The sequence below is a fragment of the Paenibacillus sp. FSL H3-0329 genome, from assembly GCF_037963285.1.
Classification (GTDB): domain Bacteria; phylum Bacillota; class Bacilli; order Paenibacillales; family Paenibacillaceae; genus Paenibacillus_AQ; species Paenibacillus_AQ odorifer.
In genome coordinates this window covers 5,132,764-5,248,106 of record NZ_CP150150.1, presented here as the reverse complement: position 1 = coordinate 5,248,106, position 115,343 = coordinate 5,132,764, and the positions used below count along the sequence as shown (strand labels likewise).

The window sequence follows — 115,343 nt, the reverse complement described above, 5'->3', positions numbered from 1 at the left end:
CTAATATCACCCAAAGACAAAGCAACATGAGTAATCTTGTGCAACGGATGAACGAGATGGCAGATAGCTTGAATCAAAGAGCAGATTTAGGTATTGAGCGCAGTCAAGAATTATTACGAAGCATCAACAAAATCGCCGAAGTATCGACAGAAAATACACATACTCTAGCTAATCTTGAAAAGCAAGCTGTATCGATTCATAGCATCGTGCAAACGATTCGCGATATTGCTTCGCAAACGCAATTATTAGCCCTAAATGCTGCTATTGAGGCAGCGCATGCCGGGGAGTATGGCCGAGGTTTTGACGTGGTGGCAAAAGAAGTAAGAAAGTTATCTTCCATGGTACAAGATTCGATCATAAAGGTACGGGATAGTGTGGATGCGATCACGCTGGAAATTGGAAAGATCTCTATAGGAACAAATCAAGTGCAAGAAAATATAGAAGATAGTCAGCAGCAGGTTCTGGTAGCGTTGGAGGATTTTTCGAAGATTGCTTCATCTGCACAAAATCTCGACACACAAGCGCGTGAGGTTATGGATATTCTCTAGCAGCAGTATGTATGTTGATAGATTGAATATCAGCAAAAAAGGGTCGGTCTCCTACTTGCGAGAGATAGACCCTTTTAATTGTTGGTACTATCCGATTTTGTTAACAATCAAGGTAGGAATCATATATCTATGTTTTATGATGACTCCGTTAACTCCGGTGTTACCAGAAGCACCAGTCGTGCCAATGACTCCAGTCGCGCCCGTAGCTCCCGTCACTCCAGTAACTCCCGTGTCCCCAATCGCCCCATCAGAGCCAGTCCCACTTTTAGCCCCATCACCCCAGTAGCGCCTGTCGCGCCAGTTGCCCCATCATACCCAAGTAATTCTGCTGTAACTAATCGATGCGGGGCTATTAATCTTCCTGCACTGTCTTTACCCCAAATGAGAGTTGGATTGGTTGATTTGGCATCACATCTAGCAGATCGCCTACATATTGAATTCTTTCTTCATTCATGTAGTAGCCTTCAATCAGAACTGTAGAAGCAATCTGACCGCTACCATTAGCGAATTTGACCGTGACCTGTTGTGTAAGTCTTGTGTTGTTTTCTGAGTTAACATTGTTTTCTATCGGACCAGTAGTTAAAAGAGTCATTGTCCTTCCTCCATTTGCTTCATTCAGATTATTAAGCCCGTTTGATTTTCCCTATGTCTTTAAGAGTAGCGATAGTTTATGCTCAGAAAAACGAACCTTTTCCAAGGATTGGTTGTCATATAGATATCTCAGTCAAGAAAGGAGGGCGCAAGATTTGGAGAGTAACCGGGAGTTATTTGAAACCTACAATAAAGATGTATACCGGACTTGCTACTATATGGTGCATGACGCGGCGGATGCAGAGGATTTGACTCAGGATGTCTTTATTACAGTATTTCGCAGCAATCGTGAGCACGTGGAGCATATCAAGGCTTGGATTATGAAAATAACGGTCAACCATTGCCTCAATCATTTGAAACGAAAACGGACATTACAACAGAAGATTACGGACAACCTTCATTTCTTTAATAAAACGGCAGAAACAGCTGTGGAGCAGCAGATTGAGCAGCGTGAGACGGAGGTCGAGTGGGCGCAATATATGAGCCAGGTCCCTATCAAACTTAGGATGGTGCTCACACTTAGGTATATGCATGATTTCAGTCTGGCTGAAATTTCGGATCTGCTGTCCATTCCACTTGGAACGACCAAATCTAGGCTGCATAAAGGACTAACGGTAATGAGGAGAATCCTGCAGGAGGCTGGGGTTCAAATTGAACTAAAGGAGGGCGAAGCTTTTGAAAAAGTTAGAAAATATGCTGGAGCATCGTTTAAATGAAGATAAAGGCGTGCCTTATCCAGATTTTGAACGCATGTGGGGACGTTTAGAGCAAGAAAACAGTACAATGACTCCCCTACAACTTCGGATGGCCAATGGTAGCGGGAACAGAGGGAGAAACTGGAGTAAAATAGCTGTGGTTGCTTCATTTTCAGTACTTATTGCAGCGGCACCCGTATATGCGGCAGTGCATTATGATTGGGATAATTTGCTCCATGGGAGAGGAGGCGTTCAAGCAGCGCTGGCCCAAAATCTCGGACAACAACTGAACCAGTCGGTGACACAGGATGGAGTAACTCTGAAGCTACATACAGCGATTGTGGATGAGAATCGGACGGTTATCTTATTCACTTTGGATGTAGGAAAACGCTTGGAAAATGAAAATTGGAATGTTAAAGGAATGACTTTGAAGGGCGCAGATGGGGCGAATGGTCCCAGTGAGTTCAGTTATGTGTTATGGGATGAGAAAAATCAACATTACAACGGATATTTCGAGAGTGATTGGACACCGAAAAAGGATACTGTGAATGTGCAATTAGTTGCAGATAATCTGCAAGCCTTTAGCACACAGGAGTTAGATTTACCGCTGGATATCCAATCGCAGGAGACACAAAAGTTTCCTATTGGACAGGAAGGCATGCGCAGCATAGAGGTGAAACCTTTTACCCAAGGACAAGAAAAAATATTATTCTCTTCAGCGATCATTTTTGATCAGCCAGAAACAAAAGAATGGGCCTTTCCAAATATTGTTGCATACAAAAACGGAACGCTCATAAATTCGCTGGCTGGAGGTACTTTCGGTACACCGGGAGAAAACGGGGAATATACGTCCCAGCAATATTTTAAGGCGGCTGATATTTCCAGCGGAGAAGTGAATTACAAGCTGCAGTACATGAAACAAGAGAAAAAGGTTGAGGGGCCACTAGCTTTTGATCTTCAATTAAGCAAAAAGCAGATGGAGAGCGGAACCATAAATACTTCATTGAATCTGCAGCTAGAAGAGGGCGAACCTAATTACACGCTGGAGAAAATGGTAGTGACGCCTACTCAAATTCGAATCGCTATTAGAAGTAAAGAGAAAGGCACCAATTTCCCGTATCAAAAGTCTACTCTTGAAGTAGCAGGCAAGACGCTGGAGGGCAATTTCTGGAGATCTCCAGAAGGTGAGCCGGAATTAACAGTGCTTCGTTTTGAGCGGCCAGTTGACCTTGAAATCACAGAAGAGACGCCAATTACCTTTGTTGCTAAATACAAGGTAACTCAGCACGGCAGCTATAAAATTAACAAGGACGAAAAAACACCACTTCTGTTGACGAATATATCTGATAAGAAACAGACGCTTATCCAGCAGCTTAGCGGTTATCCGGTAAAATGGACGTACTATATGCAGGGTGCCGATCTTTATGTAGAGACTGAAAGTGAAGATGCTCGCTTCGGTGGAATTAACCAGACCCATATCGGACTAGGGAAAGAGCGTATTTTAGGTAAACCTCTGACCGTTAATTTCACTGGGGATGGAAACAATAAGGCCATTGATGTTTACAAGGGTTTCAAAGGTACAGAAGCTTCTATTTATATATTCTTCTATACGACTGACGATCCGGATAAAGAAACAAGAGTGCAGCTGCGGCCATAGAAAATTTTTTTTAGGGAGGAACCTTGTGTTCTTCCCTTTTTTTCGTTTACAGTGAGTAGATGCTGAGTGGACTCAGCGAGGATTAGCGTAAAGGAGAGAAAAGGATGGAAATCACTCGCTGTGCTTGGGTTAATGAGGATCCTTTATATATCGCATACCATGATGAAGAGTGGGGTAAACCTCTGTATGATGACCGGAAGCTGTTTGAATTACTTATGCTCGAAGGCATGCAGGCAGGATTAAGCTGGTACACCGTCTTAAAAAAGCGGGCACATTACAGAGAGGTATTTGATGGATTTGATCCGGAAAAGATTGTGCATTATGATGAGCCGAAAATTGCTGAGCTGATGAACGATCCCGGGATTATTAGAAATCGCTTAAAGATTGATTCTATCATTCGTAATGCAAGCGTATATTTGCAAATTAGTGCGGAAACAGGCAGCTTTGCAGATTATCTCTGGAGTTTTGTGGGGGGGGCACCTTCGATTAACCATTGGAAGACACGTGCGGATGTCCCTGCTTCGACGGCTCAGTCTGACGCAATGAGTAAAGCATTAAAAAAGCGAGGCATGAAGTTTGTCGGCTCTACCATATGTTATGCTTTTATGCAGGCATCGGGGATGGTAGATGATCATTCGCTCGATTGCTTTTGCAGGAGCAGCACGGGCATGGCAGAACGTTGATCTGTAGTTTGGCGTTACCCCAAGAAGAAATGTTATACTATGAAGCGAATGCTCACAAAACTAAGTCTATGCTTACGAAGCCAGTTTTGCACGAAGTCAATCAATGAAGCTAACGCTCACAAAACTTTAGGAGGATCACATAAAGATGTTATGGCATGAAGTGACGATACATACAACAGAAGATGCACAAGAAATGATTTCGAATTTTTTATATGAAGCAGGAGCGGGTGGGGTTTCTATTGAAGAATCCGGAACACTCAGTAAAGAGCGGAATACGCGTTACGGTGAATTATACGACCAACCCTTGAATGATATCCCAGAAGGGGAAGCGGTAATCAAAGGTTATTATGCCGATTCCACGGATATGGATGCTGTTATAGAAGAACTGACTCCACGGGTAGCAGAATTGCGTGAGTACGGTATTGATCCGGGCAAATCGCTGATTTCTTGGAAAACCGTAGATGAAGACGAATGGGCGCATGCTTGGAAGCAATATTTTAAACCGCTCAGGGTATCGGAGCGTCTCACGATTAAACCAACTTGGGAGGAATATACGCCTGAGCGCCCAGATGAAGCAATCATTGAGCTGGACCCTGGTATGGCATTTGGTACAGGGACTCACCCTACAACAGCTTTGTGCCTGCGTGCGCTTGAAAAGAATATTAGCGGCGGCGAAGAAGTGATCGATGTCGGTACGGGTTCAGGAATATTGGCTGTAGGTGCGATGCTGCTTGGTGCGAAATCCGTGCTGGCGTTAGATTTGGACCCGGTAGCTGTTGAAAGTGCGCGCGAGAATGTAGCACTGAACAAACTTGAGAAGTTCATTACGGTAAAAGAAAGCGACCTGCTCTCCTTGCTAGGCGGTGAAGGCGTAGCTGACACAGCTGCTGGAGAAATGTGGCCATCCGCTAGACCGGGTCACACTCTTGAGGGAACACCTGCTGAGCAAGTAACAGAGGATAGTCTTGGCGTTACACTCCCAGTGAAGATTGTAGTTGCGAATATTTTGGCAGAAATCATCGTATTGTTTACGGATGACGTGTATCGTGCACTTCAGCCAGGAGGCTTGTATATTACCTCTGGTATTTACAAGGATAAAGAAGGACTTGTGGCTAACGCACTACAAGAGTCCGGCTTTGAGATTATGGAAGTATCCCGTGAAGAAGATTGGGTGGCATTTACAGCCGGAAAGAGGTAAAAATGGATATATTGCAAAGTATAATACGTGTAGATCTGGATCAGCTTCCTTTTCTGCTCATTACGATTTTAATTGCTTTTACAGTACATGAATTCAGTCATGCTTATTTCGCCAATAAGTTCGGTGACCCTACCGCTAGATTATTAGGACGCATGACGCTTAACCCTGCTGTACACTTCGATTTTTTTGGTATTTTACTGCTGCTGGTTGCTGGTTTCGGGTGGGCGCGTCCGGTTCCTGTAAACCGCGATAACTTTAGCCGCCCCCGTCTGATGGGAGTCATTGTGTCTGCTGCGGGCCCAATCAGTAACCTGTTACTAGGGATTATTGGTGCTTTAATATATGGGGTGCTTGCGGCAACTGGTGTATTAGAGTCGATCTCCAATGACCGCGTATTAGAGGCAGTGTATTTGTTCTTTGGCACCTTTATTCAATGGAACTTCTTTCTATTCTTATTCAATCTGATTCCATTGCCTCCGCTGGATGGCTACCGGATTGTGGAGGATATTGCCCCTCGCTCTATTCGGGGCAAATTACAGCAATTTGAGCAATGGGCTGTATTTATCTTTTTATTAATTCTGTTTATTCCAGGGTTACGAACCTATACCATTGATCCTCTTGGCCACTGGGCTAGTGAAATGTCGAGAACATTTGTGCAGCTATTCCTAAGAATGTTTGGCAGCTAAGGTAGGGACTGAAGTCTGGTCAACCCTGCTTAAACATTGTATTATGTAATTTGTTGAAAAATAGGATAGTTAAATTTCGCCTGATCCATAGTTATATTTCTCTAAGAAACGGGTGACGTCTTAATTAAGGCGTCTTTACCGTTTCTTCTTACTGAATTCATGAACAGGATGATGAAGAGATGCAGCGATATTTTGTTACACCGGAGCAGTTTGGTACGGATAACGTTAGAATTGACGGAGAAGATGCAAGGCATATTGCCAAAGTGATGCGCGGTAAGGCTGGGGACAAGCTTATTGTCAGCGATGGCGTCTCCCGTGAAGCGTTAGTGGAGATTGCTCAGATCGAAATTGGGGAAGTGACAGTGAATATCCTGGAAACCCTGGAGATGACGCATGAACCGCGGATAAAAATCACAGTGGCTCAGAGCTTACCCAAGGCTGATAAGATGGAAACTGTCATTCAAAAGTGTACAGAAATTGGAGCCGTTGGTTTTATTCCTTTTCTGTCGGAGCGCACGATTGTACAGTACGATGAACGCAAGGAAAGTAAGCGGCTGGACCGCTGGCGTAAAATTTGTAAAGAAGCTGCCGAGCAGGCACACCGGAACATCGTTCCGGCTGTAGGCTCACCGTTATCCTGGAAGCAGCTGCTACAGACTTTTAGTGAGTATGATGCAATTTATTTCTGTTATGAAAAAGAAGAAGGCGTGCAGCTTCGCAGCAGTGTTGCTCCTTGGTTATCCTCGCTTTCACCGCAGGCTGGTGGGAAGGTACTGATTGTAGTAGGTCCTGAAGGGGGCTTTACACCAGAGGAATGCCAAAAGGCAGAAGAAGCTGGTGCGGTTTCCGTAGGACTAGGACGGCGTATTCTGCGCTGTGAGACAGCGGGCATGGTTGCCGCTGCTTGTATTTTATATGAATCTGGAGAAATGGGAGGAGCTTAAGAGATGCCATCCGTAGCATTTTATACTTTAGGTTGTAAAGTGAATTTTTATGACACCGAAGCCATCTGGCAGCTATTCAAAAATGAAGGTTACGAGCAGGTCGATTTCGAGGGACCTGCCGATGTATATCTGATTAATACTTGTACTGTAACTAATACAGGTGACAAAAAAAGCCGTCAAATGATTCGTCGTGCCGTTCGCCGCAATCCGGAGGCTATCGTGGCGGTTACTGGCTGCTATGCACAGACCTCTCCTGGTGAGATTCTTGATATTCCTGGTGTCGATCTTGTTATTGGTAACCAGGACCGCGATCAGATCATGACGCATGTGAAGAACATTGAAGCCTCACGTCAGCCAGTCAACGCTGTTCGTAATATTATGAAGACACGTGAATTCGAAGAGATGGATGTACCTGGCTTTGCGGATCGGACGCGTGCTTTTATGAAGATTCAGGATGGCTGCAACAACTTCTGCACATTCTGCATCATTCCATGGTCACGTGGACTTTCCCGCAGCCGTGATCCCAAAAGCATCGTAACCCAGGCGCATCAATTAGTAGAAGCAGGGTATAAAGAATTTGTTCTCACGGGTATTCATACCGGTGGTTACGGTGATGATCTTGATAATTACCGTCTAGCCGATTTGCTGTGGGATCTAGATAAGGTGGATGGACTGGAGCGGGTACGTATCAGTTCTATCGAAGCCAGCCAGATCGATGAGAAGCTGCTGGAGGTGCTGAACCGTTCCTCTAAAATGTGCCGTCATCTGCATATCCCGCTGCAAGCCGGACATAATGATGTGCTGAAAGCAATGCGCCGTAAATATACGACAGAAGAATATTACGCCAAAATGCAGCTGATCCGTCAGGCGATGCCAGATGTCGGGATTACTACGGATGTTATCGTTGGATTCCCGGGGGAGACCGATGAAATGTTCCGTGCCGGCTACGATTTCATGAAGGCTATTAATTACTCTGAGATGCATGTATTCCCTTACTCCAAGCGGACGGGCACTCCAGCAGCGCGGATGGAGAATCAGATCGACGAAGAAATCAAAAATGTACGCGTGCAGGAACTGATTGATCTTTCAGAAGAAATGCAAATAGCTTATGCTCGTAAATTTGTAGGCCAGACATTAAGTGTTATTCCGGAAAGAGCCGCAAAAGGGGCTCCGGGCCGCAATATCCAGCATGGGTTTAGCGACAACTATTTGCAGGTGTTCTTCGATGGTGAAGATTCACTCCAAGGAGAACTTTGTCAGGTGAAGATAACGGAAGCTGGCGTGAACGAATGCCGCGGCGAGTTGATCGGGGTTAGTCAGACTGGGCTTCAGCAGGCTGTTCGTTAAGCAATAAATATTAGTAAAAAGAAAACAGAGCAGTCATTTTCCCGTTAATGGGGAAGGGCTGCTCTGTTTTTTAGTTGCTGCTGCCTAGACCACCAATTCATAACAATCTCCTGATGCTTTCGGACCCAGATGGCGTTATTTGCAATTTTTTTGCTTTTTATGCTTTGTTTCGGACTCCAGCGCAGCTATTCCTCAGAAAGTGGTTCATAATAGGTGTTTTTCATGACAATAGCAACTATGGGGTCCGTTAGTGTTCCAAAAGTGGGATAATGCTGCGAATAAGGTCAACTGTGTCCGATAGCGACTTCATACGCGTAGAAGTGGATCAAAAAAACATCCGTAGGATCATGATTGAAACAATTCCCGCCAGTACAGTGCCTAGCAAGCTCCGGGTTTTTATCGCAACCAAAAAAGTAGGCAATGCTGCAAAAAGCTCAATGTTATTAGCTAAAGACGAAAATTTTCCATCATTCAAAAATATCTCCTGACCTATTAATGCCGCCATAACAGAGATAGGTACATAATTTAACCAGCGCATTCCCCATTCTGGCAATTCAAAACGGCTAAGGATCATAAGCGGAACCACCCTGGGAATAAAGGTCACAAAAGCTGCTCCTAGAATGATCAGAAATACATCCCATCTCACTTCCATTTTTCAAACACCATCCCTATCGTTGACGCAATAACTGTAGCGATAATCACTCCAACACTACTGGAGAATAGGAAAGAGCTTCCTACTGCTATGATTACGGCAAGGATTGCGACAACCAAATCTAGTTTGATTTTATTACGGTCAATCATGGAAATTACAAGAATGCCAATAAACATCGCAGGTAAGGCAAACTGCAAACCGAATTGATCAGGGTCTGAGATCCACTGGGCTAAAAAAGCTCCCGCTACATTCGCAAGAAACCAATTTAAATATGCTGTGAGATTTAGACCGTGCATCCATTTTTCACTGATTTGCTGCTTATTCAAAGCTTGATTGATGGCAACTCCAAAGGTCTCATCAGTCAATAAAGAACCAACCAGCATATTTCTCAGTGGGGAAAGATGGCGGAAATAAGGAGAAAGAGCTGCACTAAGCAAAATATGGCGAAGATTCACGATAAATATCGTAATGATAATGGCCGCAGGCGAGCTGCTAACGGCTATCATTCCAGCAGCTATAAACTGAGCTGAGCCCGCGTAAAGAATCAAGCTGATTAAGGCAATCTCAGCAATGCTGAGTCCGGCTGTCTTTTGAACAACGCCTGCTGCAAGTCCGATGCTTAAGTAGCCTAGTAGTGTGGGAATACAATCTTTTACCCCTTTAAGGAAGCTATCTTCCTGTTTAGGAGACGGGATTGCTTCTAGTTGGACGTTCTCTGCACTCATCGTAGCCCCCTTGTTTCAAGAAAGAATTTAGTAGTTAGCATATTACTTCCTAATATTTTGATCAACCTTTACCGTATTATCTAGTCTGAAAGTCCCGAATTTCGCTTTATAGAGCCAGGGGGTAAACACTTAGGGTACAATTGTCGATATAAGTAAAAGAGTGTGGGGATAAACCACCGAACGACATTATAGCCTAAGGGAGAGAACAAATGACTGTGTACAGGAAAATGACGAAAATGCTCCTCATCATGATATTGTTAGCTACTGCGGTTTTTCCGGTAAGTGTCTTTGCAGCGACCGGCGATATCAACTCGATTGAATTCGAAAGCTCAGCTAAAGTAGAGCTTACGGTTGGACAAACGCCAAAGCAACTTAAGGTATATGCGAATGTGGAAGGGTCCTCATCTAAAAGAGATGTGACAGGTGCAGTTGTATGGAATTCTTCTAACACAAACGCTGTAAAGGTAGTAAATGGCCTGCTGACTCCGATAGACAGTGGAAAAGCTATTATTACAGCGACTTATAATCATGCACTTGCTACCATTGAAGTTGAGGTAGCACATCCTGTTAAAGAACTGAAGCTCGAATATAGTTCTGAAGGGAACTACAAATTGGGTGATGATGAGGATAAACTGCTGGTCAAAGCCAATGCGATTGGTGGAGAAACAGCGACTTCTGCTAAGGATGTAACGGCTGATACTACTTGGAGCAGCTCCAACACAAGCGTATTGACCATTGCAGAAGGTAAGATCACTTTGGCTGGTGAAGGTACAGCAACGATCACTGCCAAATACAAGACCTTAACAGCAACCTTTAAGGCTGTAGTGAAATTGCCTTATTCTGAAATTGAGCTTAAACATGACGACAAAATCGTTAAAGAACTAGAGATGCTAGTTGGAGATGCACCTTTGAAATTGGTTGCAGAGACTAAAGAAACTACAAAATCCAGCGCAAATGATATTTCAGCGAAAGCGGAATGGTCCTCTTCTAGTGCTAGTGTAGCTACAGTAGACAAAGGCGAGATCAAAGTGTTGTCTGCTGGTAAAGCTGTAATTACAGTATCCTATCTGGGGATTACACAAACTGTAGACGTATATGTACGTGCTCCTTATGAAGCGCTACTACTTACTCCTACAGGAGATCAATTCCTGTTTATGGGTGAAACCCTGAACGTTAAGGCTGAGGTTCGCGATGCTGCGAATTCTACTCCGAATATTTCAGGCAGCGCAGTATGGACTTCAGATAACCAATTGGCGGCAACCGTTACGCCTGGTAGCGATACCGCGGCAGTGACTGCTAAAGCAGTGGGAACTTCGGTTATTAAAGCAGAGTACAGAGGAATTAATAAAAGCTTTAAGCTGACAGTTTATCCTACGATTACAGAACTGGAAGCCGACAAGACGGAACTGGAGCTTTACACAGATGACACCGTAAGCCTTCCAAAAGTAAACGGTACAAAGCTTGACGGAACAAAGCTAGATCTTAGCAGTGATATCGAGTGGACCTCTGCGGATGATGAGATTGCCACCATTAAAGACGGTAAAATTGTAGCTGAATCGGCAGGTATTGTGAAGGTTATCGGTAAAATAAAATCAGAAAACCCAACGACTTCAAAAACAGCTGTAAGAGAAAAAAGTGTTGAAGTAAAGGTTACAGTGAAAGATAAAGTCCTTGTCTTGCTTGGACCAGAAGAAAATCTGGTGATTGTTACTGGTGAAGAGAAGGCTGTTCCTGAAGTGAAAGCTGTGATGGAAAACGGCAGTGAACTTGATGCTACTGGAACTATGGAATGGGAGCTTACCGGTACGAATGCAATTATCAAGACAACAACTTCCGGTAAGGTAATCAAAGGACTGGTGAAGGGTTCTGCTACTTTAAAGGGAACTTACGCCAATAAAACCATCAGTATCCCAGTTACCATTGAACAAAAGGTTACTAAGCTTGTTGTAGAACCTACTGCTATCGAAATGAACATTAAAGGCTCTAAAGCGATAAAGGTAACGGCTTATTATTCTAATGGTAAGACAGGAAATGTCTCCAGCAGTATGAATTGGCAGTCCTCGAATGAGGCGGTTGCTACGGTTAAAGCTACATCCGTTAAAGCAGTAACAGAAGGTACTGCTACGCTGACAGGATCTTACCAAGGGATTGCTGCTAGTGTCAAAATTACTGTAGTTCCTAAACTGACAAAGCTAACCGTTAATGAAAGCAGACTGAAAATGGCTCCGGGAGCCGTTCAGAATGTAGTCGTGACTGCACAGTATGATACTGGTAAGACTGCTGTTGTTACTGGAAGTGCGGTATGGACCAGCTCCAAGCCTTCTGTAGCGAGAGTATCTGCTAGCGGTCAGATTGTAGCTGTGAGTAAAGGAACGACATCCATTAAAGGAAAGCTAGGCGGCAAGACAGTTACGGTATCAGTGACAGTGAAGTAATAGAAAATAGGATCTGAATAATCAACTATGAATCTGCAAAGCCAACATTATGTTGCTTTGCAGATTTTTTTATTTGGATTCTATAGTAATTCCGACTATTCCGATGTATAATCACATAAAACATAATAGATGCGTTGGGGGAGATGAGAACATGGCAAAACAAAAGGTGTTGTCGATCAAGACGATTGTAGCGATTGGTATTGGTTCTGCTTTATTCGTTATATTGGGGAGATTCGGCTCGATTCCTTCGGGTATTCCAAACACTAACATCGAGACTACATACGCATTACTGGCATTGTTCTCCCTATTGTACGGTCCGTTTGCCGGATTATTTATAGGCCTGATCGGGCATACCCTGAAGGATACGATATCTTATGGATCGCCATGGTTCAGTTGGGTCATATCATCTGGCATTGTAGGGCTGGTTATTGGCTTGTTAGTAGCTAGAATCGCTATTCATGACGGGGAATTCGGACGAAAGGAAATAATACGCTTTAATCTGGCTCAGATTGCAGCGAATGCTGTAGCATGGTTCCTTGTAGCCCCGGTGTTGGATATTCTGATCTATGCAGAACCCGTAAATAAAGTATTTACGCAAGGACTGACCGCAGGTGCATTAAATATAGCTTCGGTGGCAGTGATCGGATCTTTACTAGCCATTGCGTATGCTAAGACAAGAACGAAACAGGGCAGCTTAACTAGAGAAGCTTGAGTGGAATACAAATCCAAGCTAAAAAAGCCGGTGGAAATCACCGGCTTTTTTCTCTTCACATTAACCCAGAGGAAGGTCTCGGATGAAAAAAGTAATGATTGAATTTAAGGATTTCAGCTTTCAATATCGGGCACAGCAGGAACCCACACTGCAGGGGATCAACTTAACGATTGTTGAAGGGGAAAAGGTGCTTATCGTGGGGCCTTCAGGTTCTGGGAAAAGTACACTTGCTCATTGTATTAATGGTCTCATTCCTTTTGCTTACAGTGGGGAAATATCAGGTTCATTACGGATTATGGGCCAGGAGCAGAAGGATCTGAGTATTGCAGAGCTGTCCAATCAGGTGGGTACTGTATTGCAGGACCCGGATGGACAATTTGTAGGATTAACGGTTGGTGAGGATATCGCCTTCAGTCTAGAGAACCATGTGGTTCAGCAGACAGAAATGAAGAGTAAAGTGGCGGCTGCCGCAAGAGCGGTGGATATCCACGAATTTCTGGCTTCTTCTCCTCAAGAGTTATCGGGTGGACAAAAGCAAAAAACGACCTTGGCAGGTGTTCTGGTAGGTGATGTGGACATCCTGCTCTTTGATGAACCGCTGGCAAGCTTAGATCCTTATACCGGTATAAAAGCGATTGAGCTTATTGATCGAGTGCATAAAGAGACAGGTAAAACCGTTATTATGATCGAGCATCGTCTTGAAGAGGTGCTGCATCGGGCAGTGGATCGTATTATTGTGATCCATGAAGGATGTATTGTGGCGGATATGCCGGCTGCAGAACTGTTGAGCACAACCCTACTTTCAGAAGTTGGCATTCGGGAACCTCTCTATTTAACGGCTTTAAAGTATGCCGGATGTTCGATTACAGCAAATATGAATCCGCAGCATATGAACGATATACAGTTGGAGGCGTGTTCTAATAAACTTAAGATCTGGTATGAGTGCAATCAGGCACGGCAGGATAAGCTGGATAGCCCACCCATCCTCGAGCTTAGCGATATTTCTTTTGGATACGAAAAAAATCAGCAGGTGCTAGATAAGCTCAATCTCTGTGTTCATAAAGGAGAGATGGTCTGTATAGCGGGGCGAAATGGAGCTGGAAAATCTACAGTTTCCAAGCTTATTTGTGGCTTCTATAAACCTACTTCCGGATCGATACGGATGCATGGGCGCGATATTGCTCAGGACACGATTAAGGAGCGGGCAGAGCGGATTGGTTTTGTTATGCAAAATCCCAATCATATGATTTCTAAGACACTTTTATATGACGAGGTCGCTCTAGGACTTAGACTCCGAGGTTGCTCTGAGGAGCTCGTTCGTGAACGTGTCCATCAAGTCTTGAAGGTGTGCGGACTTTATGTTTTTCGCAGCTGGCCTATCTCGGCGCTTAGTTATGGCCAGAAGAAACGGGTTACGATTGCCGCTATTCTGGTACTGGAGCCGGAAGTGATCATTTTGGATGAGCCGACTGCTGCTCAGGATTACAGGCATTATAACGAAATGATGGAATTTCTCTTGACGCTGCGGGGGCAGGGGATGACGGTCATTATGATCACGCATGATATGCACTTGATGCTGGAATATGCCGATAGAGCTATAGTGTTAGCTGATGGCGTGAAGCTTGCGGATGATAGCCCTGAGCGAATATTAACGAATACTGATGTGGTAAAAAAAGCGAACTTGAAAGAAACCTCGCTTTTTGCCCTAGCTGTAAAAGCTGAACTGAAACAACCTGAGGAGTTCGTTAGAAGGTTCATTGCGTATGATAGGAGGAGCCGAGGCGGATGAAGGCCAAAATGTTAACTTTTACGAAGCAGGATTCACCTATTCACCGTCTTACCGGCGCTACTAAGTTGATTTTATTTGTAGTGTGGTCTGTGACGGGGATGATTACATATGATACAAGATGTCTAATTGTGATGCTGTTATTTAGTTTGCTTGCCTTTAGAATTTCCAAAGTCCAATTTCAGGATTATGCTTTCGTATTATATTTCATCTTGATTTTCTTTTTGCTTAATCATATAGCTATCTTTATCTTTTCTCCTTTGGAGGGCGTACGTGTTTACGGTACACGTCATGATATTATGCACATTGCAGGCCGGTATACGGTAACTTGGGAGCAGCTATTCTATCAATTCAATATTGCCCTCAAATATGCAGTGGTCATTCCAATGGCACTATTGTTTCTTCTAACGACCCATCCCAGTGAATTTGCAGCATCCTTAAACAGAGTTGGAGTGAACTATAAAATTGCATATTCTGTATCGCTGGCTTTGCGGTACATTCCGGATATTCAACGAGATTATGAGAATATATCGTTTTCTGCTCAAGCAAGGGGAATAGATATTTCTAGAAAAGAAAAGCTGCCTAAGCGGCTAAAAAATATCATTTCGATTCTGATGCCCCTAATTTTGACTAGTATCGAGCGAATTGAAAATATCAGTACCGCTATGGAGCTGCGCGGCTTTGGCACTGAGACAAAACGAACTTGGTATAGCAGTCGCCCGTTCACGAGAGACGATTATTTTGCATTGGCTTTGTTTGCGCTGATTGGAATTTTCTCGACGGTGATCACTTTTTACGACGGTTCGCGGTTTTATAATATTTTCGATTGAAGTATAATAGTACAGTTGTGGAAAGCTGGGGTATAAAAAAACGGTACCTTTAAGCTAAGACTGAAGACGTTTTTCCAGTTTTGTCCATATAGGCAGGTAACATAATGGCAGTGCTAGAAGTGAGCAGACTACGTTGAAAATGGTCTGGGCGTGGGCGATTTGTGAAGCAGGGCCTCCACCAATCCATGCTGCACTTGCTTGTAGCAGCCCGATCATGGGCAAGAATAGTAGTGCACCGCCTACATTAAGCGCAACATGGGACCAAGCGACGAAGACGCCGGATGGCGTGCCGCCGATGGAAGCGATGACCGCTGTGACACAGGTGCCTACGTTGGCGCCCAGCACAATGGCTATACCTAGCTCAGGCGGCATGGCACCCGAGGCGGCAATGCTCATAGCCATAGCTATGACAGCAGCGCTGCTATGGAGCAGGGCTGTTAGGCACGCTCCAGCGGCGAGCCCCCATAGGGCACTTGTAGCGGCATGGTTTAGGAACCAGAGGAATAAGCCACTTTCCTGAAGTGTTCCGCCGATAGACTGCATGACAGCGATCCCCCATAGGACGAGGGCGAAGCCTGATACAGCCAGACTGATAAATTGCAGTGGCGGGGATATTTTGTGGCAGAGCTCTGCCACTCGCGATGTAGGCGGCAGTTCGCCTGCAATAACTGCCGCTGCCCACAGACTGAGCGAGGCTGCCAGCAAGGGCGTGGCCATGGTATTGATCTGAAGTCCGATCAATTCTGTAGTTAATGTGGTGCCGATGTTGCTGCCCAAGATAATGCCAAGTGTGCGGGCATAGGTGAGCAGGCCGGCATTGACCATGCCGATAGTCAACACCGTTACAGCAGTACTGCTCTGGAGTAAGGCGGACAACAGGCTGCTGGCAATCATTCCTTTAATAGGTGTTGAGGTAGCTCTATTTAGACTTGTAGTTAATAGAGGGCCTGCTAGCTTGGACAACGCCGTTTCCATCAGCTTCATGCCGGCTAGAAAGATAACAAGACCATATATGATAGGGAACAGCAAATCACTGAACATAGGGCATACTCCTTTGGACGAGGGTTGTACACCAATATATGAATGTATTGCATGGGACATGTATAAAAACATTTTTAGAAAAACAGGGAGTTGAAGTCATTGCCATCGGTTATTTTAGAACGCAATCGCAAAAAAAGACTGGAACAGGGCCATCCATGGGTCTATGCAGGTGAAGTCGCATCGGTAGAAGGAAATCCGGAAGCGGGGGGATTAGTAGATGTCCTTAATCATCAGGGCCGATTTTTGGCCGTGGGATATTACAATCCAGCGTCACAGATTCGGGTAAGAATTGTATCACAGGGACCCCTTGCGATCATGGATACAGCCTTTTTTGCAGAACGTTTTGCGAATTGTCTGCAACACAGAAATCGGTTCCTTCCGGGTGCGGATGCTTATCGCTTGGTTTATGGTGAAGCGGACTTTTTGCCGGGGCTTATTGTAGATCGATTCGGAGATATTTTGGTTGTGCAGCTGCTTACGCTCGGAATGGACAAGCGGCGTGCAGAAATCGTCGAAGCATTGGTGCAGGTTATGGCACCGCGCGGAATCTATGAGCGCAGTGATGTTAGTGTGCGCGAGCTTGAAGGTATGGAGCAGACAACGGGTTTGCTGTATGGGGGGTGTCCACGGCATGTAACTGTGAGTGAGAATGGCCTGAAGCTGGTCGTTGATATTGAAGAAGGCCAGAAGACTGGCTACTTCTTTGACCAACGTGAGAATAGAGCTTCTATTGCTCCGCTCATGAAAGGCTGGGGGGGACGAAGCGGCATTACGCTGCAGGAAATCGAAACTGAGGAGGGTTCGCTACAGACCTTGCCAGTTAATAAGAGCGGTAAACATGTAACGTTCCCTTATTGGGACGGTGCGACAGTGCTGGAATGCTTCTCACATACGGGCAGCTTCACGCTGCATGCCTGCAAGTATGGCGCGAAAAAAGTAACCTGCCTCGATGTTTCAGCGCATGCCATTGAGAGTGCCAAAGTGAATGTGGAGCTGAACGGCTTTAGCGATCGTGTTGAATTCGTAGTGGATGATGCTTTTGCATATTTACGGAATCAGGTTAAAGGACTAGAGGAACGTTCTGAACGGGCGACAGTTGCAAGTGGAACAGAGACGGCAGCAACTGCTACAAATCCTAAATCCGGAGGCAAAACAGCCAAAACCGACACATCCAAGCCGATGACGGCAGGTGGAGGAAGAACTTGGGATGTAGTCATCCTGGACCCTCCGGCGTTTGCCAAAACCAAAAGTGCAGTAGCTGGCGCTTGCCGTGGTTACAAGGATATCAATCTGCACGGGATGAAGCTGGTGAACGAAGGCGGCTATTTGGTTACCGCAAGCTGTTCTTACCATATGCAGCCAGATCTGTTCCTCGAAACGATTGCCGATGCAGCTAAAGATGCTGGCAAGGTGTTGAGACTTGTGGAATGGCGGGCCGCAGGCAAAGACCACCCACAAATACTTGGCGTTAATGAAGGACACTATCTGAAGTTTGCGATTTTTGAAGTGCGGAGTAAAAAATAAGCCTGAAGGTCAAAAAGGTTTACATTGCCAAGTAACAAATAGGATAAAAGGGCTGGACGTAGGGTGGCCGTGAGTCGACTGTAAGGCAAGTAGTTGCCAACGGACTCAGATGACTCTATTTAGCGTAAACAGCCTATTATTGAATTCTTACGGACCCCAAAGGCGCTATTGCTCTTAAAACACCCGTAATGCAACACATTTTCGAAGAATAGCGTCAATGGGGTCCGAAAAGTTGCCAAAACAGCACTGAATCCACGAATAACGGCTCCTGGGTCTGTAAGTAATTAATGAAACAAGCCTAGCCGAAAATGTGCAATTTGAACGCAGAATACCGAATGCCGAATGCCGAATGCCGAACGCTGGACGCTGGACGCTGGACGCTGAACGTTGAGCACTGAACACCGAACACCGAACACCGAACACCGAACACCGAACACCGAACACCGAACAGTCTAACATTGACCCTATGCTCCGACATTGGCAGCTCTAATCTAACGTTGCACATCTGGCATTAAAAACAAACTAAATACTCTAAAAAGCAAGCCGCCAAAATCCGGAGGTTTGCTTTTTTATATTTGTACTCGTAGTTGTTTATCCTTTGTAAAACATTAGAAAATACTAGCAAACACATGTTCCGATTAGTGTGGTTATGATATACTGAAGGGACGAGGAATCACTGAACTTTTTTAATTGGAGTGTAATCAATAGGTGGATATTTCACCTTGTAATTTATATATTTTCTCCGCTACGGAAGGAGTCTATCATTTATGTCGGTAACCTTTTTACTAGGCCGCTCGGGCAGTGGCAAGACAACAAAAATATGGGAATCTATCTCTTCTTCCTTAGAGAAGGAACCGCTTGGTGCGCCGATTATTATTCTTGTGCCAGAGCAAGGTTCTTTTGGAGCAGAACGGGGGCTTCTGACCGTAGGGAATGTGAAGGGAAGCCTTCGGGCGCAGACACTGAGTTTTTCGCGGCTTGCCTATCGTGTGAAGCAGGAAACTGGTGGCAGTGCAAGTCTGCCAATCAGTGATGAAGGTAAGAAAATGTTAATTTACAAAATCATCAGTCGTCGCAAAGAGGAACTGAAATTGTTCGGTGCCTCAGCAGACAGACCGGGTTTTGTGGAACGTCTGAACCAACTGCACACGGAGATGAAGCGTTGCTGTTTAGGTTCCACTGATTTAGAAGAGCAGTTGTCCGCTATGCGAGGAGCTATTGCAAGAAGTCCTATTCTTGAGGGTAAGCTGGATGATTTGCAGCTGGTATTCAGCGATTTAGAGAAGGAAATGTCACGTCTCTATATCGATGAAGAGGATCGTTTAGCAGAACTGGCTGAGCATATTCCTGATTCCTCCTACATTCGCGGGGCGGAGATTTGGGTAGATGGATTCCATGGATTTACTCCGCAGGAATTCGTAGTGCTTCGAGAATTGATGCAGCAAGCTTCGAAGCTGACCGTTTCGCTTACAATTGATCGTCCTTACCCATATGGAGATCAGTTGAATGAGCTTGAATTGTTTCACCCCACTGCGGTTACTTACATTAAACTGCGTGGAATAGCTGAAGAGCTGGGCATTGATGTGTGGGACGAGCTGCTGGAGCCAACGGTTCTTCCACGTTTTGAACAAAGTCCAGTACTTGCTCACCTTGAACGGGGATATGATCGCCGGAAGGCCTGGATAGGTGCGGATGAACTGGCAAGAGAGGCTATATCCATAGGCGCCGCAGTTTCGCACAGAGCAGAGGTTGAGGGAGCACTGCGCGAAATGACTAGACTGGCGCGTGATGAAGGTGCAAAATATGGCGAAATGGCTGTATTGATGCGCAATATTGGCGATTACGAGCAGCTGATCCAACCGTTGTTCCAAGATTACGGAGTGCCATTTTTTCTGGACCAGAAGGTAAATGAGCTGCATCATCCGCTAGTGGAATTTATACGTTCCGCGCTGGATGTAGTGCGTCGTCGCTGGCGTTACGAGGATGTATTCCGTTGCGTAAAGACGGAGCTTTTGCTTCCGCTAGACGGTAGTATTACACGTGAGGATATGGATGCTTTAGAAAACTATGTGCTGGCTTGTGGGATTCAAGGGTATCGCTGGACGGATGGCCGCTCCTGGAAAGGTATTCCTAGCTTGTCGCTGGAAGGCGGCAGACAGATGGATGATGAACTGCTTGCTACTATGGAACGATGCCGTGCTAGTATAACAGGTCCATTATTTGCTTTTGAGAAACGAATCCAGAAAAGCCGTAGCGGCCTTGAACTATGTACGGCAATGTACAAGCTGCTTGAAGAGACGGATGTTGCACGAAAGCTGGAGAAACTCAGTGTTAAGTCTATGGAGAAGGGCCAACCCGAGAAGGCTAGGGAACATAGCCAGTTGTGGGGTGCGGTACTTGATCTGCTAGATCAGATAGTAGAAATGATGGGCAATGAAAGACTTGAGTTTGAAGTGTTCACCGGAGTTCTAGAGACAGGACTTGCTGAGCTTAAAATGGGACTAGTTCCGCCCGCACTGGATCAAGTATTGGTCGGCAATATGGATCGGACTCGCCCAACGGGGGTTAAATACGCTTTTTTGCTTGGATTTAATGAAGGTGTTGTGCCTGCGCAGTTTAAGGAAGATGGAATTCTCTCGGAAGGTGAACGCTCCGTACTAGAGAATGCTGGAATGGAGCTTGCTCCCGGCGCTTCTCGTAAACTACTGGACGAGCGGTTTCTGATCTATAATGCGCTAACGACAGGAAGTCAAAAGCTCTGGATTAGCTACGCTACAGCGGATGATGAGGGCAAAGCTCTCCTTCCCTCTGAGGTTATCCGGCATTTGCATAGAATGTTCCCAAGGGTTCAAGAGCATAGTTTGTCAGCACTTCCCCCTGCGGGACTACCGGCAGAAGTCGGAAATCCTATTCATCTCGGTTTCATTGGTCAACCAGAACAGAGTCTTCGCGCATTGATTATGCAGCTGCGGCAGTGGCGCCAGGGGACAGAAATTCCGGAGCTATGGTGGGATGTGTATAACTGGTTTACTAAGAACGAAAATCGTAAATTTCAACTGGAACGTTTGCTAAGCTCACTGTTCTATCGTAATGAGGGAACGAAGCTAAAGCGTGGCACAAGCCTCAGATTGTATGGTGGCTCAACACTGCGGGGCAGTGTGTCCCGGATGGAGAAATTTGTTGCGTGCTCATTTTCCCATTTTGCGTCCTACGGACTAAGACTGAAGGAGCGTCAGCTATATAAGCTGCAAGCACCTGATATTGGACAGCTGTTCCATGCTGCGTTAAGTGATATGGCGATAAGACTGAAACAAGAGGGACGGGGCTGGGGCAGCTTGTCTCCGGATGAATGTCGGCGTGAGGCCAGTGAGACAGTAGAGCGGCTATCTCCGATGTTGCAGGGTGAAATCCTAATGAGCTCCAAACGTTACGGGTACATCTCCCGTAAACTTAAGAATATTGTTGGACGTGCTTCTGTGATTCTGGGCGAGCACGCCCGCCGGGGCAGCTTTGAGCCAGTAGGGCTGGAGCTGGACTTTGGACCGGATAAGGAGTTGCCGCCTTTAAGGATTACGCTGCCAAATGGCTGCGTGATGGAGGTTGTTGGCCGGATTGACCGTGTAGATATGGCCCGTGGAGAGAACGGAATTCTTCTGCGGGTAATTGATTATAAATCGAGCCAAAAGGATCTCAAGCTGCATGAGGTGTATTATGGATTATCGCTGCAAATGCTGACTTATTTGGATGTGCTGCTAACATATTCGGAGCAATGGCTGGGGCAGCCGGCACTTCCAGCCGGCACACTTTATTTCCATGTGCATGATCCGTTGTTGACCTCATCCAATGGGATGAACAAGGAACAGGCTGAGCAAGAGCTGTTGAAACGCTTCAAGATGAAAGGACTGCTTACAGCAGATCGTGAGGTTGTCTCCCTGATGGATACCACTTTAGACAAAGGGTATTCTTCTATCGTGCCTGTAGCAGTAAAAGCTGACGGCAGCTTTTATAGCAGTGCTTCAGTAGCTACACCAGAGCAGTGGGGTCATCTATTATCCTCCGTTAGAGGGACAATTTTGGATATCGGGACACGGATTACAGAAGGTGATGTGGCGATTGAGCCGTACCGAATTGGGCAGGAGACCGCCTGCACATTCTGTTCCTTTAGACCTGTCTGCCAGTTCGATGAAGCTGTGGAAGGCAACAGCTATAACAATCTGGGTAAGCCAGGGAAGGACGTTATATGGGATCTGCTGTCCCGCAAAGGAGGAACTACACCTTGAGTAAGAAGGCTGAAATAGAAGCGAAACCGGAAGGAAGTATATGGAGTGATGACCAGTGGCGCGCCATTGCGGAGAGCGGTGATGACATCCTCGTTGCTGCGGCAGCAGGTTCCGGTAAGACGGCGGTGCTGGTAGAACGGATTATTCGAAAAATCAGTAAGGAAGAGAACGGCTTCAGTGTAGACAGGCTATTAGTAGCTACGTTTACCAAAGCTGCGGCTGCCGAAATGCGGCAGCGGATCAGGGAAGCCCTTGATCGGGAGCTGGAGGAGAATGGGGAGAACGACCATTTGCGCCGTCAGCTATCCCTGCTGGGCAAAGCTTCGATTACAACGTTGCACTCCTTCTGTCTGGAAGTGATCCGGCGTTATTATCAAATGATTCCGATTGATCCGGGTTTTCGCATATTAAATGAGCATGAAGCGGAGATGATGCGGCAGGAGCTGCTCGAAGAGTTGCTGGAGGAAAAGTACGGTGAAGCAGGTGCGGATGGCGAGGATAGCATATTTGTGCAGCTAGCTGATTGGTTCAGTGGTGAACGCAGTGATGATGCAGTGCATGCGCTCATACAGCGATTGCATGATTATGCCCGCAGCCATCCTTGGCCTGCGCAATGGCTCCGTGATACTGCAGCTGATTTCTCATTGCCAGACACCGAAAGTCTGGGTGGAACGCCATGGGTGCTGAGCATTCTTGAAGAAGCGAAGCTGACACTTGCGGGCGCAGCCAGTCAGCTGATTCAAGGCCGAGAGATTGCACTGCAGCCGGGCGGTCCGGCACCCTATGCTGAGAATTTAACCGCTGATCTTGAGATGGTAAATGCACTGCAGGATGCCGTAAACGAACGACCTTGGGCAGAATTATATGATATTTTCATGGAAGTATATTTTGGGAAATTAAAGGCTTGTAAGAAGGATTCGACAGATCCTGGACTGCAGGAAATGGTGAAGGAACTGCGCGATAGTGTGAAGAAGAGTATTTTAGATCTTCAGAAAGCATTGTTTGGCCGTCCGCCTGAGGTGTTTTTGAAAGAGCTGAACGAAGCGGCTCCACTGATGGCAGAGCTTGCAGAGACAGTGATAGCATTCGGTGAACGTTATAGAATTGAAAAAGCAGGAAGAGGTCTAGTCGACTTCAGTGATTTGGAGCATTATTGTCTGCAAATTCTACGCCATCCGGACTCTACGCCCGGTTATTCCCTGCCTTCTGATGCAGCTATGGAGTACCGTGCTCAATTCGATGAGGTTCTGCTGGATGAGTATCAGGATACGAATAGTGTGCAAGAGGAGATTGTGCGGCTAATATCCCGTGAAACACCCGGTAACCGGTTTATGGTCGGAGATATGAAGCAAAGTATCTATCGATTCCGTCTGGCGGAGCCGGGGCTATTCCTGGATAAATACCGCAGCTTTGGCTCACACCAAATCGATGATCTATCTGAAATTACTAATGAATCATCTAGCGGTTCGGTCATCGATCTGGCCCGTAATTTTCGCAGTCGCATGGAGGTTGTAAATGCCGTGAATATGATCTTCCGGCAGATTATGAATGAGACGGTAGCGGAGATTAATTATGATGAACGCGCTGAGCTTGTTTACGGAGCGAATTTCCCAGGTGCAGCAGAGAAGGGTCCTGATACCTTTTTTGCACCGGAGTTATTATTGATTGATCGTGGTTCGGCAGCAGGGAAGTCAGAAGAGACCTCTGAAGACGGTGAGGCGCCACTTCAGGAGAGTGAAGCCATTGAGAGCGAGACGGCGCAGCTGGAAGCGCGGGCAATTGCCCGGCGTATTTCACAAATGACGGGGATGACCGGTGGATCGCCACTGCTTATCTACGATAAAGGACTCAAGATTATGCGTCCGGTTATTTACGGTGATATCGTGATCCTGCTTCGCTCGGCAAGAATCTGGACCCCTCTAATCATCGAAGAGCTTCGGATGGAAGGAATCCCTGCTTATGGTGATCTGAATAAAGGTTATTTTGAAGCTACAGAAGTGGAAATTGCACTTTCCCTCTTAAAAATAGTTGATAATCCTCAGCAGGACATTCCGCTGGCTGGCGTACTTCGTTCACCTGTGGTCGGATTATCGGAAGAAGAATTGGCTACGGTGCGTATGTGTAGTCAGGGTCCTTTTTTTCAAGCAGTACAGATGGCGGTGGATATGCAAGATGCAAAAGAGGCTGAAGAAGAGTATGACCTCTTCTCGGCTCATGTGATTGAATCCGCAAGCACCGTCGAAAATAATGTTTTACCTGATAAAGATCTGCCGCAGATCAGTCCAGAACTGAAGCGCAAGCTTAAACATTTCCTAGAACAGCTGGAAAGCTGGAGAAATGCGGCTAGACAAGGTAGTCTCAGTGAGCTGATCTGGCGTATCTATGGGGAGAGCGGCTATCTGGAATGGGTTGGAGGACTGCCTGGAGGCTCGCAGCGCCAGAACAATCTTAAAGCTTTGTATGATCGGGCTGTGCAATTTGAGAATGACACCGCAGCACGCGGATTGTTCCGTTTTCTGGTGTTCATTTCACGGCTTCGTGAGAATGGCGGAGATCTGGGTGTAGCTGGCGGTGGCGGTGAAGAAGGCAATGGCGTCAGAATCATGACCATCCATAAATCCAAAGGTCTGGAGTTCCCTGTTGTTTTTGTAGCCGGGATGGCAAAACAGTTCAATCGACAAGATTTGCATTCGCCATTTCTTATGCACAAAGAGCTTGGCTTTGGGCCACGTTTTGTGGAACGGGAAACGCGAGTTAGTTACCCAACACTTCCTTATCTGGCTATTAACCGGCGTACACGGCTTGAGTTATTAGCTGAGGAAATGCGTGTATTATATGTGGCGTTAACTCGTCCGAGAGATAAAATGATTCTAGTGGGCACCGTAAGAGATTTGCCACGCAAAATCGCTAGCTGGAGCAGCGTACAGAACCGGGATGAGCTGCTGCTTGCAGACCATCTGCTGGCCCGAGGGCGCAGCTATTTGGATTGGGTTGGACCGGCATTGATCCGGCACCCTGCTGCGGCGATTCTTCGTAAGCTGGGCGGTTCAGAAGGTACCGTCTCCACGGTGCTGCACAATGATGTGTCCAACTGGAGCATCAGTGTGCAAAATGCTTCCGAACTTAATTCTGGGGCGTTCCTGCCAACGGATCAGACTGAAGATAAGGTAGAGGAACGGCAAGCTGTACTCGAAGCACTGCATAAGGGTGAATCTGTAAATATATATGAAACAGAGACTAGCGATGAAATTGCTAGAAGACTGGAATGGAATTATCCGTATGCGGCAGCCTCAGGTATTCCGGCTAAAACTTCTGTTACGGAGTTAAAAGCGTTGTTGTCATTACAGGAGCAGCCCTCTTTTGATCTGCTGGAAGAAGGCAATTCTACAACCTCAATAGAAAACGATAAACGTCCAAGTGTTGCAGGTGCGGACAGTCTTCATTTGCGGCGTCCGAAATTTATGGAAAAACGCAGTCTGACCCCAGCGGAACGCGGGACAGCATACCATACAGTCATGCAGCATATTCCGCTGGAGGGTTCAGTTGATCCTATGGTTGTGGAAGAAACCTTAGCCCGACTTCAGAGAGTGGCTATTCTAACTGCTGAGCAGGTGGAGGCTGTAGCTCCCGATCAGATAGAAGCTTTTTATACTAATGAACTTGGACGTAGATTAATAGCTTCTTCTTGGAAGCTTAGAGAAATGCCATTCAGTTATATGGTTCCCGCAGGTGAGGCTTATCGAGGGCTCGATTATATGAATGAAGCCGTCTCGGAGCTTACCCCTGAGAACAATAAGGAAGGCTTTAGTGAGGCTGTGCTAATTCAAGGGGTCATTGACTGCCTGTTCCGAGAAGAGGACCGGATTATTCTGCTAGACTATAAGACGGACTCTGTATTAGAACATCAGGGCGGCCTAGAAGCACTTAAGGAAAAATATCGTTTTCAGCTAGAGTTATACAGCAAGGCATTACATGATATTTTGGGAGAACCGATCAGCGAGATTTGGCTGTACTTTTTTGACGGCGATCATGCTGTGAAATTATAAATTATTCATTGCCGCATAGGAGCGGGGAAAGAGGACGAAGATGCGGATATTGCATACGGGGGATTGGCACTTGGGCCGTACGCTGGAGGGAAGAAGCCGCCAGAAGGAGCAAGAGCAGTTCATAGATGAATTGGTGGAGATCGCCGATTTTCATAAGGTGGATTTGATTATGATGGCGGGAGATGTGTACGATTCCGTTAATCCACCAGCGGCTTCGGAGCAATTATTCTATGAGGCGGCTGCCAGGCTATCTTCAGGGGGCAGGCCCCTTGTGGTGATTGCCGGCAATCATGACCAACCGGAGCGCGTATCTTCAGTCTCCCCGCTTGTATTAAGGCAGGGGATTACCTTGGTAGGACTTCCAACCTCAGAGCCAGTGACAGTTCATGCTGCGCGCACGGGTGAGATTGCCAAAATCGCAGCCCTTCCCTATCCCTCAGAGGCACGTCTTGGTGAGCTGCTTGCTGGGGACAGCGGGGAAGAGGAGCTTCGACTGGCTTACAGCGCACGGGTAGGCAAACTCATGCAGCTGTTGGGAAGGGAATTTACCCGACAAACCGTAAATTTGGCGATGAGCCATATTTATGTGCTGGGTGGTGTAGAGAGTGATTCGGAACGCCCGATTCAGGTGGGCGGGGCTTACACTGTAGACCCTTCTGCTTTATCCTGTGGAGCGCAATATACTGCCCTAGGCCATCTTCATCGCGCTCAGCGTGTTAAAGGGGAAGGGATGATCCGTTATAGCGGATCCCCGTTGGCATATAGCTTTTCTGAAGCAGGACAAGCCAAGTCGGTGACGCTGATTGATATTGCGCCGGGCGGTGAGCCGACCTTCGAAGAAATCTATCTTCGCTGTGGGCGCCCACTTGTAAGATGGAGCTCTACGGGTGGATTGCAAGAGGTATATAACTGGTTGGATGAAGGTAGAGATGCTTCTGCTTTTATAGATTTGGAGATTCGGCTCAGTGAAGCTATGTCGATGAATGATATTCAGCGCCTGCGTAAATCACGTGAGGGGATCATTCATATTCGTCCGATTTATCCGCAAATGGAGCTGGAGCTTGAACAGATTTCCCGTTCACGTATGCCTGTACAGGAATTGTTCCGTAAATTCTATCAGCGCCAGACGGGCGGGGCGGAGCCGGAGGATCGTTTGATTGAGCTGTTCTTACAGCTAACCGAAGAAGAACGGCAGCAGCCGGAGGAAGGAGAGGAGAACTAAGGTGAAGCCTATTTTATTAAAAGTAGCAGGATTGCAGAGTTATAGAGAAATGCAGGAAATAGATTTTGAAAGTCTGTGTGAGACCGGGCTGTTTGGGATTTTTGGACCTACGGGCAGCGGCAAGTCCAGTTTGCTGGATGCTATTACTTTGGCGATGTACGGGAAAGTAGAGCGCGCCGTTAACGGGACACAGGGGATTATGAATCACTCTGAGGATTCACTCAGCGTGGCGTTTACCTTTGAGCTCACTTCTTCCGCTGGGGTACATCGTTATCGTGTTGAACGTAAGTTCAAGCGGACTGGTGAGCAAACAGTCAGCAACACCATTAGCCGTTTCATTGAAGTCACACCTGACGGGGATAACGTTATGGCGGATAAACTCGCAGATGTTACACGTTGTGTGGAAGAGCATATTGGACTCAAAATGGATGACTTCACGCGAGCAGTTGTATTGCCGCAGGGGAAATTCGCCGAATTCTTATCGCTTCGGGGCGTAGACCGCCGACAAATGCTGCAGCGCCTGTTCCATTTGGAACAGTATGGCGATCAGCTTGCGTTGAAGCTTAGCCGGCGGGTGAAGGAGAATGAGGCTGCGCTCCGCGCGCTCGAAGCGGAGCAGCAGGGGCTTGGCAGCGCAGGCAAAGAGGATGTAGAGGCAGCGGCAGAGCGCCTCGAACAAGCAGCCCAACATGCTGCGGAATGCCGCCGCAAGCTGGAGGCGGCGCTGCAGGTCGCGGAGCGTTTCACGCGCATTCGCGAGCTGCAAGAGGAACGGACCCGCCGCGAATTGCAGCGGCAGGGACTGCTTTCCAAGGAGGAGGAGATTCTCCTCCTTGAACGGAAGCTCGGCCAAGCTGACGAGGCCGAGGCTAGGCTTCCCGCGCTGAAAGCATGGCGAAGCGCGGAAGAAGCCTTCAAGAGCCGATTGACCCGCGCGGAGGGTCAAGAGGTGCTGGCCGCCGCTGCCGAGCAGGAGGCGGCGCGTGCCGCTGCGGCCGCGGCTGCTGCGCAGGCCGCGCTTGCGGCGGAAGAGCCGGCCCTCCGGCAGGGGGCCGACACCTACCGCCGCGCGCTCGAGCTCGAGTCCGAGCTCGGCGCCCTGCGGCGCGAACTCGCGGCTCTGCGCGAGCGCCGCGAAGAGGCCTCCCGCAAGCTGGCGGAGCTGCGGGAGGGCATGGCCCGGGAGCGTGAGCTTTTGGCCAAGGGCCAAAAGCGCCAGCAAGAGCTGCAGCAGAGCTTGCAGCCGCTCGGTGTCCGCTCCCAGGAGCGGCAGTCTCTGCAAGAAGCGATGCAGAGACTGCAAGGGCTGCACTCCGCCGAATCCCAGTGGGATAAGGCGGAGAAGGAGCGCCGCGAGCGTGCCGCTGCACTCGCGGCTGCGCAGGCGCGACTCGCGGAGGCCGAGGGCCGTCGCGAGCAGCAGGAAGCTTCTCGCGGGCAGCTGATCCGCGAGGCGGCGCTGCATCAAGAGAAGCTGCTGGCGACAGAAGAAGCTGCGCGCACCGCAGCAGAAAGCCTGGAGCAACATATCAGTTCTTTGGAAGCAGCCCTCAAGGGGCATGAGTTGCACAGACTGTCGCTTGGATTGGCTAAAGAATTGGAAGCAGGACAACCTTGCCCTGTATGTGGCAGCGAACACCACCCGACCCCTGCTGTATTGCAGGATAACCTAGAGCAACAGGAACTGGAGTCAAAGCTTCAACAGGCTCGGGTGTTGTCCAGACGTGCTTTGGAAGCACGCCATATGTTCCGTGGTTTAAGGGAGCAGGACCTGGTTTGGCTGGAGCAGGTGTTTGGTGATGGAGCTTTTGATACGGTAAATCATCCTGCAGCGGCAGGTTCAGAAGTCAGTACTACAGAGGTTTCCTCTACCGATATGTCCATCCCAGATGAAAAAGCTTTGGCAGAACTTGATGCTGCATTTTTAGCATTAAAAAGCCAGTCTGGAGAACTGCGCCGTACAGCGATACAGTGGCAGCAATCGATGCAGGAAGTTCAGCAGCTATGCCTCAAAGAAGCAGCAGGTGCCGAAGGTGAGCGAAGCTGGGTAGAAGGTCTTACCGCCAAAGCCAAGGAACTGAGTGGCCAACTAACCGCTTTGCGGCAGAACTGGGTACAGCAGTTCCCTGATTTGGCACCGGAAGAGGTAGAAAAAGCTTATCGTGAGCTGTTAGCCAAGGATGCTCAAGCTGAGGAAATTAGATCCCGACTGGAAATCAGTGTCAAGTTTCTGGATGAGAAAAGCGCTTCGGTACAGAATCTTCAGGAAACTATCACCGGACTCGATAAAGAGCTTACTCAGTGGAATACACAGATGGAAGGCAAAGAAGAATTGCAGCGTGAAAAAGAACGGCGTCTTCTAGAGTGGACTAATGGCCGCGCTGCTGCCCCACTTCTAGCAGAGTGTGAGCGTCGTCTGCAGGAATTGTTAGCAGCTGTGGAGACCAGCCAACGATTACATCTCACGGCAGCGGAAAAAGCGCAGCATGAGATCAAGGAGGCAGCGATTACCCGCCAGGCTGCAGAATCTGCTCGAGAGCATTATGTGACTTCAAGCCATCTGTGGGAGCAAAGCTTAACCTCTTCACCGTTTAGTTCGGCCGCTGAGGTTGAAGGAGCAGCTCTCGCACCTGAAGAGCGGGAAATTTCATCTTCTCGGGTACGTGCCCATCGTGCTGAAGAAGCTGAAGTCTCATTGCAGCTGCGCAATATTGAAGAGAAGCTTGATGGAGCCAGCTTAAGTGAAGAGGAATGGCAAGTTAGCCAGGAGAGCTTAAGCGCGTGTAAGTCAGAGGATGAAATGTCTCTGCAAGCAAGAGCGCGTGCAGAGCGAGATCTAGAGGATCTGCGGCATCGGCATATTCGCTGGATGGAGCTTGAAGCCCAGCGGCTAGAACATGCTTCCCTACAGGATCATTTGTCCAAATTGCAGACGGTTTTACGTGGAAATGCTTTTGTTGAGTATATTGCGGAGGAACAATTGATGCAGGTGTGCCAGTCTGCTTCTCAGCGGCTTCGTTTCCTGAGCAAACAGCGTTATGCGCTGGAGGTTGATTCGGGCGGTGGCTTTGTAATCCGTGATGATGGAAACGGTGGTGTAAGAAGACCGGTCTCCACGCTTTCCGGCGGAGAGACGTTCTTAACTTCCTTGTCACTTGCACTTGCTCTTTCGGCACAGATTCAGCTGCGGGGGCAGTATCCATTGCAATTTTTCTTTTTGGACGAAGGTTTTGGTACGCTGGATCCGGAATTGCTCGATACGGTAATTACCTCACTGGAAAGACTGCATAACGACCAACTGTCTGTCGGCATTATCAGCCATGTTCCAGAGCTTCGGGCACGACTGCCACGCAAGCTGGTAGTAGTACCTGCTGAACAGGGTGGAGGGGGATCTCGGATCCTTTTGGAAAAAATGTGAAGATCTACAATGTGTGTGATTCTTATCACAGATACAGTATCAACGCGCTGTTATAATACAGCTAAGCCGACATTACTTTAGAAACACCTCGGCGGACGTATGGTAGGGAATGAACTCCTTTTCATACGTCCGCCGCCGAATCAGCTTTATAAGCTGTGAAGGGTGTTTCTCTTTTTTTTGTCTTTTTTAGGCCTAACGGTGTTGATATATTTATTTAATGGTTCATTCTGTAACAGATACAGTTTGGGGCTGATTATACTGAGTTTGCTTGCTGCTTTCGTAATTGATGATTATCCTGTATGATTATCTTATGATGAAGTGGAATTTCACCAATTTTTAGGAGGCAAGCACTCTATGGAGACCGTGTTTAGCAAAATTATTGAGGGTACTATTCCTTCCAAAAAAGTATTTGAGAATGAACGTATTCTTGCATTTTACGACATCGAGCCGGCTGCACCGGTACATGTGTTGATCATTCCCAAGAAGTTCATTGCTTCAATGAATGATGTTACACCTGAGGATCTTCCGCTAATTGCTGAAATCCACAGTGTAGCCCAACAGATCGCCAAAGACCTTGGAATTGCTGAGTCTGGTTATCGTTTAATCAATAATTGCGGGCCTGATAGTGGACAAGCTGTGCCTCATCTTCATTATCACCTGCTGGGTGGAGCCAAGCTGGGTGCTCTCACTGGAAACTCAGCTTCGCACGCATAGCATAATCATTTAATGTTGAAGAACTTGCCAGAAAAAAGAATAGCACGAAGGTTGACACGTTATTTCCGTTTGACCTATAATGGAGTTTGATAAACCGTGTTATGCTCTTGGACGGTATGGTCGGAGGGAGGGGAAACCTGTGTCTGAAACGAAAGTTCGCAAAAACGAGACAATTGATGCTGCACTTCGTCGCTTTAAACGTTCCATCGCAAAAGATGGTGTCTTGGCTGAGGTGAAGAAACGCAAACATTACGAAAAGCCGAGCGTTAAGAAAAAGCTGAAGTCTGAGGCTGCTCGTAAGAGAAAGTTTTAGGAGGATTACCCACGCATGAATCTTAGCGAGAGATTGAACGAAGATATGAAGCAAGCGATGAAGAGTAAGGACAAGTTCACGCTCTCCACGATTCGAATGGTTCGTTCTACAATAAAGTATCTTGAAATAGATCTGAAGAGAACATTGGACGACAACGAAGTGCTTGATATCCTTAGTCGTGAAATCAAACAGCGCAAAGATGCCCTCCAAGAATTTGAATCAGCGGGTCGCGACGAGCTTGCCGCGAGTACAAAAGCAGAAATCGAGATTATTATTAAATATCTTCCCGAGCAACTTTCCGAAGAAGAAATTAAAGTAATTGTACAGCAGACCATCCAGGAAACCGGTGCTTCTTCGAAGAGCGAAATGGGGAAGGTCATGAGCGCACTGATGCCTAAGGTCAAAGGTCGCGCTGATGGTAAACTCGTGAACCAGGCGGTTCTGCAATTTCTGCAATAATATAGCACTAGCACCCCTTGTAAAAGGGGTGCTTTTCTATGTTATGAAACGTAAATCCAATTTCAGCGTATTAAGGGTTATGAGTTCTGGGTCAAGCTAAAGAAGGGAGGTAAAATCATTGAGAAGATTACGGAAAATACTGTTAGCTAGCATTCCTGTGGTCCTGCTGTTACTCCTCCTGACACCCTTTGCAACGAATGTAAGCGCTGACGGGACAGCCCCGAAAACACCGGGGGTTACGAACAGTGAGCTGAAACAAGGTCCCGTGTTTATTATTCCGGTAGATCAAAAGATTGAACGGGGTTTGCAAAGCTTTTTGGAAAGAGGATTTGAAGAAGCCGCTAATTATGGAGCAGTCCTTATTCTACTAGAGGTCGATACACCTGGAGGGCTGGTGAAATCGGCAGAAGAGATTGGGACGATGGTAAGAGAGAGTGAAATACCAACAGCTGCCTATATTAAAGGTGATGCCGCTTCTGCAGGCAGTTACATAGCACTTAATGCAGGTGCAATAATCATGAAGCCGGGCAGTATGATCGGTTCTGCTTCTTTGGTAGACATGAATGGTCAAAAAGTCGATGATGCCAAAATGATATCCTACTGGAGATCTAAAATGATTGGCGCTGCTGCTCTGAATGATCGTGATCCAGACATTGCCGCTGGTATGGTGGATAGTAATTTGGTCGTGGATAAGCCAGAGCTTGGTGTGACTAAGACACAGGGAGAAATCATTGCCTTGTCTAGTGAAGAAGCTTTAAAAGCTGGTTACGCTGATCAAATTACAGATACCCCTGAAGAAGCAATTCATTGGCTTGGATATACTACAGACGACATCTTTCGCGTAGAGCATACCGGTGCGGAAAAAATGTCGCAATTTCTGACCAATCCGATTATTATGACGATTCTGCTGTTCATTGGGATTACAGGCGTTGTAATTGAACTGATTGTTCCAGGCTTTGGTGCGCCAGGAATTATCGGGACATTGGCTTTTGTGCTATATTTCTTCGGCAACTATGTTGCAGGATTCGCCGGAGCGGAAACTTGGCTCTTGTTTATCATTGGGCTTGTCATGCTTGTGCTGGAGCTCTTTGTGCCTAGCTTCGGAATATTGGGGCTGCTCGGCTCTGTTAGCCTTGTAGCGGGTGTCGTACGAGCTGCTTACAGCTATAAGCATGCACTTCTCAGTCTAGGTATCTCTTTCGTAGCTGCGACTATAGTTGTAGTAATTGTTGCGGTCATTTTTAAAGAACGAGGGATCTGGAACAGATTTATTTTGAAGGAAAGCCTTACTAAAGATCAGGGATTTGTGCCCGTAGAAGAGAAGCTTAGCTTATTAGGCGCTACAGGAACCAGTATTACTCCGCTTCGTCCATCAGGAACGGCTATGATAGGCGGCGAACGTGTGGATGTTGTTACAGAAGGTAGTTTTATTAGTGCTAATGCACCGGTCTCTATTATTAAAGTAGAGGGCGGACGGATTGTTGTGAAAGAAATCAAGGAATAAGGTAAACACTGGAACCAATAACAGTTCTAGAATAAATTTACGGAGGTTATATAGTATGGGTGAAGCATCTTTGATTCCTATTCTGTTTATCGCGGTAGTGGTGATTATTGTATTAAGCGTGTTTTTAAGTTTCTTCCCGGTTATGCTCTGGATTTCTGCATTAGCGTCGGGCGTTAGAATCAGTATTATTACACTGGTGGCGATGAGACTGCGTCGTGTAACCCCAAGTCGTATCGTTAACCCAATGATTAAAGCGACCAAGGCAGGTCTTGGACTGAACATTAATCAACTGGAGAGTCACTATCTCGCAGGTGGTAACGTAGACCGGGTGGTTAATGCGCTTATTGCAGCACAACGTGCAGATATTCCTCTGGAATTTACTCGCGCAGCAGCCATTGATCTTGCAGGACGTGATGTGCTGCAGGCTGTGCAAATGAGCGTTAACCCTCGTGTAATTGAGACACCGGTTGTTGCGGCTGTTGCTAAGAACGGGATTGAAGTTAAGGTAAAAGCGCGCGTAACTGTTCGTGCCAATATCGACCGTCTCGTGGGTGGTGCGGGTGAAGAAACGATTATTGCCCGTGTTGGTGAAGGGATTGTAACGACAGTAGGTTCGAGTGATTCCCACAAAGATGTCCTTGAGAACCCGGATTTGATTTCGCGGACGGTATTGTCCAAAGGTCTGGATTCAGGTACTGCTTTTGAGATCCTCTCCATTGATATTGCGGATATCGATGTAGGCAAGAACATCGGTGCTTATCTACAAACTGAGCAAGCAGAAGCGGACAAACGTATTGCCCAAGCCAAGGCGGAAGAACGCAGAGCGATGGCTGTCGCTCACGAGCAAGAGATGAAGGCACGCGTAGTAGAGATGAAGGCTCTTGTTGTAGAAGCTGAATCTCAGGTGCCTATGGCGATGGCTGAGGCGCTCAGAAATGGCCAAATCGGCGTGATGGATTATATGAATATCAAAAACATCGAGGCAGATACCCAAATGCGGGGATCTCTCGGCAAAATGAATGATCAGGACGACAATAACCGTCCTAACAATAATAAATAAAAGGGGATGTGAATCTCCATGAGCTGGATCTATATTATTGCGGTTATTATATTCGCGATCGTATCCAATGTGAATAAAGCAACTAAAAACAAGCCCAAAGGAGCTCCTCGCGGGGGGATGCCCACTTTTGGGGGCGGAGAGGATTCTCCGCTCCGCCGGGTAAAGCGCCCGGATATCGATGGAGGGCGCCAAGCGGAGTCTGGCAGTGGATTTCCTGCTCCTGTTAACACCTCTTCCCGGCAGTCGATGTCAGAGGATAACCGGGAGTATGATGCCTCTCCTGCCTTTCCAGAACCCGCGTATATACCAACTCCAGATTATTCTACTGGAGAAGGAATGTCTTTGGAGCATGCCGATGACGGAGTTGAATTACGCACACAAAGAATGCAAGAAGAGGTGCGGCGTCTTCAATCTGCTTTTGACGGGATAGCGGGTGCAGATTCCAAAAGGTCAAATAAGACTAAGAACACCAACTCACCCTCTGCGGCAGACCAGACACATGGAACAGGGAGTCGTGACGACCTGCGCAATGGTGTAGTCTGGGCAGAGATTCTGGGACCACCGCGTTCTCGTCAGCCGCATTCTACCCGAAGATAATATTTACGGATCATAGTAACAATAAAGCCTCAGTTTCCTATCTTTACGATAGGTTGCCGGGGCTTTTTTTGCTTTTTTCACACTAGAAGGGTCCTCCTTTGTTACTTCTTCTCATAAAAAAAAGCGTTGCCGCATAAGGTGTACAGAAGGCAGGAAGGGGGAACGTCTACTTATGACCCGTATTGGCCGCAGGCTGCGGGGATGGACAAACGGGGTACTGGATCTACCACAGGACTTATTACAGGAAATGCCCCGGATCACCCTGATCGGCAATAAGGAACTGCATATTGAGAACCATCGCGGCGTGCTGCATTTTTCCTCTGGTCAGCTTAAGCTCGCGTTAGCTAAAGGATCGCTTGAAATCACAGGCGAGGGACTTGTCATCCGAAATATTCTAGGCCAGGAATTGGCTGTAGAAGGCGTTATCGGGGAGATCAGATATAACGAAAGCGAGGAGAGATCATGAAGGAGCCACCTCTGTCATCACTGCGGGGGTTCGTTACACTGCATGTGACGGGACCTCAGGTGGAGCGATTTATTAATTTCATTTCTGAAGCAGGAATCATGATTTGGGATGTGAGGCCCGCTGAGGGCGGCGCTTCCCTTAAGCTGCTTCTGGATGATTTTTATGTCCTCCGGCCGATTTTAAAAAAGACAGGCTGTCGTATGCACGTTACCGGTAGAAGCGGACTTCCATTTCTTATGGCACGGCTGTGGAAAAGGAAATTTTTTGGCATAGGTATTTTAATGTTTGGAATTACACTTTTTATGTTATCTACGATGGTATGGAGTATTAGAGTCGAAGGAAATGAAAAGATTGCCTCTGAGGATATATTGGCTGCTGCTCGCCAGGAGGGGGTGTACCCTTTTCAGTGGATATGGCGTCTGGAGGAGCCGGACAAGCTCTCTAAGGGGCTGCTGGCCCATTTACCGGGTGTTTCTTGGATAGGGCTGCAACGGACGGGGACGAGCATCAAAATTCAGGTTGTAGAGGCTAAACAGCCCGACATCAAACCTTTGCTTAGCCAGCGCCATTTAATTAGCCGAACAGATGCGGTGGTAACAGAAATATATGCGGAACAGGGCAGACCGGTAGTTGCGCGTAATTCGCGTGTGAAAAAAGGAGATATCCTGATTTCCGGTGCTCTTGGAGACGAAGAAAATGTAGAGTATGTGGTAGCCAAGGGTGAGGTTAAGGGCTTGGTTTGGCATGAGTACAATATCGAGGTCCCTCTTAAAACAACAAATAGCACCTATACTGGGGAGCGTAAGGATCGCACTTATCTTATGTTGGGGAAATGGGCTATTCAGCTGTGGGGTTATGGCAAATCCGCCTTTGAGAATTCAAAGACGCTCACAGAGCATGATCCGCTGTCTTGGCGCTCTATTGAGCTGCCGCTGGGCCTGATGACTGAGAAAGAAATGGAGATCAATGAAACAAAGGATACGATAACTCCAGAAGCCGGAGTTGCGAGGGGAATTGAGCGGGCGAAGAATGATATTTTAGCTCGATATGGTGTTGATAGCGTCATCAAAAGTCAAAAAGTTTTGCATGAGAAGAAAGAGAATGGTAAAGTTTATATGAAAGTGATCTTTGAAGTAGAAGAAAAAATTTCCGAAGAACTGCCAATAGTAAACAATTGAGGAGAATGAGGCTACTTGTCAGAACAGACTGCAAGCATTCGTATATCTTTGCAAAATGCGGGAGAAGCGCAATCGCTGTTTGGCCCGCAGGATGGATTCTTAAAAATCATCGAGAGTGAAATTCCCGCCATTATTGATTCGCGTGAAGCTGAGCTAACGATTCGTGGAGCTGAGCGGGAAGTAGACATGCTGGGGCAATTGTTTAATGTGCTACTGTCCCTCATTCGTAGCGGTTACATACTTACTGAACGTGATGTGCAGTACGCTGTGGAACTGGCGAAAGATTTTCGTGCTGATCAATTGCTCGATTTGTTCAAAGGAGAAATTACTACAACTTTTCGCGGAAAGCCTATCCGTGTCAAAACGGTCGGCCAGAAGCATTATGTGACAACGATCAAGAAGCGTGATATTGTATTCGGAATCGGTCCTGCAGGAACGGGGAAGACCTACTTGGCAGTGGTGCTTGCAGTTACGGCACTGAAAGAGGGTTCGGTTAAGCGTATTGTTCTTACGCGTCCCGCAGTAGAAGCAGGAGAGAGTCTAGGATTCCTTCCAGGGGATTTGCAAGAAAAGGTAGATCCATATCTGCGTCCGCTTTATGATGCGTTATACGACGTTATGGGACCCGATCAGGTGGCTAAGGCGCTTGAACGGGGATTGATTGAGATTGCTCCGCTGGCTTATATGCGCGGACGTACACTGGATGATTCATTTATCATCCTGGATGAAGCACAGAATACCACACCTGAGCAAATGAAAATGTTCCTGACTCGACTCGGCTTCGGGTCCAAAATGGTGATTACAGGTGACGTTACCCAGATTGACCTGCCCCGCGGCAAGAAATCCGGTTTGATTGAAGCCAAAGCGATTTTATCCGGCATAGAAGAACTTGGCTTTGTCTACTTCGCGGAACAGGATGTTGTACGGCATTCCCTGGTGCAGAAAATTATCGTTGCCTATGACCGCTCTGCCGAAAACCTCCAATAAAGGGGATTGTCTTCATGGCTTCAAAGCAACCATCTAAATTAAGCGGATTTGTATATACGAACAACGGATGGAAGTATAGCGCAGTGACACGCTATGCTCTTTTCCTGTTACTCGGACTAGTGTTCTACTTCAGCTTGTCGCCAGAATTGCTACCTAAGAAATATGATATTAAAGAGAATACTTACAGTGCAAAGGAAATAACGGCACCGAAACAAATTAAGGACACCAAAGCTACGTTAAAGGCGGCTGAGGAAGCGGCTGAAAGCGTATCTCCCAAGTACAAAATTATCCCGATGAGGGCGGACAACCTTGTGACCTCACTGCTGGACCGGATAGATCGCCTCAATCAGGATGATCTGATTTCGCAAAGCGATAAGACGGGGATTTATCGTGATGAGATTCCGCAGAGAGCCAGCGACTTCATCTTGAATTTCGTAGCTTCCAACCGAGGCAGCGCTACTTATTCAGATCACCTTCTGGATGAAATGCAATCTGTCATCAAAGAGCAGACCTATGTCATTCCGGAAGAGACTTACATTAAGATTCCGCGCCTGACCTCTCAGGACATTATCGAGATGAAGCCTGTCGCCCGAGATATTGTAACTAGGCTGATGAATGATCAGATTACGGATGCGCAGACTGCTCGCGCCAAGGTAGCGGAACAGGTCAGTATTAGTTCTCTAAGCCAGCGCACAGCGCGTGAGGTTGTTCAGGAGCTTGTACGTCTTGTGATCACAAGTAACAAGTTCTACGATGAGGATGCTACCAAGGAAGCGAAGGTACAAGCTCGGGAGAACACACCTGATGTATTCATCGAGCAAGGGGACACGCTTGTTGCTAAGGGGCAGCTAATTACTCCAGAGCTCTACACTCTTTTGGATGAGAATGGTCTACTAAGCAATGAGGTGAATTACTGGCCACAATTAGGGCTATTGATTCTCTCTGCGATGCTCTCCGTCGGTTTGCTTGCGTTCATTCGTTATTCTGGCGGTACCTCAGGCTTTAAGTACAACAATTCTCAGCTATTGATGCTGGTGCTTGTATTTGTTATAACTATTATCTCTATGCGGCTGGCCGCTGTTTTGCAGACCGATGTCCGATCTTATATCGGATTCCTGGCACCAGTGGCGATAGGCGCAATGTTAATTGCAATGCTTCTGGACATGCCTTTGGCCTATTTCTGCTCCATTCTATTCAGTGTACTGGCGAGTGTTATTTTGAATGTGCAGCAGAACTCAATCTTTGATTTTAACTTTGGTTTCTTTGCCATCGTGGTTTCTTACGTGGCTATCTTTGCGACTCACCGTGCGGGTCAACGCTCCACGCTCCTTAAAGGCGGGATTATGGTATCGCTTTTTGGCTGTCTGACAGTTTTTATGCAGATACTGTTAGGCGGAGGGGCATGGAAAGAGGTAGGTACCTTGTATTCGGTTGGTTTTGCTTTTGCAGGGGGTCTATTGACGGCTGTGCTTGTGATTGGGCTAATGCCTTTCTTCGAAGCAACCTTTGGTATTCTATCAGCATTGAAGCTGGTAGAATTGTCTAATCCAAACCACCCGCTGCTGCGCAAACTGCTTACCGAAACCCCGGGAACCTATCACCATAGTGTAATGGTAGGTAACCTGTCGGAGGCTGCCGCGGAAGCGATTGGAGCAGATGGCTTATTATGCCGGGTAGGATCGTATTATCATGATATCGGCAAAACAAAACGTCCGTTTTATTTTATCGAGAATCAGAATAATATGGAAAATCCACATGACTCTATTGAACCGAAGCTTAGTAAATCTATCATCGTTGCCCACGCCCGTGACGGGGTGGAAATGCAACGAGAATATAAGCTGCCAAAACCAATCCGTGACATTGCTGAGCAGCATCATGGAACAACGTTCCTGCATTATTTTTACCATAAGGCACTGAAGCTGGCTGAAGAAAAAGGTGTCGAGGCTGATTTTACCGAGGAAGATTTCCGTTATCCTGGACCGAAAGCCCAGTCGAAGGAAGCAGCCGTTGTGGGGATTGCCGACAGTGTCGAGGCTGCAGTGAGATCATTGCGTAAGCCAACTGTTCTGCAGGTGGAAACGATGATTGAGAAGATTATTAAAAGTCGACTGGATGATCATCAGTTTGACGAATGTGATTTGACGATTAAAGAATTGGATATTATTGCACGGACTCTGAAGGAGACGGTTATGGGAATTTTCCATTCACGGATCGAATACCCAGAAGATGTGCGTAAGCCGAAAAAAGAGGAAGGGGCACCTAACCCATGAGTTTGGAGATCGTTTGGGATAACGAGCAAGAAGAATACGAGATAAAGGACGATCTCATTACGCTGCTGGAGAGTATTTTGCAAAAAGCAGGTGAAGCGGAAGGGATCGATCGGGGCGAGGTAGCTCTTACTTTTGTCGATAACGCTCGTATACATGAGTTGAATTTAGAATATCGGGGAATTGACCGTCCGACGGACGTGCTTTCTTTTGCTATGAATGAAAGCGGAGAGGACGAGCTGGACATTATATACGAGGTAGAGGAAGGCGAGGCGCTGGAAGATGTTCCAGACGTACTTGGGGATATAATCATTTCCGTAACTCGTGCGCAGGAGCAGGCGCTGGAATACGGTCATTCACTGGAACGAGAGCTTGGTTTTCTTTTTGTTCACGGATTTCTGCATTTGTTAGGATATGATCATCAGGATGAAGCCTCAGAAGCAGAAATGATGTCCAAGCAAGAAAAAGTACTATCTCAGGTTGGGTTGACGCGCTAATGGTGAAGAACACGGCGGTAGGGCACAAGAAGTTCTGGCACTCTTTTCGGTTTGCATCGCAAGGCTTAGTGTCGGCATTCAAATCCGAGCTTAACATGAAGGTGCATTGCTGTTTAGCGGTGGTTGTGCTAGTTGCCGCTGCCGTGTTCAGACTTCCGCTGGCCAGTTGGATGTTGCTGCTGTTCTCGATCACGCTTGTCCTAACTGCCGAACTGCTCAATACGGCAATTGAAGCGACGGTTGATCTGATCTCGCCAGAGATTCATCCACTGGCTAAGAGAGCAAAAGATACCGCCGCAGGAGCTGTGCTTCTCACGGCGGTGTTTGCTGTCTTAGTCGGGATCTATGTTTTTTACCAGCCTGTGATGGACTGGATTAGCGGACTTATGTCATAATCAGGATACAAAATCAATTCAGGGGAGAGGCGGACCCGCGTTTTGCGATTCCGCCTCTTTCGTTACTGAATAATTTTGAAGTGAGTTATGTACCCGAATATATCTCATGAAGTACGCTGATAAAATTTAGTGCATGCTGAGAAAATAACGATAAACGAAACTAATTAGATGCTTACGAAGTGAGTTTTGTCGAAGTAATAACAGGAAGTAACGATAAACAAAACAGAGCGTATGCTTACGAAGTGAGTTTTGTGCGAAGAAAAATCAACGAAGTCAATACTCACAAAACTTTAGGAGGACAAAATATGGATTCTACTCTTCTTATGCAAGAGGCGATTAAAGCACGAGCTAAAGCTTACATTCCATATTCCCGATTCGGAGTGGGAGCTGCCCTTCTTGATCAGGATGGTCATATTCACCACGGCTGTAATGTGGAAAATGCTGCTTTTGGCCCAACCAACTGTGCGGAACGGACAGCATTATTCCGTGCGATTGCGGATGGACATGCTGTTGGTTCTTTTAAAGCAATTGCCGTAGTAGCTGACTCTGACGGCCCCGTTTCACCTTGCGGTGTGTGCCGGCAAGTAATGATTGAGTTGTGTTCACCGGATATGAAGGTTATTCTTGGAAACATGAAGGGTGATGTCGTTGAGACTACGGTGGGAGAATTGCTTCCAGGCGCTTTTGGTCCCGTAGATCTAAAGCAAGGACAAGCTTCAGAATAAAATGAGGTTTTGATTTAATGCCTGTGCCCGTATAAAGGCAAATTAGGCATAGTTAGACGAAGGTTGCTACTTTAATTGCACAATGTACAGTTAAATTGCTACTCTTTCCCACAAAAATGAATTTAGTTGCAGATAGTACAATTAAATTTATGATAAAGTCCATATTAGGCTCTTAAGACAGGATTTAATTGCACAGAATACAACTAAAGCACCAAAACATAAACTCAAACTAAAATTAGTTGTACAAAATACAATTAAAAGTGTTCTAGTTCTACCAAGTTAGGCTAAACTGGTGCAAACTATGTGTTATTAGAGTAATATTACGAGGTAAGCGCCGCGGCAAAAGCCGCCAGCGATTCTTTGCCCATCGTAACTTGAAACCCTGCCTGTAAGCTGCATCTCAGTAATTTTTCTCCATGGAGAGCTTAATGCGAACCGTGTTAATAAGCGACAGTGAAGCGTGTCCCCAACAGGGGACAAAAGCGCTCATGCACAACCGTCCCTCTAATCCCGTCGAACGTTGCAGGTACGCCTATTTTCGGGTGTCCAGAGGGTCGGGGCCCTTGGGGTCCCCCTTGGCTGAGGGAGATTCAGGGGGAGCGAAAAAGCTTTTAAAAAAAGATTGAATGATTGAAAAAGATTGAACTAGAAGGTAAGTATGGAAGGAAGATAATATGAAATTCAAATCAGGCTTTGTCGCAATTATCGGCAGACCAAACGTAGGTAAATCAACACTCATGAATCAGGTCATTGGCCAGAAGATTGCCATCATGTCGGATAAGCCACAGACAACCAGAAACAAAATTCATGGTGTTTACACAACAAACACTTCACAAATCGTATTCCTGGACACACCGGGGATTCATAAAAGACAGTCCAAGCTAGGCGACTACATGAACCAGACTGCAATGAGTACACTGGGTGAAGTAGAAGCTGTGTTATTCCTTGTGGATGCGTCAGAGGGCTTGGGCGGTGGAGACCGTTACATTGCCGAGCAATTAAATGGTCTGAAGACACCGGTGATTCTGGTGCTCAACAAGATCGATAAAATAGAGCCGGAAGCTCTGCTCCCGCTTATGGCTCAATATAACAAGCTGCATGATTTTGCCGAAATTATTCCGATTTCTGCGAAGATGGGCAGCAATGTTAATACGCTGTTAGAGCAGGTTGCCAAGTACTTGCCGGAAGGCCCTCAGTATTATCCGGAAGATCAAATCACGGATCACCCCGAGCAATTTGTCTGCGCGGAATTAATCCGGGAGAAAATTCTGCATTTGACTCGTGAAGAAGTGCCGCACTCTATTGCTGTAGCCATCGAAGATATGAAGGTTGAGCCTAATGGAGTGGTGCATGTTTCAGCTGTTATTTTTGTTGAGCGTGATTCGCAAAAGGGAATTATTATCGGCAAGCAAGGGGCAATGCTGAAAGAGGTCGGCAGACGGGCTCGGACAGATATTGAGAACCTGCTGGGTTCGAAGATTTTTCTGGAGCTATGGGTAAAAGTGAAAAAAGATTGGCGCAATCAGGACCGCGTTCTGCGGGATTTGGGCTTCCATAAAGACCTTTAAGTTAATTCCGTTATTCCTCGTTTGGTAGGAATTGCAAGGATAGAACCTGCTCCATCGCACCATCCTAATTCTTGATAAGAGACATCGTCTTTCCCAAGAAAGGATGAATACGAATGCGAAACTTTTCGTGGAAGTATTTTGCAATGACAGGAGACGTCGATGCTTACCTGCTGTATAAGGAAGCTGGCCATCCGCTTGAAGATAGTGGATTACAGCTAGTGGAGGAAGAGAAGGCCTGTGATGAAGAAGCGCAATAAGGACTGGTTGCTTGCCGAATGGTTGGGGGAAGAGGCATGCTACACAGGGTGGAAGGGATCGTCATCCGCAGCATGGACTACGGCGAGGGGAACGCAATTATTACGCTTTGCACCGAGAACGCGGGAAAAGTAGGGGTTCTGGTGCGTGGCGCAAAGAAGGTCAAAAGCCGCCATGCTGCATTGATCCAACTGTTCACCGTTGGGGAATTTGTTTTTTTTAGAAATAATGGAGGACTTGGGACACTGAATTCTGGCGAAATTACGAAGTCTCACCATCCGCTGCGTGAGGATTTGATCAAAGCTGCTTATGCGTCTTATGCGTGTGAACTGCTTGATCGTGTTCTGCATGATGAGGAAACGGGAAGCTTCTGGTTTCGCCAGCTTACGGCCTGTCTTAATGCACTTGAAGAGGACAAGGAACCCGGCGTTATCATAAATGTCTTTGAAATGAAAATCTTACAGGCAGCCGGTTATGGTCCTGAATTCGATTCTTGTGTAATTTGTGGTGCCGAGAAGCCGGATGATCAACTGCTGGTCAGCCCTCGCCTTGGAGGAGCACTGTGCCGCAGTTGTAAACATAATGACCCTCCAGCCATGGAGGTCTCTGCTCGTGCGTTGAAGCTGCTGCGATTATTCGCCAGACTTGACCTAACTAGACTAGGCAATGTGGATGTAAAGGAAAGCAGCCGGGATGAGCTGAAAAAAATTATGCGGGCCTTTATGGATGTACAACTCGGATTAAAGCTGAAGTCACAAAGTTTCCTAGACCAGCTCGACAAGTACAAGATTTGACGAAAGCTGATTTTTCCGTTACTATAGGATCAGTTTATTATATGATCGTCGTTATGCTCCAATTGGGGAGAGGCGTGCATTGATCGGGAAAGTAGTGGACTGTATTGTCGTTATTCAGCGAGCTGGGGGCAGTGGAAGCCTAGCGGGACAACGTTCATGAACATGGCACCTGGGAGTACGAATGCGGCGAATGAAAGTGGATTTCGTTCTTGTCTTGGCAGCAAACTTGCTCATACAAGGTATGAAATCAAGTAGGGTGGAACCGCGGGAGAATAAGTTAAGCTCTCGTCCCTATGTCTGTTAATCAGGCATGGGGGCGGGGGCTTTTTGTTGCTGTCAGGAGCTAAAAGTGCCGCCTCCATGGTAGAAAGTTTTAGGCAAGCTGTTGTAAAAAACTTGTAAAGCGAAGGAGACGGTATTATGAACTTCCAGCAGATGATTTTGACACTGCAGCAGTTCTGGGCTGAACAGAACTGTATCATCGTACAGCCTTATGACACAGAAAAAGGCGCCGGCACGATGAACCCTATGACTTTTTTACGCTCGCTAGGTCCTGAGCCTTGGAGAGTGGCTTACGTAGAGCCTTCACGTCGTCCCTCCGATGGTCGTTATGGAGAGAACCCGAACCGTCTGTATCAGCATCACCAATTCCAAGTAATCATCAAACCCTCACCAGATAACATTCAAGAGATCTATTTGGATAGCTTGAAAGCACTCGGTATTGATCCGCTCTTGCATGACATCCGTTTTGTAGAGGATAACTGGGAGAATCCGTCACTGGGCTGTGCAGGTCTGGGATGGGAAGTATGGCTGGACGGTATGGAGATCACTCAATTTACTTACTTCCAGCAGGTAGGTGGCATCGAAGCGAATCCTGTTGCTGTAGAAATCACTTACGGTATGGAGCGCTTAGCCTCTTACATTCAGGATAAAGAAAATGTGTTCGATCTTGAATGGGTAAGCGGTATGACTTATGGTGATGTTTTTCATCAGCCGGAGTTTGAACATTCTACCTACACTTTTGAAGTATCGGATGTAAAAATGTTATTCTCGCTGTTCAACATGTATGAAGAGGAAGCGCGTAGAGCGATGGAGAAACATCTTGTGTTTCCAGCCTACGATTATGTGTTGAAATGCTCACATAGCTTTAATCTACTCGATGCACGTGGAGCAATTAGTGTAACTGAACGGACTGGATTTATTACCCGAGTGCGTAATCTTGCCCGCTCCGTAGCGGCAACATATCTTGAGGAACGCGAGAAGCTTGGCTTCCCGCTGCTGAAGAAAGAAGGTGCTGACCGTGTCTAAAGATATCCTGTTTGAGATCGGTCTGGAGGAAATTCCTGCACGTTTTATCCGTGCTGCGATGGAACAGCTGCAGGATAGAATGTCCAAGTGGTTGGATTCTGCACGTATAAACCATGCTGGAGTTACTGCATATGCTACGCCGCGTCGTCTCGCTGTATTTGTTAAGGACGCGGCTGAGAAGCAAGAGGATATTAGCGAAGAGGTCAAAGGACCTTCACGCAAAATCGCGCTGGATGCTAACGGCGACTGGAGTAAAGCTGCACTAGGATTTGCCCGCAGTCAGGGTGTATCTCCAGAGCAATTTACATTTAAAGAGCTAGCTGGCGTGGAATATATTTATGCCACAAAAAATAGTGCGGGTGTAGAGACTGCTTCTTTGCTCACAGAAGGACTTCTGGGTATTGTAAATGCGATGACTTTCCCGAAGAATATGCGCTGGGGAGCTTACGATTTTAAATTCGTTCGTCCGATTCGCTGGATGGTTGCTCTTTTTGGTAAAGAGATCATTGATTTGGAAATTACGGACGTAAAAGCGGGTAATGTGAGCCGTGGACATCGTTTTCTCGGTACAGAGACTGTAATTTCGGAGCCTGCACAATATGTGGAGAGCATGCGTGCGCAGCATGTACTTGTGGATGTGAAGGAACGGGAAACGCTCATCCTGGATCAAATCAACAAATTGGCTGAAGAGAAAAGCTGGACAATTGCGATTAAAGAAGATCTTTTGGAAGAAGTACTGTTCTTGGTAGAAACACCAACCGTGCTCTTTGGAACCTTTGATCCATCTTTCTTAGAGATTCCTCAGGATGTGCTGATTACCTCGATGCGTGAGCATCAGCGTTATTTCCCTGTTTTTGATGCAGCTGGCAAACTGCTGCCATTCTTCGTAACGGTACGTAACGGGAATGCAGAATCATTGGATGTTATCGCTAAGGGAAATGAAAAAGTGCTTCGTGCTCGTCTATCAGATGCCAAATTCTTCTATCAAGAAGATCAAAAAATGAAGATTGACGATGCGTTAGCCAAGCTTGAGAACATTGTTTACCATGAAGATTTGGGCAGCGTAGGGGATAAGGTGCGCCGTATTCGCCAAATCTCTGATCGTCTGGCTGTGAAGCTTGGACTGTCAGCTACTGCTGTGTCCGAAGTAAGTCGCACTGCGGATATTTGTAAATTCGACCTTGTCACACAAATGGTTTATGAATTTCCTGAGCTGCAAGGAACTATGGGTGAAGATTATGCACGTAAAGCAGGCGAGCCTGAAACTGTGGCAAAAGCGATCTTCGAGCATTATCAGCCACGATTTGCAGGAGATGCTGTACCTTCAACAGAAGCAGGTTCAGTTGTCAGCATAGCGGACAAAATCGATACGATTGTTGGCTGCTTCTCCATCGGCATCATCCCGACAGGATCTCAGGATCCATATGCGCTGCGCCGTCAGGCTGCAGGAATTGTCCAAATTGTGCTTGAGCATAAATTGCCAATTACGCTGCGCGAAATTTTTGAAGCGGCGATTGAAATTCATGAAAATTCAGGAAATACGAAACATTCTGGAGATGAACTACGTATAAACCTGTACGAGTTCTTCGGTCTGCGTGTAAAACGTCTTTTATCTGACAATGTACGCTATGATGTTGTGGACGCTGTTACAGCGGCTGGTTGTGACGACGTAGTAGATGTTGTGGGCAGAAGTCGTGCTCTTATGGCTGCTGTGTCCGACCAAGCAGATTTCAAGATTACCGTGGATTCGCTTACTCGTGTCAGTAATTTGGCAAGTAAAGCAACCAGTGAAGTGATTGATCCTGCTTTACTTAAAGAAGATGCCGAAATGCAGCTTTTCAATACATGGCAGGAGCTTCACACACCTTACCTTGAAGCTATGGCGGCAAAAAATGCCGAAGAAGCACTTCGGATTCTTTCGGGTCTAAAAGACGCCGTTACAACATTTTTTGATTCCGTTATGGTTATGGCTGAGGACGAGCAAGTGCGTGCTAACCGTTTGGCTCTGCTTGCTGGTATTGATGCTGACTCCAAGTCGTTCGCTGATTTCGCGAAGCTTGTCTGGTAATTTTAATCAAGAAAATTTGAATCTTATGGTATAGAATGTTGGTTTGGGGTATAAATATACGGAACGGTGCCAATGCGTCATTTGACATCCGTTCCGTATTTATGCTTAGAAAGAAGGATTTCTTGCGGAGAGGGCGTATATATATTACACGGGAAATTGGTGATGATCATGGAGAAGTCCCAGTCTAGAACGATAGTGGTGGATGGGGATGCTTGTCCGGTCAAAAAAGAGATCGCTGAGGTAGGTCGCACCTTTGGTGTTCCGGTACTTATGGTATCTTCTTATGACCATGCACTGAAAGCTGAAGAGGGTGTAACGGTTGTGCAGGTGGATCGAGGAGATCAGAGTGCCGATCTATATATTGCCAATCATATTACTGCAGGAGATGTGGTACTGACTCAAGATTATGGTCTTGCGGCACTTGCACTAGGTAAACGATGCAGTGTGCTTTCATTTCGTGGTCAGGAATACGACAATTCCAAGATGGATTTTATGTTGGAGGGAAGACATGCCAGGGCCGTGGAACGAAGACGGGGACATTATTCCAAGGGTCCAAAACCCATAACGGCAGAAGAAAAAACTTATTTTCAACATAAACTGACAAAACTTTTAATACTTTTGCAGGAGAATGTGTAGCAATAGCGAATTATATTTATTTGTTAAGAGATGAAGGTGGTTGAAGTGGCTAGCGGACACGGCAATATTCCGGAAGAGGTTATCGAAAGCGTGCTTGCGCGTCATGATATAGTCGATACAGTCGGTAAGGTTGTTCATTTGTCCAAGCAGGGGAAATATTTATGGGGCCTCTGCCCGTTCCATTCGGAGAAAACCCCTTCCTTTACTGTTACCCCCGACCGGGGAGTATTTCATTGCTTTGGCTGCGGTATGGGTGGAAATGCCATCAAATTTAGGATGGAAATCGAAGGATTAACCTTCCCCGAAGCTGTCAGAATAATGGCTGAAGAAAGTGATATTCCCGTTCCAGAAGGTAAGGGAGGTATGATGTCTCCCCCTGATCCGGAACGCGACCGGTTGATTCAAGCTTATGAATGGTCGGCAAAGTTCTATCATTACTTGCTGAAGAATACGGAACACGGCAAAGCCGCTATGGACTATTTAAGAGGCCGGAACTTCAGTGATAAAATGATTGACCAGTTTCAGATCGGATATGCTCCGGACCGCTGGGATACTTTGCTGCAGTTTTTGGAGAAGCGAAATTTTGACCTTGCGGAAATGGAGAAAGGCGGACTTCTGTCAGCCCGCGGTGAGGGCAAAGGCTATTTGGATCGTTTCCGTGGCCGGATTATTTTTCCGATTGCCAACCGTACAGGCAAGGTAATCGCATTCGCCGGAAGAATACTTGGAGAGGGTCAACCTAAGTATTTAAATTCTCCGGAGAGTAGATTGTTTAACAAAAGCCGGATATTGTACAATTTGCACCAGTCCAAAGCATCCATTCGCAAAACTCGACAAATCGTCCTGTTTGAAGGATACGGAGATGTCATCTCATCCTGGGAAGCGGGTGTGCATAACGGCGTAGCAACGATGGGAACGTCCTTGACGGAGGGTCATGTGGCACTTATGAAGAGCCTGGCTGATGAAATTATACTGTCTTACGACGGTGACCGGGCGGGACAAGCAGCAGCCATGAAGGCCATTCCGATGCTTGAAGGCAGCGGCCTGCGTGTAAAGATCGCCTTACTGCCAAGCGGGGTGGACCCGGATGAATTTATCTCCAAGCATGGAGGAGAAAGATTTAAAGATCAGGTTATTGATTCAGCAGTTTCATCCATAAAATTTAAGCTTATATATCTGAAAAAAAACCATATACTCCTAGAGGAAGATGGCAAAATCGCCTATGTCAAGGAAGCCTTAGAAGTTATTGCTTCACTGCATTCCTCAACAGAGCGAGAGGTTTATCTGAAGGAAATCGCTGCTGAACTCGAACTTTCATATGATAGTTTGAAGCAGGATTGTAATTTACTTAGGGCATCGATGCAAAAAAACATCCCTGAAGGGGATAATAACGACAAAAGGTGGAATAATGGTAGGCATAAAAAAGGGCAGGTGCAGACACCGACCTTACTACCCGCTTATCATGTCGCGGAACGGCGTCTATTGTCCTTTATGATTCAGGACCCGGAAGCCGCCACGTATGTGGGCGAACGCCTCGGAGAAGATTTCAACATCGTTGATCATGCGGCAATTGCTGCTTATCTATATGCCTATTACGCGCAAGGCAAACCACCCGGCATTAGTCGGTTTCTATCATCACTTCAGGATGATCGTCTGGAGAAAACTGCGACATCAATATCCATGATGGATACCCCTCCGGACTGGAATATGCAGGTTCTAGATGATTGTATTCGTGAAGTGCGGAAATACCCACTGCAACGCAAAATGGAACAGAAGCGTGAAGAGATGATTCAGGCTGAAAAGTCAGGTGACTTTTTGCGTGCGGCACAAATAGCAAGTGAGATTATAGCCCTAGAGAGACAATGACATGTTGACAGGATGTACCTAGGGAGGAGGGAGTCGAATTATGGCGAACGATCAGCATACTGAATTGGAAGCAGAATTTACTTTGGATCAGGTGAAGGATCAGCTCATTGAGCAAGGTAAGAAAAGATCATCATTAAATTACAAAGATATTATGGAGAAATTATCGCCGTTTGATCAAGACCCCGAGCAAATGGAGGAGTTCTACGAGCAACTCAGTGATTTGGGAATTGAGGTTGTAAACGAGAACGATGAAGAGGTTAACAGCCTCCGACCAAGTGAGGATAATGAGGATAAAGACAGCGATGATTTCAGCTTTGATGACGATCTGTCACTGCCACCAGGGATCAAGATTAATGACCCTGTCCGTATGTATCTAAAAGAAATCGGACGCGTTCCTTTGTTGTCGGCTGACGATGAAGTTGAGCTTGCTATGCGGATTAAGAATGGCGATGAAGAAGCTAAACGCCGTCTTGCAGAAGCGAACCTGCGTCTCGTAGTAAGTATCGCGAAACGTTATGTCGGACGCGGTATGCTGTTCCTGGATCTGATTCAGGAAGGTAATATGGGTCTGATCAAAGCAGTAGAGAAATTTGACCATAATAAGGGATTCAAATTTAGTACGTATGCTACTTGGTGGATTCGCCAGGCCATCACTCGTGCGATTGCGGATCAGGCGCGTACCATTCGTATTCCTGTACACATGGTGGAAACGATCAACAAGCTGATTCGGGTTTCTCGCCAATTGCTGCAAGAACTGGGACGCGAACCTTCCCCAGAGGAAATTGCGGCTGAGATGGAACTGACGGTTGAGAAAGTTAGAGAGATCATGAAGATTGCCCAAGAACCTGTATCCTTGGAAACACCAATTGGTGAAGAAGATGACTCTCATCTGGGAGATTTCATTGAGGATCAGGAAGCATTGGCTCCTGCGGATGCAGCGGCTTATGAACTCCTGAAGGAACAACTGGAGGATGTGCTGGACACGCTCACGGAGCGTGAAGAGAATGTACTTCGCCTGCGTTTTGGCCTTGATGATGGACGGACAAGAACGCTTGAAGAAGTCGGCAAGGTGTTTGGTGTTACCCGGGAACGGATTCGCCAGATCGAAGCCAAAGCATTGCGCAAACTTCGTCACCCTAGCCGCAGTAAACGGCTTAAGGATTTCCTTGAATAGTATTTCATGAACTGGACCTTCTGCTGCTCAGTGGCAGGAGGTTCTTTTATTTGAATTTACGCTGGTAAAAAATGTGTTGACCTTGTGTATCTGGAAAGAAGGATGAACCAGTGAATTTGGAAAAACGCGACATCATTATAAAAGAGATTCAGTATTGGAGAAAAAGCCGGTTGCTGCCAGAGCAGTATTGCGATTTCTTAACCAATCTGTATGACGATGAGGATGCGAATAAGGATAACAATCCAATTTCGCTGAGAAATTTACAGCAGGGAAGCATCAAAATTTGGCTGTTTTCTTTTGGAATTATTTCCTTGATTTTCTTGATTAGTCTTTATTTTAGCGTTTTTCCTTGGCCTTTGCAACTTGCAACCGCACTATCTGTATTAATTATTTGTTATGGATACTCCGCCGTTTATAAGGACCGGAACAATGTTATCAGTCTTATCCTAGCGGGGCTGGGCAGTGTTTTAACGCTTGGTTTTGGGCTATGGCTGATTGATTTGCATGATCTGGATCCTCAGCTCTGGAGGCCTATTCTAATTGGGTGCTGCGGCTTGTTATGGTGTATTTTGGGATTTTTACTCCGGATAGGTTTGTTGCAGTACTGTGGTTTTGCTTTTTGGGCATTACTGTATGCAGGGTTCTTCGGTGGAAGAAGCCCGGAGGCCTCTATATTTGAACTGGAGTTCCTATGGCTGCCATTGTGTGTGCTGATGGTATGGTTAAGCTGGCTTTTGCATCATAAGGTAAGCGGTGTTGCCAGTGTTTATTTTGCAGTGGGAGTATCGCTTTGGATCATGCCAGAGCTTGACGCTCTTTTATTAAGACAGGATTATCCGCAGTGGATTTCATTGATGCTGATCCTAAAGATTGCAGCAGGGTTAGCTTTGTTGTTTGGGTTTCGAAAAAAATGGATAACGTGGGTGGCAACATGAACAATGTGAAATTATCAGATCGGCTTCAGCAATTGCTGGAGCAAATTCCGCAAGGAAGCAGATTAGCAGATATCGGTTCCGATCATGCCTTGCTTCCTGTGGCCGCTGTCGAAAGCGGTAAGGCTGTGTTTGCAATTGCAGGTGAAGTAAACCCGGGTCCCTTTGATGCTGCTTGTAAGGGCGTTGCAGAGGCTGGACTAGGGAAGGTGATCTCGGTGCGCCGAGGAGATGGCCTTGAGGTTCTGGAACCTGGTGAAGTCAATTGTATCACGATTGCTGGCATGGGAGGCGCATTAATTGCCGCGATTCTGGACCGGGGTCAAAGCCAAGGTAAGCTAAAGGATGTTACAACCCTTTTGCTTCAGCCGAATGTAGGCGAGGATATTTTGCGCCGCTGGTTATTAAATAATAAATGGGTACTCGTAGCTGAGAGAATTTTGGAAGAAGACGGGAAGTTATATGAAGTATTGACGGCTGTACCAGAAAATACGGACGCTGGAATTACAAATGAAAGTGTATATCGTGACTTAACCTTGGGGGATTCCACTAAGGTCCTTGGGCAAGAGGCCTTGCTGCAAATGGGACCATGGCTGCTTCAAGCGCCAAATGCTGTGTTTTTTGCTAAGTGGCAGGGTGAGATTCAGAAATTGGAAGGCATTTTAACATCGTTGTCACGTTCAGAACTAGAATCTGCTGAGAATAAACGGAAACAGATTCAAGGTCAGATCAGGGAAATTACGGAGGTGCTACAATGTTTGCCAAGGGACAAACAGTAATTCAGTATATGGAGCAACTGGCTCCTAAGCATTTAGCTGAGGATTGGGACAAAATTGGCCTTCAACTGGGCACGCTGCAAAAAGAAATAACTAATGTATTAGTTGCTTTAGATGTGAATGATGAGGTAGTTGAAGAAGCGATTCGTCTAGGCTGCAATTTGATTATTGCGCATCATGCGATTATTTTCCGTCCATTGCAAGGAATCCAGACAGACACACCGACGGGCAAAATGTATGAAAAATTAATCAAGAATGACATTGCGGTGTACATCAGCCACACGAATCTGGATGTTACCGAAGGTGGAATGAATGATTGGATGGCGGAAGCTCTTGGCATAGAAAACGGAGTACCCATCAAAGACATTCATTCAGAGCAATTATCAAAGCTAGTAGTATTTGTGCCGAAGGATCATCATCAGAAGGTTCTGGATGCTATCCTGAATGCTGGAGCAGGGGCAATTGGCAACTATAGTCATTGCAGCTTCAATATCGAGGGATACGGTACTTTTATTCCAGGAGAAGGCACGGATCCTTATATCGGGGAAAAAGGTAAGATGGAACGTGCCGAGGAAATTCGTATTGAGACGATCGTCCCGCACTCCATCCGCAATAAAGTGGTGCAGGCTATGCTTAAGGCCCATCCTTATGAAGAGGTTGCCTATGATTTGTATTCAATGGATCTTAAAGGCCGCAGCTTAGGACTTGGGCGGGTAGGAAAGCTCAAAGAGCCTACAACCCTTGGACAATTCGTGGAGACGGTAAAAAAAGGTCTGAAGGTAGACCATGTACGGGTTGTTGGTGATTTGGACCGTCCAATTCGTAAAGCCGCTGTTCTCGGTGGCTCGGGTGGAAAGTATTATAACAGTGCTATTTTCCGCGGTGCGGATGTTCTGGTTACTGGGGATCTGGATTATCATACAGTACAGGATGCTGCGCTCGCCGGAATCACTCTGATTGATCCGGGACATAATGCGGAGAAGATCATGAAAGAGAAAGTAGCGGAGTGGATGGCTGGAAAACTGGCCGAGCATAAGTATGATACAGCTGTACATGCTTCGCAGGTGAATACGGAGCCATTTAAGTTCCTATAAAATTGCCATTTAATAATGCTTGTGCCAGACATGTGATGTCTGTATAATATATAATGTTGTTCGGAAAGTTTGACAGACAATCGCCGGTGACGTGAAGACGTCACGGGAGGAAAGTCCGGGCTCCATAAGGCAGGATGCTGGATAACGTCCAGTCGGCGCGAGCTGAAGGATAGTGCCACAGAAATGGACCGCCGATGGCCGCCTTAGGGCGGCACAGGCAAGGATGGAACCGAGGTGTAAGAGACCCCGAGGAACGCTGGTGACTTCGTTCCTGGTAAACCCCATCTGGAGCAAGACCTAATGAGACGCAGCTGAATAAGCAGCCTTAGCCTGAGGCGCGTCTAGGTTGGTCGCTGGAGCTGTGCAGTAATGTATGGCCTAGATAGATGATTGTCGCTTATGGTGGGAGGGTAGTTCCCGATCGAACCACGACGAGCACAGAACCCGGCTTACGGCAAACTTTCCTAACTGCAACGTTATAATAACAACACCATACAAACGGCGACGTATCCCGGTAACCCGGCTACGCCGCCTTTTTTGTTGCAAACAAATGCGGATAAGGCAAATATATAAAGCAGTGAATGCGTGAAAATGCAGGGGTTTAGTAACGTGATATGCAGAAATTGGATTTTTTAGAAGAATTGCTAGCGGCTGATGGGCTGATGACTGGTGGTTGATGAGCTGATTGTTGATGGTTGATGGTTGATGGTTGATGGTTGATGGTTGATGGCTGATGGTTGATGGTTGATGGCTGATGGTTGATGGTTGATGGCTGATGGCTGATGGCTGATGACTGATGGTTGATGACTGATGGCAGATGGCAGATGGCAGATGGTTGATGGGCTGATGAGCTGATATGCTAACGGACCGAGATGCAGCTATTTGTGTATTTTATGCCTTTTTGGAGGAGTTTCGGACTGGAGAGCCGTTATTCGGCATAAACAGGGTGGATATCGGGCGTTTTGAATCCAATAGTGACTATGGAGTCCGATAGCAAACCAAATGAGCGGAATTGATGCAAATAAGAGCGCTGGGGTCCGATACGAACCTCCCGAACTCCCGAACTCAGAAATCCAGAACTCCAGAACTCCAGAACTCCAGAACTCCAGAACTCCAGAACTCCAGAACTCCAGAACTCCAGAACTCCATAGTTACTTTGACGCCAGAATTAGATTAGTAGCTAGCAAACTGTAACAATGCGGAGCTTGGCTAATCTTCTGCGGGAAGATTGGAGTTAGTAGCAAAATATCAATTGTAACCTCTGGCTGTAACTTCGCTGGTGAAATCGGAGTTAGTTAAGTGGTAGATGTGTTGAGTAACTAGAGGATAATTGGTGATGCGGAAAGCGAAATGTGGGGAATGGGATATATGATGTGCAAAGGGTAGAAACGCGAATGTGAAAATGCGAAATGAGATGTGCAGAAACGCTAAAAGTAGAAATGCGAAAATTTGATTTGCAGAAATGCGTAAAGGTAACATTCTGCAAATGCGCAAAAGTGAAAACGCAGAAATCTGCTCACAAAAAATGGCTTCTCCGGCCAATAAAGGATGGAGATGCCGTTTTAATTAGCTATCGTGGCTATTGATTATGAGCAGTTATTCACGACCGAACGATGTTTTGATTTTGCTGCCATTGAACCAATGCTTTCTCTAGACGTTGAACAGCAACAGGAACTAGTTCGGGTGGCGTATGCGTGAAGTTAAGGCGCATTTTGCTTTTGTGAGGCTCCGCTGAATAGAATACCTCTCCTGGAACAAACGCTACTCCGTTTTCCACTGCCAGCGGGAGTAATTCCTTAGTGTTAATCTCTTCGGAAAGTGTAAGCCATAGGAACATGCCGCCTCTTGGTTCAAGGAAATATGCTCCTTCCCAGTTATGTGATCTGAGCTCCGCGGACAGGAGCTTCATACGCGAATGATACTCTCTTGAGATGAGGCGGATATGCTGCTCAATATCAAAATGTAACAGCAGTTCATCTAAAGCACGCTGGTCGATGGTGCTGGAATGCAGATCGGCTGCTTGCTTCGCCTTGGCGATGGTCTTGATTAGTTCGGAATCGCCGATAATCCAACCCGTGCGCAGGGCAGGGGCGACGATTTTGGAGAAGGTCCCTGTGTAGACTACACAATAATCCCCGCCGAAGCTTCTATCGATGGAGGCTAGTGAGGGGGGATATAGAGTTTTATCTTCATCAAAGGTTATTTCTCCATAGGGATTGTCCTCTAGAATAAGAACACTGTAACGGCGGCAGATTTCAACCACCTGCTCGCGGTGCTCTTTACTCCAGGTTGCTCCAGACGGATTGTTGAAGGTCGGAACTGCGTAGAGCAGTTTTGGCCGATGTACCCGAATCTGCTCCTCCAATTGATCTGGCAGAATGCCATGTTCGTCGTTTGGTATCGTATGAATAGCAGCCCGGTAAGAACCGAGTACCTGTAGTGCTGCCAGATAGGTGGGCGCTTCCACAAAAACTGCATCGCCGGGATCCAGCAATATTTTGCATAACAGATCTATAGCTTGCTGTGAGCCTGTAGTCAGCACCATCTCAGAGGATGTAACCGGGATGCCTTGCCGGGTAAGTCTTTCAGCGATTTTGTCACGTAGTGGAGTAAAACCCTCGGTTAGCCCATATTGAAGCGCTGAGGTATCGCTGGAGAGCACACGATTATAGGCATCGCGTACGGCCTCCAAGGGAAACAAATCCTCCCCAGGCAGCCCGCCTGCAAGTGAAATGATGTCATTGCCCTGTGTAACTTTTAGAATCTCCCGAACTGCTGATGACCCTAGATGATTGGCTGCCGTTGAGTATTTGATATCCATAAATTAGTTCTCCACCTTTCGATTTGATGCTATCATAATAGGAGCGCTGTATAACAGTAAAGCGTTGAATATAACAGTGGAGGTGAAGGGTTCATGCATATCGATTTGAATCGCAGCGGCAGCAAAACTCTGCCCCATCAAATCAGTGAAACCCTCAGTCAGCGGATCTCATCAGGACTGCTTCAGCAAGGTGTCCGGCTGCCCTCCGTTAGAAGTCTAGCTATAACATTGAACGTGAGTCAGGTTACAGTAAGCAAGGCTTACGATATGCTTGAGAGACGAGGACTTATTTACTGCAGACAGGGCAAAGGCTGCTTTGTAGCCGATCCAACCCATAATAGACGTCACGAAGAGGGTTACTGGCAGGATTTATATGATGATTATTTGCCGCGGGCTCAGCTTTGGCGGAATTTTGATGTTTCGGAAGTGAAATATCCCTTTCATTTAGCCGCCATCCACAGTGAGCTGCTGCCGCTTCACGATATCGGTGACACCTACACCTCCTTGGTCAAAGAGCAACCGGAGCTTATGGCAACCTACGGGAATTTTCAGGGAGATCTTGAGCTGCGGAATGTCATGAGAGAACATTTGAAATCGCGTGGGATTTCGCTAACTTCTTCCGATTTGATGATAACCAGCGGGACCCAGCAAGGCATTGATCTGGTGGCTCGTACATTTGTTGGTCCTGGAGATACAGTCTATCTTGAGGCGCCTAGCTATACTGGTGCTATTGATGTTTTTGCGGGACGAGGTGCAGAGATGATTTTTGTGCCTACGGATAGTGAAGGGATGCGAGTGGATGTTCTTACAAAAATGTGTGATCAAAGACCTCCAAAGCTAATTTATACCATCCCTACTTATCAAAATCCAAGCGGCGTAACTATGAGCATCACAAGAAGACAACGACTGCTGGAATTAGCGCGCAGCTACCGTTGCCTCATTGTTGAGGATGACCCATTTAGTGATTTATATTTCCATGCACCACCACCTAGGGCGATTAAATCAATGGATCCCGATGGACATGTAGTCTATATGAAAAGCTTTAGCAAAGTACTTGCACCTGGTTGCCGAATCGCCTGTGTGGCTGCAGAAGGAAATATTCTGTCCCGGCTGATCGCCGCTAAATCTGCGAGTGATCTAGGAAGTCCCTTGCTGACACAGAAGGCCGTATTACCCTTCATCGCTGAAAAATACGACGCCTACGCAGCACAGCTACGAATTACACTGCGTGGTCGTATGGAAAAGGCGGCGAAGCTTCTGAAGCTGTACGCGCCGCCTGGAGTGAACTATATGCTACCAGAGGGAGGACTTAATCTCTGGCTGGAGCTGCCCCCTTCTCCTGATATCGCAAGCCTGCATGACTTGGCGGAACAGGAGAGCATTTCTTTTTTACCCGGTGATGTCTGTTACTCTGCGGAAACGCCTTCCCGCCACATCCGTCTTTGCTATTCGCAAATGAAGGAACCGGAAATGGAGGAAGGGTTACTGCGGTTTCTGCGCTTACTTGGCCGGTTTTTGCAATGACACGGTTAAGGGGTGTTCTTTGTTTTTTGTTTTAATTGATTCATTTGTTGGCGTACATGCTGAGGGAAAAGCTGCAATGGGACTTGATTGCCGCTTGCCGCTTGTAGCGTTTTATAAATATCGACCTGACCCCAGCCAAAATATTTATCATGGCCGGAAGTTCCCAGATCAACAGCGTTTTTGGTCATAAGGTCCACAACTTCCTTATTCGTCAGATTAGGATTCAGTGAACGTACCAAACCCGCCAGCGCAGCGACATGGGGGCTGGCCATCGACGTGCCGGATAAAGCGGCATACTGGCTGTCCGGATAGGTGCTTGCGATGCTTTCTCCGGGTGCAGCGACATCAATATAATCGCCGTAGTTGGAGAAAGAGGCTTTTTCCCCTGAAGCATTTGTAGCAGCCACTGCAATCACTTCGGGATAAGCCGCAGGATATCCAGGCCGTTCTGTATTATCATTGCCTGCTGCAGACACAAGCACGATGTCCCGGTCGTAGGCGTATTTAATCGCATCATGGAGGAATTGAGAGTCGGCATAATTCCCTAAACTTAAGTTAATAACCTTTGCGCCATTGTCAGCTGCCCATATGATACCTTCTGCTACGGAATAAGTCGTTCCGGCACCTGAGTTATCTAGCGCTTTTACAGGGAGGATCTTATTGTACCAGCTGATGCCAGCTACGCCTTCCCCGTTGTTAACAAGTGCGCCAATGATACCAGATACATGTGTACCGTGACCTACATCATCCTCGGGTGTGGAACCATTGGTAATGGCATTATAGCCAGTCAAAAGCTTACCTTGTAAATCAGGATGATTAATCTGCACTCCCGTATCGACTACGGCGATAACCACTTCTTTACTGCCCTTGGAAAGATTCCATCCTAGCTCAGTTTCAATCGCCGGGAGGTTCCATTGGTAAGTGGAGAATAACATGTCGTTAGGAGTGACAGTTCCTTCAGCGTTTTTAGTGATGGTATCATTGGTTAAATACATATAGTGAGGTTCCGTATATTCGGGATGCCATTTGTTGGTGAAATAGGATTTGAGCTGATAGTAGGTCATCTTCTCAGAGCGAAAGATATAGGCATATCCCAGCTTGCGTGGCTGCTTGCAGTGGATATCGGCGACTATCGTCTGGAGCTGTCCTTGAGTCGGAGTATTTCCCTGAAAACGGACTACAATTTCATTCTCATAAAAATGGCTGGCATTTTCGTTATCATGGCCGGTCTTGACCGTAATGTCCTTTAAGTTATCGGTATGGACTGATTCCACATGGTATTTGCCTTCCTTAGGATACGGAATGAGACGCAGGTTCTTCAGCTGATGGTCTGCCACACGCCCAAGCACCTTTTGGTTGATAAGAGCAATAATCCCTACATTTTTCTGTTTGTTCCGCTGAGCGATAAAGTAATATTTTTCTTTACCGATTGTAAACGTTGGAGATTCATAGGATTGATGACCGTGGATTGCTGATTTTGCCGTTTTGAGATATTTTAGAAGCTGCTTGTTCTCCTGTTCGGTTCCTTTTGGAAAAGATGACTTAAAGGTCTCAGTCTTTTGTGTGCGAAAATCGATCCACATCAGCATGGAGATAAACCCGTGGTCTTGCTGCAATCGTTTCGCATACACTGATTTATCATGAATCGAAGACATCCCGTCTGTTTCAGACAGGAGTTTAGTTAAATGTCTACTGACATCGACTCTATTCAGATGATCTGTCGCCTCCACATCCTGGCTTAAGGAGGTTTTCTTTAATGTTTTTTCCTGAGAGGGATTTGGAGGTGAATGCAAAGCTGAAGTTGGAGCCGGATTCTGAACAGCGACTTTAGCGGCATCTCTGGTCGTCCCATTAGTGGCAGGCCGCAGGGCAAAGGTAAGTAACCCAACTGTAAAAGCTGCTGTAACCAAACCTGCAACTGTTAGATTTTTTCGTGACATGATTTCCGCTCCTCTATGCAATGTAATGTCTATAGGTTTAGAAGAGAGCGTATCTTTTATGCATCTTAGAAAAGGATACCTTCCTAACGTTTTTTATGATAATATCAGAGAGAATAAGTATCTCGAATTGTCTTCTTGATTGTGTAAGAGATACCTCATTAGATGTTGTTCTTAATAATTGTTCAGAAGGTTAGACTTCTCTGTGTTCACATCCTGATATTGCAAGAATAAAGAGATACGTCCTTAGGGCGGTTTCTTTCAGAGGATTAACTTTATTGACTACAAGAGCAGGGAATAATAAGGAGGAGCAACCGCTATGTCAGCAGCCAATGTGCAGAAATTATGTGAATCGACGAGAGATAAACTTAAAGTGGTAATCGACAAAATGGAAGTATTTCTAAATGAGCATGCATTGCCTCAGCTTGTAGTTGAGGGAGATGAGGAAACTGTACAATTTTACCAAGGTTTTCTGTCCGATCTTCGTCATCTATTAGTGTTCTCGGAAATGTCATATGAGAAATTAGGCGTTGCGCTGCGTCGTGCGACATTCGATGAATCTTTTGCACAGAAAGCGCTTTATAATGTATATCACTATGGCGTGAACAACTTCTTTTATCCGAAAAATGAAAGCTATTCTGAAGATGGACGTTACGCTTATACAGGTCAGGATGCAATCCGTTTCCGCAAAAAGCCAGTACGTCCCGCACGTGATATCATCCTGGAAATCACCAAAACGTATGAAGATCTTCGCGATGATCTCATTTATTATGAGAACGACTATTTGACCGAGAAACGTATGCAAAATCAGGTTTAACTTCTAAATAGTGATCTAAAGGGATCAGCATTTTGTCATTTTGTAATGACGATGAGCTGGTCCTTTTTTGCGTGGATTGAAAGCCTGTCTCGATACATCAACTGGAAACCACTCTGTCGAATAGCGGGTAAATGGAGCGGACATAATGAAGCCGAGGTGATAATTATGTCGAGTGAAAAACCATTAGTAAAATGTAGCGTGAGCAATTGTCATTATTGGGGCGAGCATAATTTATGCCGGGCTGAAGAAATTGTCATTGAGATCGATAAGCACGTAGGCAATGGTTATAAGGAAGAATATGCTGAAGAAATGACGAATGAAGGTCACCGCGATCATGCCAGTACATCATCTGCAACATGTTGTCTGACGTTTAAGCCGAACGCTTAGGAGGCCGCCAGAATGGACACAGAAAAGGATAATGAATCAAGCTCATCACGGGAACAATCCGGTCCGAGAAAAGTCATTCTTCGTCCGCGGAGAGTGGACTATCCTCGTCGGGACAGAGAGCATCGCGAAGAATACGCTGCTGAGGTAAATCCGGTTCCAATGCAGGTACGGGATGCCCCGCGTATAGTGGAAGAGCGCAAGGACAGTGAAGCGGAATATAGTGGAAGCCGGGTAATGGGGTATGTTGGACTGGGGATGGGAATCGCCTCATTGTTCATCTGGTCCTTTATTCTCGGACCCATCGCTGCCGTAGTTGGTTATTATTCCTATGTCAAAGAGCAAAAAACGCTTGGGGCATGGGCAATGGGCTTAGGGATTGTTGCGACACTAAGCTACTTCGTGATGATTCCCTTTGCGCGCTAAAAAGAACTGAATGGCTTTGATCTAAACAGGCTTTTAGACCTAAATATCAGGGTCTGAAGTCTGTTTTTTCATTCCAACATATAGCAATAATCTCAGATAAAATGTAAGATTAAGCCGTAATTCATCGAAATTTCAACGCGAAACCTTATATATGATTCGAGTAGGACAAAAAAGGAGTGCGCCAGCATGCAGATCAATCCCGCTGTAACCGACGGGTTAGGGCAGCTTAAATGGATCAACCTTAAGGCTACAACCGAAAAAACTAGCTCCGCGAATGGAAATGAACGGTCAACGGGAGTTTCAGCTTCTGGATTTGCGACAATGCTTCAGGCAATGTCAACGAGTAGTGAAAGTTCAAGCTATTTGACTTCTCTCCCGGATGCAACTTCAGTCAGCAGCTTGTTATGGCAGCAGATAGGTGGGACAACAAAAATCTTCAATAACATAATTTCCGGGGAAATAACGGGTTCCACACCTACGAGCTATGATGATCTCATCCAGAAGGCGAGTGCTAAATATGGCGTGCCGATTGATCTGATCAAAGCAGTGATTGATACTGAATCTTCGTTTAATCCTAATGTGGTCTCTTCGGCAGGGGCTAAAGGTTTAATGCAGCTTATGGATGGGACCGCGAGCGGCTTAGGGGTTACTGATTCGTTCGATCCGGCGCAAAACATTGATGGCGGCGTACGTTATTTATCTTATCAACTGAAACGCTTTGGCGGAGAGGAAAAGATGGCACTTGCAGCGTACAACGCAGGGCCGGGACGGGTAACAGATCTGGGAGTAACCAATGATCAGGAATTATTGGAGAAACTTAGCCTGCTTCCAAAAGAGACACAATCTTATATCTTTAAAATAGAACGCGCTCGCGCTCAATACGCGGTATAATAAAAAGGATCAAACGGGAAACACCGTTTGATCCTTTTTCGATAATAAGTTCACTCAACGAAGTAAAGGAGACATTTGACATATGCTTTACTGGGATTATGCCGCCGCTACACCGCCCTATGTAGAAGTGGTGCAGACGATGGAACAAATTATGAAGCTGCATTATGCGAACCCTTCCTCTTTGCACCGTGCGGGCAGTGAAGCGGGTAAGCTGATCAGACGGTCGCGTGAAGTATGCGCTGCTGCTTTATCTGTACAACCGCAGGAGATTCTATTTACTTCTGGTGCAACGGAAAGCAATAATTTGGCGATAAAAGGCGCTGCTCTGCAATATCAGACTAGAGGCCGCCATTTGGTAACTACAGAAATAGAGCATCCCTCTGTATATGAGAGTTTCCTGCAATTGCAGCGAATGGGCTGGGAGGTTACTTTTGTAGCACCCCATAGCACTGGCGTTGTTGATCCTGAGCGCGTAGCTGCTGCTGTCCGGCGCGACACAGTGCTTGTTAGTGTGATGCATGTCAATAACGAGATTGGAACGATACAACCGCTTAAAGAGATGGGGAAGCTGATTAAAGCTGTGAATCCGCGAACCTTATTTCATGTAGATGGTGTTCAGGGATATGGTAAGCTTGCAGTTGACTTAAAGGATTGGCAGGTGGATCTTTATAGCCTGTCTCCTCATAAGCTTCGAGGCCCACGTGGAGTGGGATTACTGTATATCAAAGAGGGAATTAAGCTATTCCCATTGCTTACAGGGGGCTCTCATGAAGAAGGACAACGCGCTGGAACTGAAAATGTACCTGCGATTGTCGCATCCTCCAAAGCTATCCGCATGAGTGGTGAGCAGCGCGAAACCTTCGTTGCCCAGTTGGTTCCACTCCGAGATCGATTATTACGCTTCTTGCGCACCGTTCCTGAATTTGTTATAAACAGCAGAGAGGATGGAGCTCCCCATATTGTGCATTTCTCTTACCCTGGCATGAAGGGAGAGGTATTCGCCCGCAAGCTAGAGGAACTGGGGATGGCTGTCTCCACCCGTTCGGCCTGCTCCTCACGACTGGCTGAGCCTAGTCGTGTATTATTGTCTATGGGTAAAGATGTCTCCAGTGCTTCAGGTGGGATTCGTATTAGCCTTGGCGACAGTCATACAGATGAGGATGTCGCTGCGCTTGAGCAAGCATTAACCACTGCGGTACAAGCTTTAAAGATTGCTGAAGGAGGAATGAAGTAACAAATGAGCATGATGAACAAGGAATCTGCAGAAGGCAGAGCCCATAGTATAGAATACGCTGATATGCTGCTCCTGCGTTTTGGAGAGTTTACTTTAAAGGGCAAAAATCGTACCCGATTTGAAAAAACCGTACTGCGTCATGTGAAGGAATTGATTAAGCCTTATCCAAACGTAGTTCTGAGCAAGGAATTCGGAAGAATTTACGTGGAATTGAACGGGGAATCTGCGATTGAATTGGTACAAGCACTGAAGAATGTATTTGGCATTGCTTCAGTTAGTCCAGTGAAGGTTTCTAAGTCAGAGCTTGAGGATATTGTAGCGGTCAGCCGTCAATTTTTGGAGATAATCGCGCCTGCTCCGGGCACCAGATTTAAGGTTAATGCTCGGCGGGTATGGAAAGAGTTCCCTTACGGCTCCATTGAGATGAATAAACGGATCGCGACACCACTATTGCAAGGATATCCTGGCCTCACCGTAGACGTTAAATCGCCTGAATTAGAGCTGAGGGTCGAAATTCGTCAGGGACATACTTATATTTTCTGTGAAAATATTGCCGGTGTAGGTGGATTTCCATTAGGCACTAACGGAAAAGCGATGTTATTGCTGTCCGGTGGCATTGATAGTCCCGTAGCAGGCTGGTCATCCATGCGGCGCGGACTTGAAGTGGAGTGCGTGCACTTCTACAGTTATCCTTATACAAGCGAGCTTGCTAGACAAAAAGTTGTGGATCTTGCGCGGGTATTGTCACGTTATGCGGGTGTAATCAAGCTGCATCTGGTACCCTTTACTGAAGTGCAGACTTCCTTTACCGGCATCGGCCAGGATAATCTGATTATTACACTGATGCGGCGGGCAATGCTGAGAATTACTACCCAGCTTGCTGAGCGGGAAGGTGCATTGGCGATTGTAACCGGGGATAGTCTGGGACAAGTCGCTAGCCAGACCTTGCCAAGCATGAACGTGATTGGCCGTGCGACAACCCTCCCCCTTCTGCGTCCGCTGGTAATGATGGACAAAAGTGATATTGTGGACCTGTCGAAGAACATCGGTACCTATGATTTGTCTATCCTTCCTTATGAGGATTGCTGTACTTTATTTGTTCCAAAATCACCTACAACAAATCCGAATTTACGGATTGTGGATAAGATAGAGGCTACGCTTCCGGGATATTCTGAACTTCTGGAAGCGGCGATTGAAGCCACAGAGACCGTGTTAATCACTCCCTATGGAGATGAGAAGCCTAGTGATGTTGTAAGTGTCGAGGCTGGATTACAGGAAGAATGGTTCTAAAATAATAAACCAAAAAACTGCCTTGGAGCGTAGTGAAATCTACGTTCTGAGGCAGTTTTTTTGTGGTTTAGACGATTGTGCCCTCCTGAGGCTCTTCTGGTTTTGATTGGCGTTTCCAATGTCCCGCTGCCAAAATACCTATAATGATCACGATTATAAACAGATATTTGAGCAGCGGATGATGATTAAAAAATGGCGCAAGCTGATGTTCATCCGTAATCATACTTGAAGCAGTGAAACCTAAGACAGCAGAACCAATATAAATGATCCATGGATATTTGTTGATTAATTTAATAAAAAGGGTACTTCCCCACACAACGATGGGGACACTGATCAGCAGTCCTATGATAACCAGTGAGATATTATGCTTGGCAGCTCCGGCAATGGCGATCACATTATCAAGGCCCATGGCAGCATCAGCTAAAATGATTGTCCCTACAGCGGACCACAAGCTTTGACCTGCCTTGATATCTGTTGAAGTGTTCTCACTGGTTAACAGCTTATAGGCAATCAGAATGAGTAAAATCCCTCCGGCAAGCAGTAACCAGGGGATTTTCAACAACCATACGACCAGAATCGTTGCGAAGATCCGCAACACTACAGCACCTGCTGTTCCAAATACGATAGCCTTTTTTTGCGTGTCGGACGGTAAATTACGCGCTGCAAGTCCGATCACAATGGCATTATCTCCCGCCAGAATAAGATCTAGAAAAATAATGTTGAGCAGCGATAATATAAACTCCCAGATGGATGTATTCAAAGCGAAGTCACTCCCAAGTTTTGTTAGATTGAGCTTCAAAATATGCTTAGTTTTGTATACGCAAAAAAAGGAGCCAACATGCGTTCACGCTCAAAAAAAGTTGGACAGGAAGCATAGCTTGTCATTTCCGAACATACAAGTAGTTACATGTGACTCGGGGAGGTAAGTGCGAATGGATTCATTATTGCTCCTTGGTGAAATATTGATGATCAATCTGGTGCTGAGCGGAGATAATGCAATGGTTATCGCAATGGCCAGCAAGGATCTTTCGGCGAAGCACCGAAAGACTGCGGTATGGTGGGGCTCAGCAGGCGCAGTTGTTCTGCGGTGTTTGCTTACTTTTGTTGCGGTATTGCTATTAAAAATCCCTTATATTCAGGCTGGAGGGGGGATGCTGCTGCTATGGATAGCGTTCAAGCTACTGTTGGAGGAAGAGGAGGATCTCAGAGTAAGGGAATCTTCCTCAGTCTGGAAAGCAATCCGAACGATTCTTGTAGCGGACTTTATTATGAGCCTGGATAATGTACTAGCCATTGCGGGAGTAGCTAAAGGAGATTTAGCTTTAATTGTCATCGGGATTGCTCTCAGCATTCCGATAGTAGTGTGGGGAAGCGGCATCATTGTAGGCTGGCTGCACCGGTTTCCAGTGCTCGTATTTATCGGTGCTTATATACTGGCGTTTACAGCAGGGGATATGTTGCTTCAGGATGCAAAATTAGGGACAATGCTCTCCTTTTTATTCCCCTCCTTACATTCCTTTTTGCCCATTGCCTTAGGCATATTAGTTGTGGTTACGGGAGCAATTAAACGCAGAAAAACATCTGCAGGTTAATAAATTGCAATAAAAGGCAATACTAAACGGACATCTCCATAAATTGGAATTGTCCGTTTTTTTTGCGCGATCAGAAGCGCTTATAGACACTGATTAATCACAGGGAGTGATGGCATTTTGTGTATGTTTCGGATAAGATATGAGTAAGAATCCTGTCGCTTTCAGGCTATAAGGTGACGTGGAAATGAGGTAGACGTGAAATTGAAGGGATGGGTGAAGGATGTCTTCAAAGAAAGATATACAGCTAGGAATTTTCATTGTTGCTGCTGGCATAGTGATTTTATTAGGTAAGCTGGGCGTCTTCGGATTTTTGGGCCGCGCGCTTTGGCCTCTAGTGATTTTAATTCCAGGAATAGTGCTGTATATGTTATTTTTCAGCCGTCGTGCTTCGGCCTCAGTATTGGTTCCTGCTGGGATATTAACGGTGTACGGATTGTTGTTTGGCCTTTGCAATATTTGGGGATGGGGGCTTATGAGTAACTTATGGCCTGTGCTGTTGCTTGGTCTTGCCGTGGGCTTGTATGAATATTCTATCTATGAACCAAGACGGACGGGTGGACTGTCAGCAATTGCTGTAACATTAGGCTTACTAAGCCTTGCACTTTGTATTTTCAGCCTTATGGGCACCGGCGCGATCTACCTGATCGGGATTGTATTAATAGCTGTAGGAATTTGGCTGATTACAGGTCGAGGCAGAGCACGTGGCCGGAATAGATGGTATCGAAGCTAATTGCTGTAGGATCTTGTGAAAAAAAACGGAAATTGGTAACTGTTTTTTCATAAAAAGACTTGCTTTTCATGGTACTTTCACTATAATATTAATGTTATGTTGAAGCGTCGGCTTTCTGCCTGGCGCTTCTTTTGTGAGACTGCCGTGACATGCTATGAATTTTAACTGTTTTAATTTGATAAATGAGAGGATTTGGATACAAATCATGCATTCAAGAAAAGATATTCGCAACATTGCGATCATTGCCCACGTTGACCATGGCAAAACAACACTCGTCGATCAGCTCCTTCAACAATCGGGGATCTTCAGCGCCCATGAGCACTTGCAAGAACGTGCTATGGACTCTAATGATATCGAGCGGGAACGTGGAATTACAATCCTAGCTAAAAATACAGCAATTACTTATAAAGAGTTTTTGATCAACATTGTGGATACACCTGGACATGCTGACTTTGGTGGCGAAGTAGAACGGATCATGAAAATGGTTGACGGTGTATTGCTGGTTGTTGATGCTTATGAAGGCTGCATGCCGCAAACGAAATTCGTTCTGCGTAAAGCATTGGAACAAAAACTTACACCGATCGTTGTCGTGAACAAGATTGACCGTCCAGCTGCTCGTCCTAAGGAAGTTATTGATGAAGTGCTCGATTTGTTCATCGAACTTGAAGCAAATGACGAACAATTGGAATTCCCTGTTGTTTATGCATCTGCTCTTAATGGTACATCAAGCATGGTTCCTGAGAAACAAGATGAAACGATGCTTTCGCTCTACGAAACCATTGTTGAACATATTCCAGCTCCAACCGAAAGTGTTGAAGAACCGCTTCAATTCCTCGTAACGTTGATGGATTATAACGAATACTTGGGTCGTATTGCGATTGGACGTGTTAACCGCGGTGTGATCAAACAAGGTCAATCTGTAACAGTTATTATGCGTGATGGTAAGAGCAAAACTGCACGTATCGAGAAATTGTTCGGCTTCCAAGGTTTGAAACGTATTGAAACAGAGCAAGCGGGCGCAGGGGATATCGTTGCTATTGCAGGGATCAAGGACATCAACATTGGTGAGACCATTGCTGATCCTGCAAACCCTGAAGCACTTCCAGTTCTGAAGATTGACGAGCCAACCATGCAAATGACATTCCTAGTGAATAACAGTCCTTTTGCTGGTAAAGAAGGTAAATGGGTAACTTCCCGTAAACTACGTGAGCGTCTCTTTAAAGAACTTGAAACAGATGTGAGCTTGCGAGTGGAAGAAACTGATAGTCCTGACGCATTTATCGTTTCTGGACGCGGTGAGCTTCACCTTGGTATTCTGATCGAGAATATGCGTCGTGAAGGTTACGAAATGCAAGTTTCTAAACCACAAGTAATCATTAAAGAAATCGACGGTGTCAAAATGGAGCCGCTTGAGCGTCTAATGATTGATATTCCAGAAGAAAGCATGGGCTCTGTTATGGAGAGTCTGGGTACTCGTAAAGCCGAAATGGTCAATATGATTAACAACGGTACGGGTCAAGTACGTCTGGAGTTCCTGATTCCTGCACGTGGTTTGATTGGTTACAACACTTACTTCTTGACTTTGACACGCGGTTACGGCGTTATGAACCATGCTTTTGACAGCTATGCTCCACTGGTTGCTGGTCAAGTTGGCGGACGTCATCAAGGTGTGCTTGTAGCAAGTGAGACTGGATCAACAACTCAATACGGAATCGTGGGTGTTGAGGATCGTGGTATTCTCTTCTTGGATGCAGGTACAGAAATTTATGAAGGTATGATCGTAGGTGAGCATACCCGTGATAACGATATTATCGTTAACATCTGTAAGGAAAAAGCACTTACCAACATGCGTACCTCAGGCAAAGATGATACTGTAAAAATGAAGACACCACGCACCTTCTCTTTGGAAGGCGCACTTGAATATTTGAACGATGATGAATATTGTGAAATTACACCTAAATCCATTCGTTTGCGTAAAAAGATTCTGAACAAAGGCGAACGCGAACGTGTAGAGAAACAACGTAAAACAGCACAAGCCAACGCGTAAACACATGCTTATGAATAAGACCGCCGGATTATTGCATCCGGCGGCTTTTTTTAATATAAGAAACAAAAAATTCCCCTACTGATGATATAATGTAAACGTATCTTAAATTTGGGAGGAGTGCGGTTATCTATGCAGGTGTGGTTCGCTGAGCATCCAATCGTCGCTTATATTGTTATCTTTATATTGCTTACTTTTGTTTATAATCAAGTCTTTCGTGTGAATCAAAAGTTATCGATTGGCAAGGAAATCATGCTCTACATAATGATGGCGATTGGCTCTGGCTTGCTCCTAATTTTCCAACATGATAAGCTTCCGATTATCCAGTGTCTGTTGGTTGCTGTCGGATTAATGCTGATGGTACGGATACGTTATATAGTAGAAGCTCGACAGAAGAGAAAGGCCGCAGCAGCAGCGAAGAGATCGTAATCGCAACTTTTTTACCTTAAGGATCGTCTAATTAATGTAGCAATTCTAATTCTAAATGAAATGAAAAGGACTTTATTCTATTATGAGTACAAGAAACAGCGGTTTACCTCCAAGAGCAAACGGGCAACAACCTACTAATAGAAAACAGCCTGTGAAGGGTGTTTCTAAGAAAAAAACGAAAAAGAAAGTGAAAAAGAGAGGTTTTTTTGGCAGATTAGTTAGAGTATTGTTAACTTTGCTAATTATTGCGATCCTCGGCGTGCTGGGTTATGGTGGTTATCTGTATTGGAAGCTTGAGCATGGCGTATTTAATGCAGGGGTTGAGGGTACGGTTGCTCCAGGGCAATCCGCTTCAGAAAAGCCACTGACGATGCTTATACTGGGAACGGATAACAGACCTAAACACGAGTCTTATTTGACTGACGTAATCATGGTTGCAGCACTTAATCCTAAGACCAAATCAGCGACCATAGTTTCGCTTCCTCGTGATACCTATGTGGAGCTAAGCGGCTATAAGAAAACGAAGATTAATGAATTTTATGCTCGCTTCAAGGGTAAGGAGAAATCCTCCGGTCTACTGGCTGAAGACGAGATGAAGACGATGATGGGTAAGTATTTGGACATTGATGTAGATTATACAACGATTCTTGATTTTCAGGGCTTCCGGGATGTGGTGGACGAGCTTGGGGGAGTCGAAGTAAATATTAGTGAAAATATGTGTTATACAGACACTGTGGACGGCACGAATATCAATCTGAAAAAGGGTCCGGCAGAGCTGGATGGAAAAAATGCATTGGACTATGTGCGGTATCGTAAATCCAATTGCAAGCCTAAGACTAACGCTTCAGATGATTTTGATCGCAACAAACGCCAGAACGAAGTCCTGAATAGTCTGGTGGATCAGATGCAATCGCTTGGTGGCGTATTGAAAATCGGCAAGGTGCTTGATGCAGTGGACAGTAACATGAAGACAGATATCGAAAATTCGCAAATCAAAGATATGATTGCGACGTATTGGAAGATTTCCAAAGAGAATATCGAATTCAAGCCGGTTACTGGAACGTGGCGAAGTCCATATGTATATATTAATGATGAGGAGTTGGAGGCCGCTAAGAAAAGCTTGCAGGATCGAATTGCAGGAATTTCCACTGGAGCTGATTCGACAACTGCTGAGACGCCTTGAGGACCTTAATATCTTCCATAGCTAAAATTGAATGCAAGTTTCAGCCTGTGCTATAATATAATAAATCGAATGAATTAACGTCGCATAGGGGGCCAGTACTTATGTCCGAAGCCGTTGCTCAGCTGAATGAAACTTTGCTATCGATGCTGCAATCGGAAACCTTTGTTCTTCTAAACACAGTTGATGCGGAGACAGGCGGTCCTACATCCACAGCTATTTCGTGGCTTTATGCTGTTAGTCCTAGTACTGTGCGTTTGGCTATTGATCATCGTTCAAGACTTGTGAATAATATGAAGGTTAATCCATTAATAACTATAACTGTGTTTGGTGAAGGAACTGTCTATGCCATTAACGGTAGTGCTGCTGTAAGGCAGGACCCGCTAGAGGATGTTCCCTTTAAGATGTGCTGTTTTGATGTTGAAATTAAAGCGGTCCGCAACGCGCTTTTTTACGGCGCGCAGCTTGACTCCGCCCCAAGATATGCGAAAGTTTATGATGGACGTGCCGCTGAGAAGTTGGACGGACAAGTATTTGCTGCCATGAAAAAAGCCTAGTGAAAATATCACTGGGCTTTTTTTGAATTCTAAGGACTTCTTTTGTCCTTTATCCACTACTGTGCATTTCTTTGCGGCTTGGTATCCTCTGGCAGCTGTGGCATGATTCGTCCGATAATATCAGCCAGCTCGGATGAGAATCCGGAAATCGGATGTCCCTTGGAGATATGGCGGCTCATTTCCGCTAATCTGCTGGAGAGATCCATATCCGCTGTGACAAGCGCCCGTACACTTCTTGGGTCTTTGCGGATAGCTTCTGCTACAGAATATTTGATGCTTCCTACACGTGAGCGGCCTAGAGAACCTTCTACATCAAGACCAACAATGGCAACTTTGTTCATGACTACACAGTGTGCGCCATTTACACCGGGAACTCTTTTGGCCAACTGTTCAAAATGATCCTTAAGTGCAATTTCATTTTCTCCATTAACATTGACGGCTTGACCAGCTTTTGAGGTGGCTTTAGGATTAGTCGCACCATCATTGGACAATTGCCGAACCTCATGGTTCCCCGTACCCTTTACAGCATTCGCAGATTGTTTATTCTGAGGAGAGGGTGATGTCTTTTTATTAGCGATACCGCAGCTTGTCAGTAGCAGCAGTACCAGCAACAGACATATTGATTTTCTCATATGTGATTACTCCTTTCAGCCAATGAATCGTTTCTGTACCTTATCTTTTCCCTTGGCGGAAAGAGTTATGTATGATCAATCAAACCAGGCGCTGTGGAGGGGATAATATGAACAAGATATTTGTGCTAGATACCAACGTGCTTTTGCACGACCCCAATTCAATTTTCTCTTTCAAGGAGCATGAGGTGGTTATTCCGGCCGTTGTGCTGGAAGAAATCGACTCCAAGAAGCGCAATGCTGACGAAATCGGTCGGAATGCCCGTACGGTATCCCGATTGCTTGATGGACTCCGGGAACTAGGTCATTTGCATAGTGGTGTGGAACTGGAGCATGGAGGCAAGCTGAAGGTAGAACTTAACCATCGCAGTTTTGTGAAGGTACAGGAAATGTTTGGTGAGGTGTCTAACGACAATCGGATTTTGGCTGTTGCGCTCAATTATTTGAATGAAGAGAATGAGAAGCCTGATCCGCGTCCCGTTGTGCTTGTGAGCAAGGATGTACTGGTTCGTATTAAAGCGGATGTACTTGGAATTACGCCAGAGGATTATTTGTCAGATCGTACTGGAGACTTAAATGAACTATACACTGGTTACCAATCTCTGCAGGTGCATCCCGCATTGATTGATGAATATTATAGTCACCGCTCTCTGACGGTAAAACAGCTCGCGTTGTCGTATCCGTTGTACCCTCATGAATTTGTGATTCTCAAGGATGAGATTGGCACTGGCAAATCAGCTCTTCTCAAAGTGAATAGTGATGCCACACGTCTGGAGCCACTCTATCTGGGCAATGATTCGGTTTGGGGGATTAGCGCCCGTAATGCTCAACAACGAATGGCACTGGAGCTGCTGCTAAATGATGAAATCCCACTCGTAACGATCACGGGTAAGGCTGGGACAGGGAAGACGTTATTGGCGCTTGCAGCCGGACTATTCAAAGTGGAGGATGAACATAAATACAAAAAATTGCTTATCGCCCGTCCGGTTGTTCCTATGGGTAAGGACATTGGTTACTTGCCCGGTGAGAAGGATGAGAAGCTTAGACCCTGGATGCAGCCTATTTATGATAATCTGGAATTCCTGTTCGATACCAAAAAAGCTGGCGATATCGATAAAATCTTAATGGGGTTAGGCAGTATACAGGTAGAAGCCTTAACCTATATTCGCGGCCGTTCAATCCCATCACAGTTCATTATTATTGATGAAGCGCAGAACCTTTCCCGTCATGAGGTGAAGACCATTGTCTCCAGAGCGGGAGAAGGAAGTAAAGTCATTCTAATGGGCGATCCGGAGCAAATCGATCATCCATATCTGGATGCTGCGAGCAACGGACTGAGCTATATCGTCGAGAAGTTTAAGCAGCAAGGGATTAGCGGACATATTACTTTGGAAAAAGGTGAACGTTCCCGCTTGGCGCAATTGGCCGCGGATCTACTCTAGCCGTTCATGAATCCAGTTTTCAGCCGGGAGAAGCAAACACTCCCGGCTTTTTCCTGCCCGCCCGGAAACGGCAGAGGAATTTAGGAGGTTATGGTTCTTAGAGCGTTTCACCCATATAATAGAAAGAGAACGGTTTCACAAACTAAAGACAAGCACCGGAGGGTTTGGTAAAATAGGGGAGACCAATCAAAAGGGAAGGTGGGAAATCGTGCTGAAACGCAAAAATTATTGGCTGCTTTTTGCAATTTTACTACTATCGCTGACAAGCCTGTCGCCCAGTATGGAATTGAGTACCAGTAACGATCCACGTCCTATGAAAAGACCGCAAAGTCAGTCGACCAATCCCTCTTCCGGAGATGAGGGAACTATAGATAGCTTACATATAAGAGTATCGTTAAATAGCGAAGAATTTAGTGAACTGGAGCTCCTTAGCAACCGTTATACCTTAGAAAGTGGAGTAAAGGTTATTTTAAGCAATGTGGATATTGAGGATGCCGATGAGGTATTGAAGCATGATTTAACGATCGGGGACAGCCCGGATATAGTCATGGCAGATGGACGAAGCATACTGGACTGGGCCACACGTGGATATTTATTGCCGATGGATGTGTATCAGAGCGTTCCGGGGAGTGCACCGTTAACACAGTTGATCCCCTTGATGCAGTGGAATGGATATAATTGGGGAGTCCCGTTAGATATAGATCCTTACGTGCTCGTTTATTCCCCACAACGGCTGGCGGAGCTGGGTTTTAATGCATTACCCAAAAGCCTCGAAGAGTGGAATATCCTGCTTCAGAATGTGCTTAAAGAGCAAGGAAAATATTTACTCGCGATGGATACCCGTAATCCTTATGGATTGTCAGCGGTAATGGAGAGCATGAATAGCAGCTTGTTAGCAGATAACCAAGAAGTGTTGAATTGGACTCAGAACGCCCGCAGTTATTTTTATCTCACCAGCCGCTACAATAAAGATGTCTGGGATATGCTACAAGGAGGTAGTGTCGCGGTTGCTTCTTTACCGTTATCCGAGTGGCAGAAGCATGGTAATTCATCCCTTGCTGCTGTTCCGGCGCTGACTGCCAATAACGGAGGTGGGTTTGAATCCTGTTACAGTCGATCTTTTGCCCTTCCAGCTCAATCTCAAAGTCCAAAGGAAGCTGTGAATTGGCTGACTTTTATCACCTCAGAGGATGCTCAGTTGGATTGGTTGGAGAATACGGGGAGCTTGCCGGCGCTTGATGTTCTTTATCGTTCGGAGCATGCTTTTAAATACAAACTTCCTTTCGATGTTGAGCTATTGCTGACAGAAGAAACCGCCCCGGAGGATGAGTCACAGGGCGGCTGGAGTAAGGTTGTTGAAGCTGTATCATTACTATTAACAGGGCAGATAGATGCGGAAGGCTACAAAGAATATCTAAAAGAAGGCCTAAAATGAAATGGAAAGCTTAACATGCAAGACGCCCTCTTGGCTATCTACTGCCGTGGCACGAAGGAAAGATACTATTTTTCCAGGATAAAAGCCTAAGTCAAATTCTTCTTCCAACGTTTTTCTTGTCGTGTCAGGCAATTCAAGACCATTAAATACAATATGATCGACTTGGAATATAAGGCCGTTGATCGGTTCTTCCTGAATGGTGTAGTGACCGGTCAGTGAAAGAGCTAGCGCTCCGCTTTTTCCAGTGGCAGTAATTGAACCGTCATTGAAATGAAAGGCGAAGTCTTTAAACAGCGAATTCTGTGATTGCAAAAATTCATTCAAATCCTCTTCCTTCAGGTTTAGCTCATAAGTCATTCCCTTTCGAGTCAGTACACCCTCTCGATTCTGAACAAACTGTGGTAGTTTATTCATTGCGGAGGATAACGCCTTGAAATATGTTTTTACCTCGTGCAGGCCGATATTCTCCCAATATAATGTGAATTCTTTAAGTAGAGTACTCATATTTTCAGGATCGCTGCTATTTTTAATCCCACCCTCAATTTCCTTGTTGAGCGCGTTTACCCGAACTTGCTGTTCCTCCAGAGCCGTGCGCAGCCGGGCGAGCTCTTCCGAGTTTCGCTTCGCAGTCTGAATGGTATCCTTCAAATCCTTATATTGTTCTTCATATTGTGAGAGAATATCGCGGTCATTCCCAATAATAATCTCATAATAATCGAACAGAGCCAGGAATCTGCTGATACTTTTTGCTGAAAAAAACGCGACCAGAAGATTATCTCTATCCCCCATATAATAAGAACGCACAACTGCACCTGCCCGTTCCTGTTGGTCCGCAATGGCTGTTTTTTTCTGGGTAGCTTGTCTGTTCAAGCTTTCTACCTTTTGTTCAAGCGCTTTTTGTTCGGCTGTAATCTTGATGATTTCACGTTCAATTTCTGCAGAAGACAAGGTCTGTTCAAGTAGTTTACGGGTTTCTTCATTATCTGGTATAGCAGAGTTGAAAAAATCACCGCTAGGATCGGCAGACAAGTACTTCACAGGTTGTAACGGAAACAAAGTACAGCAGAAGAGAATTAGTATGGTTGCAATCATGCGGCTTTGTAAATTGCGGGAGCGCACCACACCACCACCTTTTTTTGAAATGATATATGTATGTACTAATAATATGTTTAACCCTTCTAAAATAGCATACAAACAAAAAAACGGAAGTGATCCTTATAAGATAAGGACCTCATCCGCTCCAAAAGAGTACTGCAATTTATAGTGGAAGACCCATTTGAAAGATCGTCCAATAACTAAATCCGGTGAAAGTCAGAATCATGTATGCCCAGAAGAGAAGAACATAAGTTTTTTCAGTAAATTTCATATAGCCAAGTATTACGAAAAATGCTGTTTGCAAAAAGAAAAGCAAGGCCATTTCTGTTAGACCTCCGGCGAAAGCCATCAATCCAATAGCTAATGTGAAAAAACCTAATACCCGAAACATGCGGTCCAAGAGAGAGTCCCCCTTCCAGTATGTATCTCACGAATATTCCTTCGATTTATTATACCCTCAACATAATTATGTGTAAACGAATTCATTGAAAAAAATGCACTAATCTTCAAAAAATGTGATTTTTATAATTGACCTGAGTGATTAGCGCTTTAAAAAAGAGAATTTATAGTTTTATGCGTATGATGTACGCAGATAATGGAAATACAAATTAGTATCAAATAGATTCTATGAACTCTATGAGAAGCATAGAAATGGAGTAAGCAGCTTTTATCCCTATTCACTACCCGGCAGAACTGCCGGTTATGGAGATGGTTATTTCATGACGTTGTTAGGAGGTTTGGCTTTATGACAGCCGTTAGACAGGACGCTTGGAGTGCAGAAGATGATCTAATATTGGCAGAAGTAACTTTGCGACACATTCGGGAGGGCAGCACACAGCTTGCCGCTTTTGAAGAGGTGGGTGAAAAAATCGGCAGAACTTCGGCCGCTTGCGGATTCCGCTGGAACAGTTGTGTTCGGAAAAGTTATGAAGGTGCAATCGGTATTGCTAAAGGGCAGCGTCAAAAGCGTAGCTACCTGAAAAAGCAGCCGTCAGTAAGAGGAGCGCAAGTAGCTGGTCTGATTCTGGGTGATGTCGATGAGGAATTTGGGCGCGGTGAGGGATTAAGTGAAAACACATTATCCATTGATGCGGTCATTCGTTTCTTAAGACAATGGAAGGGTACGATCCAGGAAGCAGGACGTCAGCTGAAAATGCTGGAAAGAGATCTGCGCGAGAAGGAAGATGAATTAACAGAATTACGATCTGAGAATGAGCGGTTGTCTAAAGAGGTTAATCTTGCTCAAAGCGACTACCGGGTAGTCAACGATGATTACAAAGCTTTAATTCAGATTATGGATCGTGCTCGCAGGCTTGCTTTCTTAAATGAAGAAGAAGAAGAAATGAAGACTCGTTTCAAAATGGATGGTAACGGAAATTTAGAACGCATTGAATAAACGATAGGTTAACTAACAATCCCGCAAGTGGTCTGCTTTTTAAGCACCACTTGCGGGGTTTTTGGTATACTTAGAAAAATTGTGCTTAAGATCAGCAGGAGGGTTATATGAAAATTGATATAATTGGTGCAGGTTCACTCGGGCTGCTGCTGGCAGGGAGATTGATCCAAGCCGGGAATGATGTGAGACTGTGGTGCCGAGGGGTAGAACAATGCCAACGATTAGGGCGTGATGGCTTAACGGTTACCTACGAGGATGAACGCGAGCCGATAACAATTTCGGAAGATCAGTTTGTATCCGCGCCAATAGGGGAGTTCGCTGGTGCTTATCTAGAAGAGCCGAGTGATTGGATCGTGGTGACGGTTAAACAGAATACTCTACATAATGATTTGCCTGAATTTCTATCCCTACTTAAGGAAGAGCAAGTACATATGATATGTTTTCAGAATGGTACAGGACATATGGAGATGTTGGGGGGCTTGTTGCCGGACGCCAATTTATATGTAGCTGTGACTACGGAGGCTGCGAAGCGCAAATCATTAACTGAGGTCATTCATGCAGGAGCAGGGGAGGTGTGGATAGGAAAATGGAGCTCAGGGGATGGACAAGCTCATAGCATACATAATGATTTAAAAGCGAATAATTTAATAGAAGTTCTCATAATGGCAGGATTCGCAGCCTTTTTGTCGAATGAAGTGGATACCATGATTTACCGGAAGCTCTTGATCAATGCCGTTATTAATCCACTCACGGCGATTTGGCGTATTCCAAATGGGAAGCTGCTGTCTTCAGAGCAACGCCTCCAATTAATGAAGGAAGTTTTTGAAGAAGCAACAATGGTGTATGATTTCTGTGAAATTACTTATGATAAGGATGCTTGGGATAACATCCTTCAGGTGTGCCGGTTAACGTCTGGCAATATTTCATCTATGCTGGCAGATGTACTTGCTTCAAGAACCACAGAAATTCGTTGGATCAATGGAAGTCTTGTAGAAATGGCAGAACGATCTGGAGTGTCGGCACCATTAAATCGCTGGCTCTGCCAATTAGTAGAAGGTATTGGGGTATGATCTCTGGGGAGAGGTGAAGCTATGGGACTGCTGATGGATTCGGTTATTACTTTAAGCGTTATTCCGATTGTGCCGTTTTTGATTGTTTTTTTCATTGGAAAAGGCTTAAAAAAAGATAAAAAGAAAACTTTTATGCTCGCTATGGACGTGACCACATTTTTTTTATTATTGTCGGTCTCCGCATTGTTTAATAACATCTTTAATTCCGGTTTTGGGTTTTACCTTATACTAATTATTGTATTAATATCCGCTGGACTGATTGGCGGAGCTCAAAATCGGATGAAAGGAAAGGTAGATGGGAAGCGGTTATTTCGGGCAGTTTGGAGACTTTCGTTCTTTTTTATGAGCGTCGGATATTTATTATTTATGTTTGTTGGGCTAATTACCTACATATCACAAGCGATGTAACGTTCCACTGCTTCGGTGAAGCGTCAACGTCACAAAAGTTTAAAGTTTTAAAAAAAAAATATTTTCTGAAAACATTGCACTAGATTTTTTTGACCACTGGTTGTATAATCATAAACCATATACCACATTCTATTTAGGGGGAACTGCTAGATGAAGAAGAGTAAAAGTCTATTGCTAATGATTGCATTAGTACTTGTTATCGGCACAGTGCTTGCTGGCTGCGGCGGAAACAATGCAAACAGCGGCAATAAAGGTAACAATGCTAACACTGGTAACACGGCAACTGGTAATGCAGCTACAGAAGAAAAATTGGCTGCTGACCAAACATTGAGAATTAACCTTAGTTCTGAGCCTCCAACATTTGACCCAGGATTGGCGCAAGATAGCCAAGCTAACACTGTCCTGAAAACAATGTACGAAGGTTTGACTCGCATGAATGATGAAACAGGTCAAGCTGAACCAGGTGTTGCTGAAAGCTGGGAAGTTTCCGCTGACGGTCTGGTATATACTTTCAAACTCCGTGATTCACAATGGAGTAACGGCGATCCTGTAACAACAGAAGATTTCGTTCGCGCTTGGAAACGCGTGCTCGATCCTGCTGCTGCATCTGCTGCGCCTTACGCTTATCAATTGTACTACATCAAAAATGCTGAAAAGTACTACAACAAGGAAATTACTGATTTCAGTCAAGTAGGTGTCAAAGCGATTGATGAGAAAACTCTTGAAGTTACTCTTGAATCCTCCACTCCTTACTTCCTTGGATTGCTTTCCTTCTACACTTATTACCCTGTACACAAATCCATTGAGAGTAATCCTAAATGGGCAACAAGCAAAGATTCTATGATCGTTAACGGTGCTTTCACTCTTACTGAGTGGACTACTGGTCAAACTCTTGTTGTAACTAAAAACGATAAATACTGGGATAAAGATTCCATTAAACTTAGCGCTATCGATTTCTCCCTTGTAAACAGCGGTGCAACTGAACTGCTCAGCTACAAGAACGGTGAATATGATCGTGCGGGCGGACCAACTGGTGAAATTCCATCAGAACAAATTCCAATCGTACAAAAAGAACTTCCTAACGAATTCAGCCGTAAAGGTATTGCTTCCGTATACTACTACGAATTCAATATCACTGAAAAACCATTCACAAACGCTAAAATCCGTAAAGCTCTTGCAATGGCGCTTAACCGCCAAGCTTTGATTGACAATGTAGTTCAAGGTGGACAATTCCCAGCATTCGGTTTTGTACCTCCAGGTATCGCTGGTGCTGATGGTGAATACCGTACAGCAGTTAAAGATAGCTACTTCACTGAAGATCTAGAACAAGCTAAAACATTGCTTGCTGAAGGTCTGAAAGAAGAAGGTATGGATAAACTGCCTACATTCTCCCTGACTTACAACACAAGTGAAGGTCACAAGAAAATCGCTTTGGCGATTGCTGATATGTGGAAAAACAATCTTGGTATCGACGTACAAACCGTTAACCAAGAGTGGGCTGTATTTATTGAAAACCGTCAAAACCTGAACTACCAAGTTGCTCGTGCTGGTTGGACTGCGGATTACAATGATCCAATGACTTTCCTTGATATGTGGGTAACAGGTGGCGGTAACAATGATACTGGTTACGCTAACCCTGAGTATGACAAATTGATCAGCGAAGCTAAAACAAGCACTGACTTGGCAGTACGTCAAGAAAAGTTTGCTGCAGCTGAAAAATTGCTCATCGAGCAAGATATGGTTCTGATTCCTTTGTACTACTACACTAACAACTCCCTGACTAAAGAGTACCTTAAAGGTGTTACTCTTGACTTTAGTGGTGCAATTGACTTGACTCGCGGATACTTGCTTGAGCACTAAGATATTGCTTTAGTAATTACAACAGAATAGTTAGTTGACTGAAGTTGCAGAATACTTCGGGATATATATGTGGAATTCCATATATATCCCTTTTTTTTGTACTCCTGTCTATTTGTTAATTAATGTTATTAATAACATATATAGAAAATAGACAAAAATCCGTTTTTTTCATAAAATCATTATTATGTGTATCAAAAATTGTCGGAGGAGGTGTGATGGGGATGGTTCGTTATGTCGCAAATAAGTTTTTCTATATGTTGGTTTCTCTATTTGTATTGATTTCAGCTACCTTTTTCTTGATGAAAGCTATTCCGGGGGATCCGTTTACTTCTGAAAAGAAGGTACCGCCAGAAATTAAAGCACGTCTGATGGAACAATATGGTCTGGACAAGCCGCTCTCTCATCAGTATTTTAAGTATTTAGGTGATATTATCCAAGGTGACCTAGGTGTCTCAATGAAACGCCTAAATCAAGATGTATCACATTTGATCAGTCAAACCTTTTCAGCGTCGCTGAAGCTGGGACTCGTCGCAATCGTTGTGGCGGTTATTGTCGGAGTATTTCTCGGCATGTTGGCGGCACTCTATCACAGAAAGTTTATTGACAGCGCAGCTATGGTGCTGGCAGTTCTGGGGATTGCGGTTCCGAGCTTTGTAGTCGCGTCATTACTGCAGTACGTATTTGCTTTCAAACTGGGTTGGGTACCGGTTTCAGGTTTTAAAGGGCCAATCTATTATTTCTTACCCGTGGCCGCGCTCTCGGCACAGCCGATCGCCTTTATCGCCCGCTTGACCCGTTCAAGCATGCTTGAAGTTTTGAATGCGGATTATATCAAAACGGCTAAAGCAAAGGGATTGAGCTGGATGGCTATTCTGAGCCGTCATGTACTTCGTAACGGAATTCTACCTGTTGTTACTTATATGGGTCCAATGACAGCTAACATCGTAACTGGTTCGGTTGTTATCGAGCAGATCTTTGGTGTTGGGGGTATTGGTAAACAGTTCGTGGAAGCGATTGGTGTCCGTGACTATACCGTTATTATGGGGATAACCATTTTCTATGGCGTATTACTCATGGTTGCCCGCTTTATTACTGATATTGCTTATGTATTGATTGACCCACGTATGAAATTAAGTGGAGGAAAGGAGGGCTAAAGAGTGGCTACTGAAAATAACTTGCTAAATCTAAAACCGGAAGATTTTCAAAAAGTCGGTGTGGATGAAAAAGAAGCCGAAGTTATCCAGCGTGAGAGTCTCTCTGCTTGGAAAGACTCTTGGCAACGGTTGCGTCAAAATAAAATGGCGATGACTGCGCTCGGTATCCTGGGTTTGATTGTACTTGCAGCGATTTTTGCACCTTTTATCTCGAAATATAACTATTATTCTAATGATTTGATGAGCACCAACAAGCCCCCTTCCTCCGATCACTGGTTTGGAACGGATGATCTTGGTCGTGATATCTTTGTTCGTACTTGGTACGGTGCACGGATCTCCTTGATCGTTGGTCTTGCTGCGGCAGCCATCGACTTGTTCATCGGTGTTATCTACGGAGGCATTATGGGCTTCTTCGGCGGCCGTGTAGATAATATTATGAATAAATTCTCTGAAATTTTGTATTCTATTCCATATTTGCTGGTTGTAATCTTGCTCTTGGTCGTTCTTGAGCCAAGTCTTGGAACAATCATCCTAGCTCTAACCATTACAGGCTGGATTACGATGTCGTGGATTGTGCGTGGAGAAATTATGCAGCTCAAGAATCGCGAATTCGTATTGGCGTCCCGTTCCATGGGTGCTGGTTCTGCGAGACTGTTGTTCAAGCACCTTCTGCCGAACGCGGTTGGTCCGATTATCGTAACCATTACACTGTCTGTACCAAATGCTATCTTTGCTGAGGCCTTCCTAAGCTTCTTGGGTCTTGGTGTACAAGCTCCTGTTGCTTCACTTGGATCGATGATCAATGACTCACTCACCGGCTGGCTGTATTATCCATGGCGCTTCTTGTTCCCTGCGATCCTAATCAGCTTAACAATGCTTTCTTTCAACATTTTCGGTGATGGTCTTCGTGACGCGCTTGATCCTAAGCTGAAGAAATAGGAGGAATATGGATGGAACCTATTTTACAAGTCAAAGATTTGCATATTTCCTTTTTTGTTAAGGGCGGAGAAGTACAAGCTGTCCGTGGTATGAATTTTGAAATTGGCAAAGGCGAAACGGTTGCCATCGTCGGCGAGTCCGGCAGCGGTAAGAGTGTAACTGCTCAATCGATTATGCGGTTGATCCCTTCTCCACCTTCTAAAGTGAAAAAGGGAGAGATTATTTTTCAAGGACAGAATCTGCTAGACAAAAGCATGAAAGAAATGGAATCTATTCGCGGTAAAGATATTGGCATGATTTTTCAAGACCCGATGACTTCTCTGAACCCAACCATCAAAGTGGGCAAACAGATCACTGAAGTTTTGATTAAACATCAGAAAATGTCAGCGGCCGAAGCGAAAAAGCAAGGTATGGAGATGTTGAAATTAGTAGGCATCAAAAATGCGGAGGCTCGCTTTAACCAATATCCCCACGAATTCTCAGGCGGTATGCGCCAGCGTGTAATGATCGCAATCGCGTTAGCTTGCCGTCCGGCTTTGCTGATAGCGGATGAGCCTACAACGGCTCTAGATGTAACCATTCAGGCGCAGATCATGGAAGTTATGAGAGAGATGCAGCAAAAACTAGGTACCTCCATTATTCTGATTACACATGATCTCGGCGTAGTTGCTGGCATGTGTGATCGGGTGATTGTAATGTATGCAGGTGAGGTTGTGGAGACCGGAACAAGATGGGAAATCTTTAAAAATCCACAACATCCATACACCAAAGGTCTGCTGCGCTCAATGCCGCGTCTGGACCAAAAGAAAGGCGAGCCGCTTATTCCGATCATCGGCACACCGCCAGATCTGATCAAGCCGCCGATCGGCTGTCCGTTCACTGCTCGTTGCAATGAAGCGATGCATGTGTGCGAACAAATCGATCCCGGCGCCACAGAATTCAGCGAAACGCATATGGCGCGTTGCTGGAATCTGCATTCGATGGCCAAGGAGGTGCAGTACTCTTGAGTAAGAACCTAATAGAGGTAGAAGGTCTTAAGAAATATTTTAATGTAGGTAAAGGTAAGGTTCTTAAGGCTGTTGATAATATTAACTTCACGATCCGTGAGGGCGAGACACTTGGGATGGTAGGTGAGTCCGGTTGTGGTAAGACTACTGCTGGACGTACGATTCTTCGCTTGTATGAGCCAACTGCTGGAAGTGTGAAATATAATGGTACAGACATTTATAAATTACCTGGAAATCAAATGAAGGCTATGCGCCGTGACATGCAAATGATTTTCCAAGATCCGTACGCATCGCTTAACCCGCGGTTTACGGTTTCTGATATCATCGGCGAGGCACTGGACATTCACGGAATGGCTGGCAGCCGTGCAGAACGTAAGAAACGGATTGAAGAACTGCTGGATATGGTTGGTCTTAATCATGACCATGCAACCCGTTATCCGCATGAATTCTCCGGTGGACAACGTCAACGTATCGGGATTGCCCGTTCGTTAGCGGTTAATCCTAAGTTCATCGTTTGTGATGAGCCGATTTCCGCACTTGACGTATCCATTCAAGCTCAGGTCGTTAACTTGCTTAAAGAATTGCAAGATCGTCTGGGATTGACTTATCTTTTCATCGCGCATGATCTGTCCATGGTTAAACATATCAGTGATCGCGTAGCAGTTATGTACTTGGGTAAAATGGTTGAGTTGGCGGAAAGTGAAGAGCTATATGCAAATCCTATCCACCCTTATACTAAATCCCTATTGTCGGCTATTCCAGTTCCGGACCCGGAAATTGAAGTCAACAAAAAACGTATTCACTTGCATGATGAGCTTGGCAGCCCTATTTATTCTGCTAACGATAAGACCAATGACAGTGACTTTGAATTAGTAGAAGTATCTAAAGGCCACTTTGTCAGCAAAAAATTCGCATAATTTATACTTAGGTTTTCAAAGGCGGGAGCATTATGCTCTCGCCTCTTGTATGTATTTAGGATATTATTTAATGATTTTATAGTATAATTGAACAGTTGGCTGTACCTGTGTTGCTGATATCAAGACATGTTTTGCTTTGACGCGGCTCCTGACTTTGGATACAATCATAGAGAGTTTTTACGAACTTGGATTTACATATAACTGCTTAGTAGAACTGGAGGCACTAGCGAATGAATATTGTAACGGAACCGCTCAAGGGTGGATCTGCACTCTCGCGCGACTATATAGATCATTTTGAAAAGGTTAGTCATTTGTACGGTGGGGATTTCCGCAATAAAGAAAGTAGAAGTAGACGGGCCGATTGGCTAGATAGCAGAGAAAGCCTTCGTGCCGACCGGACTCAGATTGCTGGGTGTCTACGACAATATAATGAAAAGCATAATTCGCATGATGCGGTGATGGCTTCGCTGGCGCTCTTAGAGCAGCCGGGGACATTAGTGGTGACAGGTGGGCAGCAAAGCGGACTATTTACTGGACCCCTGTTAGTGGTATATAAAGCTGCAACTACCATTATGGCGGCAAAAGAAGCAGCTGAACAACTCGGCCGACCTGTAGTTCCTTTATTCTGGATTGCAGGTGAAGATCATGACTGGGATGAAGTGAATCATACGTATGTACTGAATCGTACGCAGGAGATTACTAAGATTAAGATAGAAAAGTCAGAAGAGAAACGCTCCTCAGTAAGTGATATTCGTGTAGAAGAGGAAAGCTGGCAGCAGGTAGTAGAACAGTTAGACGGTCTGCTTCAGGAAAGCGACTTTAAGCCGCAGATCATGGAATTCATTCGCACTTCTTCTTTTAGAGCTGATAGTATGACGGATGCATTTGCCAAGCTGATGGGTTCATTATTTGGTAAATTTGGTCTGATTCTGCTTGATTCTGCTGATCCCAACTTACGTAAGTTAGAACAGCCATTTTTCACTTCGCTAATTATGCAGAATGATGCACTGGAAACAGCGTATATGAATTCTGCTTCTGATATTGTGGGCGCTGGATATGAGCTTCAGGCTGATGTTACAGCTGGCAATGCCAACCTCTTTTATATTCATGAAGGTACACGGCTTCTGCTTCACAAGAAGGACGGAATCTTTACGGATCGCAAGGGTCAGGTATCCTTTACCCGTGATGAATTACTTGAGGAGGTGCAGGCACATCCGGAACGCTTTAGCAACAATGTGCTGACACGTCCACTTATGCAGGATTATGTGCTGCCTGTTCTGGCAACGGTGCTGGGTCAAGGTGAGATTGCTTACTGGGCCATTCCGCGCCGTGCGTTTGAGACCATTGGGGGAGAAATGCCGTTAATTATCCCTAGAATGTCTTTTACTGTCGTAGAAGGTACGCTGCACAAGCATATGGACAAATATCAACTTAGCTTTGAGGATGTAAGACAAGGACTGGATCATAAAAGACATGAATGGCTGGCCGCACAGGATGAGCTCGGGATTGAACGCCGTTTTGAAGAAACCAAAACCTCATTTGCCGCCATGTACGAACCGCTGATTGAGCAGCTTGGAACGGTTCAGGCCGGTCTGCTTAAGCTGGGGAATAACAATAAAGAGAAGATTCTAGATCAGATTACTTTTTTACAGGCGAAAGCCCAAGATGCAATGGCAAAACAGAACGAAGCTGCAATCCGGCAATGGGAGCGAATCGAGCTGTCATTAATGCCACTGGGTAAACTGCAGGAAAGAGTGTACAATATCATGTATTACTTGAACCGGTACGGGCTTGCTTGGCTGGATGAGCTAATGACGGTTGAACCGGATTACAGTGGAACACATCGCATCATTTATATGTAATGGAAGTATTGCTTTCCACAAAACAAAGCGTATGCTTACGAAGTGAGTTTTGTACGAAGTAGATCAATGTAGTAACGCTCACAAAACAAAGCGTATGCTTACGAAGCAAGTTTTGTACGAAGTAGATTCAATGTAGTAACGCTCACAAACTTTTAGGAGGTTTCATAATGAGTTCATCTAAACAAAATAGTATCGTGGCTGATATGTCACTCGCACCGGAAGGGCATTTGAAAATCGACTGGGTTCGCCAGCATATGCCGGTACTGAACCGTATTCGTGAGCAGTTTGAAGCAGAACAGCCATTTAAAGGTCTAAAAGTTTCGATTACATTGCATTTGGAAGCTAAAACCGCGTATTTGGCGAAGGTTGTCAAAGCTGGTGGTGCAGATGTAACCATTACAGGTTCGAATCCACTTTCTACACAGGATGATGTATGTGCAGCGCTTGTGGAGGATGGAATCACAGTATTTGCTAAATACAATCCGTCTCCTGAAGAATTTAAAGCCCTTAATATCAAGGCACTGGAGTGCAAACCGGACTTGATTATTGATGACGGTGGGGATTTTGCTACATTGCTGCATTCGGAGCGTCCTGATCTGATGGAGAATATTCGCGGGGGTGCTGAAGAAACAACTACCGGGATTATTCGTCTAAAAGCTCTGCAAAAGCAAGGCGTATTGAAGTTCCCAATGGTCGCGGTTAATGATGCCTACTGCAAATATTTGTTTGATAACCGTTATGGCACTGGCCAATCGGCATGGGATGGAATTATTCGCACAACCAACCTTATCGTAGCGGGTAAAACAGTAGTTGTTGTCGGTTACGGCTGGTGTGGTAAAGGTGTTGCCATGCGCGCCAAAGGGCTTGGAGCAAAAGTGGTTGTCACAGAAGTTGATGCGATTAAAGCCGTTGAAGCACATATGGACGGTTTTGAAGTAATGCCAATGCTGGAAGCAGCTAAGGTTGGTGATTTCTTCGTTACAGTAACTGGTAACCGTTATGTAATTCGCGGTGAACATTATGATGTGATGAAGGATGGAGCGATCATGTGCAACGCGGGCCATTTCGACGTTGAAGTGAATAAGCCTGAGTTGTCGGAAAGATCCGTATCCCAACGTACCGTTCGCAAAAATATCGAAGAGTACCAGCTTCGTGACGGACGTAAATTATATCTGCTTGCCGAAGGCAGACTTGTAAATCTGGGTGCTGCTGATGGTCACCCTGCTGAAATTATGGATACAACCTTTGCGCTCCAGGCGCTGTCGCTGAAGTATGTAAATGATAATTATAAGAGCATTGGCGTAAAAGTTGAGAATGTTCCTTATGAGCTGGATGAGCAAGTAGCACGTTATAAGCTGGAAAGTCTGGGCATTAACATCGATAGCCTGACTCCGGCGCAAGTGGATTATTTGGACAGCTGGAATTTGAACGATTAATAACTGAACGCATAACAATAAAGTGTATTAACCAGTGTACCTTGAACTGAAGCAACTTTTTTAACAAAGCCATGCAACGGACAAGATTCCGATTGTATGGCTTTTTTCTGTGGAGAAATGTTTTTCGGGAAACGAGCTATCTGATTTAGGAAAAATTTCCTTGGCCAGAAAAAGGTTTTTGATTTTTAATGGCGAATCTATTATGCTTAAGTGGTGAAAAGTGGGGTAAAGTGGGGATTCGGGGATTAGGGGTGGGAAAAAGGATGTTCATGGGAGAGTATCAACACAGCATTGACGACAAAGGCCGAATCATTATTCCGGCTAAACTCCGTGAATTGCTCGGAACCTCCTTCGTGACGACCCGCGGCCTAGACTCCTGCCTGTTTGTTTATCCCATGGAAGAATGGGCAATCATGGAACAAAAGCTTAAAAGCCTTTCGCTGATGAAATCAGATGCCCGCGCATTTAGCCGCTTTTTTTTCTCAGGTGCAACTGAATGTGTTTGGGATAAGCAGGGAAGGGTAAATCTGCCGGCTAATTTACGGCAGTATGCCAAACTGGACAAAGACTGTGTCATTCTGGGCGTTTCGAACCGGGTGGAAATCTGGAACAAAGAGCTTTGGGAACAGTACTTCGAACAGTCCGAGGAATCGTTCAACGAAATCGCTGAGAAATTGGTGGATTTCAATTTTGATCTATAAAACACAATAACGAATACTGTCCTGGAGGGATGCAGCTTGTTTCACCACATCACGGTGCTTAAGGAAGAAGCGACAGAAGGGCTGCACATCAAAAAAGACGGAATCTATGTAGATTGCACTCTCGGTGGAGCGGGACACAGCTCACTTATCGCTTCCAAGCTTAGCGGCGAAGGCCGTTTAATCTGTTTGGATCAAGATGATTGGGCTTTGGAGAACGCAAAAGAAAGATTAGCGGAATACGGAGACAAGGTTGTGACTATTAAGACTAACTTCCGTGATCTGGAGAGTGTACTTAAGGATGTGCCCTTTGTGCCACAAACAGATGGTATTCCCCAAGTAGATGGAGTGCTCTTTGATCTTGGCGTATCCTCTCCCCAGTTTGACGAAGGGGAACGAGGCTTTAGTTACAATCATGATGCTCCGCTGGACATGCGCATGGATCAGTCAGCACTTTTGACGGCTGCTGAAATTGTGAATACATGGTCCGAGCAGGAGATTGCCCGTGTTCTTTTCCAATATGGAGAAGAGAAATTCTCGCGGAGAATCGCTAGAAAAATTGTAGACAGAAGAGAAGAAGCTCCTATTGAGACAACAGGAGAATTAGCAGAACTGATCAAGGAAGGTATCCCGGCAGCTGCTCGAAGAACAGGAGGGCATCCCGCTAAACGTAGCTTTCAAGGATTAAGGATTGCTGTGAATGACGAATTGGGTGCTTTTGAAGAAGGGCTACATAGTGCAGTACGTTGCCTTGCACCAGGAGGCAGAGTATCCGTCATCACCTTTCATTCGCTCGAAGACCGAATTTGCAAGCAAATTTTTAGCAGCTATTTAAGCAGATGTACATGCCCGCCTGACTTTCCGTTTTGCGTATGCGGCGCGAAAGGCACGCTTAAGTTAATCAATCGTAAACCGCTTGTGCCTTCTGAAGAAGAGCTTGAGCTTAATACCCGAGCCCGCTCAGCTAAGCTGCGCATTGCAGAAAAATTGTAATTGACGATAAAGGAGAGTCAGAGATGGCCTATACCCGCGGCAATTTAGCAGTTCAGCCCAAAAGAAAAGAAGAGGTAAACCCCCTTTACCGCGAGAAGACAAAAGTAGTTACCAGACGAAGAGTACTTCCGCTGCAAGAGAAACTTTTGTATATGCTGACGCTAGGAGTATGCGTTCTGGTGGCGATCACCCTGATTTCACGTTACGTCCAAATTTATGATTTGAACTTGCAGGCTCAGAAATTAGATCAGGATATTGCAACAGCCAAGAAGCAGATTTCTACGTATCAGATGGAAAAGCAGAATCTAGAGCAGAAAGTCGCCCAAAAAGCACGGGATCTTGGTTATGTGTCTCCGGATGAGAATGCAACAATCTATATTCCGGCAAGCTCGGCAACGACTCCAGGTGATAATTAGTGAGCGATTGGCAAGATCGCAATAAAAAAAGTTGTGAGGTTCGCTTATGCTGAAAAGAATAAAACTTCGCACGCTGTTTATAGGAGGGTGTATTACCCTCTTTTTTCTTGTTTTGATCGTTAGAGTGTTCTGGATTCAAGTTATGCAAGGTGAGGAATGGCAGGAAAAGGCCGCCACACTTTGGGCACATACCTCAACTATCAAAGCGGAGCGAGGTACGATTTCTGACCGTAACGGGAGTGTGCTCGCTAGCGATGTCCCTGCTTATACCGTGGTGGTGAATCCTGAAGTGATTCAACAACAAGGCATCGGGGAAGAGGTCATCACAGGATTACACGAATTGCTAGGCAAACCAGAGGATGAGCTGCGTAAGCTGGTTGAAGCCAAGGACGAAAAGACGGGTGCTTACCTCAAGAACCGTGAAATACGTAATGAAGGCTGGAAGATTGATCAGGAGCTTGCCGATAAGGTGAAAGAATTTTATGTAGCCCTAGGTAAAGAACATAAAATTCAAGAGACCGGTATTGGGCTTGTTAGAGAGCAGAAACGATATTATCCAAAAGATGAATTAGCTGCACATATCTTAGGTTATACAGATAGGGACGGCAATGCTATCATGGGACTGGAAAAATACTTTGATACGGAGCTTAAGGGTGCCGATGGCAAGCTGCTTTATCAAAGTGACGGTCAAGGGGTAAAATTGCCGGATTCACAAGATACCTATAAGCCAGTAGTAAATGGAAGTAATTTCAAGCTTACAATCGATAGTACGATCCAGCATTATATAGAAGAGGCCATGCAAAAGGCGTATGCGCAATATAAGCCAAAAAGTATGAGTGTCATTGCTGCTGATCCGAACACGATGGAGATTTTGGGATTAGCCAATATGCCTACCTATAATCCAAATGAATTTTGGAAGACCGGGGCCGATGGGGCGGGATTCTATAATCATGCTATTAAATCTAAATACGAGCCTGGTTCCACTTTCAAAATTGTAACGCTTGCCGCCGCAGTAGAAGAGAAGCTTTTTGATCCTGTTGCGACATTTTTGTCCGGGTCCATCCGGATAAAGGGATATAGTAAGGCACTGCATGATATTAATCATGCTGGATGGGGGCAAATCAGTTTTCTTGAAGGTGTGAAACGTTCTAGTAACGTTCTATTCGTTAAGCTATATGAAATGCTCGGACAGGACAAGCTATTACAGTATATCAATGATTTTGGCTTCAATGAGAAAACGGGAATCGATCTGCCAGGAGAAGTAAGCGGGGTCGTTAACCCTAACCTTGGACGTCCTATAGAAATTGCGACACTCGCATATGGACACGGAAAAGTGCTAGTAACCCCACTTCAGCAGCTCGTTGCCGTATCTGCTATCGCTAATGGGGGGAAGTTGATGACTCCGTATGTAGTTAAGGAGGTCACAAACCCTAACACTGGTGAGACAAAGGTTACTCAGCCTAGTGTAGTGCGTCAGGTGATTGATGAGGAAAGCGCCAAGAAAACGGGTGAATATTTGGAGCAGGTTGTTGCTGACCAAGTAAAAGGAACAGGGCGTAACGCTTATATTGACGGCTATCGCGTGGCAGGAAAGACAGGAACGGCTATCAAGGTTGAAGGTAAGGATTATGTGAAATCCAAAGTACTTGTCTCCTTTATTGGTTATGCTCCTGTTGATGATCCAAAGATCGCTGTTATTGTCATTATTGACGAACCTAACGTTGAGGTTGGCGGCGGTAAGGCAGCTGCTCCAGTATTTAAAGAGATTGTATCCCAGTCTCTGCAATACATGGGAGTACCTAAGCTGGCGTCTGAGGCTAGTGATAGCAGCAGCAAAAAGCCGGCTAAGACTGAAACAGTCGCACTTCGGACTACACCAGATCTAACAGACAAGACGATGAAGGAAGCAAGAGAAGCACTTTTGGATCAAGGCTTCGATTATGTAGTGGTCGGTGAAGGATCTGCTGTAGAGAGTCAATATCCTGAGGCAGGTACGAAGCTTGCTACAGGGCAACGGATCTATTTATTAAGTCCGCAGGGGGCTCAGCCTACCATTCCAGATTTAAAAGGGGAATCCCTGCGTGATGCACTTGAAATTCTAACTCTACTAAAAGTAGAGATTGCGGTAGACGGAGAAGGTTACGTCTCAGAACAGATTGTAGGAACGCAAAATGGCAAGACCTTGGTCACTTTGAAAATGAAGCCATTAAATGATTATGGCGAAGATATTCCCGTGGCCCCGCCTGCTGATGAGGGGACAGATTCCGAGAGCGGAACATAGCTTGTTCTAACCCCTGTTTGTCCCGAATAGTCATGAAGATAAGAGCTCATGTCTATTGTTGAAAGTGGGGGAGAACGGAATGAAGGTTTCCAAAGTCGTAACACGGCGGAGAATGCTGTGGACATTGCTGGGACTGGCAGTGTTATTCGGTTCGCTGGTCGTGCGTCTTGCGTATGTGCAATTATCTCAAGGCGAGGAATTGACTGCGAAGGTAGAAGATTCCTTGCGCCGCAATATTCCTTTTACCGCTAAACGTGGTGAAATTATGGATCGTGAAGGTGTGCCGCTCGTTTCTAATATCACCACACCTACAGTGTATGCAGTACCGGTGCAGGTAAAAGAGAAGCAAAAGACAGCACAGCAATTAGCTCCACTGCTTGGGATGACTGAGGAGAAGCTGATGACATTGCTGTCCAAAAAAGAAATGTCGGTGAAACTTCAGCCCGGCGGCCGCAAAATTACGATGGATCTTGCCGCGAGCATCCGTGATTTGCAGCTGCCGGGCATCGTTGTCGCTGAGGATAGCAAAAGATATTACCCTTACGGCGATTTAGCCGCGCATATTTTAGGCTTCACAGGTATAGATAACCAGGGTATTACAGGAGTAGAGAGTATATATGACAATCTGCTCAAAGGCATAGCCGGCAATATTTCTTATTTGTCTGATGCAGGCGGAAGACTTATGCCTGGCTCATCTGAGAAATATTCTGCCCCTCAAGACGGACTTAATCTGGAGCTGACGATTGATAAACAGATCCAGTCCATTATGGAACGTGAGCTGGATCAGGCTATGGTAAAATATCAGGCGCAGGGTGCTTGGGCTATAGCTATGAATCCGAAGAATGGTGAGATACTAGCCATGGCTAGCAGACCGGGGTATGAACCAGCATCATACAAGGAATATGATGCGCAGATTTACAACCGGAATCTGCCTATCTGGATGACCTATGAACCTGGTTCAACGTTCAAAATCATTACTCTGGCTGCTGCGCTGCAGGAAGGTAAAGTAGATCTTCAGAACGATCATTTCTATGATCCGGGTTTTATCGAGGTAGCGGGCGCAAAGCTGCGCTGCTGGAAAAAGGGCGGCCACGGTAGTCAAACCTTTTTACAGGTAGTTGAGAACTCCTGTAACCCTGGGTTTGTCGCCTTAGGGCAACGGCTGGGAAAAGAATCACTTTTCAAATATATTCGTGATTTTGGTTTTGGCAGTAAAACGGGAATTGATCTGAATGGGGAAGCTAATGGCATTCTGTTCAAGCTCAGTCAAGTAGGTCCGGTAGAGCTTTCGACTACAGCCTTCGGCCAAGGGGTTTCGGTTACGCCTATTCAGCAGATAGCTGCGGTATCCGCAGCTATCAATGGTGGCAATCTCTATAAACCACATGTAACAAAAGCATGGGTTAACCCGGTTACGGGAGAGACTGTATCAGAGGTGAAGCCAGAGCTTGTGCGGCAGGTCATTTCGGAGGAAACATCCAAGAAGGTGCGGGCAGCACTTGAGAGCGTGGTTGCCAAAGGCACAGGACGGCCGGCTTTTATTGACGGCTATCGTGTAGGTGGCAAGACGGGTACTGCACAGAAGGTTGTAAATGGACGTTATTCTCCAACAGAGCACATTGTTTCTTTTATTGGCTTTGCGCCAGCGGATGATCCACAGATCGTTGTGTACACTGCCGTGGATAATCCGAAAGGGATTCAATTTGGGGGTGTGGTTGCAGCTCCAATCGTGCAAAATATTTTGGAAGACTCGCTGCACTATATGAAGGTTCCGGAGCGCAGTGATCAGCTTCCCAAAACTTATAAGTATGGCGAAACTCCGATAGTGACCGTACCTGATCTTACCGGAGCAACGGTGCAGGATATCTATGAGGATTTAAATATGAATTTTAATCTTGCACGTTCAGGCACAGGAAATACGGTCATCAATCAAGCTCCTAAGGCTGGGGCCAGAGTAGAACAGGGCTCAACCATCAGGATTTATATGGGAGCATCTAGTGAATAATGATTTAGGTATAAGGTTTCAGCTCGTATCCGAAAATGTAGAGTGAGGGATTACTATGAAAGTTAACGAATTATCTGCTTGTCTTGCTACTTCGCAACTATACGGGGATGGAGATGTGGAGATTACTGATCTTCAGACGGATTCCCGCCGTGTAGGCCCGGGAGATCTATTCATCTGTTTGCCTGGCCACACCGTGGACGGGCACAAATATGCGCCGCAAGCAGTAGCCTCCGGAGCGGCGGCTATTGTATGTGAGCACAAGCTGGAGCTTGATATCCCGCAGATTGTTGTGGATGACTGCCGGTTTGCGATGTCTGTCATGTCGAATGCTTTCTTTGGCTCACCTAGCAGCCGGATGAGAATGATCGGGGTGACGGGCACAAACGGCAAAACAACAACGACTTATCTCATTGAGCGGATTATGCAGGATCAGAATATGAAGACAGGTCTGATTGGAACGATTCAAATGCGCTATGACGGCAAAAGCTACCCTATGTCAGGCACAACTCCGGAGTCGCTAGATCTGCAGCGGTCCCTTCATGATATGGCTTCCAAAGGTGTGGAATGTTGCGTAATGGAAGTATCCTCTCACGCACTTCAGCAAGGACGTGTGAAGGGTGCGGACTTCCGTACGGCAATTTTTACGAACTTAACCCAAGATCATCTGGATTATCATCATACAATGGAGGAGTATCGGGCGGTTAAAGGGCTCTTTTTCTCCAGATTAGGAAATGTGATCTCTCCGTGGAAGGAAGAACGCAAATATGCGGTGTTGAACGCGGATGATGAAGCCAGTCAATATTTTGCAGCCCAAACTGCGGCGGAAGTGATTACATATGGCATTGATAACAACGCTAATGTCCGAGCTTCGCAAATATCGATCACTGCAAAAGGAACTTTTTTCCATGTAGATACGTTTAAGGGGAAGACGGACATTTCGCTCCGTATGGTTGGAAAGTTCAATGTCTACAATGCACTCGCGGCGATTACAGCTGCTTTATTGGAAGATGTCTCTCTGGCTGATATCAAGACTAGTCTTGAGGCAATCGATGGTGTAGCTGGACGGGTGGAGTCAGTGGATGAAGGTCAGGAATTTGCTGTTATCGTTGACTACGCACATACACCAGACGGGCTAGAGAATGTATTAAAGACGGTCTGCGAATTTGCTACCGGCAAAGTGCTTACAGTGTTTGGCTGTGGCGGAGACAGAGACCGGACGAAACGTCCATTAATGGGGAAGATCGCTGCACGATATAGCGACATGGTATTCGTAACTTCTGACAACCCTCGGACGGAGGACCCTCAACTAATCTTGAAGGATATAGAAGCAGGACTAGTAGAGGATGGAGTCACCTCTGACCGGTATCATATGATTGTTGATCGCCGAGAAGCTATCGGGGAGGCTATTGAAATGGCAAGCCCTGGCGATGTAGTATTGATTGCGGGGAAAGGTCATGAGACCTATCAACTGATTGGCGGAGTGGTTCATGATTTCGATGACCGCATCGTCGCTAAAGAAGTTATAAGGGGCCGAAACTATTGATTACAAGAACGCTTGAAAATATTGCTGCCATGTGCGCAGGGGAACCTGCTGCTGTCGAAGCTATGAATACAACCCTTACGGGAGTCGTTACCGACTCCCGTAAGATCACACCCGGCTGCCTGTTTGTGCCTCTATCTGGAGACAAATTCGATGGTCACCACTATGCTGCCGCAGCACTGGCTGCTGGTGCTGGCGCAACCTTGTGGCAACGCGATAAAGGACCGGTACCTGAAGGTGGCGGAGTTATTATTGTTGAAGATACGCTGGAGGCTCTCCAGAAGTTGTCCGCTGCTTATCTGAAGGAAGTGGCTCCGCAGGTTGTCGCTGTTACGGGCAGCAACGGGAAAACAACAACAAAAGATATCATTATGTCTCTGCTTGAAGTGCAGTTCAAAGTGCACAAGACAGCGGGGAATTTCAATAATCATATCGGTCTTCCGCTTACTATTTTATCCATGGCTGAGGATACAGAGATCGCTGTACTTGAAATGGGGATGAGCTCGCGGGGAGAAATTGCTCTGCTGGCTTCTTTGGCTGAACCTGACGTAGCGGTAATTACTAATGTAGGCGAGTCGCATTTACTGCAGCTGGGGTCACGTAAAGAAATAGCCCGCGCCAAGCTGGAGATTGCTGAGGGGCTGAAGCCGGGGGGACTGCTGATTTATAACGGTGACGAACCGCTGCTGACTGAGGTAATGCAAGAGTCCACTTTTAAGGCTCCAGAAGGGATGAGAACCTTCCGTTTTGGTCTAAATGAGGATAATGATGATTATCCAACAGGGATGATGTCCCATACTGGTGGCATGACGTTCACGTCAAGCCGTCATAAGGAACATGCTTTTACATTACCGCTGCCAGGTCAGCATAACGTTGTTAACGCTCTGGCTGCACTAGCGGTTGCTCGTCATTATGGGGTTACGGAGCAGAATATGAAGGACGGTCTAAGCAAGCTCAAGTTGACGGGCATGCGGATTGAAGTGATTCGGACTTCCTCCGGACTTACGCTTTTAAACGATGCTTATAATGCCAGCCCTACTTCTATGAAGGCGGCTATAGATGTCCTGCAATCTATGAAATGCAGTGGCAATAAAATCGCTGTGCTCGGGGACATGCTGGAACTTGGGCCGGAGGAAGTAGAATTTCATCAAGAAATAGGCTACTACCTTGACCCTTCATTAACTGATTTTGTATGTACTTACGGACCATTATCCGTTCATATTGCCAAAGCAGCAGAAGAGAAATTCGGCAAAGAGCGCGTAAAAGCTTTTACAGATAAAGCGGAACTAACCGCTGTCCTTCTAGAGAAATGCAGTGCTAAGGATATTGTTCTATTTAAAGGATCAAGAGGAATGAAGCTCGAGGAAGTGCTTCAGAGCCTAAATAAAGATATTCAACAGACCTAAATCATTGGAGGGGGTGTACCCATGGATTATCAACTATTGTTATTGACTATTGCTGTTTCCTTTATCCTTGCGGTCATTGCCGCTCCGCTCTTCATTCCGCTTCTGCGCAGGATGAAATTCGGACAGCAGGTGCGAGATGACGGACCGCAAACCCATTTGAAGAAAGCGGGAACGCCGACTATGGGCGGTATCGTGATTATCGTAGCTTTTACCTTGTCTTATCTGAAATTTTCTGTGGTGAATACAGATTTTTACGTACTGCTCGTAGCTACGCTTGGTTTTGGATTGATCGGGTTTTTGGATGACTATATCAAAATTGTATTTAAGCGTTCCTTAGGGCTCACAGCACGTCAAAAGTTATTTGGACAGCTGCTGGTTGGTGCTCTGATGTGCGGTCTTCTGATTTATGCCGGACACAGTACAAATATCAGCGTACCAGGTACTGATTTCAGCTTTGATTGGGGTGGCTGGTTCTATTATCCATTCATCATTATTATGATGATGGCAGTGACGAATGCCGTTAACTTTACAGATGGAGTCGATGGACTGTTGTCTGGTGTCAGTGCCATTGCATTGGCCGCATACGCGGTGGTGGCAATGCAAGCTACGTCTATTGCGGCAGGTGTATGTGCTGCGGCAATGATTGGTGCTGTATTAGGCTTTCTTGTGTTCAATGCCCACCCTGCTAAAGTGTTTATGGGGGATACGGGTTCGTTTGGTATTGGTGGTGCTATAGGTGCTATTGCTATTGTCACGAAGAGTGAGCTGCTGTTTCTCATCATAGGCGGTGTCTTTGTAATTGAAATGTTATCCGTTGTGATTCAAGTGGTTTCATTTAAAACCCGTGGCAAACGTGTATTCAGAATGAGCCCGATTCACCATCATTTTGAGCTTGGTGGCTGGTCGGAGTGGCGTGTGGTAATTTCGTTCTGGGCGGTTAGTTTGGTGTTGGCTGCTGTGGGACTATTTATTAGCAAGGGGTTGTAGAGAATGAAACATCCAGATATGTATCGTGGTGAAGAAGTTGTGGTTCTTGGGCTTGCTAAAAGCGGTGTCCAGGTGGCTAAAGTGCTGCATGAACGCGGCGCTATAGTTACGGTTAACGACAAAAAGGAAAGAGATCAAAGTCCCGAAGCTTCCGTATTGGAATCTTTGGGAATTTGTGTTATATGCGGCGGGCATCCGGAAGGACTTATTCATGAAGGTGTAAGTCTGGTAATCAAAAATCCAGGCATTCCTTATTCTGCGCCCCCTGTACAAAAGGCAATTGAGCTTGGAATTGAAGTGGTCACAGAGGTAGAGGTGGCTTATCGACTTTGTGCAGCGCCGATGATCGGCATCACAGGCTCCAATGGCAAGACGACAACGACGACCTGGGTAGGCCATATGCTGGAAGCTGCGGGAATGAACCCTATAGTTGCGGGCAACATTGGTACGCCTCTTTGTCAGGCTGCACAAGAGGCTACAGAGGATAACTGGATGGTGGTCGAGCTTAGCAGCTTTCAACTCAAAGGTACGGAGACCTTCCGGCCAAAGATAGGCTGTCTGCTGAATATTGCAGAGACTCATCTGGATTATCATGGAAGCATGAAAGATTATGTGGATTCCAAAACCAAGCTGTTCGCTAATCAATTAGCTACGGATACAGCAGTGCTGAACTGGGATGATCCTGTCTGCCGGGAACTTGTGCCCTATGTGAAGGCTTCGATTCTTCCATTCTCCTTGTTTGAGGAACTGCCTCATGGAGTATTTGTTAGCCCGTCCTATATTACGGGGCAAGATGATGAGCTGAAGCGCCACATTATCTATCGCGAATCTGCGGACAAGGAAACGATAATCGCGGATGTGGATTCCATCGCTCTTCCGGGTCGCTTTAATGTGGGGAATGCGCTGGCTGCCTGTGGAATTGCTATTGCCGCTGGAGCTGACCCCTCTCTATTAAGCGAAGTGCTTTCTTCTTTTCGTGGTGTGGAGCACCGCCTGGAGTATGTAGCTGATAAGGCTGGAGCCGCTTATTACAACAATTCCAAAGCAACGAACTCCAAAGCGACAATTACGGCTTTGACATCGTTTCAGCGTCCGGTGGTATTGATCGCTGGCGGATTAGACCGTGGCTCCGATTATATGGAGCTGCTGCCTGTCCTGAGCGGACGCGTCAAAGCTTTGGTGGCGTTAGGACAAACCAAGGACAAGCTAATAAATGTAGCACAGCTGGCAGGATTAAAGCAGATTATCTCCGTCGATAATGGGGAGAGCGCCGCCGCCGTGCTGCAAGCAGCTGTGCGGGGAGCTTCCGCTCTGGCGGAAGAAGGAGATATCGTTCTCCTGTCTCCTGCATGTGCTAGTTGGGATATGTTTACATCCTATGAAGAGCGCGGGTGTATTTTTAAAGAGGCGGTGCATAACCTTTAAGTAGGGGGGTGGATAAGCCCCTACTACGGATGCAAGAGGTGTGCTCCTGATGAACAAAACTCGTCATGCTCCCGATATTTGGTTGCTGATTCCCATTCTTTCTTTGCTGGTAATCGGCATGGTGATGGTATACAGCGCCGGATCTGTCTTGGGCTTCCGCAATTATGGAGATTCGTTTTACTTTGTAAAGAGGCAGCTTTTGTTTGCAGGACTGGGACTTGTTGCAATGTTTGTTACAGCGAATACAGACTACAAAGTGTTAAAAAAGCTGGCTAAGCCGGCACTGATTGTCTGCTTTATCCTGCTCGTTATGGTGCTTATTCCCGGCATTGGTGTAGTTCGCGGGGGAGCGCGCAGCTGGCTCGGAATCAGCTCCTTCGGGATTCAGCCCTCCGAGTTCATGAAGATGGGGATGATTCTATTTCTGGCGAATTGGCTGGGAAAAGAAGAGTATGATATCACCTCCTTCACTCGTGGCTTACTTCCACCGTTAGCGCTTATCGGATCAGCCTTTGCACTGATTATGCTCCAGCCGGATCTGGGTACAGGTACCGTTATGTTTGGCGCAGCCTTGATGATGGTCTTTACAGCTGGGGCAAGAATGAAACATCTACTCTCACTAGGAGTAGCTGGCGTGGCTGGGTTTGTTGCTTTGGTTGCCGCAGCACCTTACCGGCTGCAGCGGATAACCGCTTTTCTTGATCCTTGGTCCGATCCCCTCGGTGCAGGCTACCAGATTATTCAGTCGCTATACGCGATTGGCCCTGGAGGGCTTGGGGGTCTCGGACTTGGAATGAGCCGGCAGAAGTACAGTTATGTACCTGAGCCGCAGACCGATTTTATTTTTTCTATATTGGCCGAGGAACTGGGGTTTATCGGTGGTTTGGCTGTGTTGATCCTGTTTCTTATTCTAATCTGGCGCGGAATGAAGGTGGCGATGAGTCTGCCTGACCGTTTTGGAAGCTATTTGGCCGTTGGCATCGTTTGTATGGTGGCTGTGCAAGTCATTATTAATATTGGTGTGGTCATCGGTCTAATGCCTGTAACAGGCATCACACTTCCTCTGATTAGCTATGGAGGTTCTTCGCTTACACTGATGTTAACCTCCCTGGGCATTCTATTGAACTTATCCCGTTATGCGAGGTGAAAGACATGCGTATCGTATTAAGCGGCGGAGGCACGGGTGGTCATATCTATCCCGCAGTCGCTGTTGCTAGACAACTGGAAGCAGAAGATAGTGAATCTACCTTCCTGTATATTGGTGGAACGCGTGGCTTAGAGAGCAAGCTTGTTCCCCAAGAGAATATCCCTTTCAAATCTATCGACATCACTGGCTTTCGGCGCAAGCTGTCCATGGACAACGTCAAGACGGTGATGCGTTTTTTAAAGGGCGTTAAGGCTTCCAAAGAAATGTTAAGAGAGTTTAAGCCTGATGTTGTAATTGGTACAGGCGGTTATGTATGTGGTCCGGTCGTTTACGCTGCATCCCGGCTAGGTATCCCAACCTTGATCCATGAGCAAAATGCTATCCCTGGTTTAACAAATCGTTTTTTAAGTCGTTACGCGAGTACAGTGGCCGTAAGCTTTGAAGGGACAGAATCTGCTTTTCCGGGGAGCAAGCACGTAATCTACACAGGTAATCCTCGGGCAACGACGGTTACTACGGCTAGTCCACAACGGGGGTTTGCCTCGCTGGGCATTCCGGATAACAGCACGGTTGTTTTGGTTGTTGGCGGCAGTCAAGGGGCTAAGGCTATTAATAAAGCCATGATTGAAATGGCCCCATTTGTGGGTAAGGGTAATGGTGTTCATTATGTTTACGTTACAGGTGAGCCTTATTTTGAGGATACCCGTGCTGAATTGCGTCAGAAGCTGGGTAGCACACCGAACTGGCTGCATGTCCTACCTTATGTTCACAATATGCCGGAGGTCTTGGCTTGTACCTCCTTAATCGTAAATCGGGCGGGGGCATCCTTTCTCGCTGAGATTACAGCGCTGGGTATTCCTTCTGTACTTATCCCTTCTCCTAATGTGACGAACAATCACCAAGAGGCGAATGCAAGACAGCTGGAACGCGAAGGGGCCGCTGTGGTGCTGCTTGAGAAGGATTTGAATGGTAAGGCGCTTTATGAAGCTGTGCAAGCAATCATTGGAACTGAAGCTGTACGCCAAAAAATGTCCGAGGCTTCCAAACGACTGGGCAAAAGGGATTCTGCTGCCATTGTCACTAACGAACTCCGAAGACTAGCCGGTAAACAGTCTTAAGCCATTTACCTTTGAGAGGTATTTTCCTTATTGGCAGCTCTCTGTCACACACTTGGAGGAACGAACATAGGATAATCCTATAATCGTGACAATCACCCAGAACACTTCCTAACCTGAAAGGTAGTGCAGGATAATCTTGTACATTTCATATGACCTTGTATCGGAAGTGTTTGTGGTGGGTGAGCGGTAATCTCGGAGGTGATACATTGGACAAATTGGTGATTGAGGGTGGAAGTCCCCTGTCAGGCACCATTCGTATCCATGGAGCAAAAAATGCGGCGCTGCCGATTCTAGCGGCAAGCCTGCTGGCCGAAGGAGTTCACTCACTGCATAATGTGCCGAAGCTGCTGGACATCGAGACTATGCTAGACATCTTGGATCGGCTGGGCTGCAGGTGCGTGCATCAAGAGGATACGGTGACGATAGATACGTCAGCCGTGGGGACATCTCATGTACCTGAGGATTTGATGCGGCAGATGAGATCTTCCATTTTTTTAATGGGACCGCTGTTATCCAGATTTGGTGAGGTAACGATCTATCAGCCTGGTGGCTGTGCGATCGGGGAGCGTAAAATCGATCTTCATTTGCAGGGTCTTAAAGCACTGGGGGCGGAGATCGAGGAAAGCAACGGACGAATATCCTGTCGGGGCTCAAAGCTTGTAGGGAGTGATATTCATCTCGACTATCCAAGTGTTGGAGCCACGGAGAATATTATGATGGCTGCCGCCAAGGCAGAGGGGACAACGACGATATCGGGAGCAGCAAGAGAGCCGGAAATACAGGATCTACAGCAATTTTTGAATAGTATGGGTGCTCAGATTATCGGTGCAGGCACGGATACCATTACGATCCAGGGTGTCAAAAACTTATATCCCTGTACGTACGAGGTAATCCCAGACCGGATAGTGGCTGGAACTGTAATGATTGCTGCGGCAGCTACACGTGGGAATGTGACCTTGACACATACGAACGCCGGGCATCTGACTTCGCTTATTCATGTGCTTAAGCGGGCTGGTGTTCAAATCACAGTATGCAATGATATAATTAATGTCAGCTGCATGGGACGTCCGCGTGCGGTTGAGAGAATCGTAACCTCTCCTTATCCTTCTTTCCCGACGGATCTGCAATCTCAGGTCATGGTGCTGCTGTCGCTCGCCGATGGTTTTAGTGTGATCAAGGAAACGGTGTTTGAGGGACGGTTCAAACATGTGGAAGAAATGGCCCGGATGGGTGCTGACATCTCTATCGATTTGAATCGTGCGTTTATTCGCGGCGTTCAGAGATTGTATGGTGCTACTGTGGAAGCTACTGATTTGAGGGCGGGTGCAGCTCTGGTCATTGCCGGGCTTGCTGCACAAGGGACTACGGTCGTTGAGCAAGCGCATCACATTGACCGTGGTTATGATGGAATAGAGAAGCTGTTTCAGAAGCTTGGCGCGCGTATAAGCCGTAAGGTGCCTGTAACGGATCCACTTGATTTGGCCAATTAAAGCTCCCTGTCTCCTTCCAGATCTCTCAGAGAAGGAGACAGGGCCTTATTACGGAGATATGAGAATGACTACAACCCGATTACCTCTTCTTAAAGAGGACAAGCCTAAGAAAAAAATGAGCCGTAAGATTACGGCGATCCTGCTGCTGCTGTTCACTGCGCTTCTTGCTGTGATTTTTTTCAGATCGTCTATTAGCCATATTACAGTGATAGATTTTCAAGGTAGCAAGTATTCTACTAGTGAAGAGTTACTCTCACAAAGTGGAATTAAAATAGGTGGGCAATTCTTTGCTGTATCAACTAAAGCTGTGGAAGAATCTCTGCTGAAGCTTAAGACGATTAAAGACGTCAGCGTGCAGAAGAATTTCCCCGGGGTGATCACAGTAAAGATTGAGGAATTCCCTGCGGTAGCTTATGAACTGGAACAGGGAGGCCTCTTAAAGGCGATTCTGTCCAGTGGAGCTGCAGTGCCTGTTAATGAGACTGGAATTGCTGTTGAGAAACCTATATTAACGAACTGGGACCCGGAAGATCCGAATAAGGCTAAGCTTTGTCAAGCATTAGCAAGCATTCCTAATGAATTGACAAGTGATATCTCTGAGATTGTTCCCTCGCCAACCTTGTCTTTTCCAGACCGGATCAAGCTCTATACTAGATCCCGTTTTGAGGTGATTACAGCCATCTCTTTGCTAAAGAGCAAGGTGTCCTATTTGAATCAGATTATAGAGACTGAACAGCCTGGACTCATTAAAATGCTAGAAGCCGATTCATATGTTCCTTTTCAGGTGGAAAGCGATGAAGAAGATGTTGCGCAAGATTAGTGTGGAGGTAAATAGTCCCTACTAATAGAGTTAAAAAAATGCTACAATCGGAGTTACGGGCAAGAAGCTATATCCCTCTTTTTTCTTCGATTTTTTTGAGATATAGTACTATATTTGGTTGAAATGACCAATTAGGCCGATATTTCTTGTGATAATTGCTATTTTTACAATAACATATGAGTAACTATTCACATTTGGGGATGTTGGAATATTATTCCGTTCAAAAAATTTGTAGAAAAAAGAGGGAAAGGATTAGGTATGTTGAATATGTACAGAGAAGTTTCCCGGGACCGGGATAAGGTAATGCAATTAATTATGATTATAACAGGAGGTGCCATAGGACTTGAGCAACAATGACATCATTGTTAGTTTGGACATCGGTACATCCAAAGTTCGGGCAATAATTGGGGAAGTTACCAATGGAACCTTTAATATTATTGGCGTTGGATCTGCTGATTCGGAAGGAATACGTAAAGGCGCGATTGTAGATATCGACCAAACTGTGCAATCGATCAAAAGTGCTATAGATCATGCAGAGCAGATGGTGGGTATTCAAATATCAGAGGTTTATGTAGGCATTTCCGGTAATCATATTGGCCTGCAATCCAGCCACGGTGTTGTGGCCGTTCAGAATGAGGATCGTGAAATCGGCGATGATGATATCGATCGCGTAATTAAAGCTGCGGAAGTCATTGCTATGCCTCCGGAGCGTGAAGTGATTGATGTTGTTCCCAAACAATTTATCGTCGATGGTCTTGAAGGAATTCAAGACCCGCGCGGAATGATTGGTGTTCGTCTGGAAGTTGAGGCAACAATCATTACGGGTGCTAAGACGCCAATACATAATCTACTACGCTGTGTTGAGAAATCAGGGCTGAAGGTAAAGGATCTTGTGCTGATGTCTCTTGGAGCTGGTGGATTGGCGCTGTCCAAGGACGAGAAATCGATGGGATCTGTTCTGGTTGATATTGGTGCGGGCTCAACAACAATAGCCATATACGAAGAGGGTTCTCTTAGTGCAACCTCCACGATTCCGATCGGAGGAGAATTCGTAACCAATGATATTGCCTACGGACTTCGGACACTTACTGATCAAGCGGAGAAGGTAAAACTTAAATATGGTTGCGCATGGATTGACGATGCAGCCTCAGACGTTGTCTTCAAGGTATTGCGCATTGGCAGTAACGTGGAGAAGGAATTTAACCAAGAGGATCTGGCGGCAATTATCGAGCCAAGGGTGCAAGAAATATTCCACCTGATTCGTCAAGAAGTTAAACGGCTTGGTTACAGTGAACTGCCTGGAGGTTATATACTTACAGGTGGGACTGTCTCGATGCCGGGTGTATTGAAAGCTGCTCAGACCGAGCTGGCTGCATCTGTACGCATCGCCGTGCCGGATTATATCGGTGTACGGGACCCTGGGTTTACCGGCGGTGTCGGTATTCTGCATAATGTTGTCCGTAGTTTCCGAGCAAGAAACAGTGGTGGAAGCAGCAACAAAAAGACGGTCAACCGGAGCAAGCAGAACGCCACTCCGAGTCAGGAAACTGTTCAGAAGCCCGGATTTGTGGAGCGTCTAAAAAATATGTTTAGCGAGTTTATATAAGTGTAAGTCCAGATATACTTGGACCGGCCATCCAAGCACATTGAGGGGGAGATGGAACAATATGTTAGAATTTGATTTTGAAATGGAGAGCTTGGCGCAAATAAAAGTCATCGGCGTGGGCGGCGGAGGTAGTAATGCTGTCAACCGGATGATTGAAAACGGCGTTCAGGGTGTAGAATTTATTACGGTTAATACAGACGCCCAAGCGTTGCATATGGCCAAATCGGAGCACAAGCTGCAGATTGGGGACAAGCTGACCCGTGGTTTGGGTGCAGGCGCCAACCCTGAAGTCGGTAAGAAAGCAGCGGAGGAATCCCGTGATCTGATTTCGAATACCCTTAAAGGTGCAGATATGGTATTTGTTACTGCAGGAATGGGTGGCGGTACAGGTACAGGGGCGGCGCCAGTTATAGCTGAAATTGCTAGAGAATGTGGAGCCCTGACTGTGGGTGTAGTTACTCGCCCGTTCACTTTTGAAGGAAGAAAACGTTATAACCAGGCAATGCTTGGAATCGAAGCTTTGAAAGAAAAAGTCGACACGCTAATCGTCATTCCAAATGACCGTTTGCTTGAGATCGTTGATAAGAAAACACCGATGTTGGAAGCTTTCCGTGAAGCAGATAATGTTCTCCGGCAGGCTGTTCAAGGTATCTCTGACCTAATTAAGGTTCCTGGTCTGATTAACCTTGACTTTGCGGATGTAAAGACGATCATGACAGAGCGCGGTTCAGCGCTTATGGGAATTGGTATAGCAAATGGTGAGAACCGTGCGTCTGAAGCAGCACGTAAAGCCATCATGAGCCCACTCTTGGAAACGTCTATTGAAGGCGCCCGCGGCGTAATCATGAATATTACGGGAGGATCTAACCTCTCCCTATACGAAGTCAATGAAGCGGCTGAGATCGTTACATCCGCCTCTGATCCTGAAGTGAATATGATCTTTGGTGCGATAATTGATGAAGGCCTGAAGGATGATATCAAAGTAACAGTAATTGCTACTGGCTTTGAACATAAACCATCACCTGAAGCACCAGGACGCCGTCCGGTCTCGACGAATAACGAGCCAGCGGCAGCACCGGATAAGAACGCTGCTAATCTGCGTCCGTTCGGGAATCAGAATACGTCAGATCAATTAGATATTCCGACGTTCCTGCGTAACCGTAATCGTGGCAACAATGACTAATTAAATATTTTTATTAAGAGATATGAAGCAGCGTATTCCCCAGCTAATAGAGCTAGGGCAATGCGGTGCTTTTTTTTATGTGAAATGTTGTTCAGTAGGAATAAAACCCTCCCGCGCTATAACTCGACAAAAAAACCTTAAGAATGCCCCCCAAGTTTAGACAGACTTTGAAAGCGAGACTTTTTATACTAATCATATCGTCCAAAAAAACAGAGCCTGATCCATTTTGGCTACAGGATAGATTCCGCCATAGTAAGCAGGTGAATGCACTGGTTGTTTATATTGACTTGATATTCGCCGCCAATCTAGTGATCGACGGAATTCTTTTGTGGCTGACAGGCTGGATGGTCAAGCTGAGGATATCATGGTGGCGGCTAGTCCTCTCAGCTCTGGTTGGTGCGCTCTATGTGGTGATGATGTTTGTGCCGGAGTTGTCTTTCATGTATACCTTCCTCATTAAGTTTGGATTGTCGGTGGTTATGCTATGGATTGCCTTTGGTTTTGGGAGTCTGCAAAGCTACCTTCGCACTATGGGAGCTTTTTATATTATCAACTTCGCAGCTGCTGGTGGGATTGTAGGTATTCACTATTTGCTGCAGAGCTCCGGTGATATTTGGAATGGTATTATGTTCACTGCTTCAGGAGGGCATGCTTACCGCCTAAAGATTGGTTTTTGGTTTGTAATTGCAGTATTTCCCCTGGTGTTAATCTGCTTCAAGGCAGTGCACTCCTCACGAATCAGAAGGGAGCAGCTTGAAACCTATATCGGTGAGGTGGTAGTAGAAATTGATGGAGTGACTGTTTCCTGTCCCGGCCTGCTAGACACAGGTAACCGGCTTTGTGATCCTTTGACCCGCATACCGGTGATGGTTATGGAATCTTCGCTCTGGGAGGGACATCTGCCTGAAACATGGAAAGGTAGACTCACTCAGGACGGAGCGGACAAACTTTTACTAGAAACGGACGGGCAGTCGTTTGCTTGGCAGGACAGGATGCGACTGGTGCCTTACAGGGGAGTTAACCGGGGGGCATCATTTATGCTTGCACTGAAGCCTGATCAGGTGACGATAAAGCTTGGTGAAGATATCTTTTATTGTAAAAGAGTCTTGATCGGGCTGGATGGTGGGACATTGTCGGGGGATGGAGCCTATCGGGCTGTAATACATCCTGATTTGACTCAAAAAGAGAGCGCTATTGATGCAGCACTGCCTTCCTAATCTTTAAAGCTAGCTGAACCAAACTTCTGATGGCTGAAAGCGGGATTTGAAAGCTTCACACGCGAACCGTGCACTTCTTGGAGGAGGAACAAATAATGGTCAAATGGAAAATTGCTCTGCAGCTGCAATATTACCGCATGCTGTTTCTACTAGGGCTGAAGAGTCAGGAAATCTATTATATTGGCGGGAGTGAGGCACTTCCTCCACCGCTGACACGGGAAGAAGAAGAATATCTGCTTCAGCGGCTGTCTAGCGGCGATGCAGCTGTTCGTGCGATGTTGATTGAGCGCAATCTTCGCTTGGTAGTATATATCGCTCGTAAATTTGAGAATACCGGCATTAATATCGAGGATCTGGTTTCGATTGGCGCTATTGGCTTAATTAAGGCTGTGAACACTTTTGATCCTGAGAAAAAAATAAAACTGGCTACTTATGCATCCCGCTGCATAGAGAATGAAATCTTGATGTATCTGCGGCGGAACAGCAAGACACGGAGTGAGGTTTCTTTTGATGAGCCGCTTAATATTGATTGGGATGGCAATGAATTATTGCTTTCTGACGTATTAGGAACGGAAAATGATACCATTTATCGGAACATAGAAGAACAGGTTGATCGCAAGCTGCTGCAAAAGGCACTGGAAAAGCTGAGTGACCGGGAAAGACTCATTATGGAGCTGAGATTTGGCCTGCGCGGAGGCGAAGAAAAGACACAAAAAGATGTGGCCGATCTGCTTGGCATCTCCCAATCTTATATTTCGCGGCTGGAGAAAAGAATTATCAAGCGGCTGCGCAAGGAGTTTAACAAGATGGTGTAAGGTGAAATTAGCAAGGAATAAAATGGCGAGCCCGGGAGATAATGTACAGTAATGTTTCTCCTTGGGAGGTAAATCATCATGACCCGTAATAAAGTCGAGATTTGCGGTGTGGATACTGCTAAGCTGCCTGTTCTAACGAATGTGGAAATGCGGCAACTGTTCACTTCGCTGCAGCAGCAGGGCGAGCGATCCGCCAGAGAGAAATTGGTAAACGGTAATCTTAGACTTGTTCTAAGCGTTATCCAGAGGTTCAATAATAGGGGAGAATTTGTTGACGATTTGTTCCAGGTGGGTTGCATCGGTCTGATGAAAGCCATTGATAATTTCGATTTATCACAAAACGTTAAATTCTCCACATATGCAGTTCCGATGATTATCGGTGAGATTCGGCGTTACCTGCGTGATAACAACCCGATTCGGGTATCACGTTCTCTCAGAGATATCGCCTACAAGGCGCTCCAGGTACGTGATAGTCTGACCAATCAGAACTCGCGGGAACCGACGATATTCGAAATATCAGAAGCGCTGGGTGTGCCGAAGGAAGATGTTGTATTTGCTCTTGATGCCATTCAGGATCCAGTGTCCTTATTCGAGCCGATCTATCATGACGGCGGCGATCCTATTTATGTAATGGACCAGATTAGCGACGATAAGAATAAGGATGTGTCGTGGATCGAAGAAATTGCATTACGTGAAGCGATGCGTAAGTTAGGACAAAGGGAGAAACGAATTTTATCCATGCGGTTTTTCGAAGGGAAAACACAGATGGAGGTCGCAGACGAGATTGGCATTTCACAGGCACAGGTCTCACGTCTGGAGAAATCTGCGATTCAGCAAATGCAAAAACACGTGAAATCTTAGAGCAGTAGCCATGAGGAGATATTCCAGAATCCGGGTTAAGGATTTTGGGCGATCTCCTCTTTTTAATGAATGTAGACAAGCTTCCGTATCATATATTGGACTATAGGTCGGATTGTACAGGGGTGGTGAGATGAACGAGGATTATCAAGGGTCTGCCAAAAAAATGAAGATCTCTGATTTTCAGACGAAGGATGTTATCAACATTGTAGATGGCAAGCGGCTGGGGCAGATTAGTGATCTGGAGCTTGATTTGCGCCGTGGTGTCATAGATGCCATCGTTATACCCGGATACACACGGTTTATGGGATTGTTCGGAGGCGGGACAGATTTGATTATTCCATGGCGGAATATAGTCAAGATCGGGTCCGATGTAGTGCTCGTGAAGATTGAAGAGTCACGGATGTCTCCGGGACAGGAAGAGCGGGAAACGATGTATCTGGAGCGGGGAGATCGCAGCGAACGGCGCACTTATTAATTAGGTGCGTTTTTTGTTTTTTTATTTAAGAATTTAGGCGATCTGGCTTAAGCGTCACTTTGTACGGGTATTTACATGTGGTACACTAAGGCGGAGGTGAGGAAATGGAACCGTTTGTGCAGGGGAAAGAAATGCTTATGCTGCTCCATCTGGAGCCGTGGCGAGTGGAGCATAACGAGATTACAGCGGGGTTTACTGGTAGACAGGGAGGGGCTAGCAAGGCGCCCTATGACAGCCTGAATTGTGCGTTTCACGTTGGGGATGCTCCTGAAGCTGTCCTGAGCAATCGGAGAGCGCTTGCCGAAGCTCTTGATTTCAAACCGGAAGCATGGACCTGTGGAGAACAAACCCATGGGGCAGAGATAGCTGTGGTAAGGGAAGTAGACCGTGGGCGGGGACAACAGGACAGAGCATCGGCATTTCAAGCCACGGACGGTCTGCTGACGGATGTGCCCGGGGTTTTGTTGACTTCTTTTTATGCGGATTGTGTGCCCCTTTATTTTTATGATCCCGTGCGTAGAGTCGTCGGTCTTGCGCATGCAGGCTGGAAAGGGACGGTGGCTCAGATTGCCGCAGCCATGGTGAATAAGCTGCAAACGGTATACGGCAGCAATCCACATGATATTGTGGCAGCGATCGGTCCATCCATTGGCGACTGCTGTTATGAGGTGGATGATTATGTGATGGAGCATGTTCGCCAGTTGGAGGGCAGCTTGAATGAGGGTATAGAAACTTTCGATGCTGTGGAGCTTTACAGAGCCTCAGAGACTGATCAGAGTAAATACTTGCTAAACTTGAAAGAAATGAATCGACGCATTATGATAAAAGCAGGAATATTGCCGACTCATATCGAATGTACAACATGGTGTACAAGCTGTAATCGTGATTTGTTTTTTTCATATCGCAAAGAAAACGGTATTACAGGCAGAATGACGAGCTGGATCGGAATAAAGGAGAGTTGAAAGTTGTCTTTAACACTGCAGGAGAGAATTGCTGAGGTAGAGGAACGTGTAGCACGTGCCTGCGCGGCAAGCGGCCGGGATCGTAATGACGTCAAGGTAATTGCAGTGACGAAATATGTTTCTCTGGAAATGGTATCCTCCGTATTGGAGGCAGGACTAGAGCATATTGCCGAGAGTCGCTGGCAGGATGCTGAGCACAAATGGAAGGTTTTAGGGGACAAGGGGACATGGCATTTTATCGGGCATTTGCAAACCAATAAGGTTAAAGACGTTATTGGAAAATTTCAATATATACACTCTTTGGACCGGATGTCTCTGGCGCAAGAATTACACAAAAAGGCGCTTGCCGCCGATCAGGAAGTGAATGTGTTTCTTCAAGTGAATATCTCTGGCGAAGATACGAAGTTCGGTCTGTCACCTGAGGCAGTACCTGGATTTTTACGTGAAATCGCTAGTTTGGACCGCGTTAAGGTAATTGGACTTATGACGATGGCACCTTTAGAAGGTGATCCAGAGCTTACCCGTCCTGTATTTCGCGGACTTCGTGAGCTGCGCGATGAGCTTAATCAACTTGCTTTGACACCTGAGCCGATTACGGAGCTGTCCATGGGAATGTCGAATGATTTTGAAGTGGCGATACAGGAAGGAGCTACCTGGGTACGCCTGGGTACGGTGTTAGTAGGCCATTAGGAGGGATCGTGATGAGCGTTATGAACCGATTTATGAGTTTTTTGGGCTTGCAGGAGGAAGAGGAAGTTGTGGAGCGGGAGCAAATCCACGAAGAGGATGAGTATGAGCCGGCCCCTGTAGAAACCCGCAAAAATCAAAGGGGCAACGTTGTCAGTATCCATTCGCAAAAAAATGTCAAGGTTGTATTATATGAACCACGTTCATATGATGAGGCACAGGAGATTGCTGATCATCTCCGTTCGCATCGGACGGTAGTAATTAACCTGCAGCGTGTTCGCAATGATCAAGCAATGAGAATTATTGATTTTCTCAGTGGAACTGTTTATGCCCTTGGGGGAGGAATCTCTAAAATTGGGGGCAATATATTTATGTGCACTCCAGATACTGTTGAAATTCAAGGCTCCATTACAGAAATCCTAGGTGACGATCAAGACTATAACAGAATGAGGTGAATGGGCTTTGCTTCAAATTGATTACATTATCGATATTTTGTTTAATATCTATTTTTACATGATTATTTTCTATGTGCTAATGTCCTGGTTACCCAACGTTCGTGATAACTTCATTGGAGAACTGCTAAGCAAACTCGTAGAGCCGTATTTAACACCTTTCAGACGGTTTATTCCACCGCTCTTCGGTACACTTGATATCTCTCCAATCATTGCATTACTTGTCTTGGAATTCGCAGCAGGCGGACTTAAATCTATCCTGCATTTGATTTTTTAGGCATCTGTGATGAAGAACGAAGTTTACGGGCATTTTCATCCCGATGAACGTCAATTTGTGGACAAGGCCTTTGAATGGGTTACCAACGCTGGAGAATATCATGAGACTAAATTAACTGAATTTCTCGATCCCCGCCAAGGTTTTATTCTGCAAACTTTAGTTAACCGCCATCCTGACGTGATTGTTAAATGGGAGGGTGGACATGCTGAGGCAGAGCGGAAGCGAGCGCTTGTCGCCCCTGATTATCGTGATCTGGATCAGGAAGACATGGAGCTGAAGGTGCTTGCGATAACCTCAGGGGAGCAGAAGTTTCTGGCCTTGGAGCACGGGGACTACATGGGTTCTATTCTGGGGCTGGGCGTTAAACGAGGCAAAATCGGTGATATTCATGTTCTGGACGATGGTTGTCATGTTGTAGTCGCTGCTGATATTGCAGATTATTTAGCTATGAATTTAACTGGAGTGCACCGGATACAGGTAAGTACGGAAGTATTACCCCTTTCCGCCTTGCGTAATAGTGAGGTTAAGCTGGAAGTGATGGATTTGACTGTAGCGTCCCTGCGATTGGATGGCATTGCCGCAGATGTAACACGGCTTAGCCGAAGCAAAATTCTTGCTCCCATCAAGGCTGGACGCGTTCGGGTAAACTGGAAAGTGGAGGAAGACCCATCCTGCAGTCTTAAGGATGGTGACATGGTATCTATTCAAGGTTTCGGTCGCTTCAAGGTGCTAGAGGTCGGCAGTTTGACGAAAAAGGGCCGATACCGTGTTCAGATTGGTAAATTTGTGTGAATCCCTTGCAGGAATACGGTCTTACTTGTCGAAATTGATTATTTCGAGGGAATCAAACATTTTTAAAGCTGGACGCCGATACTTTAAAGAAGAGGCGGACCATAAATGGCAGGCGGAACACAGAAACACCTTCTGCCTTTACTTGAAGTACAGTCTTTCTTCTTTGTCTGCCGCTTAGTTGCGATATAGAGATAAAGAAGGTCCGAAATTTCTAGGAGGTGCACAGCATGCCATTAACACCGCTCGATATACATAACAAGGAGTTTTCTCGGAGACTTCGCGGTTATGATGAGGACGAGGTCAACGAATTTCTAGATCAAGTGATCAAGGATTACGAAAGCGTCATCCGTGAGAACAAGGAACTGCAGAATCAGCTTTTGTCTATTCAAGAGCGTCTGGATCATTTTGTGAATATTGAAGAAAGTTTATCGAAGACGATCTTAGTCGCTCAGGAAGCGGCGGATGATGTGAAGAACAACTCCAAGAAGGAATCCCAGCTCATTATCAAGGAAGCGGAGAAAAACGCCGATC

General features: G+C 45.9%; 102 protein-coding genes and 1 other RNA gene (2 of these 103 only partly in view). 92 read left to right on the top strand and 11 right to left on the bottom strand.

Annotation, left to right across the window (positions count from 1 at the left end):
- Positions 1 to 548, top strand: the 3' portion of a protein-coding gene (locus NSQ66_RS23250; RefSeq protein ID WP_306083351.1) for a methyl-accepting chemotaxis protein. It extends 205 nt beyond the left edge of the window; the window shows 548 of its 753 coding nt (coding positions 206-753); its start codon lies beyond the left edge, outside the window; it ends in the stop codon at positions 546 to 548.
- A gap of 87 nt (positions 549 to 635) precedes the next feature.
- Here NSQ66_RS23250 and NSQ66_RS23245 read toward each other — a convergent pair whose 3' ends face one another.
- On the bottom strand, positions 636 to 764 hold the full coding sequence (locus tag NSQ66_RS23245; protein WP_256719483.1) for a hypothetical protein: 129 nt from the start codon (positions 762 to 764) through the stop codon (positions 636 to 638).
- Positions 765 to 900: 136 nt separating this feature from the next.
- Positions 901 to 1,140 (bottom strand): hypothetical protein, encoded by a 240-nt coding sequence (locus NSQ66_RS23240; protein ID WP_076141822.1) that lies wholly within the window; start codon positions 1,138 to 1,140, stop codon positions 901 to 903.
- Between the two features lie 154 nt (positions 1,141 to 1,294).
- On the opposite strand from NSQ66_RS23240, the gene NSQ66_RS23235 reads away from it, so the two are divergent.
- From NSQ66_RS23235 to mtaB, 7 genes are all read left to right on the top strand, one after another.
- The gene (locus NSQ66_RS23235; protein ID WP_036683913.1) at positions 1,295 to 1,855 is read left to right on the top strand and encodes an RNA polymerase sigma factor; all 561 of its coding nucleotides are present in this window, start codon (positions 1,295 to 1,297) and stop codon (positions 1,853 to 1,855) included.
- Entirely contained in the window at positions 1,815 to 3,491 is a 1,677-nt protein-coding gene (locus tag NSQ66_RS23230; RefSeq protein WP_141118555.1) for a DUF4179 domain-containing protein, read from the top strand. Before NSQ66_RS23235 ends, NSQ66_RS23230 begins: the two co-directional genes overlap by 41 nt.
- 104 nt (positions 3,492 to 3,595) lie before the next feature.
- Positions 3,596 to 4,174, top strand: a complete 579-nt coding sequence (locus NSQ66_RS23225) for a DNA-3-methyladenine glycosylase I (protein ID WP_076103749.1) — start codon at positions 3,596 to 3,598, stop codon at positions 4,172 to 4,174.
- 145 nt (positions 4,175 to 4,319) lie between these two features.
- A complete protein-coding gene (gene prmA, locus NSQ66_RS23220) occupies positions 4,320 to 5,372 on the top strand; it encodes a 50S ribosomal protein L11 methyltransferase (RefSeq protein ID WP_076141823.1) in 1,053 nt (350 codons plus the stop codon).
- Positions 5,373 to 5,374: 2 nt separating this feature from the next.
- Complete coding sequence (locus NSQ66_RS23215; RefSeq protein ID WP_036683904.1) at positions 5,375 to 6,058, top strand: site-2 protease family protein; 684 nt, start codon at positions 5,375 to 5,377, stop codon at positions 6,056 to 6,058.
- A gap of 179 nt (positions 6,059 to 6,237) precedes the next feature.
- Positions 6,238 to 7,002 (top strand): RsmE family RNA methyltransferase, encoded by a 765-nt coding sequence (locus NSQ66_RS23210; protein WP_076141824.1) that lies wholly within the window; start codon positions 6,238 to 6,240, stop codon positions 7,000 to 7,002.
- 3 nt (positions 7,003 to 7,005) lie between these two features.
- Positions 7,006 to 8,349 (top strand): tRNA (N(6)-L-threonylcarbamoyladenosine(37)-C(2))-methylthiotransferase MtaB, encoded by a 1,344-nt coding sequence (gene mtaB / locus NSQ66_RS23205; RefSeq protein WP_038572916.1) that lies wholly within the window; start codon positions 7,006 to 7,008, stop codon positions 8,347 to 8,349.
- A 325-nt stretch (positions 8,350 to 8,674) separates the two neighbouring features.
- On the opposite strand, the gene NSQ66_RS23200 is transcribed toward mtaB, so the two are convergent.
- Positions 8,675 to 9,001, bottom strand: coding sequence for an AzlD domain-containing protein (locus tag NSQ66_RS23200; RefSeq protein WP_036683900.1), 327 nt, complete (start codon positions 8,999 to 9,001; stop codon positions 8,675 to 8,677).
- Positions 8,992 to 9,726: an AzlC family ABC transporter permease gene (locus NSQ66_RS23195; protein ID WP_036683898.1), complete on the bottom strand. Its 735-nt coding sequence runs from the start codon at positions 9,724 to 9,726 to the stop codon at positions 8,992 to 8,994. The genes NSQ66_RS23200 and NSQ66_RS23195 overlap by 10 nt, the downstream gene beginning before the upstream one ends.
- A gap of 227 nt (positions 9,727 to 9,953) precedes the next feature.
- On the opposite strand from NSQ66_RS23195, the gene NSQ66_RS23190 reads away from it, so the two are divergent.
- The 4 genes from NSQ66_RS23190 to NSQ66_RS23175 all read left to right on the top strand — a co-directional run bounded on the left by NSQ66_RS23190 (position 9,954) and on the right by NSQ66_RS23175 (position 15,489).
- Positions 9,954 to 12,161: a hypothetical protein gene (locus NSQ66_RS23190; RefSeq protein WP_249267745.1), complete on the top strand. Its 2,208-nt coding sequence runs from the start codon at positions 9,954 to 9,956 to the stop codon at positions 12,159 to 12,161.
- A 151-nt stretch (positions 12,162 to 12,312) separates the two neighbouring features.
- Entirely contained in the window at positions 12,313 to 12,873 is a 561-nt protein-coding gene (locus NSQ66_RS23185; RefSeq protein ID WP_036683889.1) for an ECF-type riboflavin transporter substrate-binding protein, read from the top strand.
- Positions 12,874 to 12,955: 82 nt separating this feature from the next.
- Positions 12,956 to 14,662 carry an ABC transporter ATP-binding protein gene (locus NSQ66_RS23180; RefSeq protein ID WP_038572911.1) on the top strand — a complete coding sequence of 569 codons (1,707 nt, stop codon included), beginning with the start codon at positions 12,956 to 12,958 and terminating at the stop codon, positions 14,660 to 14,662.
- A complete protein-coding gene (locus tag NSQ66_RS23175; RefSeq protein ID WP_038572909.1) occupies positions 14,659 to 15,489 on the top strand; it encodes an energy-coupling factor transporter transmembrane component T in 831 nt (276 codons plus the stop codon). The genes NSQ66_RS23180 and NSQ66_RS23175 overlap by 4 nt, the downstream gene beginning before the upstream one ends.
- A 54-nt stretch (positions 15,490 to 15,543) precedes the next feature.
- On the opposite strand, the gene NSQ66_RS23170 is transcribed toward NSQ66_RS23175, so the two are convergent.
- On the bottom strand, positions 15,544 to 16,530 hold the full coding sequence (locus NSQ66_RS23170; protein WP_038572907.1) for a Na/Pi symporter: 987 nt from the start codon (positions 16,528 to 16,530) through the stop codon (positions 15,544 to 15,546).
- Between the two features lie 99 nt (positions 16,531 to 16,629).
- Between NSQ66_RS23170 and NSQ66_RS23165 the strand changes: the two genes are divergently transcribed.
- The 30 genes from NSQ66_RS23165 (at position 16,630) to rnpB (ending at position 55,120) form a co-directional block, all read left to right on the top strand.
- Positions 16,630 to 18,054, top strand: a complete 1,425-nt coding sequence (locus NSQ66_RS23165) for a class I SAM-dependent rRNA methyltransferase (RefSeq protein WP_076141825.1) — start codon at positions 16,630 to 16,632, stop codon at positions 18,052 to 18,054.
- A gap of 767 nt (positions 18,055 to 18,821) precedes the next feature.
- Positions 18,822 to 22,334, top strand: coding sequence for a helicase-exonuclease AddAB subunit AddB (addB, locus tag NSQ66_RS23160; protein ID WP_036683877.1), 3,513 nt, complete (start codon positions 18,822 to 18,824; stop codon positions 22,332 to 22,334).
- Positions 22,331 to 26,380, top strand: coding sequence for a helicase-exonuclease AddAB subunit AddA (gene addA, locus NSQ66_RS23155; protein ID WP_036683875.1), 4,050 nt, complete (start codon positions 22,331 to 22,333; stop codon positions 26,378 to 26,380). Before addB ends, addA begins: the two co-directional genes overlap by 4 nt.
- 40 nt (positions 26,381 to 26,420) lie before the next feature.
- The gene (locus NSQ66_RS23150; protein WP_076103757.1) at positions 26,421 to 27,602 is read left to right on the top strand and encodes an exonuclease SbcCD subunit D; all 1,182 of its coding nucleotides are present in this window, start codon (positions 26,421 to 26,423) and stop codon (positions 27,600 to 27,602) included.
- Between the two features lies 1 nt (position 27,603).
- Positions 27,604 to 31,020: an AAA family ATPase gene (locus NSQ66_RS23145; RefSeq protein ID WP_076098528.1), complete on the top strand. Its 3,417-nt coding sequence runs from the start codon at positions 27,604 to 27,606 to the stop codon at positions 31,018 to 31,020.
- A gap of 354 nt (positions 31,021 to 31,374) precedes the next feature.
- Positions 31,375 to 31,734: a histidine triad nucleotide-binding protein gene (locus NSQ66_RS23140; RefSeq protein ID WP_036683863.1), complete on the top strand. Its 360-nt coding sequence runs from the start codon at positions 31,375 to 31,377 to the stop codon at positions 31,732 to 31,734.
- A gap of 139 nt (positions 31,735 to 31,873) precedes the next feature.
- On the top strand, positions 31,874 to 32,047 hold the full coding sequence (gene rpsU / locus NSQ66_RS23135) for a 30S ribosomal protein S21 (protein WP_036657994.1): 174 nt from the start codon (positions 31,874 to 31,876) through the stop codon (positions 32,045 to 32,047).
- 15 nt (positions 32,048 to 32,062) lie between these two features.
- On the top strand, positions 32,063 to 32,506 hold the full coding sequence (locus NSQ66_RS23130; protein WP_036683862.1) for a GatB/YqeY domain-containing protein: 444 nt from the start codon (positions 32,063 to 32,065) through the stop codon (positions 32,504 to 32,506).
- A 118-nt stretch (positions 32,507 to 32,624) separates the two neighbouring features.
- Positions 32,625 to 34,010, top strand: coding sequence for an NfeD family protein (locus tag NSQ66_RS23125; RefSeq protein WP_076141827.1), 1,386 nt, complete (start codon positions 32,625 to 32,627; stop codon positions 34,008 to 34,010).
- A 55-nt stretch (positions 34,011 to 34,065) separates the two neighbouring features.
- Positions 34,066 to 35,070: a flotillin-like protein FloA gene (gene floA, locus NSQ66_RS23120; protein ID WP_036683849.1), complete on the top strand. Its 1,005-nt coding sequence runs from the start codon at positions 34,066 to 34,068 to the stop codon at positions 35,068 to 35,070.
- 18 nt (positions 35,071 to 35,088) lie between these two features.
- Positions 35,089 to 35,667 carry a hypothetical protein gene (locus NSQ66_RS23115; protein WP_076098529.1) on the top strand — a complete coding sequence of 193 codons (579 nt, stop codon included), beginning with the start codon at positions 35,089 to 35,091 and terminating at the stop codon, positions 35,665 to 35,667.
- A gap of 172 nt (positions 35,668 to 35,839) precedes the next feature.
- Positions 35,840 to 36,133, top strand: a complete 294-nt coding sequence (gene yqfC / locus NSQ66_RS23110) for a sporulation protein YqfC (protein WP_036683844.1) — start codon at positions 35,840 to 35,842, stop codon at positions 36,131 to 36,133.
- Positions 36,130 to 37,311, top strand: coding sequence for a sporulation protein YqfD (yqfD, locus tag NSQ66_RS23105; RefSeq protein ID WP_076098531.1), 1,182 nt, complete (start codon positions 36,130 to 36,132; stop codon positions 37,309 to 37,311). The genes yqfC and yqfD overlap by 4 nt, the downstream gene beginning before the upstream one ends.
- Before the next feature lie 15 nt (positions 37,312 to 37,326).
- Complete coding sequence (locus NSQ66_RS23100) at positions 37,327 to 38,298, top strand: PhoH family protein (protein WP_036683834.1); 972 nt, start codon at positions 37,327 to 37,329, stop codon at positions 38,296 to 38,298.
- Between the two features lie 14 nt (positions 38,299 to 38,312).
- A complete protein-coding gene (locus NSQ66_RS23095; RefSeq protein WP_036683831.1) occupies positions 38,313 to 40,568 on the top strand; it encodes an HDIG domain-containing metalloprotein in 2,256 nt (751 codons plus the stop codon).
- On the top strand, positions 40,565 to 41,062 hold the full coding sequence (gene ybeY / locus NSQ66_RS23090) for an rRNA maturation RNase YbeY (protein WP_036683829.1): 498 nt from the start codon (positions 40,565 to 40,567) through the stop codon (positions 41,060 to 41,062). Before NSQ66_RS23095 ends, ybeY begins: the two co-directional genes overlap by 4 nt.
- Positions 41,062 to 41,457 carry a diacylglycerol kinase family protein gene (locus tag NSQ66_RS23085; RefSeq protein ID WP_036683827.1) on the top strand — a complete coding sequence of 132 codons (396 nt, stop codon included), beginning with the start codon at positions 41,062 to 41,064 and terminating at the stop codon, positions 41,455 to 41,457. Before ybeY ends, NSQ66_RS23085 begins: the two co-directional genes overlap by 1 nt.
- Positions 41,458 to 41,762: 305 nt before the next feature.
- The gene (locus NSQ66_RS23080; RefSeq protein ID WP_076098532.1) at positions 41,763 to 42,182 is read left to right on the top strand and encodes a cytidine deaminase; all 420 of its coding nucleotides are present in this window, start codon (positions 41,763 to 41,765) and stop codon (positions 42,180 to 42,182) included.
- Positions 42,183 to 42,856: 674 nt separating this feature from the next.
- Positions 42,857 to 43,750 carry a GTPase Era gene (gene era / locus NSQ66_RS23075; protein ID WP_036683823.1) on the top strand — a complete coding sequence of 298 codons (894 nt, stop codon included), beginning with the start codon at positions 42,857 to 42,859 and terminating at the stop codon, positions 43,748 to 43,750.
- 113 nt (positions 43,751 to 43,863) lie between these two features.
- Positions 43,864 to 44,007: a YqzL family protein gene (locus tag NSQ66_RS23070; protein WP_076098533.1), complete on the top strand. Its 144-nt coding sequence runs from the start codon at positions 43,864 to 43,866 to the stop codon at positions 44,005 to 44,007.
- A gap of 36 nt (positions 44,008 to 44,043) precedes the next feature.
- The gene (gene recO / locus NSQ66_RS23065; RefSeq protein WP_036683821.1) at positions 44,044 to 44,799 is read left to right on the top strand and encodes a DNA repair protein RecO; all 756 of its coding nucleotides are present in this window, start codon (positions 44,044 to 44,046) and stop codon (positions 44,797 to 44,799) included.
- A gap of 420 nt (positions 44,800 to 45,219) precedes the next feature.
- A complete protein-coding gene (glyQ, locus tag NSQ66_RS23060) occupies positions 45,220 to 46,107 on the top strand; it encodes a glycine--tRNA ligase subunit alpha (protein ID WP_036683820.1) in 888 nt (295 codons plus the stop codon).
- Positions 46,100 to 48,175: a glycine--tRNA ligase subunit beta gene (gene glyS, locus NSQ66_RS23055; protein ID WP_076098534.1), complete on the top strand. Its 2,076-nt coding sequence runs from the start codon at positions 46,100 to 46,102 to the stop codon at positions 48,173 to 48,175. Before glyQ ends, glyS begins: the two co-directional genes overlap by 8 nt.
- Before the next feature lie 162 nt (positions 48,176 to 48,337).
- Complete coding sequence (locus NSQ66_RS23050) at positions 48,338 to 48,811, top strand: DUF188 domain-containing protein (protein ID WP_036683807.1); 474 nt, start codon at positions 48,338 to 48,340, stop codon at positions 48,809 to 48,811.
- A gap of 45 nt (positions 48,812 to 48,856) precedes the next feature.
- Positions 48,857 to 50,677 carry a DNA primase gene (gene dnaG, locus NSQ66_RS23045; RefSeq protein WP_036683805.1) on the top strand — a complete coding sequence of 607 codons (1,821 nt, stop codon included), beginning with the start codon at positions 48,857 to 48,859 and terminating at the stop codon, positions 50,675 to 50,677.
- 40 nt (positions 50,678 to 50,717) lie between these two features.
- The gene (rpoD, locus tag NSQ66_RS23040; protein WP_036683799.1) at positions 50,718 to 51,851 is read left to right on the top strand and encodes an RNA polymerase sigma factor RpoD; all 1,134 of its coding nucleotides are present in this window, start codon (positions 50,718 to 50,720) and stop codon (positions 51,849 to 51,851) included.
- Between the two features lie 110 nt (positions 51,852 to 51,961).
- The gene (locus NSQ66_RS23035; protein WP_076141828.1) at positions 51,962 to 52,786 is read left to right on the top strand and encodes a hypothetical protein; all 825 of its coding nucleotides are present in this window, start codon (positions 51,962 to 51,964) and stop codon (positions 52,784 to 52,786) included.
- A gap of 5 nt (positions 52,787 to 52,791) precedes the next feature.
- Positions 52,792 to 53,562, top strand: coding sequence for a class I SAM-dependent methyltransferase (locus NSQ66_RS23030; RefSeq protein ID WP_036683946.1), 771 nt, complete (start codon positions 52,792 to 52,794; stop codon positions 53,560 to 53,562).
- Complete coding sequence (locus tag NSQ66_RS23025) at positions 53,538 to 54,653, top strand: Nif3-like dinuclear metal center hexameric protein (RefSeq protein ID WP_036683794.1); 1,116 nt, start codon at positions 53,538 to 53,540, stop codon at positions 54,651 to 54,653. The genes NSQ66_RS23030 and NSQ66_RS23025 overlap by 25 nt, the downstream gene beginning before the upstream one ends.
- Positions 54,654 to 54,717: 64 nt before the next feature.
- An RNA gene (gene rnpB, locus NSQ66_RS23020) (RNase P RNA component class A) lies at positions 54,718 to 55,120 on the top strand.
- A gap of 1,133 nt (positions 55,121 to 56,253) precedes the next feature.
- Here the strand turns inward: rnpB and NSQ66_RS23015 are convergent.
- Positions 56,254 to 57,474: a PLP-dependent aminotransferase family protein gene (locus NSQ66_RS23015; protein WP_076141829.1), complete on the bottom strand. Its 1,221-nt coding sequence runs from the start codon at positions 57,472 to 57,474 to the stop codon at positions 56,254 to 56,256.
- 93 nt (positions 57,475 to 57,567) lie between these two features.
- Between NSQ66_RS23015 and NSQ66_RS23010 the strand changes: the two genes are divergently transcribed.
- Positions 57,568 to 58,998, top strand: coding sequence for a PLP-dependent aminotransferase family protein (locus NSQ66_RS23010; protein WP_076141830.1), 1,431 nt, complete (start codon positions 57,568 to 57,570; stop codon positions 58,996 to 58,998).
- Between the two features lie 5 nt (positions 58,999 to 59,003).
- Here the strand turns inward: NSQ66_RS23010 and NSQ66_RS23005 are convergent, their stop codons facing one another.
- Positions 59,004 to 60,938 carry a S8 family peptidase gene (locus NSQ66_RS23005; protein WP_076141831.1) on the bottom strand — a complete coding sequence of 645 codons (1,935 nt, stop codon included), beginning with the start codon at positions 60,936 to 60,938 and terminating at the stop codon, positions 59,004 to 59,006.
- A gap of 316 nt (positions 60,939 to 61,254) precedes the next feature.
- On the opposite strand from NSQ66_RS23005, the gene NSQ66_RS23000 reads away from it, so the two are divergent.
- From NSQ66_RS23000 to thiI, 6 genes are all read left to right on the top strand, one after another.
- Positions 61,255 to 61,752, top strand: a complete 498-nt coding sequence (locus tag NSQ66_RS23000; RefSeq protein WP_036683764.1) for a YpuI family protein — start codon at positions 61,255 to 61,257, stop codon at positions 61,750 to 61,752.
- A 165-nt stretch (positions 61,753 to 61,917) separates the two neighbouring features.
- On the top strand, positions 61,918 to 62,139 hold the full coding sequence (locus tag NSQ66_RS22995; protein WP_036683762.1) for a DUF1540 domain-containing protein: 222 nt from the start codon (positions 61,918 to 61,920) through the stop codon (positions 62,137 to 62,139).
- A 12-nt stretch (positions 62,140 to 62,151) separates the two neighbouring features.
- Positions 62,152 to 62,562: a hypothetical protein gene (locus NSQ66_RS22990; RefSeq protein ID WP_038572882.1), complete on the top strand. Its 411-nt coding sequence runs from the start codon at positions 62,152 to 62,154 to the stop codon at positions 62,560 to 62,562.
- 186 nt (positions 62,563 to 62,748) lie between these two features.
- Positions 62,749 to 63,453 (top strand): lytic transglycosylase domain-containing protein, encoded by a 705-nt coding sequence (locus tag NSQ66_RS22985; protein ID WP_076141832.1) that lies wholly within the window; start codon positions 62,749 to 62,751, stop codon positions 63,451 to 63,453.
- Positions 63,454 to 63,535: 82 nt separating this feature from the next.
- Positions 63,536 to 64,687, top strand: coding sequence for a cysteine desulfurase family protein (locus tag NSQ66_RS22980; protein ID WP_076141833.1), 1,152 nt, complete (start codon positions 63,536 to 63,538; stop codon positions 64,685 to 64,687).
- A 9-nt stretch (positions 64,688 to 64,696) separates the two neighbouring features.
- Positions 64,697 to 65,977 (top strand): tRNA uracil 4-sulfurtransferase ThiI, encoded by a 1,281-nt coding sequence (gene thiI, locus NSQ66_RS22975; protein ID WP_248549392.1) that lies wholly within the window; start codon positions 64,697 to 64,699, stop codon positions 65,975 to 65,977.
- Between the two features lie 67 nt (positions 65,978 to 66,044).
- Here the strand turns inward: thiI and NSQ66_RS22970 are convergent, their stop codons facing one another.
- Positions 66,045 to 66,737 (bottom strand): TerC family protein, encoded by a 693-nt coding sequence (locus NSQ66_RS22970; RefSeq protein WP_076141834.1) that lies wholly within the window; start codon positions 66,735 to 66,737, stop codon positions 66,045 to 66,047.
- Between the two features lie 172 nt (positions 66,738 to 66,909).
- Here NSQ66_RS22970 and NSQ66_RS22965 point away from each other — a divergent pair, with 172 nt between their 5' ends.
- The 6 genes from NSQ66_RS22965 (at position 66,910) to NSQ66_RS22940 (ending at position 72,509) form a co-directional block, all read left to right on the top strand.
- The gene (locus NSQ66_RS22965) at positions 66,910 to 67,569 is read left to right on the top strand and encodes a TerC family protein (RefSeq protein ID WP_036683728.1); all 660 of its coding nucleotides are present in this window, start codon (positions 66,910 to 66,912) and stop codon (positions 67,567 to 67,569) included.
- Positions 67,570 to 67,789: 220 nt separating this feature from the next.
- Positions 67,790 to 68,299: a hypothetical protein gene (locus tag NSQ66_RS22960; protein WP_076141835.1), complete on the top strand. Its 510-nt coding sequence runs from the start codon at positions 67,790 to 67,792 to the stop codon at positions 68,297 to 68,299.
- A gap of 205 nt (positions 68,300 to 68,504) precedes the next feature.
- Positions 68,505 to 70,346: a translational GTPase TypA gene (typA, locus tag NSQ66_RS22955; RefSeq protein ID WP_076129029.1), complete on the top strand. Its 1,842-nt coding sequence runs from the start codon at positions 68,505 to 68,507 to the stop codon at positions 70,344 to 70,346.
- A 129-nt stretch (positions 70,347 to 70,475) separates the two neighbouring features.
- A complete protein-coding gene (locus tag NSQ66_RS22950) occupies positions 70,476 to 70,772 on the top strand; it encodes a YlaH-like family protein (RefSeq protein WP_076141836.1) in 297 nt (98 codons plus the stop codon).
- A gap of 82 nt (positions 70,773 to 70,854) precedes the next feature.
- The gene (locus NSQ66_RS22945; protein ID WP_076141837.1) at positions 70,855 to 71,955 is read left to right on the top strand and encodes an LCP family protein; all 1,101 of its coding nucleotides are present in this window, start codon (positions 70,855 to 70,857) and stop codon (positions 71,953 to 71,955) included.
- Between the two features lie 101 nt (positions 71,956 to 72,056).
- Positions 72,057 to 72,509 carry a pyridoxamine 5'-phosphate oxidase family protein gene (locus NSQ66_RS22940; RefSeq protein WP_036683715.1) on the top strand — a complete coding sequence of 151 codons (453 nt, stop codon included), beginning with the start codon at positions 72,057 to 72,059 and terminating at the stop codon, positions 72,507 to 72,509.
- 56 nt (positions 72,510 to 72,565) lie between these two features.
- On the opposite strand, the gene NSQ66_RS22935 is transcribed toward NSQ66_RS22940, so the two are convergent.
- Positions 72,566 to 73,141, bottom strand: coding sequence for a YhcN/YlaJ family sporulation lipoprotein (locus NSQ66_RS22935; protein ID WP_036683713.1), 576 nt, complete (start codon positions 73,139 to 73,141; stop codon positions 72,566 to 72,568).
- 107 nt (positions 73,142 to 73,248) lie between these two features.
- On the opposite strand from NSQ66_RS22935, the gene NSQ66_RS22930 reads away from it, so the two are divergent.
- Together NSQ66_RS22930 and NSQ66_RS22925 are read left to right on the top strand one after the other, a co-directional pair.
- Positions 73,249 to 74,580 (top strand): PhoH family protein, encoded by a 1,332-nt coding sequence (locus NSQ66_RS22930; protein WP_036683710.1) that lies wholly within the window; start codon positions 73,249 to 73,251, stop codon positions 74,578 to 74,580.
- A 208-nt stretch (positions 74,581 to 74,788) separates the two neighbouring features.
- Positions 74,789 to 76,015, top strand: coding sequence for an extracellular solute-binding protein (locus NSQ66_RS22925; protein WP_036683707.1), 1,227 nt, complete (start codon positions 74,789 to 74,791; stop codon positions 76,013 to 76,015).
- On the opposite strand, the gene NSQ66_RS22920 is transcribed toward NSQ66_RS22925, so the two are convergent.
- On the bottom strand, positions 76,007 to 77,107 hold the full coding sequence (locus NSQ66_RS22920) for a hypothetical protein (RefSeq protein WP_036683942.1): 1,101 nt from the start codon (positions 77,105 to 77,107) through the stop codon (positions 76,007 to 76,009). The genes NSQ66_RS22925 and NSQ66_RS22920 overlap by 9 nt on opposite strands.
- A 166-nt stretch (positions 77,108 to 77,273) precedes the next feature.
- Entirely contained in the window at positions 77,274 to 77,510 is a 237-nt protein-coding gene (locus NSQ66_RS22915; RefSeq protein WP_036683705.1) for a DUF2626 family protein, read from the bottom strand.
- Positions 77,511 to 77,855: 345 nt separating this feature from the next.
- Between NSQ66_RS22915 and NSQ66_RS22910 the strand changes: the two genes are divergently transcribed.
- The 35 genes from NSQ66_RS22910 to NSQ66_RS22740 form a co-directional block, all read left to right on the top strand.
- Complete coding sequence (locus NSQ66_RS22910) at positions 77,856 to 78,506, top strand: RsfA family transcriptional regulator (protein WP_036683702.1); 651 nt, start codon at positions 77,856 to 77,858, stop codon at positions 78,504 to 78,506.
- A 107-nt stretch (positions 78,507 to 78,613) separates the two neighbouring features.
- Positions 78,614 to 79,576 (top strand): 2-dehydropantoate 2-reductase, encoded by a 963-nt coding sequence (locus NSQ66_RS22905; protein WP_036683699.1) that lies wholly within the window; start codon positions 78,614 to 78,616, stop codon positions 79,574 to 79,576.
- Positions 79,577 to 79,597: 21 nt separating this feature from the next.
- Positions 79,598 to 79,984: a DUF3397 domain-containing protein gene (locus NSQ66_RS22900; protein WP_036683696.1), complete on the top strand. Its 387-nt coding sequence runs from the start codon at positions 79,598 to 79,600 to the stop codon at positions 79,982 to 79,984.
- Between the two features lie 150 nt (positions 79,985 to 80,134).
- Positions 80,135 to 81,844, top strand: coding sequence for a peptide ABC transporter substrate-binding protein (locus tag NSQ66_RS22895; RefSeq protein ID WP_036683694.1), 1,710 nt, complete (start codon positions 80,135 to 80,137; stop codon positions 81,842 to 81,844).
- A 221-nt stretch (positions 81,845 to 82,065) separates the two neighbouring features.
- Positions 82,066 to 82,998 carry an ABC transporter permease gene (locus NSQ66_RS22890; protein WP_036683691.1) on the top strand — a complete coding sequence of 311 codons (933 nt, stop codon included), beginning with the start codon at positions 82,066 to 82,068 and terminating at the stop codon, positions 82,996 to 82,998.
- A gap of 3 nt (positions 82,999 to 83,001) precedes the next feature.
- Complete coding sequence (locus NSQ66_RS22885; RefSeq protein ID WP_036683689.1) at positions 83,002 to 83,937, top strand: ABC transporter permease; 936 nt, start codon at positions 83,002 to 83,004, stop codon at positions 83,935 to 83,937.
- A gap of 11 nt (positions 83,938 to 83,948) precedes the next feature.
- Complete coding sequence (locus NSQ66_RS22880) at positions 83,949 to 84,944, top strand: ABC transporter ATP-binding protein (protein ID WP_036683686.1); 996 nt, start codon at positions 83,949 to 83,951, stop codon at positions 84,942 to 84,944.
- The gene (locus NSQ66_RS22875) at positions 84,941 to 85,861 is read left to right on the top strand and encodes an ATP-binding cassette domain-containing protein (RefSeq protein WP_036683682.1); all 921 of its coding nucleotides are present in this window, start codon (positions 84,941 to 84,943) and stop codon (positions 85,859 to 85,861) included. The genes NSQ66_RS22880 and NSQ66_RS22875 overlap by 4 nt, the downstream gene beginning before the upstream one ends.
- Before the next feature lie 230 nt (positions 85,862 to 86,091).
- Entirely contained in the window at positions 86,092 to 87,723 is a 1,632-nt protein-coding gene (gene bshC / locus NSQ66_RS22870) for a bacillithiol biosynthesis cysteine-adding enzyme BshC (RefSeq protein ID WP_036683679.1), read from the top strand.
- A 164-nt stretch (positions 87,724 to 87,887) separates the two neighbouring features.
- On the top strand, positions 87,888 to 89,159 hold the full coding sequence (locus tag NSQ66_RS22865) for an adenosylhomocysteinase (RefSeq protein WP_178420207.1): 1,272 nt from the start codon (positions 87,888 to 87,890) through the stop codon (positions 89,157 to 89,159).
- Between the two features lie 263 nt (positions 89,160 to 89,422).
- Positions 89,423 to 89,860: a division/cell wall cluster transcriptional repressor MraZ gene (gene mraZ / locus NSQ66_RS22860; protein ID WP_036683674.1), complete on the top strand. Its 438-nt coding sequence runs from the start codon at positions 89,423 to 89,425 to the stop codon at positions 89,858 to 89,860.
- A gap of 36 nt (positions 89,861 to 89,896) precedes the next feature.
- Complete coding sequence (gene rsmH, locus NSQ66_RS22855) at positions 89,897 to 90,850, top strand: 16S rRNA (cytosine(1402)-N(4))-methyltransferase RsmH (protein WP_036683671.1); 954 nt, start codon at positions 89,897 to 89,899, stop codon at positions 90,848 to 90,850.
- Positions 90,851 to 90,873: 23 nt separating this feature from the next.
- Entirely contained in the window at positions 90,874 to 91,266 is a 393-nt protein-coding gene (locus tag NSQ66_RS22850) for a septum formation initiator family protein (protein ID WP_036683668.1), read from the top strand.
- A gap of 46 nt (positions 91,267 to 91,312) precedes the next feature.
- Positions 91,313 to 93,547, top strand: coding sequence for a penicillin-binding transpeptidase domain-containing protein (locus NSQ66_RS22845; protein WP_076103782.1), 2,235 nt, complete (start codon positions 91,313 to 91,315; stop codon positions 93,545 to 93,547).
- Between the two features lie 79 nt (positions 93,548 to 93,626).
- Positions 93,627 to 95,552 (top strand): stage V sporulation protein D, encoded by a 1,926-nt coding sequence (locus NSQ66_RS22840; RefSeq protein WP_036683661.1) that lies wholly within the window; start codon positions 93,627 to 93,629, stop codon positions 95,550 to 95,552.
- 55 nt (positions 95,553 to 95,607) lie between these two features.
- Positions 95,608 to 97,095 carry a UDP-N-acetylmuramoyl-L-alanyl-D-glutamate--2,6-diaminopimelate ligase gene (locus NSQ66_RS22835; RefSeq protein ID WP_076098546.1) on the top strand — a complete coding sequence of 496 codons (1,488 nt, stop codon included), beginning with the start codon at positions 95,608 to 95,610 and terminating at the stop codon, positions 97,093 to 97,095.
- Complete coding sequence (gene murF, locus NSQ66_RS22830; protein WP_038572862.1) at positions 97,092 to 98,498, top strand: UDP-N-acetylmuramoyl-tripeptide--D-alanyl-D-alanine ligase; 1,407 nt, start codon at positions 97,092 to 97,094, stop codon at positions 98,496 to 98,498. The genes NSQ66_RS22835 and murF overlap by 4 nt, the downstream gene beginning before the upstream one ends.
- Positions 98,499 to 98,519: 21 nt before the next feature.
- Positions 98,520 to 99,485, top strand: coding sequence for a phospho-N-acetylmuramoyl-pentapeptide-transferase (gene mraY, locus NSQ66_RS22825; RefSeq protein WP_038572861.1), 966 nt, complete (start codon positions 98,520 to 98,522; stop codon positions 99,483 to 99,485).
- Positions 99,486 to 99,488: 3 nt separating this feature from the next.
- Positions 99,489 to 100,910 carry a UDP-N-acetylmuramoyl-L-alanine--D-glutamate ligase gene (murD, locus tag NSQ66_RS22820; RefSeq protein WP_339279425.1) on the top strand — a complete coding sequence of 474 codons (1,422 nt, stop codon included), beginning with the start codon at positions 99,489 to 99,491 and terminating at the stop codon, positions 100,908 to 100,910.
- Positions 100,911 to 100,959: 49 nt separating this feature from the next.
- Complete coding sequence (spoVE, locus tag NSQ66_RS22815; RefSeq protein ID WP_036683647.1) at positions 100,960 to 102,057, top strand: stage V sporulation protein E; 1,098 nt, start codon at positions 100,960 to 100,962, stop codon at positions 102,055 to 102,057.
- 5 nt (positions 102,058 to 102,062) lie between these two features.
- Complete coding sequence (gene murG, locus NSQ66_RS22810; protein WP_036683645.1) at positions 102,063 to 103,175, top strand: undecaprenyldiphospho-muramoylpentapeptide beta-N-acetylglucosaminyltransferase; 1,113 nt, start codon at positions 102,063 to 102,065, stop codon at positions 103,173 to 103,175.
- Positions 103,176 to 103,381: 206 nt separating this feature from the next.
- Positions 103,382 to 104,665 (top strand): UDP-N-acetylglucosamine 1-carboxyvinyltransferase, encoded by a 1,284-nt coding sequence (gene murA, locus NSQ66_RS22805; protein WP_036683642.1) that lies wholly within the window; start codon positions 103,382 to 103,384, stop codon positions 104,663 to 104,665.
- Positions 104,666 to 104,729: 64 nt separating this feature from the next.
- Positions 104,730 to 105,485 (top strand): FtsQ-type POTRA domain-containing protein, encoded by a 756-nt coding sequence (locus NSQ66_RS22800; RefSeq protein WP_036683639.1) that lies wholly within the window; start codon positions 104,730 to 104,732, stop codon positions 105,483 to 105,485.
- Between the two features lie 343 nt (positions 105,486 to 105,828).
- Positions 105,829 to 107,091: a cell division protein FtsA gene (gene ftsA, locus NSQ66_RS22795; RefSeq protein ID WP_036683637.1), complete on the top strand. Its 1,263-nt coding sequence runs from the start codon at positions 105,829 to 105,831 to the stop codon at positions 107,089 to 107,091.
- A 61-nt stretch (positions 107,092 to 107,152) separates the two neighbouring features.
- Positions 107,153 to 108,274 carry a cell division protein FtsZ gene (gene ftsZ, locus NSQ66_RS22790; RefSeq protein ID WP_076129065.1) on the top strand — a complete coding sequence of 374 codons (1,122 nt, stop codon included), beginning with the start codon at positions 107,153 to 107,155 and terminating at the stop codon, positions 108,272 to 108,274.
- Between the two features lie 269 nt (positions 108,275 to 108,543).
- Entirely contained in the window at positions 108,544 to 109,491 is a 948-nt protein-coding gene (gene spoIIGA / locus NSQ66_RS22785; protein ID WP_036683940.1) for a sigma-E processing peptidase SpoIIGA, read from the top strand.
- Between the two features lie 92 nt (positions 109,492 to 109,583).
- Positions 109,584 to 110,306, top strand: a complete 723-nt coding sequence (sigE, locus tag NSQ66_RS22780; protein WP_036683937.1) for an RNA polymerase sporulation sigma factor SigE — start codon at positions 109,584 to 109,586, stop codon at positions 110,304 to 110,306.
- A gap of 78 nt (positions 110,307 to 110,384) precedes the next feature.
- Positions 110,385 to 111,167, top strand: a complete 783-nt coding sequence (sigG, locus tag NSQ66_RS22775) for an RNA polymerase sporulation sigma factor SigG (RefSeq protein ID WP_036683631.1) — start codon at positions 110,385 to 110,387, stop codon at positions 111,165 to 111,167.
- A gap of 130 nt (positions 111,168 to 111,297) precedes the next feature.
- Positions 111,298 to 111,642 (top strand): YlmC/YmxH family sporulation protein, encoded by a 345-nt coding sequence (locus tag NSQ66_RS22770; RefSeq protein WP_036683628.1) that lies wholly within the window; start codon positions 111,298 to 111,300, stop codon positions 111,640 to 111,642.
- A gap of 104 nt (positions 111,643 to 111,746) precedes the next feature.
- Positions 111,747 to 112,604 carry a peptidoglycan editing factor PgeF gene (gene pgeF, locus NSQ66_RS22765; RefSeq protein ID WP_076098551.1) on the top strand — a complete coding sequence of 286 codons (858 nt, stop codon included), beginning with the start codon at positions 111,747 to 111,749 and terminating at the stop codon, positions 112,602 to 112,604.
- Between the two features lie 3 nt (positions 112,605 to 112,607).
- Positions 112,608 to 113,294: a YggS family pyridoxal phosphate-dependent enzyme gene (locus NSQ66_RS22760; protein WP_038572851.1), complete on the top strand. Its 687-nt coding sequence runs from the start codon at positions 112,608 to 112,610 to the stop codon at positions 113,292 to 113,294.
- A gap of 11 nt (positions 113,295 to 113,305) precedes the next feature.
- Complete coding sequence (sepF, locus tag NSQ66_RS22755) at positions 113,306 to 113,746, top strand: cell division protein SepF (RefSeq protein WP_036683619.1); 441 nt, start codon at positions 113,306 to 113,308, stop codon at positions 113,744 to 113,746.
- Positions 113,747 to 113,753: 7 nt separating this feature from the next.
- Complete coding sequence (locus tag NSQ66_RS22750; RefSeq protein WP_036683616.1) at positions 113,754 to 114,020, top strand: YggT family protein; 267 nt, start codon at positions 113,754 to 113,756, stop codon at positions 114,018 to 114,020.
- 9 nt (positions 114,021 to 114,029) lie between these two features.
- Positions 114,030 to 114,812, top strand: coding sequence for a YlmH/Sll1252 family protein (locus tag NSQ66_RS22745; protein WP_038572849.1), 783 nt, complete (start codon positions 114,030 to 114,032; stop codon positions 114,810 to 114,812).
- Between the two features lie 227 nt (positions 114,813 to 115,039).
- On the top strand, positions 115,040 to 115,343 hold the 5' portion of the coding sequence (locus NSQ66_RS22740) for a DivIVA domain-containing protein (protein ID WP_051491297.1). 209 nt of this gene lie beyond the right edge of the window; 304 of the gene's 513 nt are visible here — the first part of the coding sequence; its start codon is at positions 115,040 to 115,042; its stop codon lies beyond the right edge, outside the window.

Coding starts and splice junctions, on each gene's coding strand:
- NSQ66_RS23240 (WP_076141822.1), bottom strand. CDS start 1,140: ATGACTCTTTTAACTACTGGTCCGATAGAAAACAATGTTAACTCAGAA.
- NSQ66_RS23225 (WP_076103749.1), top strand. CDS start 3,596: ATGGAAATCACTCGCTGTGCTTGGGTTAATGAGGATCCTTTATATATC.
- prmA (WP_076141823.1), top strand. CDS start 4,320: ATGTTATGGCATGAAGTGACGATACATACAACAGAAGATGCACAAGAA.
- NSQ66_RS23215 (WP_036683904.1), top strand. CDS start 5,375: ATGGATATATTGCAAAGTATAATACGTGTAGATCTGGATCAGCTTCCT.
- NSQ66_RS23210 (WP_076141824.1), top strand. CDS start 6,238: ATGCAGCGATATTTTGTTACACCGGAGCAGTTTGGTACGGATAACGTT.
- mtaB (WP_038572916.1), top strand. CDS start 7,006: ATGCCATCCGTAGCATTTTATACTTTAGGTTGTAAAGTGAATTTTTAT.
- NSQ66_RS23200 (WP_036683900.1), bottom strand. CDS start 9,001: ATGGAAGTGAGATGGGATGTATTTCTGATCATTCTAGGAGCAGCTTTT.
- NSQ66_RS23195 (WP_036683898.1), bottom strand. CDS start 9,726: ATGAGTGCAGAGAACGTCCAACTAGAAGCAATCCCGTCTCCTAAACAG.
- NSQ66_RS23190 (WP_249267745.1), top strand. CDS start 9,954: ATGACGAAAATGCTCCTCATCATGATATTGTTAGCTACTGCGGTTTTT.
- NSQ66_RS23185 (WP_036683889.1), top strand. CDS start 12,313: ATGGCAAAACAAAAGGTGTTGTCGATCAAGACGATTGTAGCGATTGGT.
- NSQ66_RS23180 (WP_038572911.1), top strand. CDS start 12,956: ATGAAAAAAGTAATGATTGAATTTAAGGATTTCAGCTTTCAATATCGG.
- NSQ66_RS23175 (WP_038572909.1), top strand. CDS start 14,659: ATGAAGGCCAAAATGTTAACTTTTACGAAGCAGGATTCACCTATTCAC.
- NSQ66_RS23170 (WP_038572907.1), bottom strand. CDS start 16,530: ATGTTCAGTGATTTGCTGTTCCCTATCATATATGGTCTTGTTATCTTT.
- addB (WP_036683877.1), top strand. CDS start 18,822: ATGTCGGTAACCTTTTTACTAGGCCGCTCGGGCAGTGGCAAGACAACA.
- NSQ66_RS23150 (WP_076103757.1), top strand. CDS start 26,421: ATGCGGATATTGCATACGGGGGATTGGCACTTGGGCCGTACGCTGGAG.
- NSQ66_RS23140 (WP_036683863.1), top strand. CDS start 31,375: ATGGAGACCGTGTTTAGCAAAATTATTGAGGGTACTATTCCTTCCAAA.
- NSQ66_RS23130 (WP_036683862.1), top strand. CDS start 32,063: ATGAATCTTAGCGAGAGATTGAACGAAGATATGAAGCAAGCGATGAAG.
- floA (WP_036683849.1), top strand. CDS start 34,066: ATGGGTGAAGCATCTTTGATTCCTATTCTGTTTATCGCGGTAGTGGTG.
- NSQ66_RS23115 (WP_076098529.1), top strand. CDS start 35,089: ATGAGCTGGATCTATATTATTGCGGTTATTATATTCGCGATCGTATCC.
- yqfC (WP_036683844.1), top strand. CDS start 35,840: ATGACCCGTATTGGCCGCAGGCTGCGGGGATGGACAAACGGGGTACTG.
- yqfD (WP_076098531.1), top strand. CDS start 36,130: ATGAAGGAGCCACCTCTGTCATCACTGCGGGGGTTCGTTACACTGCAT.
- NSQ66_RS23095 (WP_036683831.1), top strand. CDS start 38,313: ATGGCTTCAAAGCAACCATCTAAATTAAGCGGATTTGTATATACGAAC.
- ybeY (WP_036683829.1), top strand. CDS start 40,565: ATGAGTTTGGAGATCGTTTGGGATAACGAGCAAGAAGAATACGAGATA.
- NSQ66_RS23085 (WP_036683827.1), top strand. CDS start 41,062: ATGGTGAAGAACACGGCGGTAGGGCACAAGAAGTTCTGGCACTCTTTT.
- NSQ66_RS23080 (WP_076098532.1), top strand. CDS start 41,763: ATGGATTCTACTCTTCTTATGCAAGAGGCGATTAAAGCACGAGCTAAA.
- era (WP_036683823.1), top strand. CDS start 42,857: ATGAAATTCAAATCAGGCTTTGTCGCAATTATCGGCAGACCAAACGTA.
- NSQ66_RS23070 (WP_076098533.1), top strand. CDS start 43,864: ATGCGAAACTTTTCGTGGAAGTATTTTGCAATGACAGGAGACGTCGAT.
- recO (WP_036683821.1), top strand. CDS start 44,044: ATGCTACACAGGGTGGAAGGGATCGTCATCCGCAGCATGGACTACGGC.
- glyQ (WP_036683820.1), top strand. CDS start 45,220: ATGAACTTCCAGCAGATGATTTTGACACTGCAGCAGTTCTGGGCTGAA.
- NSQ66_RS23050 (WP_036683807.1), top strand. CDS start 48,338: ATGATCATGGAGAAGTCCCAGTCTAGAACGATAGTGGTGGATGGGGAT.
- rpoD (WP_036683799.1), top strand. CDS start 50,718: ATGGCGAACGATCAGCATACTGAATTGGAAGCAGAATTTACTTTGGAT.
- NSQ66_RS23025 (WP_036683794.1), top strand. CDS start 53,538: ATGTTTGCCAAGGGACAAACAGTAATTCAGTATATGGAGCAACTGGCT.
- NSQ66_RS23015 (WP_076141829.1), bottom strand. CDS start 57,474: ATGGATATCAAATACTCAACGGCAGCCAATCATCTAGGGTCATCAGCA.
- NSQ66_RS23010 (WP_076141830.1), top strand. CDS start 57,568: ATGCATATCGATTTGAATCGCAGCGGCAGCAAAACTCTGCCCCATCAA.
- NSQ66_RS23005 (WP_076141831.1), bottom strand. CDS start 60,938: ATGTCACGAAAAAATCTAACAGTTGCAGGTTTGGTTACAGCAGCTTTT.
- NSQ66_RS23000 (WP_036683764.1), top strand. CDS start 61,255: ATGTCAGCAGCCAATGTGCAGAAATTATGTGAATCGACGAGAGATAAA.
- NSQ66_RS22995 (WP_036683762.1), top strand. CDS start 61,918: ATGTCGAGTGAAAAACCATTAGTAAAATGTAGCGTGAGCAATTGTCAT.
- NSQ66_RS22990 (WP_038572882.1), top strand. CDS start 62,152: ATGGACACAGAAAAGGATAATGAATCAAGCTCATCACGGGAACAATCC.
- NSQ66_RS22985 (WP_076141832.1), top strand. CDS start 62,749: ATGCAGATCAATCCCGCTGTAACCGACGGGTTAGGGCAGCTTAAATGG.
- NSQ66_RS22980 (WP_076141833.1), top strand. CDS start 63,536: ATGCTTTACTGGGATTATGCCGCCGCTACACCGCCCTATGTAGAAGTG.
- thiI (WP_248549392.1), top strand. CDS start 64,697: ATGATGAACAAGGAATCTGCAGAAGGCAGAGCCCATAGTATAGAATAC.
- NSQ66_RS22965 (WP_036683728.1), top strand. CDS start 66,910: ATGGATTCATTATTGCTCCTTGGTGAAATATTGATGATCAATCTGGTG.
- NSQ66_RS22960 (WP_076141835.1), top strand. CDS start 67,790: ATGTCTTCAAAGAAAGATATACAGCTAGGAATTTTCATTGTTGCTGCT.
- typA (WP_076129029.1), top strand. CDS start 68,505: ATGCATTCAAGAAAAGATATTCGCAACATTGCGATCATTGCCCACGTT.
- NSQ66_RS22950 (WP_076141836.1), top strand. CDS start 70,476: ATGCAGGTGTGGTTCGCTGAGCATCCAATCGTCGCTTATATTGTTATC.
- NSQ66_RS22945 (WP_076141837.1), top strand. CDS start 70,855: ATGAGTACAAGAAACAGCGGTTTACCTCCAAGAGCAAACGGGCAACAA.
- NSQ66_RS22940 (WP_036683715.1), top strand. CDS start 72,057: ATGTCCGAAGCCGTTGCTCAGCTGAATGAAACTTTGCTATCGATGCTG.
- NSQ66_RS22935 (WP_036683713.1), bottom strand. CDS start 73,141: ATGAGAAAATCAATATGTCTGTTGCTGGTACTGCTGCTACTGACAAGC.
- NSQ66_RS22930 (WP_036683710.1), top strand. CDS start 73,249: ATGAACAAGATATTTGTGCTAGATACCAACGTGCTTTTGCACGACCCC.
- NSQ66_RS22920 (WP_036683942.1), bottom strand. CDS start 77,107: ATGATTGCAACCATACTAATTCTCTTCTGCTGTACTTTGTTTCCGTTA.
- NSQ66_RS22910 (WP_036683702.1), top strand. CDS start 77,856: ATGACAGCCGTTAGACAGGACGCTTGGAGTGCAGAAGATGATCTAATA.
- NSQ66_RS22905 (WP_036683699.1), top strand. CDS start 78,614: ATGAAAATTGATATAATTGGTGCAGGTTCACTCGGGCTGCTGCTGGCA.
- NSQ66_RS22900 (WP_036683696.1), top strand. CDS start 79,598: ATGGGACTGCTGATGGATTCGGTTATTACTTTAAGCGTTATTCCGATT.
- NSQ66_RS22895 (WP_036683694.1), top strand. CDS start 80,135: ATGAAGAAGAGTAAAAGTCTATTGCTAATGATTGCATTAGTACTTGTT.
- NSQ66_RS22890 (WP_036683691.1), top strand. CDS start 82,066: ATGGTTCGTTATGTCGCAAATAAGTTTTTCTATATGTTGGTTTCTCTA.
- NSQ66_RS22880 (WP_036683686.1), top strand. CDS start 83,949: ATGGAACCTATTTTACAAGTCAAAGATTTGCATATTTCCTTTTTTGTT.
- bshC (WP_036683679.1), top strand. CDS start 86,092: ATGAATATTGTAACGGAACCGCTCAAGGGTGGATCTGCACTCTCGCGC.
- mraZ (WP_036683674.1), top strand. CDS start 89,423: ATGTTCATGGGAGAGTATCAACACAGCATTGACGACAAAGGCCGAATC.
- NSQ66_RS22850 (WP_036683668.1), top strand. CDS start 90,874: ATGGCCTATACCCGCGGCAATTTAGCAGTTCAGCCCAAAAGAAAAGAA.
- NSQ66_RS22845 (WP_076103782.1), top strand. CDS start 91,313: ATGCTGAAAAGAATAAAACTTCGCACGCTGTTTATAGGAGGGTGTATT.
- NSQ66_RS22840 (WP_036683661.1), top strand. CDS start 93,627: ATGAAGGTTTCCAAAGTCGTAACACGGCGGAGAATGCTGTGGACATTG.
- NSQ66_RS22835 (WP_076098546.1), top strand. CDS start 95,608: ATGAAAGTTAACGAATTATCTGCTTGTCTTGCTACTTCGCAACTATAC.
- mraY (WP_038572861.1), top strand. CDS start 98,520: ATGGATTATCAACTATTGTTATTGACTATTGCTGTTTCCTTTATCCTT.
- murD (WP_339279425.1), top strand. CDS start 99,489: ATGAAACATCCAGATATGTATCGTGGTGAAGAAGTTGTGGTTCTTGGG.
- spoVE (WP_036683647.1), top strand. CDS start 100,960: ATGAACAAAACTCGTCATGCTCCCGATATTTGGTTGCTGATTCCCATT.
- murG (WP_036683645.1), top strand. CDS start 102,063: ATGCGTATCGTATTAAGCGGCGGAGGCACGGGTGGTCATATCTATCCC.
- NSQ66_RS22800 (WP_036683639.1), top strand. CDS start 104,730: ATGACTACAACCCGATTACCTCTTCTTAAAGAGGACAAGCCTAAGAAA.
- ftsZ (WP_076129065.1), top strand. CDS start 107,153: ATGTTAGAATTTGATTTTGAAATGGAGAGCTTGGCGCAAATAAAAGTC.
- sigG (WP_036683631.1), top strand. CDS start 110,385: ATGACCCGTAATAAAGTCGAGATTTGCGGTGTGGATACTGCTAAGCTG.
- NSQ66_RS22770 (WP_036683628.1), top strand. CDS start 111,298: ATGAACGAGGATTATCAAGGGTCTGCCAAAAAAATGAAGATCTCTGAT.
- pgeF (WP_076098551.1), top strand. CDS start 111,747: ATGGAACCGTTTGTGCAGGGGAAAGAAATGCTTATGCTGCTCCATCTG.
- sepF (WP_036683619.1), top strand. CDS start 113,306: ATGAGCGTTATGAACCGATTTATGAGTTTTTTGGGCTTGCAGGAGGAA.
- NSQ66_RS22745 (WP_038572849.1), top strand. CDS start 114,030: ATGAAGAACGAAGTTTACGGGCATTTTCATCCCGATGAACGTCAATTT.